At 59.4% G+C, this 115343-nt stretch carries 107 protein-coding genes, 1 tRNA gene and 1 rRNA gene (1 of these 109 running past the window's edge); 44 read left to right on the top strand and 65 right to left on the bottom strand.

The genetic code is table 11. The features are described 5' to 3' along the window. Positions 1 to 92, top strand: partial view of a hypothetical protein gene (locus tag HCU66_RS04785; protein ID WP_205887392.1) — the final stretch only. It extends 496 nt beyond the left edge of the window; the window shows 92 of its 588 coding nt (coding positions 497-588); the start codon falls outside the window, past its left edge; the stop codon is at positions 90 to 92. Between the two features lie 168 nt (positions 93 to 260). Here HCU66_RS04785 and HCU66_RS04780 read toward each other — a convergent pair whose 3' ends face one another. Together HCU66_RS04780 and HCU66_RS04775 are read right to left on the bottom strand one after the other, a co-directional pair. Continuing rightward, the gene (locus tag HCU66_RS04780; protein WP_020799894.1) at positions 261 to 1478 is read right to left on the bottom strand and encodes an argininosuccinate synthase; all 1218 of its coding nucleotides are present in this window, start codon (positions 1476 to 1478) and stop codon (positions 261 to 263) included. Positions 1479 to 1607: 129 nt separating this feature from the next. Beyond that, positions 1608 to 2516 carry an OmpA family protein gene (locus tag HCU66_RS04775; protein WP_205887391.1) on the bottom strand — a complete coding sequence of 303 codons (909 nt, stop codon included), beginning with the start codon at positions 2514 to 2516 and terminating at the stop codon, positions 1608 to 1610. 157 nt (positions 2517 to 2673) lie between these two features. Between HCU66_RS04775 and pyrC the strand changes: the two genes are divergently transcribed. Next, positions 2674 to 3720, top strand: coding sequence for a dihydroorotase (gene pyrC / locus HCU66_RS04770; RefSeq protein WP_205887390.1), 1047 nt, complete (start codon positions 2674 to 2676; stop codon positions 3718 to 3720). Continuing rightward, complete coding sequence (gene rnt / locus HCU66_RS04765) at positions 3717 to 4394, top strand: ribonuclease T (RefSeq protein ID WP_205887389.1); 678 nt, start codon at positions 3717 to 3719, stop codon at positions 4392 to 4394. The genes pyrC and rnt overlap by 4 nt, the downstream gene beginning before the upstream one ends. A gap of 76 nt (positions 4395 to 4470) precedes the next feature. Here the strand turns inward: rnt and HCU66_RS04760 are convergent, their stop codons facing one another. Continuing rightward, on the bottom strand, positions 4471 to 5073 hold the full coding sequence (locus tag HCU66_RS04760) for a peroxiredoxin (RefSeq protein ID WP_007938920.1): 603 nt from the start codon (positions 5071 to 5073) through the stop codon (positions 4471 to 4473). A gap of 314 nt (positions 5074 to 5387) precedes the next feature. Here HCU66_RS04760 and HCU66_RS04755 point away from each other — a divergent pair, with 314 nt between their 5' ends. Beyond that, positions 5388 to 5606 carry a bacterioferritin-associated ferredoxin gene (locus HCU66_RS04755; RefSeq protein ID WP_205887388.1) on the top strand — a complete coding sequence of 73 codons (219 nt, stop codon included), beginning with the start codon at positions 5388 to 5390 and terminating at the stop codon, positions 5604 to 5606. A 200-nt stretch (positions 5607 to 5806) separates the two neighbouring features. Beyond that, entirely contained in the window at positions 5807 to 6280 is a 474-nt protein-coding gene (gene bfr, locus HCU66_RS04750) for a bacterioferritin (RefSeq protein WP_019581554.1), read from the top strand. Positions 6281 to 6348: 68 nt separating this feature from the next. On the opposite strand, the gene HCU66_RS04745 is transcribed toward bfr, so the two are convergent. Then, entirely contained in the window at positions 6349 to 8250 is a 1902-nt protein-coding gene (locus HCU66_RS04745; protein WP_205887387.1) for a potassium transporter Kup, read from the bottom strand. A 291-nt stretch (positions 8251 to 8541) separates the two neighbouring features. Here HCU66_RS04745 and rimO point away from each other — a divergent pair, with 291 nt between their 5' ends. The 6 genes from rimO (at position 8542) to tsaA (ending at position 13612) form a co-directional block, all read left to right on the top strand. Next, a complete protein-coding gene (gene rimO / locus HCU66_RS04740; RefSeq protein WP_205887386.1) occupies positions 8542 to 9879 on the top strand; it encodes a 30S ribosomal protein S12 methylthiotransferase RimO in 1338 nt (445 codons plus the stop codon). Positions 9880 to 9976: 97 nt separating this feature from the next. Beyond that, complete coding sequence (locus tag HCU66_RS04735; RefSeq protein ID WP_205887385.1) at positions 9977 to 10450, top strand: GNAT family N-acetyltransferase; 474 nt, start codon at positions 9977 to 9979, stop codon at positions 10448 to 10450. A 185-nt stretch (positions 10451 to 10635) separates the two neighbouring features. Continuing rightward, on the top strand, positions 10636 to 11346 hold the full coding sequence (locus HCU66_RS04730) for an rRNA pseudouridine synthase (protein WP_205887384.1): 711 nt from the start codon (positions 10636 to 10638) through the stop codon (positions 11344 to 11346). 75 nt (positions 11347 to 11421) lie between these two features. Then, positions 11422 to 11892 (top strand): YehS family protein, encoded by a 471-nt coding sequence (locus HCU66_RS04725; protein WP_205887383.1) that lies wholly within the window; start codon positions 11422 to 11424, stop codon positions 11890 to 11892. Positions 11893 to 12085: 193 nt separating this feature from the next. Then, positions 12086 to 12856 carry an SDR family oxidoreductase gene (locus tag HCU66_RS04720; protein ID WP_205887382.1) on the top strand — a complete coding sequence of 257 codons (771 nt, stop codon included), beginning with the start codon at positions 12086 to 12088 and terminating at the stop codon, positions 12854 to 12856. A 57-nt stretch (positions 12857 to 12913) separates the two neighbouring features. Then, complete coding sequence (gene tsaA / locus HCU66_RS04715; protein WP_205887504.1) at positions 12914 to 13612, top strand: tRNA (N6-threonylcarbamoyladenosine(37)-N6)-methyltransferase TrmO; 699 nt, start codon at positions 12914 to 12916, stop codon at positions 13610 to 13612. A 78-nt stretch (positions 13613 to 13690) separates the two neighbouring features. Here tsaA and fpr read toward each other — a convergent pair whose 3' ends face one another. Then, positions 13691 to 14470 carry a ferredoxin-NADP reductase gene (gene fpr / locus HCU66_RS04710; RefSeq protein WP_002554680.1) on the bottom strand — a complete coding sequence of 260 codons (780 nt, stop codon included), beginning with the start codon at positions 14468 to 14470 and terminating at the stop codon, positions 13691 to 13693. Positions 14471 to 14592: 122 nt separating this feature from the next. On the opposite strand from fpr, the gene HCU66_RS04705 reads away from it, so the two are divergent. After that, positions 14593 to 15519 (top strand): LysR family transcriptional regulator, encoded by a 927-nt coding sequence (locus HCU66_RS04705; protein ID WP_205887381.1) that lies wholly within the window; start codon positions 14593 to 14595, stop codon positions 15517 to 15519. On the opposite strand, the gene HCU66_RS04700 is transcribed toward HCU66_RS04705, so the two are convergent. The 3 genes from HCU66_RS04700 to HCU66_RS04690 all read right to left on the bottom strand — a co-directional run bounded on the left by HCU66_RS04700 (position 15516) and on the right by HCU66_RS04690 (position 17614). Continuing rightward, positions 15516 to 15878, bottom strand: coding sequence for a diacylglycerol kinase (locus HCU66_RS04700; RefSeq protein WP_205887380.1), 363 nt, complete (start codon positions 15876 to 15878; stop codon positions 15516 to 15518). The genes HCU66_RS04705 and HCU66_RS04700 overlap by 4 nt on opposite strands. A gap of 75 nt (positions 15879 to 15953) precedes the next feature. Beyond that, on the bottom strand, positions 15954 to 16604 hold the full coding sequence (gene erdR / locus HCU66_RS04695; RefSeq protein ID WP_205887379.1) for a response regulator transcription factor ErdR: 651 nt from the start codon (positions 16602 to 16604) through the stop codon (positions 15954 to 15956). Positions 16605 to 16855: 251 nt separating this feature from the next. Then, positions 16856 to 17614: a tRNA-uridine aminocarboxypropyltransferase gene (locus HCU66_RS04690; protein WP_205887378.1), complete on the bottom strand. Its 759-nt coding sequence runs from the start codon at positions 17612 to 17614 to the stop codon at positions 16856 to 16858. A 188-nt stretch (positions 17615 to 17802) separates the two neighbouring features. Here HCU66_RS04690 and HCU66_RS04685 point away from each other — a divergent pair, with 188 nt between their 5' ends. Next, positions 17803 to 18228, top strand: a complete 426-nt coding sequence (locus tag HCU66_RS04685) for a PA3611 family quorum-sensing-regulated virulence factor (RefSeq protein ID WP_205887377.1) — start codon at positions 17803 to 17805, stop codon at positions 18226 to 18228. On the opposite strand, the gene HCU66_RS04680 is transcribed toward HCU66_RS04685, so the two are convergent. Further along, positions 18229 to 18423, bottom strand: coding sequence for a hypothetical protein (locus HCU66_RS04680; RefSeq protein WP_205887376.1), 195 nt, complete (start codon positions 18421 to 18423; stop codon positions 18229 to 18231). It lies immediately after the preceding gene. A gap of 478 nt (positions 18424 to 18901) precedes the next feature. Between HCU66_RS04680 and HCU66_RS04675 the strand changes: the two genes are divergently transcribed. Further along, complete coding sequence (locus HCU66_RS04675) at positions 18902 to 20020, top strand: LOG family protein (protein WP_205887375.1); 1119 nt, start codon at positions 18902 to 18904, stop codon at positions 20018 to 20020. A 42-nt stretch (positions 20021 to 20062) separates the two neighbouring features. On the opposite strand, the gene recX is transcribed toward HCU66_RS04675, so the two are convergent. The 5 genes from recX to HCU66_RS04650 form a co-directional block, all read right to left on the bottom strand. Next, positions 20063 to 20530 (bottom strand): recombination regulator RecX, encoded by a 468-nt coding sequence (recX, locus tag HCU66_RS04670; RefSeq protein ID WP_007940560.1) that lies wholly within the window; start codon positions 20528 to 20530, stop codon positions 20063 to 20065. Between the two features lie 8 nt (positions 20531 to 20538). Next, positions 20539 to 21597 (bottom strand): recombinase RecA, encoded by a 1059-nt coding sequence (gene recA, locus HCU66_RS04665; protein ID WP_205887374.1) that lies wholly within the window; start codon positions 21595 to 21597, stop codon positions 20539 to 20541. 84 nt (positions 21598 to 21681) lie between these two features. After that, a complete protein-coding gene (locus HCU66_RS04660) occupies positions 21682 to 22182 on the bottom strand; it encodes a nicotinamide-nucleotide amidohydrolase family protein (protein ID WP_205887373.1) in 501 nt (166 codons plus the stop codon). A 161-nt stretch (positions 22183 to 22343) separates the two neighbouring features. Continuing rightward, positions 22344 to 22706, bottom strand: a complete 363-nt coding sequence (locus tag HCU66_RS04655; RefSeq protein ID WP_205887372.1) for a phage holin family protein — start codon at positions 22704 to 22706, stop codon at positions 22344 to 22346. Positions 22707 to 22928: 222 nt separating this feature from the next. After that, a complete protein-coding gene (locus HCU66_RS04650) occupies positions 22929 to 23663 on the bottom strand; it encodes a LexA family transcriptional regulator (protein WP_205887503.1) in 735 nt (244 codons plus the stop codon). Positions 23664 to 23862: 199 nt separating this feature from the next. Here HCU66_RS04650 and mutS point away from each other — a divergent pair, with 199 nt between their 5' ends. Further along, positions 23863 to 26442 carry a DNA mismatch repair protein MutS gene (gene mutS, locus HCU66_RS04645; protein WP_205887371.1) on the top strand — a complete coding sequence of 860 codons (2580 nt, stop codon included), beginning with the start codon at positions 23863 to 23865 and terminating at the stop codon, positions 26440 to 26442. 142 nt (positions 26443 to 26584) lie between these two features. Continuing rightward, a complete protein-coding gene (gene fdxA, locus HCU66_RS04640) occupies positions 26585 to 26908 on the top strand; it encodes a ferredoxin FdxA (protein WP_007940535.1) in 324 nt (107 codons plus the stop codon). A gap of 492 nt (positions 26909 to 27400) precedes the next feature. On the opposite strand, the gene rpoS is transcribed toward fdxA, so the two are convergent. The 8 genes from rpoS to HCU66_RS04600 form a co-directional block, all read right to left on the bottom strand. Next, complete coding sequence (gene rpoS, locus HCU66_RS04635; RefSeq protein ID WP_205887370.1) at positions 27401 to 28408, bottom strand: RNA polymerase sigma factor RpoS; 1008 nt, start codon at positions 28406 to 28408, stop codon at positions 27401 to 27403. A gap of 106 nt (positions 28409 to 28514) precedes the next feature. Continuing rightward, positions 28515 to 29372 (bottom strand): peptidoglycan DD-metalloendopeptidase family protein, encoded by an 858-nt coding sequence (locus HCU66_RS04630; RefSeq protein ID WP_205887369.1) that lies wholly within the window; start codon positions 29370 to 29372, stop codon positions 28515 to 28517. Positions 29373 to 29583: 211 nt separating this feature from the next. Further along, entirely contained in the window at positions 29584 to 30219 is a 636-nt protein-coding gene (locus HCU66_RS04625) for a protein-L-isoaspartate(D-aspartate) O-methyltransferase (protein WP_205887502.1), read from the bottom strand. A 41-nt stretch (positions 30220 to 30260) separates the two neighbouring features. Beyond that, a complete protein-coding gene (gene surE / locus HCU66_RS04620; RefSeq protein ID WP_205887368.1) occupies positions 30261 to 31010 on the bottom strand; it encodes a 5'/3'-nucleotidase SurE in 750 nt (249 codons plus the stop codon). After that, positions 30998 to 32056, bottom strand: a complete 1059-nt coding sequence (gene truD / locus HCU66_RS04615; RefSeq protein ID WP_205887367.1) for a tRNA pseudouridine(13) synthase TruD — start codon at positions 32054 to 32056, stop codon at positions 30998 to 31000. Before truD ends, surE begins: the two co-directional genes overlap by 13 nt. Continuing rightward, positions 32053 to 32526, bottom strand: a complete 474-nt coding sequence (gene ispF / locus HCU66_RS04610) for a 2-C-methyl-D-erythritol 2,4-cyclodiphosphate synthase (protein ID WP_205887366.1) — start codon at positions 32524 to 32526, stop codon at positions 32053 to 32055. The genes truD and ispF overlap by 4 nt, the downstream gene beginning before the upstream one ends. 43 nt (positions 32527 to 32569) lie before the next feature. Further along, positions 32570 to 33415, bottom strand: a complete 846-nt coding sequence (gene fghA / locus HCU66_RS04605; protein ID WP_205887365.1) for an S-formylglutathione hydrolase — start codon at positions 33413 to 33415, stop codon at positions 32570 to 32572. Positions 33416 to 33507: 92 nt separating this feature from the next. Next, positions 33508 to 34620 (bottom strand): S-(hydroxymethyl)glutathione dehydrogenase/class III alcohol dehydrogenase, encoded by a 1113-nt coding sequence (locus tag HCU66_RS04600; RefSeq protein WP_205887364.1) that lies wholly within the window; start codon positions 34618 to 34620, stop codon positions 33508 to 33510. Positions 34621 to 34726: 106 nt separating this feature from the next. On the opposite strand from HCU66_RS04600, the gene HCU66_RS04595 reads away from it, so the two are divergent. Continuing rightward, positions 34727 to 35626, top strand: a complete 900-nt coding sequence (locus HCU66_RS04595; RefSeq protein ID WP_205887363.1) for a LysR substrate-binding domain-containing protein — start codon at positions 34727 to 34729, stop codon at positions 35624 to 35626. On the opposite strand, the gene ispD is transcribed toward HCU66_RS04595, so the two are convergent. The 23 genes from ispD to rpsB form a co-directional block, all read right to left on the bottom strand. Then, positions 35623 to 36330, bottom strand: a complete 708-nt coding sequence (ispD, locus tag HCU66_RS04590; RefSeq protein WP_205887362.1) for a 2-C-methyl-D-erythritol 4-phosphate cytidylyltransferase — start codon at positions 36328 to 36330, stop codon at positions 35623 to 35625. The genes HCU66_RS04595 and ispD overlap by 4 nt on opposite strands. Continuing rightward, positions 36327 to 36605 carry a cell division protein FtsB gene (ftsB, locus tag HCU66_RS04585; protein WP_007907178.1) on the bottom strand — a complete coding sequence of 93 codons (279 nt, stop codon included), beginning with the start codon at positions 36603 to 36605 and terminating at the stop codon, positions 36327 to 36329. Before ftsB ends, ispD begins: the two co-directional genes overlap by 4 nt. A gap of 172 nt (positions 36606 to 36777) precedes the next feature. After that, positions 36778 to 38067, bottom strand: a complete 1290-nt coding sequence (eno, locus tag HCU66_RS04580; protein WP_205887361.1) for a phosphopyruvate hydratase — start codon at positions 38065 to 38067, stop codon at positions 36778 to 36780. A gap of 171 nt (positions 38068 to 38238) precedes the next feature. Further along, positions 38239 to 39084 (bottom strand): 3-deoxy-8-phosphooctulonate synthase, encoded by an 846-nt coding sequence (gene kdsA / locus HCU66_RS04575; protein WP_205887360.1) that lies wholly within the window; start codon positions 39082 to 39084, stop codon positions 38239 to 38241. Positions 39085 to 39089: 5 nt separating this feature from the next. Further along, entirely contained in the window at positions 39090 to 40721 is a 1632-nt protein-coding gene (locus tag HCU66_RS04570) for a CTP synthase (protein ID WP_205887359.1), read from the bottom strand. Positions 40722 to 40995: 274 nt separating this feature from the next. Then, on the bottom strand, positions 40996 to 42333 hold the full coding sequence (gene tilS, locus HCU66_RS04565; protein WP_205887358.1) for a tRNA lysidine(34) synthetase TilS: 1338 nt from the start codon (positions 42331 to 42333) through the stop codon (positions 40996 to 40998). A gap of 128 nt (positions 42334 to 42461) precedes the next feature. Further along, positions 42462 to 43409 carry an acetyl-CoA carboxylase carboxyltransferase subunit alpha gene (locus HCU66_RS04560; protein WP_205887357.1) on the bottom strand — a complete coding sequence of 316 codons (948 nt, stop codon included), beginning with the start codon at positions 43407 to 43409 and terminating at the stop codon, positions 42462 to 42464. Between the two features lie 150 nt (positions 43410 to 43559). After that, a complete protein-coding gene (gene dnaE / locus HCU66_RS04555; protein WP_205887356.1) occupies positions 43560 to 47081 on the bottom strand; it encodes a DNA polymerase III subunit alpha in 3522 nt (1173 codons plus the stop codon). An 82-nt stretch (positions 47082 to 47163) separates the two neighbouring features. After that, positions 47164 to 47805: a ribonuclease HII gene (gene rnhB / locus HCU66_RS04550; RefSeq protein WP_205887355.1), complete on the bottom strand. Its 642-nt coding sequence runs from the start codon at positions 47803 to 47805 to the stop codon at positions 47164 to 47166. Further along, the gene (lpxB, locus tag HCU66_RS04545) at positions 47805 to 48932 is read right to left on the bottom strand and encodes a lipid-A-disaccharide synthase (RefSeq protein ID WP_205887354.1); all 1128 of its coding nucleotides are present in this window, start codon (positions 48930 to 48932) and stop codon (positions 47805 to 47807) included. Before lpxB ends, rnhB begins: the two co-directional genes overlap by 1 nt. 2 nt (positions 48933 to 48934) lie before the next feature. After that, positions 48935 to 49711, bottom strand: coding sequence for an acyl-ACP--UDP-N-acetylglucosamine O-acyltransferase (gene lpxA / locus HCU66_RS04540; RefSeq protein ID WP_205887353.1), 777 nt, complete (start codon positions 49709 to 49711; stop codon positions 48935 to 48937). Continuing rightward, positions 49708 to 50148, bottom strand: coding sequence for a 3-hydroxyacyl-ACP dehydratase FabZ (fabZ, locus tag HCU66_RS04535; RefSeq protein WP_007940511.1), 441 nt, complete (start codon positions 50146 to 50148; stop codon positions 49708 to 49710). Before fabZ ends, lpxA begins: the two co-directional genes overlap by 4 nt. Before the next feature lie 109 nt (positions 50149 to 50257). After that, entirely contained in the window at positions 50258 to 51313 is a 1056-nt protein-coding gene (gene lpxD / locus HCU66_RS04530) for a UDP-3-O-(3-hydroxymyristoyl)glucosamine N-acyltransferase (protein WP_205887352.1), read from the bottom strand. A 3-nt stretch (positions 51314 to 51316) separates the two neighbouring features. Next, positions 51317 to 51820, bottom strand: coding sequence for an OmpH/Skp family outer membrane protein (locus HCU66_RS04525; RefSeq protein WP_007940508.1), 504 nt, complete (start codon positions 51818 to 51820; stop codon positions 51317 to 51319). Positions 51821 to 51865: 45 nt separating this feature from the next. Continuing rightward, positions 51866 to 54256 carry an outer membrane protein assembly factor BamA gene (gene bamA / locus HCU66_RS04520; protein WP_205887351.1) on the bottom strand — a complete coding sequence of 797 codons (2391 nt, stop codon included), beginning with the start codon at positions 54254 to 54256 and terminating at the stop codon, positions 51866 to 51868. A gap of 72 nt (positions 54257 to 54328) precedes the next feature. Continuing rightward, positions 54329 to 55681 (bottom strand): RIP metalloprotease RseP, encoded by a 1353-nt coding sequence (gene rseP / locus HCU66_RS04515; RefSeq protein WP_205887350.1) that lies wholly within the window; start codon positions 55679 to 55681, stop codon positions 54329 to 54331. Between the two features lie 52 nt (positions 55682 to 55733). After that, positions 55734 to 56924 carry a 1-deoxy-D-xylulose-5-phosphate reductoisomerase gene (ispC, locus tag HCU66_RS04510; RefSeq protein ID WP_205887349.1) on the bottom strand — a complete coding sequence of 397 codons (1191 nt, stop codon included), beginning with the start codon at positions 56922 to 56924 and terminating at the stop codon, positions 55734 to 55736. After that, complete coding sequence (locus tag HCU66_RS04505; protein WP_205887348.1) at positions 56921 to 57727, bottom strand: phosphatidate cytidylyltransferase; 807 nt, start codon at positions 57725 to 57727, stop codon at positions 56921 to 56923. Before HCU66_RS04505 ends, ispC begins: the two co-directional genes overlap by 4 nt. Next, complete coding sequence (gene uppS, locus HCU66_RS04500) at positions 57727 to 58482, bottom strand: polyprenyl diphosphate synthase (RefSeq protein WP_205887347.1); 756 nt, start codon at positions 58480 to 58482, stop codon at positions 57727 to 57729. The genes HCU66_RS04505 and uppS overlap by 1 nt, the downstream gene beginning before the upstream one ends. A 13-nt stretch (positions 58483 to 58495) precedes the next feature. Beyond that, on the bottom strand, positions 58496 to 59053 hold the full coding sequence (gene frr, locus HCU66_RS04495) for a ribosome recycling factor (protein ID WP_007940501.1): 558 nt from the start codon (positions 59051 to 59053) through the stop codon (positions 58496 to 58498). Next, complete coding sequence (pyrH, locus tag HCU66_RS04490) at positions 59050 to 59793, bottom strand: UMP kinase (protein WP_003198235.1); 744 nt, start codon at positions 59791 to 59793, stop codon at positions 59050 to 59052. Before pyrH ends, frr begins: the two co-directional genes overlap by 4 nt. A gap of 210 nt (positions 59794 to 60003) precedes the next feature. Further along, positions 60004 to 60870, bottom strand: a complete 867-nt coding sequence (tsf, locus tag HCU66_RS04485; protein ID WP_205887346.1) for a translation elongation factor Ts — start codon at positions 60868 to 60870, stop codon at positions 60004 to 60006. A 192-nt stretch (positions 60871 to 61062) separates the two neighbouring features. Further along, positions 61063 to 61800, bottom strand: a complete 738-nt coding sequence (rpsB, locus tag HCU66_RS04480) for a 30S ribosomal protein S2 (RefSeq protein ID WP_008052780.1) — start codon at positions 61798 to 61800, stop codon at positions 61063 to 61065. A 373-nt stretch (positions 61801 to 62173) separates the two neighbouring features. Here rpsB and map point away from each other — a divergent pair, with 373 nt between their 5' ends. From map to HCU66_RS04440, 8 genes are all read left to right on the top strand, one after another. Continuing rightward, positions 62174 to 62956, top strand: a complete 783-nt coding sequence (gene map / locus HCU66_RS04475) for a type I methionyl aminopeptidase (RefSeq protein ID WP_007940499.1) — start codon at positions 62174 to 62176, stop codon at positions 62954 to 62956. A 45-nt stretch (positions 62957 to 63001) separates the two neighbouring features. Further along, positions 63002 to 65704: a [protein-PII] uridylyltransferase gene (locus HCU66_RS04470; protein ID WP_205887345.1), complete on the top strand. Its 2703-nt coding sequence runs from the start codon at positions 63002 to 63004 to the stop codon at positions 65702 to 65704. 42 nt (positions 65705 to 65746) lie between these two features. Further along, on the top strand, positions 65747 to 66946 hold the full coding sequence (gene dapC, locus HCU66_RS04465; RefSeq protein WP_205887344.1) for a succinyldiaminopimelate transaminase: 1200 nt from the start codon (positions 65747 to 65749) through the stop codon (positions 66944 to 66946). A gap of 164 nt (positions 66947 to 67110) precedes the next feature. Then, positions 67111 to 67842 carry a M12 family metallopeptidase gene (locus HCU66_RS04460; RefSeq protein ID WP_205887343.1) on the top strand — a complete coding sequence of 244 codons (732 nt, stop codon included), beginning with the start codon at positions 67111 to 67113 and terminating at the stop codon, positions 67840 to 67842. A gap of 144 nt (positions 67843 to 67986) precedes the next feature. Then, entirely contained in the window at positions 67987 to 68349 is a 363-nt protein-coding gene (locus HCU66_RS04455) for an ArsC family reductase (RefSeq protein WP_277397044.1), read from the top strand. Between the two features lie 32 nt (positions 68350 to 68381). After that, positions 68382 to 69416 carry a 2,3,4,5-tetrahydropyridine-2,6-dicarboxylate N-succinyltransferase gene (dapD, locus tag HCU66_RS04450; protein ID WP_205887342.1) on the top strand — a complete coding sequence of 345 codons (1035 nt, stop codon included), beginning with the start codon at positions 68382 to 68384 and terminating at the stop codon, positions 69414 to 69416. Between the two features lie 144 nt (positions 69417 to 69560). Continuing rightward, positions 69561 to 70766 carry an aminotransferase class V-fold PLP-dependent enzyme gene (locus HCU66_RS04445; protein ID WP_205887341.1) on the top strand — a complete coding sequence of 402 codons (1206 nt, stop codon included), beginning with the start codon at positions 69561 to 69563 and terminating at the stop codon, positions 70764 to 70766. Further along, a complete protein-coding gene (locus tag HCU66_RS04440; protein WP_205887340.1) occupies positions 70763 to 71167 on the top strand; it encodes a SufE family protein in 405 nt (134 codons plus the stop codon). The genes HCU66_RS04445 and HCU66_RS04440 overlap by 4 nt, the downstream gene beginning before the upstream one ends. An 86-nt stretch (positions 71168 to 71253) precedes the next feature. Here HCU66_RS04440 and tcdA read toward each other — a convergent pair whose 3' ends face one another. Further along, the gene (gene tcdA, locus HCU66_RS04435) at positions 71254 to 72066 is read right to left on the bottom strand and encodes a tRNA cyclic N6-threonylcarbamoyladenosine(37) synthase TcdA (RefSeq protein ID WP_205887339.1); all 813 of its coding nucleotides are present in this window, start codon (positions 72064 to 72066) and stop codon (positions 71254 to 71256) included. Between the two features lie 274 nt (positions 72067 to 72340). Between tcdA and HCU66_RS04430 the strand changes: the two genes are divergently transcribed. The 4 genes from HCU66_RS04430 (at position 72341) to HCU66_RS04415 (ending at position 77573) form a co-directional block, all read left to right on the top strand. Further along, the gene (locus HCU66_RS04430; protein ID WP_205887338.1) at positions 72341 to 74932 is read left to right on the top strand and encodes a glycosyltransferase; all 2592 of its coding nucleotides are present in this window, start codon (positions 72341 to 72343) and stop codon (positions 74930 to 74932) included. Positions 74933 to 75151: 219 nt separating this feature from the next. Then, positions 75152 to 76303: a succinyl-diaminopimelate desuccinylase gene (gene dapE, locus HCU66_RS04425; RefSeq protein WP_205887337.1), complete on the top strand. Its 1152-nt coding sequence runs from the start codon at positions 75152 to 75154 to the stop codon at positions 76301 to 76303. Continuing rightward, positions 76303 to 77112 (top strand): putative RNA methyltransferase, encoded by an 810-nt coding sequence (locus tag HCU66_RS04420; protein WP_205887336.1) that lies wholly within the window; start codon positions 76303 to 76305, stop codon positions 77110 to 77112. Before dapE ends, HCU66_RS04420 begins: the two co-directional genes overlap by 1 nt. A gap of 83 nt (positions 77113 to 77195) precedes the next feature. Then, the gene (locus tag HCU66_RS04415) at positions 77196 to 77573 is read left to right on the top strand and encodes a hypothetical protein (RefSeq protein WP_205887335.1); all 378 of its coding nucleotides are present in this window, start codon (positions 77196 to 77198) and stop codon (positions 77571 to 77573) included. A 124-nt stretch (positions 77574 to 77697) separates the two neighbouring features. On the opposite strand, the gene HCU66_RS04410 is transcribed toward HCU66_RS04415, so the two are convergent. Next, a complete protein-coding gene (locus HCU66_RS04410) occupies positions 77698 to 77907 on the bottom strand; it encodes a cold-shock protein (protein WP_205887334.1) in 210 nt (69 codons plus the stop codon). Positions 77908 to 78145: 238 nt separating this feature from the next. Between HCU66_RS04410 and plsB the strand changes: the two genes are divergently transcribed. The 7 genes from plsB to cmoB all read left to right on the top strand — a co-directional run bounded on the left by plsB (position 78146) and on the right by cmoB (position 87154). Then, positions 78146 to 80650, top strand: a complete 2505-nt coding sequence (gene plsB, locus HCU66_RS04405; protein WP_205887333.1) for a glycerol-3-phosphate 1-O-acyltransferase PlsB — start codon at positions 78146 to 78148, stop codon at positions 80648 to 80650. A gap of 45 nt (positions 80651 to 80695) precedes the next feature. Next, positions 80696 to 81385 carry a DUF4197 domain-containing protein gene (locus tag HCU66_RS04400; protein ID WP_205887332.1) on the top strand — a complete coding sequence of 230 codons (690 nt, stop codon included), beginning with the start codon at positions 80696 to 80698 and terminating at the stop codon, positions 81383 to 81385. A 252-nt stretch (positions 81386 to 81637) separates the two neighbouring features. Then, positions 81638 to 84055, top strand: a complete 2418-nt coding sequence (gene lon, locus HCU66_RS04395) for an endopeptidase La (RefSeq protein ID WP_205887331.1) — start codon at positions 81638 to 81640, stop codon at positions 84053 to 84055. Between the two features lie 160 nt (positions 84056 to 84215). Then, positions 84216 to 84608 (top strand): protease inhibitor I42 family protein, encoded by a 393-nt coding sequence (locus tag HCU66_RS04390; protein WP_205887330.1) that lies wholly within the window; start codon positions 84216 to 84218, stop codon positions 84606 to 84608. A 2-nt stretch (positions 84609 to 84610) separates the two neighbouring features. Continuing rightward, positions 84611 to 85255: a lysoplasmalogenase family protein gene (locus tag HCU66_RS04385; protein ID WP_205887329.1), complete on the top strand. Its 645-nt coding sequence runs from the start codon at positions 84611 to 84613 to the stop codon at positions 85253 to 85255. Between the two features lie 166 nt (positions 85256 to 85421). Then, on the top strand, positions 85422 to 86201 hold the full coding sequence (gene cmoA, locus HCU66_RS04380) for a carboxy-S-adenosyl-L-methionine synthase CmoA (protein ID WP_205887328.1): 780 nt from the start codon (positions 85422 to 85424) through the stop codon (positions 86199 to 86201). Further along, entirely contained in the window at positions 86198 to 87154 is a 957-nt protein-coding gene (gene cmoB, locus HCU66_RS04375; protein ID WP_123500586.1) for a tRNA 5-methoxyuridine(34)/uridine 5-oxyacetic acid(34) synthase CmoB, read from the top strand. The genes cmoA and cmoB overlap by 4 nt, the downstream gene beginning before the upstream one ends. 130 nt (positions 87155 to 87284) lie before the next feature. Here the strand turns inward: cmoB and tadA are convergent, their stop codons facing one another. The 5 genes from tadA to HCU66_RS04350 form a co-directional block, all read right to left on the bottom strand. After that, entirely contained in the window at positions 87285 to 87782 is a 498-nt protein-coding gene (gene tadA, locus HCU66_RS04370; RefSeq protein WP_205887327.1) for a tRNA adenosine(34) deaminase TadA, read from the bottom strand. After that, the gene (locus tag HCU66_RS04365) at positions 87782 to 89158 is read right to left on the bottom strand and encodes a multicopper oxidase family protein (protein ID WP_205887326.1); all 1377 of its coding nucleotides are present in this window, start codon (positions 89156 to 89158) and stop codon (positions 87782 to 87784) included. Before HCU66_RS04365 ends, tadA begins: the two co-directional genes overlap by 1 nt. A 228-nt stretch (positions 89159 to 89386) precedes the next feature. Next, on the bottom strand, positions 89387 to 90493 hold the full coding sequence (locus HCU66_RS04360) for an NADH:flavin oxidoreductase/NADH oxidase (protein ID WP_205887325.1): 1107 nt from the start codon (positions 90491 to 90493) through the stop codon (positions 89387 to 89389). A 343-nt stretch (positions 90494 to 90836) separates the two neighbouring features. Beyond that, a complete protein-coding gene (recJ, locus tag HCU66_RS04355) occupies positions 90837 to 92546 on the bottom strand; it encodes a single-stranded-DNA-specific exonuclease RecJ (RefSeq protein ID WP_205887324.1) in 1710 nt (569 codons plus the stop codon). Between the two features lie 66 nt (positions 92547 to 92612). After that, positions 92613 to 93155 carry a YaeQ family protein gene (locus HCU66_RS04350; RefSeq protein WP_205887323.1) on the bottom strand — a complete coding sequence of 181 codons (543 nt, stop codon included), beginning with the start codon at positions 93153 to 93155 and terminating at the stop codon, positions 92613 to 92615. Between the two features lie 147 nt (positions 93156 to 93302). On the opposite strand from HCU66_RS04350, the gene HCU66_RS04345 reads away from it, so the two are divergent. Beyond that, positions 93303 to 94502 (top strand): CaiB/BaiF CoA transferase family protein, encoded by a 1200-nt coding sequence (locus tag HCU66_RS04345; RefSeq protein ID WP_205887322.1) that lies wholly within the window; start codon positions 93303 to 93305, stop codon positions 94500 to 94502. Positions 94503 to 94690: 188 nt separating this feature from the next. On the opposite strand, the gene HCU66_RS04340 is transcribed toward HCU66_RS04345, so the two are convergent. The 12 genes from HCU66_RS04340 to queA form a co-directional block, all read right to left on the bottom strand. Continuing rightward, entirely contained in the window at positions 94691 to 94978 is a 288-nt protein-coding gene (locus tag HCU66_RS04340; RefSeq protein ID WP_205887321.1) for a DUF3509 domain-containing protein, read from the bottom strand. Between the two features lie 162 nt (positions 94979 to 95140). Then, on the bottom strand, positions 95141 to 96496 hold the full coding sequence (locus HCU66_RS04335) for a transporter substrate-binding domain-containing protein (RefSeq protein WP_205887320.1): 1356 nt from the start codon (positions 96494 to 96496) through the stop codon (positions 95141 to 95143). 133 nt (positions 96497 to 96629) lie between these two features. Continuing rightward, the gene (gene thrC, locus HCU66_RS04330) at positions 96630 to 98039 is read right to left on the bottom strand and encodes a threonine synthase (protein WP_205887319.1); all 1410 of its coding nucleotides are present in this window, start codon (positions 98037 to 98039) and stop codon (positions 96630 to 96632) included. 104 nt (positions 98040 to 98143) lie between these two features. Next, a complete protein-coding gene (locus tag HCU66_RS04325; RefSeq protein WP_007934019.1) occupies positions 98144 to 99448 on the bottom strand; it encodes a homoserine dehydrogenase in 1305 nt (434 codons plus the stop codon). 134 nt (positions 99449 to 99582) lie between these two features. Then, a complete protein-coding gene (locus tag HCU66_RS04320; RefSeq protein ID WP_205887318.1) occupies positions 99583 to 100314 on the bottom strand; it encodes a DsbC family protein in 732 nt (243 codons plus the stop codon). A 337-nt stretch (positions 100315 to 100651) separates the two neighbouring features. Further along, positions 100652 to 101548 carry a site-specific tyrosine recombinase XerD gene (gene xerD / locus HCU66_RS04315; RefSeq protein WP_007934017.1) on the bottom strand — a complete coding sequence of 299 codons (897 nt, stop codon included), beginning with the start codon at positions 101546 to 101548 and terminating at the stop codon, positions 100652 to 100654. A gap of 138 nt (positions 101549 to 101686) precedes the next feature. Continuing rightward, a complete protein-coding gene (locus HCU66_RS04310) occupies positions 101687 to 102235 on the bottom strand; it encodes a glycine zipper 2TM domain-containing protein (RefSeq protein WP_018926705.1) in 549 nt (182 codons plus the stop codon). Between the two features lie 121 nt (positions 102236 to 102356). Then, a complete protein-coding gene (secF, locus tag HCU66_RS04305; RefSeq protein ID WP_205887317.1) occupies positions 102357 to 103271 on the bottom strand; it encodes a protein translocase subunit SecF in 915 nt (304 codons plus the stop codon). A 9-nt stretch (positions 103272 to 103280) separates the two neighbouring features. After that, positions 103281 to 105149: a protein translocase subunit SecD gene (secD, locus tag HCU66_RS04300; protein WP_205887316.1), complete on the bottom strand. Its 1869-nt coding sequence runs from the start codon at positions 105147 to 105149 to the stop codon at positions 103281 to 103283. Positions 105150 to 105212: 63 nt separating this feature from the next. After that, positions 105213 to 105548, bottom strand: coding sequence for a preprotein translocase subunit YajC (gene yajC / locus HCU66_RS04295; protein ID WP_039592131.1), 336 nt, complete (start codon positions 105546 to 105548; stop codon positions 105213 to 105215). A 43-nt stretch (positions 105549 to 105591) separates the two neighbouring features. After that, positions 105592 to 106707, bottom strand: a complete 1116-nt coding sequence (gene tgt / locus HCU66_RS04290; RefSeq protein WP_162130325.1) for a tRNA guanosine(34) transglycosylase Tgt — start codon at positions 106705 to 106707, stop codon at positions 105592 to 105594. Positions 106708 to 106721: 14 nt separating this feature from the next. Next, complete coding sequence (gene queA, locus HCU66_RS04285) at positions 106722 to 107771, bottom strand: tRNA preQ1(34) S-adenosylmethionine ribosyltransferase-isomerase QueA (RefSeq protein ID WP_205887315.1); 1050 nt, start codon at positions 107769 to 107771, stop codon at positions 106722 to 106724. A 107-nt stretch (positions 107772 to 107878) separates the two neighbouring features. Between queA and HCU66_RS04280 the strand changes: the two genes are divergently transcribed. The 7 genes from HCU66_RS04280 (at position 107879) to HCU66_RS04250 (ending at position 115077) form a co-directional block, all read left to right on the top strand. Then, positions 107879 to 107963: transfer RNA gene (locus HCU66_RS04280), tRNA-Leu, on the top strand. Between the two features lie 218 nt (positions 107964 to 108181). Continuing rightward, a complete protein-coding gene (locus tag HCU66_RS04275) occupies positions 108182 to 108511 on the top strand; it encodes a hypothetical protein (protein ID WP_205887314.1) in 330 nt (109 codons plus the stop codon). A 183-nt stretch (positions 108512 to 108694) separates the two neighbouring features. Beyond that, positions 108695 to 109414 carry an Abi-alpha family protein gene (locus HCU66_RS04270; protein WP_205887313.1) on the top strand — a complete coding sequence of 240 codons (720 nt, stop codon included), beginning with the start codon at positions 108695 to 108697 and terminating at the stop codon, positions 109412 to 109414. Positions 109415 to 109938: 524 nt separating this feature from the next. Beyond that, positions 109939 to 110415 (top strand): formate dehydrogenase subunit gamma, encoded by a 477-nt coding sequence (locus HCU66_RS04265; RefSeq protein ID WP_205887312.1) that lies wholly within the window; start codon positions 109939 to 109941, stop codon positions 110413 to 110415. After that, a complete protein-coding gene (locus HCU66_RS04260; protein WP_205887311.1) occupies positions 110412 to 111974 on the top strand; it encodes a formate dehydrogenase beta subunit in 1563 nt (520 codons plus the stop codon). The genes HCU66_RS04265 and HCU66_RS04260 overlap by 4 nt, the downstream gene beginning before the upstream one ends. Beyond that, positions 111971 to 114859, top strand: a complete 2889-nt coding sequence (gene fdhF / locus HCU66_RS04255) for a formate dehydrogenase subunit alpha (RefSeq protein WP_205887310.1) — start codon at positions 111971 to 111973, stop codon at positions 114857 to 114859. The genes HCU66_RS04260 and fdhF overlap by 4 nt, the downstream gene beginning before the upstream one ends. Next, positions 114856 to 115077 (top strand): formate dehydrogenase subunit delta, encoded by a 222-nt coding sequence (locus tag HCU66_RS04250; RefSeq protein ID WP_150802351.1) that lies wholly within the window; start codon positions 114856 to 114858, stop codon positions 115075 to 115077. Before fdhF ends, HCU66_RS04250 begins: the two co-directional genes overlap by 4 nt. 143 nt (positions 115078 to 115220) lie before the next feature. Here the strand turns inward: HCU66_RS04250 and rrf are convergent. After that, positions 115221 to 115336, bottom strand: a 5S ribosomal RNA gene (rrf, locus tag HCU66_RS04245). Positions 115337 to 115343 lie beyond the last annotated feature (7 nt).

Raw genomic sequence — 115343 nt, 5'->3', positions numbered from 1 at the left:
ATTGGAAACAAATAAAGAAACTCAACAGCGCAACATTCTGTATTGCTTACAATTTGAGTTCACATGGCATAACGATGATGGACAGATTTTGATCTGTCGCACAGCAGAAGGCAGCCCTTGAAGCGAGATCAGGGACAGGAAGCAGAAGGAAGAGTCAGCAGAAACAAGAAGAAAGCGAAACGCAATATGCAGCAGCCCCCTTTTCAGAATTGTGGCCTTGTCATCGACAAGGCCACAATTGCATCACCGCCTCAAAGGTCTCAGAACAGCTTCCGGCCTTTGTTCGCTGCGATACGCATGCGCAAGGCATTGAGCTTGATGAAGCCCGCCGCATCGGCCTGGTTGTAGGCGCCGCCATCTTCTTCGAAGGTCGCGATGTTGGCATCGAACAACGACTCGTCGGACTTGCGACCGGTGACAATCACGTTGCCTTTGTACAGTTTCAGGCGCACTACGCCGTTCACATGGGCCTGGGAAGCGTCGATCATCTGTTGCAGCATCAGACGCTCAGGGCTCCACCAGTAACCGGTGTAGATCAGGCTGGCGTATTTAGGCATCAGCTCGTCTTTGAGGTGAGCCACTTCGCGGTCCAGAGTGATCGATTCGATCGCACGGTGAGCGCGCAGCATGATGGTGCCGCCCGGGGTCTCATAGCAGCCACGGGACTTCATGCCGACATAACGGTTTTCGACGATGTCCAGACGGCCGATACCGTGTTCGCCACCGATACGGTTCAAGGTCGCCAGCACGGTGGCCGGGGTCATTTCGACGCCGTCCAGTGCGACGATGTCGCCGTTGCGATAGGTCAGTTCCAGGTACTGTGGTTTGTCAGGAGCCTTCTCCGGGGAGACAGTCCAGCGCCACATGTCTTCTTCGTGCTCGGTCCAGGTGTCTTCCAGCACGCCGCCTTCATAGGAGATGTGCAGCAGGTTGGCATCCATCGAGTACGGGGATTTTTTCTTGCCGTGACGCTCGATCGGAATCGCGTGCTTCTCGGCGTAATCCATCAGCTTCTCACGGGACAGCAGGTCCCACTCGCGCCATGGAGCGATCACTTTTACGCCTGGTTTCAAGGCGTAGGCGCCCAGTTCGAAACGAACCTGGTCGTTGCCCTTGCCGGTCGCGCCATGGGAAATGGCGTCGGCGCCGGTTTCGTTGGCGATTTCGATCAGGCGTTTGGCGATCAACGGACGAGCGATGGAAGTACCCAGCAGGTACTCGCCTTCGTAAACGGTGTTGGCGCGGAACATAGGGAACACGAAATCGCGCACGAACTCTTCGCGCAGATCGTCGATGTAGATTTCTTTTACGCCCATGGCCTGTGCCTTGGCGCGGGCCGGTTCGACCTCTTCGCCCTGACCCAGGTCAGCGGTGAAGGTCACTACTTCACAGTTATAAGTATCCTGCAGCCACTTGAGGATCACCGAAGTGTCCAGGCCGCCGGAATACGCCAGAACGACCTTGTTTACGTCCGCCATGCCATCACTCCACGGGGTTCTACGGAAAGCCGTCAAGTCTACCGCCCATGCAGAATAATTTACAGAGGCGCGACAGCTTATGACGACGAAGCGACAGATTATGTCGAGGGGGCGACGATTTCAGCAGGTTCAGGAGGTCGTCGCGCCGCTTGCGGCGGCAGTGGCTTGAGACGCCGGTTTTTCGGTCGGGGCAACCCGTTCCAGGCGTACGGCAACCCGGCGGTTCTTCGCCCGGTTGGCGGCATTGGTGTTCGGCGCCAGCGGATAGCGCTCACCGTGAAAACGCAAGGTGATCTGCGACTCCTGGACACCGTTGGCCTTGAAGAAATCCATCACGGCCAGCGCCCTGCGGCGTGACAGTTCCCGGTTGGTCAGGCGGTTGCCGCTGTTGTCGGAATGGCCGTCGAGTTCAATATGGTTGACCGTCGGATCGGCCTTCATGAATTCCAGCATGACCTGCAACTGGGACTTGGCCCTGGCATCAAGATCGATACCCTCCCCCGGAAAGCCGACCTCGGATTGTTTCACTTGCTCGAAATTCTGTGGCAACAACTTGGCCACGCATCCCTGATAGTCACCATAGGCCTTGCTGAACTTGACCGGCAACAGACGAACTTCAGACACCCGACCGTCGCCCGAGGAGTGTCGAACGACCGGGCTGCGGCCATCCATCAACCCGCTGATCAGGCGCCCGGCCTGAACTTGCGAGCTGTTGAACAGCACGTTGCCACTACCGATTCTTACCGTACCCAGGTTGATGTCGCCACGCCCTGGCTGCCAAGGCGCGGCAGCCGCCAACAGGGTCGCGGAACCGCCGCCGATCATCGCGTTGTAGGCCTTCAGACGAAATGTCGCCTGCTCGCCGGCGCGACGCACGAACTCACCCGAACCGAAATCAGTGATCGGTTGAGTCAGGCGGCATTCAAACTTGTCACCTTCGACCGTCCACTCGATGCTCTCCAGACGGGTCTGGAAAGTGAGCGCCATCGCGGGAAGGCTGGCAAACACACTGAGCAAGGCTAAATAACGCTGGCGCACGGGAGGCTCCACTGGCTTCTACGACAAAAAGACCGGCACACATATTCACGGCCTGCCTGTTGGGTATCGGAAGCTTGCCGCAAAACTTGATAGCGAGTGCCTGCAAGAGTCTTTTCCGGTAGCATTCCCCTGAGTTTGACCCGCCTGGAATCCCCTCATGTCCGACCGCCTGACCCTGCTGCGTCCCGACGACTGGCACATTCATCTTCGCGATGGTGCCGTGTTGACCAATACTGTCGCGGATGTCGCGCGCACCTTTGGTCGCGCCATCATCATGCCCAACCTGGTACCTCCGGTGCGCAACGCTGCTGAAGCCGATGGCTATCGCCAGCGGATTCTCGCCGCGCGTCCGGCCGGCAGCCGTTTTGAACCGCTGATGGTGCTGTACCTGACCGACCGCACCCAGCCCGAAGAAATTCGTGAGGCCAAGGCCAGCGGTTTCATTCACGCCGCCAAGCTGTACCCGGCCGGCGCGACCACCAACTCGGATTCTGGCGTCACCAGCATCGACAAGATCTTCCCTGCACTCGAGGCCATGGCCGAAGTCGGGATGCCCTTGCTGGTTCACGGTGAAGTCACCCGTGGCGATGTCGACGTTTTCGATCGGGAAAAAATCTTCATCGATGAGCACATGCGTCGCGTGGTCGAGCGTTTCCCGACGCTCAAAGTGGTGTTCGAACACATCACCACCGCCGATGCCGTGCAGTTCGTCAACGCGGCTTCGGCCAATGTCGGTGCAACCATCACCGCGCACCACCTGCTGTACAACCGCAACCACATGCTGGTGGGCGGGATTCGGCCGCACTTCTACTGCCTGCCGATCCTCAAGCGCAATACCCACCAGGAAGCCCTGCTCGACGCTGCCACCAGTGGCAGCGACAAGTTCTTCCTCGGCACCGACTCGGCGCCCCATGCCCAGCACGCCAAGGAAGCGGCTTGCGGCTGCGCCGGTTGCTACACCGCTTATGCCGCGATCGAGATGTATGCCGAAGCCTTCGAACAGCGTAATGCGCTGGACAAGCTCGAAGCTTTCGCCAGCCTCAATGGCCCGCGTTTCTACGGCCTGCCGGCGAACACTGATCGCATCACCCTGGTTCGCGACGAGTGGACCGCCCCAACCAGCCTGCCGTTTGGCGAGCTGACCGTAATCCCGCTGCGCGCCGGTGAAAAACTGCGCTGGCGCCTGCTGGAGGAACACGCGTGAGTGAAGACCATTTCGACGACGAACAGGACGGTCAAGGTGGTGGAGGTGGTCCTCGTCATCCAATGGCTGCCAGATTCCGTGGTTACCTGCCGGTTGTCGTCGACGTAGAAACCGGTGGCTTCAACTCGGCCACTGACGCTCTGCTGGAAATTGCTGCAACCACCATCGCCATGGACGAAAAAGGGTTTGTGTATCCCGATCACACCTACTTCTTCCGGGTAGAGCCTTTCGAAGGCGCCAACATCGAAGCGGCAGCCCTGGAATTCACCGGGATCAAGCTCGATCACCCGTTGCGCATGGCGGTGAGCGAAGAAGCGGCCCTGACCGACATCTTCCGCGGCGTGCGCAAGGCCCTGAAATCCAATGGCTGCAAACGGGCGATTCTGGTCGGGCACAACAGCAGCTTCGACCTGGGGTTCCTCAACGCCGCTGTCGCGCGCCTGGACATGAAACGCAACCCGTTTCACCCGTTCTCCAGCTTCGACACCGCGACCCTCGCCGGTCTGGCCTACGGTCAAACCGTACTGGCCAAGGCCTGTCAGGCAGCGGACATCGACTTCGACGGTCGCGAGGCTCATTCGGCTCGCTACGACACCGAGAAGACTGCTGAGCTGTTCTGCGGCATCGTCAATCGCTGGAAACAAATGGGCGGCTGGGAAGACTACAACGACTGATGCCTGTCGCCGGTTTATCCCGCCCATAAAAAAACCGGCCTCAGTGAGGCCGGTTTTTTATGGCCGGACGCCTGGCTTACAGCGCAGCAGCGTGCTCGGTCAGGTACGCTGCAACGCCTTCTGGCGAAGCGTTCATGCCTTTGTCGCCTTTTTTCCAGTTGGCCGGGCAAACTTCGCCGTGCTCTTCGTGGAATTGCAGAGCGTCAACCAGACGGATCAGCTCTTCCATGTTACGGCCCAGCGGCAGGTCGTTGATGATCTGCGAGCGGACAACGCCTTTGTCGTCGATCAGGAACGCACCACGGAACGCCACGCCGTCAGCGGACTGAACGTCGTAAGCCTTCATGATTTCCTGCTTGATGTCAGCAGCCATGGTGTAACGAACCTGGCCGATACCGCCATTGTTCACCGGGGTGTTACGCCATGCGTTGTGGGTGAAGTGCGAGTCGATCGAAACGGCGACCACTTCAACATTGCGTGCCTTGAAGTCAGCCATGCGGTTGTCCAGAGCAATCAGCTCGGACGGGCAAACGAAGGTGAAGTCCAGTGGGTAGAAGAACACCAGGCCGTATTTGCCTTTGATGGCCGAGGACAGGGTGAAGCTGTCTACGATTTCGCCATTGCCGAGTACGGCCGGTACGGTGAAGTCAGGGGCTTGTTTGCCTACGAGTACGCTCATTGGATATCTCCTGGTGTAATAACGTTGAAGAACAGGGTTCATGCCAGCCTGCCACCCTCAGGCGACAGCCCTGTGACACGACCCTCCTTCGCAAAAGGCCGACCATCATACACCGCGTTTTTCGCCTGTTAGCGGTTTTTTACCTGGCAGGTAAAAAGGCCGCTGCCATGTTTTCCTCATGGAAGGGGCAAACAAAACCGTTCGTCAGTCACACCCCCTTATGACGAAAAGTCTTCAGCAACCACTTTGACAATCATTCTCGTTAACATTAAGATCCATCGCAATTGAGTCACAACCAGCGACGGTTCTCACTTATGTATGTCTGCCTCTGCACTGGCGTCACCGACGGTCAAATCCGCGATGCAATCTATGAAGGTTGCTGCAGCTATAAGGAAGTCCGTCAGGCTACCGGCGTAGCCAGCCAATGCGGCAAATGCGCTTGCCTGGCCAAGGAAGTGGTCCGCGACACCCTGGGCAAACTGCAAACGGCCCAGGCCACGATTCCCTACCCTGTAGAATTTACAGCGGCATAACTACCGTATTTCAAAGAACCGGACTTGATGTCCGGTTTTTTTATGTCTGAAAATCAATCGCTTAGGGGCTAGACGCGGAACACAAACATTCTTATTCCGATTAATTTTCATTTAAGTTTCAATAACTTAGGTTTGACACTCTTAATTACGCGGCTCAAACTCTGCTTCATATACAGCTAATACAGGGCAGGACTCCCACCATGAAAGGCGACGTTACAGTCATCCAGCATCTCAACAAAATCCTAGGCAATGAACTGGTCGCGATCAATCAGTACTTCCTGCATGCGCGCATGTATGAAGATTGGGGCCTGAACAAGCTCGGCAAGCACGAGTACCACGAATCCATCGACGAGATGAAGCACGCTGACAAGCTGATCAAGCGCATCCTGTTCCTTGAAGGCCTGCCGAACGTCCAGGACCTGGGCAAGCTGCACATCGGCGAACATACCAAGGAAATGCTTGAGTGCGACTTGAAGATCGAGCGCGACGGCCATGCCGACCTGAAAGTCGCTATCGCTCATTGCGAAACTGTCGGCGACTTCGGTAGCCGTGAACTGCTCGAAGACATTCTTGAATCCGAAGAAGAACATATCGACTGGCTGGAAACCCAACTGGGCCTGATCGATAAAGTCGGTCTTGAGAACTATCTGCAATCGCAGATGGGCGAAGAATAAGCGTTACCGCAGCGCCCCCAATAAAAAGCCCCCGCTGCCGCAAGGCAACGGGGGCTTTTTTATGTGGCTTACATCTCGACCTGAGTACCCAGCTCAATCACCCGGTTCAGCGGCAGGTTGAAGAAACGAAGGTTGCCGTTGGCATTTTTCAGCATGAAGGCGAACAACGCCTCGCGCCAGCGGGCCATGCCTTCGAGCTTGGAGGCGATGACCGTCTCGCGGCTGAGGAAGTAGGTGGTGCGCATCGGACTGAAGTCCAGGCCATCGAGATGACACAGCTTCAGCGCTTGCGGCACGTCAGGCTCGTCGGTGAAGCCGAAGTGCAGGATCACCCGGAAGAACCCTTCACCGTAGGAATCGACCTCGAAACGCCGTTGCGGCGGTACCCGCGGGATGTCTTCGTAAACCACTGTCAACAATACTACTTGCTCGTGCAACACCTGGTTATGCAGCAAGTTGTGCAACAACGCGTGAGGCACGGCATCCGGGCGGGCAGTAAGGAATACGGCGGTGCCCTGCACCCGATGCGGCGGCTGCACGCGGATACTGCTGATGAAGATCGGCAGCGGCAGCCCACCCTCGTCCAGGCGATCCACCAGCAGTTGCTTGCCGCGTTTCCAGGTGGTCATCAGGACGAACAGCGCGATACCGGCAATCACCGGGAACGCCCCGCCCTGGACGATTTTTGGCACGTTGGCGGCGAAGTACAAACCGTCTACCAACAAAAAGCCCAGCAACACCGGGACCGCGAGAACCGGTGGCCATTTCCACAGCAGCAGCATCACCGCCGACACCAAAATCGTGGTCATCAGCATGGTCCCGGTCACGGCCACGCCGTAGGCCGAGGCCAGGGCGCCGGAGGACTCGAAACCCAGTACCAGCAGGATCACACCGACCATCAGCGCCCAGTTCACCGCGCCGATATAAATCTGCCCTTGCTCGGCACTGGAGGTGTGCTGAATGCGCATGCGCGGAATGTAGCCGAGCTGGATCGCCTGACGGGTCAGGGAAAACGCACCTGAGATCACCGCTTGCGAGGCAATCACCGTGGCCATCGTCGACAACCCTACCAACGGGATCAGCGCCCAGCTTGGCGCCAGCAGATAGAACGGGTTGCGGGCAGCTTCCGGATCACCGAGCAGCAATGCGCCCTGGCCGAAGTAGTTCAGTACCAGTGCGGGCAGCACCAGAATGAACCAGGCCCGCGCGATCGGCTTGCGACCGAAGTGGCCCATGTCGGCGTACAGCGCCTCGGCGCCGGTCAACGCCAGCACCACGGCGCCAAGAATCGCGATCCCCATGCCCGGGTGGACCATGAAGAAACGTACGCCCCACACCGGGTTGATCGCTTGCAACACTTCCGGGTGCTGGCTGATGCCATACACGCCCAACGCGCCGAGCACCAGAAACCAGGTGACCATGATCGGCCCGAACAGAATGCCGATCCGTGCCGTGCCGTGACTTTGAATCAGAAACAGCGCCACCAGCACCACCAGCGACAGTGGCACCACCCAATGGTCGATGCCTTCAAAGGCCAGCCCCAGCCCTTCAATCGCCGACAGCACGGAAATCGCCGGGGTGATCATGCTGTCGCCATAGAACAGCGCCGCGCCGATCAGCCCGCAGACCACCAGCAGCGTGCGTAATTTTGCATGCCCCCCCGCCGCTCGTCGCGCCAGCGCGGTCAAGGCCATGATCCCGCCTTCACCCTGGTTGTCGGCACGCAGTACGAACAGCATGTATTTGATCGACACAACCCAGATCAGCGACCAGAAGATCAACGCCAGAATGCCCAGCACGCCGTCATGGTTGACCGGCACGCCATAGCCACCGGAAAACACTTCTTTGAGGGTGTACAACGGGCTCGTGCCGATGTCGCCATAAACCACTCCGACCGCCGCGACCAGCATGCTGATCGGCTTCGCCGCCGAATGCCCGCCGGCTATCGCCTGACTACTTGCCTGCCCCATCCATCACTCCTACTACTCAGACCCGGGCTTCTTCGAAGAAGCACCTACGCTTTGCCGTGCAGCATGCACTGTTTTACTTGTTGTTACAGACGTTTTATTGACTGTAAAAAATCGGTAAGGCCTAACGGCGCGAAGCATAGCGCAGCACTCGTCGTATTTCCCTGCATAAAGCTGGTCAAGTGCGCCGCCCATCGTTAGAATTGCGCACTTTTTGACCAGAGGGCGCAACATAGCGCCCGTCTGTCGCCTTGCCGTTATTGGCTGGAGGCGTCACAAATACCGAGGTTAGACATGTCCACCACTCCTGCGCCGGCCAATCCAAAGGTTGGCTTCGTATCCCTGGGTTGCCCGAAAGCATTGGTCGACTCCGAGCGCATCCTTACCCAGCTGCGCATGGAAGGCTATGACGTCGTGTCCACCTATCAAGACGCCGATGTCGTGGTGGTCAACACCTGCGGCTTCATTGACTCGGCCAAGGCTGAGTCCCTGGAAGTGATTGGCGAAGCCATCAAGGAAAACGGCAAGGTCATCGTGACCGGCTGCATGGGTGTTGAAGAAGGCAACATCCGCGACGTACACCCAAGCGTGCTGGCCGTGACCGGTCCGCAGCAGTACGAACAAGTGGTCAACGCCGTGCATGAAGTCGTGCCGCCGAAACAGGATCACAACCCGCTGATCGACCTGGTGCCGCCGCAAGGGATCAAACTGACCCCGCGCCACTATGCCTACCTGAAGATTTCCGAAGGCTGCAACCACAGCTGCAGCTTCTGCATCATCCCGTCGATGCGCGGCAAACTGGTCAGCCGCCCGGTCGGCGATGTGCTCGACGAGGCTCAGCGTCTGGTCAAGTCCGGCGTCAAAGAGCTGTTGGTGATCTCCCAGGACACCAGCGCCTACGGCGTCGACGTGAAATACCGCACCGGGTTCTGGAACGGCGCGCCGGTGAAAACCCGCATGACCGAACTCTGCGAAGCCCTGAGCACCCTCGGCGTCTGGGTTCGCCTGCACTACGTTTACCCATACCCGCACGTCGACGAGCTGATCCCGCTGATGGCCGCCGGGAAAATCCTGCCGTACCTGGACATCCCGTTCCAGCACGCCAGCCCGAAAGTCCTCAAAGCCATGAAACGCCCGGCCTTCGAAGACAAGACCCTGGCGCGGATCAAGAACTGGCGCGAAATCTGCCCGGACCTGATCATCCGTTCGACCTTCATCGTCGGCTTCCCCGGCGAAACCGAAGAAGACTTCCAGTACCTGCTGAACTGGCTGACCGAAGCGCAGCTCGACCGCGTCGGCTGCTTCCAGTACTCGCCGGTCGAAGGCGCACCGGCCAACGATCTGGCCCTGGAGATCGTTCCGGACGACGTCAAGCAAGACCGTTGGGAGCGCTTCATGGCGCACCAGCAGGCCATCAGCTCGGCACGCCTGCAAATGCGCATCGGCCGTGAAATCGAAGTGCTGGTGGACGAAGTCGACGAGCAAGGCGCGGTCGGCCGCTGCTTCTTCGATGCCCCGGAAATCGACGGCAACGTGTTCATCGACAACGGCAGCAACCTGAAGCCGGGCGACAAGGTCTGGTGCAAAGTGACCGACGCCGACGAATACGACCTGTGGGCTGAACAGATCTAAACGCAAAAAATACGAAAAGCCCCGCTCTATTGACGAGATGCGGGGCTTTTTTACGTCTATCGTTTTGTGGGAGAAAAAACAGCAGGAGCAAGCGGCCATGCGCCAACATTCGGTCATTCACACACCGAAACAGAGCGACTACGAAGAACTCACCCGAGTGTGGGAAGCCTCGGTGCGCGCCACCCATGACTTTCTGCCCGACAGCTACATCGAACTGCTGAAGAACCTGGTGCTGACCCGCTACCTCGACGCGGTGATGCTGATCTGCACCAAAGACTCGCGCCAGCGCATTACCGGGTTCGCCGGTGTGGCGGCGGGCAAGATCGAAATGCTGTTCATCGATCCGGACCATCGCGGCAAAGGCTTGGGCAAACAATTGCTGCGCTACGCCCTGGAGCACCTGAACGCCGATGAGTTGGACGTCAACGAGCAGAACCCGCAGGCCCTGGGGTTTTACTTCAAGCAAGGCTTCGAGGTGATTGGTCGTTCCGAGCATGACGGTATGGGCCAACCCTATCCTTTGCTGCACATGCGTTTACGCCAAAGCCAGCAACGTTCACAGCAGGGCTGACACAACACGGAACAAAGGTAGGAGCTGGCTTGCCAGCGAAGGGGCCCGCGAGCCTTGCAGCGATCAACCGGCTGCCTTCGCTGGCAAGCCAGCTCCTACAAAAAAGCGGTACTCGCAAATGGACCCGCGATTAACCGGCGCCAGGCAGGTACAATGCCTCCCCCCTTTTTTGTTACGGCCCTGTCATGACTGACCCGATTCGTCTCTCCAAACGCCTCATCGAACTCGTCGGCTGCTCCCGTCGGGAGGCTGAGCTGTTCATCGAGGGCGGCTGGGTCACCGTCGACGGTGAAGTCATCGACGAGCCGCAGTTCAAGGTTGACACCCAGAAAGTCGAGCTCGATCCAGAGGCCAAGGCCACTGCGCCGGAGCCGGTGACCATCCTGATGAACGTTCCTGCGGGCATGGACGCGGAAGCGGCGATGCACACCCTCAGCGCCGAGACCCTGAGCGAAGAACACCGCTACGGCAAACGCCCGCTCAAGGGACACTTCCTGCGCCTGACCGCCAGCGCCGACCTGCAGGCCAACGCCAGCGGCCTGCTGGTGTTCACCCAGGACTGGAAGATCCTGCGCAAGCTCACCGCCGATGCCAGCAAGATCGAGCAGGAATATGTGGTCGAGGTTGAGGGCGACATGGTGGCTCACGGCCTCAACCGCCTGAACCACGGCCTGACGTACAAGGGCAAGGAACTGCCGCCGGTCAAGGCCAGCTGGCAGAACGAAAACCGCCTGCGCTTTGCCATGAAGAACCCACAACCAGGCGTGATTGCCCTGTTCTGCCAAGCCGTCGGCCTTAAGGTCGTCGCCATCCGTCGCATCCGCATCGGCGGCGTGTCCATCGGCAAAGTGCCCGTGGGGCAATGGCGCTACCTGTCCGGCAAAGAGAAGTTCTAAGGCTTTTCCCGCCGCCACACATTTCGGCGCCGCAGTCTTGTGCGGCGCCCACAGCGAAATATCAGGACTGCACACATGATTCATAACGACGTATTGCGCAGCGTGCGCTACATGCTCGACATCAGCGACAAGAAAGTCATCGAGATCATCAAGCTCGGCGGCATGGACGTCACCCTGCCCGACCTGGTGACGTACCTCGACAAGAAAGAAGAAGACGAGGAAGGCTTCGTACGCTGCCCGGACGAAGTCATGGCGCATTTCCTCGACGGTCTGGTGATCTTCAAGCGTGGCAAGGACGAAAGCCGTCCGCCGCAGCCTATCGAAGTGCCGGTGACCAACAACATCATCCTGAAGAAATTGCGCGTCGCCTTCGAACTGAAGGAAGACGACATGCACGCCATCCTCAAGGCCGCCGAATTCCCGGTGTCCAAGCCTGAGCTGAGCGCGCTGTTCCGCAAGTTCGGCCACACCAACTACCGCCCGTGCGGCGATCAATTGCTGCGCAACTTCCTCAAGGGCCTGACCCTGCGCGTGCGCCCGCAGTAAACCGCGCAGCGCGCCCTGTAGGAGCCGGCTTGCTGGCGATGGCGATCTTGAGAACGCCATCGCCAGCAAGCCGGCTCCTACAAGAGCGGTCGCAAACCAATCTGTATAGATGTTTATTCCTCGCAAAAATAGTGGCTCCGCTTCCGGCGGCTGACGGCTAGGGTGTATTGACCCTCAGCCCTCAGGACTCGCCATGCATCCCTACTTCTCTCTGCAAGGCCGCACCGCTCTGGTGACCGGCGGCACCCGCGGTATCGGCAAAATGATCGCCAAGGCTTATGTCGAGGCCGGCGCCATCGTGTACGTGTGCGCCCGGGATGCCGAAGCCTGTCAGCAAACTGCCGATGAGCTGAGTGCCTTCGGGATTTGCCACGCCGTAGCCGCCAACCTGGCTCATGAAGAAGGCGTTCAGCAACTGGCCGCGCAATTGAGCGAACAGATCGGTCAACTGGATATTCTGGTGAACAACGCCGGCACCACATGGGGTGCGCCGCTGGAAAGTTACCCGGTCAAGGGTTGGGAAAAAGTCATGCAGCTGAACGTGACCTCGGTGTTCAATTGCATCCAGCAATTTCTGCCGCTACTGCGCAAGGCCGGTTCAGCGGCGAATCCGGCGCGGATCATCAACATTGGTTCGGTGGCCGGGATTTCCTCCTTCGGCGAACAGGCGTATGCCTACGGCCCGAGCAAAGCCGCCCTGCATCAACTGTCGCGAATTCTGGCGCGGGAACTGGTAAGCCAGCACATCAACGTCAACGTGATTGCACCGGGGCGTTTCCCTAGCAAGATGACCCAGCACATTGGCAACGACGAGCAGGCACTGGCCGAGGACACGGCGCTGATTCCGATGATGCGTTGGGGGCGAGAGGAAGAAATGGCGGCGCTGGCGATCAGCCTGGCGAGTACGGCCGGGGCGTATATGACCGGGAATGTCATTCCTCTGGATGGTGGGTTTAGTCTTTAGATCGGCGGTGCGGCTCGGGTTATCATGCCGCCCTACTCCCTGCCCCGACCCCAGACCATGACCTACAGCGTTTCCCCCATCGGCTTCGTACGCTCCTGCTTCAAGGAGAAGTTCGCCATTCCGCGCCAACCGCAGTTGGCCCCCGCCGCTCGGGGCGTGCTGGAACTGGTGGCCCCGTTCGATCAGGGCGATGCGGTGCAGGGGCTGGAGCAGGTCAGCCATGTGTGGCTGCTGTTCCTGTTTCATCAAGCGCTGGAAGAAAAGCCACGCCTGAAAGTCCGCCCTCCGCGCCTGGGCGGAAACAAATCCATGGGCGTGTTCGCCACCCGCGCGACGCATCGCCCTAATGGCATCGGTCAATCGGTGGTCAAACTGGACAAGGTCGAAGCCAATCGACTGTGGATCTCCGGCATCGACTTGCTGGACGGCACGCCGGTGCTCGACATCAAACCCTACGTGCCCTACGCCGACATCATCGACACGGCGTCCAACAGCATTGCCAGCGCCCCGCCACTGCTGATTCCCGTGCAATGGACGGACTCAGCCCTGCAACAGGCTCAGGGCCACGCTCAGCGGCTTGACGAGCCCTTGGTCGAGTTGATCGAGCAATGCCTGGCACAAGACCCACGCCCGGCGTACCAGATTCCTACGCCCGAAAGGGAGTACGGCGCGCAATTCTGGGATCTGGACGTGCGCTGGCATTACCCCACGCCCGACCTGATCCGCGTCCTCGAAGTCATCCCGGCAAACGCCTGAACCCCGGAAACGCAAAAGCCCGCGCAGCCTTCACAGGCAACGCGGGCTTTTCTTTGTGCGCCTACAAGTGACCTGCGGTCACTTCTCGACGAACGCACGCTCAATCAGGTAATCACCCGGCTCGCGCATCCGCGGCGAAACGGTCAGGCCGAAGCTGTTCAACACTTCGCTGGTCTCGTCGAGCATGCTCGGGCTGCCGCACAGCATGGCGCGGTCGTCCTGCGGGTTGATTGGTGGCAGACCGATGTCGCTGAACAGCTTGCCGCTGCGCATCAGGTCGGTCAGGCGGCCTTCGTTTTCGAACGGCTCGCGAGTCACGGTCGGGTAGTAGATCAACTTGTCACGCAGGGCCTCGCCGAAGAACTCGTTCTGCGGCAGGTGCTCGGTGATGAACTCGCGGTAAGCGACTTCGTTGACGTAACGCACGCCGTGGCACAGGATCACTTTTTCGAAACGCTCGTAGGTTTCCGGGTCCTGGATGACGCTCATGAACGGCGCCAGACCGGTACCGGTGCTGAGCAGGTACAAATGTTTGCCAGGCTTCAAGTCGTCCAGCACCAGGGTGCCAGTAGGCTTCTTGCTGATGATGATCTCATCGCCTTCCTTCAGATGCTGCAACTGGGAAGTCAGCGGGCCATCAGGCACTTTGATGCTGAAGAACTCGAGATGCTCTTCCCAGTTCGGGCTGGCAATCGAGTAAGCGCGCATAAGCGGGCGGCCGTTGGGCTGTTGCAGGCCGATCATCACGAACTGACCGTTCTCGAAGCGCAGGCCCGGATCGCGGGTGCACTTGAAGCTGAACAGAGTGTCGTTCCAGTGATGAACACTGAGGACACGCTCGTGGTTCATGTTGCTCATGTACGTGGGACTCCTGGAGATTTAGCCTGCGCCGATGATGTGCGCAATTGCATCGCATTCTAATGGCAGCGACAATATCTGTTAAATGGATTATTAAGATAAGGGTTATCGGTTATATCGATATGCGATTTACTCTCCGTCAACTTCAAGTCTTCGTCGCCGTCGCCCAGCAGGAAAGCGTATCCCGTGCCGCGGGTCTGCTCAACCTCTCGCAATCGGCGGCGAGCACCTCGATCACCGAGCTGGAGCGCCAGTGCAGCTGTCAGCTGTTCGATCGCGCCGGCAAACGGTTGAGCCTCAACGCCCTCGGCAAACAGCTGTTGCCGCAGGCGGTGGCCCTGCTCGACCAGGCCAAGGAGATCGAAGACCTGCTCAACGGCAAGTCCGGTTTCGGCTCCCTGGCGGTCGGCGCGACCCTGACCATCGGCAATTACCTGGCAACCCTGCTGATCGGCGGCTTCATGCAGCGCCATCCGGAAAGCCAAGTGAAGCTGCATGTGCAGAACACCGCCAACATCGTGCAACAGGTGGCTCATTATGAAATTGATCTGGGTCTAATCGAAGGCGATTGCAGCCATCCGGACATCGAAGTGCAGAGCTGGGTCGAAGATGAGCTGGTGGTGTTCTGTGCGCCCCAGCATCCGCTGGCCATACGCGGCACAGCCACCATGGAGGAACTGAGTCATGAAGCGTGGATTCTCCGTGAACAAGGCTCGGGCACGCGACTGACGTTCGACCAGGCCATGCGACACCACCGCAGCGCGCTGAATATTCGCCTGGAGCTGGAACACACCGAAGCGATCAAGCGCGCGGTGGAATCGGGTCTGGGGATTGGTTGCATTTCCCGTCTGGCGCTGCGCGATGCGTTCCGCCGCGGCAGCCTGGTGGCGGTGGAAACACCGGATCTGGACCTGGCGCGACAGTTCTATTTCATCTGGCACAAACAGAAATATCAGACATCGGCGATGCGCGAATTCCTCGAACTGTGCCGCGCGTTCACCGCCGGGGTTCAGCGCAGCGACGAGATCGTCCTGCCCACCATCGCTTAAAGCAGGATCACCGCCCACACCAGCGCGATCATGCTCAAGGCTACGAGTTGAGCGGCACTGCCCATGTCCTTGGCGTTCTTGGACAGCGGGTGCAACTCCAGGGAAATGCGGTCGATGGCCGCTTCCACCGCCGAATTGAGCAACTCGACGATCAGCGCCAACAGGCAGACTGCAATCAGCAGCGCCCGCTCGACACGGCTGACGTTCAGGAAGAATGACAACGGAATCAGGATGGCATTGAGCAACACCAACTGCCGAAAAGCCGCCTCACCGGTGAAGGCGGCGCGCAACCCGTCCAGGGAGTAGCCGGAGGCGTTGAGGATGCGTTTTAGGCCGGTCTGGCCTTTGAAAGGTGACATAGAGTAGGCAACTGACCAAAAAGGAGTGGGAAAGCTAGATTAAGCAAAGTCAAAAAAGCGTGAATACGTAGCACCTTACTGACTCGAAATTGACTCAAGTTGTTGCAAGAGCAACGCCGCCTGAGTCCGGGTCCGCACATTCAGCTTACGGAAAATCGCCGTGACGTGAGCCTTGATTGTCGCTTCGGAAACGCTCAACTCGTAAGCAATCTGCTTGTTCAGCAACCCTTCGCAGACCATGGTCAACACCCGGAACTGCTGGGGTGTCAGGCTGGCCAGGCCTTCGCTGGCAGCCTTGGCTTCATCGGAAACGCTGACCGCCTCGAAGGCCTGCGGCGGCCAGAAAACGTCGCCATCGAGCACTGTGCGTACGGCGTTCTGAATGACGCTCAGGTCACTGGACTTGGGAATGAAACCGCTGGCGCCGAACTCACGGGACTTGACCATGATCGACGCCTCTTCCTGAGCCGACACCATCACCACCGGTATCTGCGGGTACTGCCCACGCAACAGCACCAGCCCGGAAAAACCGTAAGCCCCCGGCATGTTCAGGTCCAGCAATACCAGATCCCAATCGGCCTTTTCGGTCAGACGGCTTTCCAGTTCGGCAATGCTCGCCACTTCTACCAGGCGGACATCCGGACCCAGGCCCAGGGTCAACGCTTGGTGCAAGGCGCTACGAAAAAGAGGGTGGTCATCGGCAATCAGGATTTCGTATGTGGCCATTTTTCAAATGATCCTGTTTTTTGTGGGACGCCCGATGCATTCAGGCCTCGCCAAAACAACTCGAGGTACCGCCACGCAGCGGCACCAATAGGGCACGTTCAACGCCAATCACGTGGCTGTTCACGTAAAGAAATACGGCGTATCAAACCTTGGCCGCGCCCTAATCGGCGCCAAGCATGCCCAGCGAAGCCAGGGTGGTCAAGTTGCATGGCGCGGCCAACGGGCCTTGTTCTGTGCAGTATGGGCGATGTTCAGCGGACAACAGGCGCCGCGTGCTGTACGAAGGGCATCAGCTCGGCGTGGGCCGGTGTTTCAACATTCATATCCAGCTGATGCTTGGCATCCAGGTAATGCTGGCTGAACACATCAAAATAGGCATCCAGTGCCGAGGCAGCGTCTGTATCGCCGGCAAGATCCAGGCATAGCGCCGCCACTTCGGCCGTGCACAGGTGTTCGCTGCGCGTGGACCTGCGCAATCGGTACCGTGAAAGCTTCTCGGGGAGCAGGCTCAGAATCGGCAACCCATCGAAATAGGGGCTTTTACGGAAAATCTTCCGAGCTTCGGTCCAGGTGGCATCCAGCAGAATGAACAGCGGGCGCTTAGTGCTATCGACTGCGACGCTGTGGGTAACGCGCTCGGGCTCGACATATTCGCCCGGAAATACCAGGTACGGTTGCCATTGCGGGTCGGCCAACAGGGCCAGCAGTTGTTCATCAATCTCGGTGCGCGACCAGATGAATGCATGGTTATCACGCACCACATCGGCGATTAGCCAACCGGTGTTACTAGGTTTGAACACTTCTTTATTGGTCATGATCAGGCACACGCCGCTACGGGTGTCGACCTGCGGGCGCCAGGCGCACAGGCAGTGACTCTCGATCACGCGGCAGGCCCGGCAACGGGTTGCCCGCCAACCACGGGCCTGAAGCGGCTTGATACCCGCTTCTTCACGCTCATCGCGCAAGCGGGCGACGGCGTTCGTCGCAAAGTGCACAGGGGGTTGACTCATCGCAGGCAACGCCGACGGCTAAGGGAAATCGACACAAATAACACTCGGCAAGGCAAAAGTGCGGGCAGTTTACCAGAGGGCTCGGCGCAAGCCTGTACCGTCCGGGCCACCTCCCCTATAATTCGCCGCCACTGAACGCACAGTCATGTGACAGGTCGAACCACCCGTCACTGAACCAGGAGAGTTTCATGCTGCGCCTTATCGTTCCCACCGCTGCCGCTTTGCTGGCGTCGTCCTTCGGCGCTCAGGCTGCCTCCTTGAGTGAGCAGAATCTGAACAGAGAACTGCGAAACGTCGCCGTACAAAGCAGCGTTGGCACTCCACGGGCGATCAACGAAGACATTCTTGATCAGGGCTACACTGCTGAAGGAAAAGTGCTGATCAATCACTTGAGCGTGCAAAGCAGCCACGCCGAAAAAATGCGCGCCGATCCCAAAGCGGTGTACTTTCAGCTTGGCGCCTCCGTATGCAGAAACGAAGGGTTCCGCAAGCTGATGGCCAAGGGCGCGATCATGCGTTACGACTTCACCGAGGTGAAGACCAACCGCCCGGTCGGCTCCGCAAGCTTCCAGGAATCGGACTGCCCGAAAGCGACTCCAGCGAAGAAGAAATAATTATCTGGCATTGGCGCGCCGCTGTTCATCCTCGGCGCGCAGTTCTGCCAACAGGGCCTGCAAGTAACGCGAACGTCGCTCCCCGCCCTCCAGACGTCGGCAACACTCCTCTTCGAGACTCAAATGATGGGCCTCGGCCGATGCTTTCAGTAATCGATACAGTTGCGCATCGATCTCCAGAGTCACTCTGGGCATGGTTTCCCGCCTCCCTGCACGCATTGATCGCGATAAATCCCTGAATTGCTTGAGCGCTGCGTCCTGCCATTGACGCACAGTTGCCGTATCACGCCTGTAACTTAGTAAATCAGAGCGCAGAACAGGCGGCTTGCGTTCAGACGAACGGTGAAAGCACCTTGCAAATCGTCAATAAGCGGTTGCCAGGAAAGACTTTGCGGCGCAATGATCAAGCCAGCGAAAATCGTTGCGAGGGTCTAAATTCAAAGTGTTCACGTTGTTTTTTTCAGGGCAGAAAAGGGGCTGCCCATTACGGTGTCTTATTGTGCGAACGTTTCTTTCATTCAAGGGATAAGCAGAGCCCGTATGGATGGCTCGATTGCAACCGAGTCAGGTGGAGCGCCCAGGCATGGGCTTGGGCAGACAGCGACACAAGGGGTGTCGCGGCGCCGACGATTGTTTTGTCGGGCCGAGGGTTCTGTGCAGAAGGAGAAGTTGAATGCCTTACCAACCAAATGACCTCCTAAGCCGTCATTTTCAAGAAAGCGGCCACGACCTCACCAGCAAGGTCGAAGAACAACTCAACCTGGTTTCACCCAACAGCCCCAACATTCCGATTTACCGCGACATGATCCTGACCGTGCTGCGCATGGCCCAGGAAGATCACAACCGCTGGAATGCCAAGATCACCCTGCAAGCCCTGCGCGAACTCGAGCATGCCTTCCGTGTGCTGGAGCAGTTCAAGAGTCGACGCAAAGTCACCGTTTTCGGCTCGGCCCGCACACCGATCGAACATCCGCTGTATGGGTTGGCCCGAGAACTGGGCGCCGCCCTGGCGCGCTCGGACATGATGGTCATCACCGGCGCCGGGGGCGGCATCATGGCGGCGGCCCATGAAGGTGCCGGCCTGGAACACAGCCTGGGATTCAATATCACCCTGCCCTTCGAGCAACATGCCAATCCCACGGTCAATGGCACCGCCAACCTGCTGCCCTTTCACTTTTTCTTTACCCGCAAGCTGTTCTTCGTCAAGGAAGCCGATGCGCTGGTCTTGTGCCCAGGCGGTTTCGGTACGCTGGATGAAGCATTGGAGGTGCTGACCCTGATCCAGACCGGCAAAAGCCCGCTGGTGCCCGTGGTGCTACTGGATGCGCCGGGCGGCACGTTTTGGCAAGGAGCGCTGGACTTCATTCACCATCAACTGGAGGAAAATCGTTACATCCTGCCGACCGACATGAAGCTGTTGAGCCTGGTCTACAGCGCTGAAGAGGCGGTGGAACAGATCAACCAGTTCTACAGCAACTTCCACTCCAGCCGCTGGCTCAAACATCAGTTCGTGCTTCGCATGAACCACAAGCTCAGCGACCGGGCGCTTGAACACATGCAGGAGGCATTCGCCGACCTGTGCCTGAGCGATCATTTCCATCAGCACGCCTACAGCGGCGAGGAGCACGACGAAGCGCAGTTCAGCCATCTGGCGCGACTGTCCTTCACCTTCAACGCTCGTGATCATGGCCGTCTGCGGGAGTTGGTGGATTACATCAACCTGCCGGAAAACTGGGCCCAATCCAAACCCCAGACGCAACAACGCACACGGGAACCGTCCAAGGTAACGTGATGCAAAAAAACGGCCCGCTATCGAAATAGCGAGCCGTTTCAGTCAATCGTCCATCCCTCGGCCGCTGAACAAGCGGCTGATCATTTCCATGGAGTATCCCCGATAACTCAGGAACCTGCCCTGTTTGGCACGCTCCCGGGCGTCTATCGGTAAATGCCCGGAAAACTTGCGCCGCCAGGTGTCTTCCAGTTGTTCCTGCCAATCGATACCACTCTCGCGCAAGGCGAGTTCAATGTCGGTACGTTGCAGGCCGCGTTGACTCAACTCTTCGCGAATTCGCAAAGGGCCATAACCGGAACGGGCACGATAGGAAACGAAGCTTTCGAGGTAACGGGATTCGGACAACAAGCCCTCTTCCGTCAAGCGGTCGAGTGCTGTGTCGATCATTTCAGGAAGAGCGCCGCGCTGACGCAGTTTACGCGTCAGCTCGACTCGACCGTGCTCGCGTCGCGCGAGCAGGTCCATTGCGGTTCGCCGCACCGCGACGAGTGTATCGAGTACGGCGGTCATCGGATCGATCAGATATCAGCGTCAGCCAGATCGTCTTCGGTCTCTTTGACCGCAGAAGCTTTGGAGTCCGCTACCGCTGCTGGGGACAGCAACTTGTCGCGCAACTGCTTCTCGAGGGTCGCGGCGACTTCCGGGTTGTCTGCCAGGAATTTGGCCGAGTTGGCCTTGCCCTGACCGATCTTGGTGCCGTTGTAGGCATACCAGGCACCGGACTTCTCGACGAAACCGTGCAGCACCCCCAGGTCGATCATCTCACCGTTGAGGTAGATGCCCTTGCCGTAAAGAATCTGGAACTCGGCCTGCCGGAACGGCGATGCCACCTTGTTCTTCACGACTTTAACGCGGGTTTCGCTACCGACGACTTCATCACCTTCTTTCACCGCGCCAGTACGGCGGATATCCAGACGAACCGATGCGTAGAACTTCAGCGCGTTACCACCGGTGGTGGTTTCCGGGCTACCGAACATCACCCCGATTTTCATACGGATCTGGTTGATGAAGATCACCAGGCAGTTGGCGTTCTTGATGTTACCGGTAATTTTACGCAGCGCCTGGGACATCAGACGGGCTTGCAGGCCCACGTGCATGTCGCCCATTTCGCCTTCGATTTCAGCCTTCGGCACCAGAGCGGCCACGGAGTCGACGATGATCACGTCAACAGCGTTGGAGCGCACCAGCATGTCGGTGATTTCCAGAGCCTGCTCGCCGGTGTCCGGCTGGGAAACCAGCAGGTCGTCGACGTTGACACCCAGTTTGCCGGCGTACTCAGGGTCGAGGGCGTGTTCGGCGTCGACGAATGCGCAGGTCGCGCCGGCTTTTTGAGCCTGGGCGATCACCGACAGTGTCAGGGTGGTTTTACCGGAGGATTCAGGACCGTAGATTTCAACGATACGGCCTTTTGGCAGGCCGCCAATGCCGAGCGCGATGTCCAGACCCAGAGAGCCAGTGGAGATGGCCGGGATCGCCTGACGGTCCTGATCGCCCATACGCATTACGGCACCCTTGCCGAATTGACGTTCGATCTGACCCAAGGCCGCAGCCAAGGCTTTCTTCTTGTTGTCGTCCATTAAAGTCCTCACGTAATCAATAAGGCCTGACAGGCCAACACCTGTATAAGTAGCCAGTATTATTCCACAGCGTTTCAGGATCGCCTACCCCTGATTTGAGATTTCTCCAGCGGCATGGCGCAGCAGCCCCTCTAGCGCGGCCTTCACCGTTTGTCGGCGGACCTCGTCGCGGTTACCTGAGAAGTACTGCACTTCGCTGAACACCTGCTCGCCGACACCCCAGGCCAGCCACACCGTGCCCACGGGCTTGCCCGGCGAACCGCCATCCGGCCCGGCCACACCACTGACCGCCACGGCAAAACGCGCCCGGCTTTTTTCCTGCGCGCCGCGGACCATGGCCTCGACCACCTCGCGACTGACCGCCCCGACGGTTGAAAACAACTCGGCCGGGACATTCAATTGCTGGGTTTTCTGGCGGTTGGAGTAGGTGACATAACCGGCTTCGAACCACGCCGAACTCCCAGGAATACGGGTAATCGCCTCGGCAATCCCGCCACCGGTGCAGGATTCGGCTGTGGTGACGTGGGCATTGAGAACCTGCAAGCGCCTGCCAAGCTCAGCGGCCAGCTGAGTGATATCTTTCACGGCTCTCTCCTGATCGAGCGGAATGAGGCCTACCGTACACGAGCCGATCACGCTTGCAAGGTTCAGGATCGATCAAAATGTTAGCGAGCGAAGGCTCTGACCTAGACAACTGCAAGGGCCTTTCGATGATGACAGGCATACTCCCTATAACAACGCGAAGATCAGCGGCGCCGGTTCCCTGTTGATCGACGAGAATCGCGCCGTGGCACTTCGCAAACACCAATCCGCTTGGCTGCCCAGCGCTCATAAAGCCCGATCGCCACGTCCGCCCCGGCCATCGCCGTCAGACAGCCGAAGGCACCTGCGGTCCAGATCGACATGCCGGCGGCGTACAGCAGCATGATTGCCGAGATCCCGCAGATCATGCAGGCCCCCGAACGCAGTGCCAGGCGCCGCAGCAGCGACCAGCCCCGGGCGCCCTCCTTGTCGGCGCGCCACATTTCGCCGAACACCCCGCCCACCAGGGCGAGACCGATGACCAGCCAGGTCGGCATGTCCAGCAACGCTTGTTGCTCGCTTGCCATGTGGCGCCCTCCCGGATGAGATTTGATGAATGATGGGTGTCGGGTTAAACGATGACTCTTGAGAGGGTATGCATTAATGCATATACAGTCAATGCATTGGCGCATTTTAATTGCACGATGGGAATGCACAAACGCATTTATCCCCGGTAGACAAAGGCGTTTTGGCAATTTTCGACAAGCGAAAAAACCGCCGGATAGCGGTTTTTTATCTGAGCGCTGAAGTTAACGGGCGTACATACCCCACCAGAAGACGTGACCGAGGATGACGATTTGCTCTTCCTGGATTTCCTGAAAAGTGTAGTCCTCGTCCGGGTGTTCATCGCGATTGAAGCTGCGCAGGCGAATCCCGGTCGGGAGGCGATAAAGCTGTTTCACCCGCAACTGGCCGTTGTGGTTGATGGCGTACAGGTCGCCGTCGATGATATCGCCAATCCCGCATTTGCCGGCATTCACTCCGACCGTGGCGCCATCACGCAGCACCGGCAACATGCTGTTGCCACGCACGGTCACGCATTTGGCCTGGTCGAACTGCACGCCGTTGTGGCGCAAGCTTCGCTTGCCGAAGCGCAGGCTAGAGCGTTCGCTCTCTTCGATGACGAATCTTCCCGATCCAGCAGCCAATTCAACCTCACGAAGAAAGGGAACCGACACCTCGTCGTCATCGACAGGCGTATCGTCGTCCCACAGGCTTATGTCCTTGAGTTCCGAATGCAATTGATCGCGCCCGGCTCTGTTGGCAGGCACGACATCCGCGCGCCCCCGCAACTGATCGGTGCTGACGGCGAAGTACTCGGCAATCTTCGAAATGTGTTTATCCGAAGGATCGACGATCTTCCCGCTGAGGATGCGCGAGAGAGTGGATTGAGGCACGCCGGTACGACGGTGAAGCTCCGTGGGGGAGATCCCGTGCTGATCGAGCAGCGCTCTTAATACGGTAGAAACATTGCGTTTTTGCATAACGCGCATAGTGCTTGATCTTTTTTCGGAAGACAAATGCCAAACCGCATATTTTATGCATAGCCCCACTAAAAATTGCCTTGAGGCTTTCATGCCTGCGTCGGGCGGACCGCCCATGGTAACCTTGCGCCCATCGCGGAAAAGCCGGGCTGATACCCCTCCTTTGCCCCACACCTTTCAACGAATTTGCCTATATCCGATGAATAAAGCCGTCTCCGACCTGTCCTCCCACACCCCGATGATGCAGCAATACTGGCGCCTGAAGAACCAGCACCCTGACCAGCTGATGTTCTATCGCATGGGCGACTTCTACGAGATCTTCTATGAAGACGCGAAGAAGGCCGCCAAGTTGCTCGACATCACCCTGACGGCCCGTGGGCAATCGGCGGGGCAGGCGATTCCGATGTGTGGGATTCCTTACCACGCCGCGGAAGGTTACCTGGCGAAACTGGTGAAGCTCGGCGAGTCGGTGGTGATCTGCGAGCAGGTCGGCGACCCGGCCACCAGCAAAGGCCCGGTGGATCGTCAGGTGGTGCGGATCATCACACCCGGCACGGTCAGCGATGAAGCGCTGCTGGATGAACGTCGGGATAACCTGATCGCAGCGGTTCTGGGTGACGAGCGTCTGTTCGGTCTGGCGGTGCTGGACATCACCAGCGGCAACTTCACCGTGCTGGAGATCAAAGGCTGGGAAAACCTGTTGGCGGAACTGGAGCGGGTCAATCCGGTAGAGCTGATGATCCCGGACGACTGGCCGAAGGACTTGCCAGCGGAGAAACGTCGTGGGGTTCGTCGCCGTGCGCCGTGGGATTTCGAGCGTGACTCGGCGTTGAAAAGTCTTTGCCAGCAGTTTTCCACCCAGGACCTGAAAGGTTTCGGCTGCGAGAACCTGACCCTGGCGATCGGCGCCGCCGGTTGCCTGCTCAGTTACGCCAAGGAAACCCAGCGCACCGCCCTGCCGCACTTGCGCAGCCTGCGCCATGAACGCCTGGACGATACCGTGGTGCTGGACGGCGCGAGCCGGCGCAACCTGGAACTGGACACCAACCTGTCCGGCGGTCGTGACAACACGTTGCAATCGGTGGTCGACCGCTGCCAGACCGCCATGGGCAGCCGCTTGCTGACCCGCTGGCTGAACCGTCCACTGCGGGATTTGACCGTATTGCTGGCGCGCCAGACTTCGATCACCTGCCTGCTCGACGGTTACCGCTTCGAAAAACTGCAACCGCAGCTCAAGGAAATCGGTGACATCGAGCGGATTCTGGCGCGGATCGGCCTGCGCAATGCCCGCCCTCGTGACCTGGCGCGTCTGCGCGATGCCCTCGGCGCACTGCCGGAGTTGCAGGTAGCGATGGCCGAGCTGGAAGCCCCGCACATCATGCAACTGGCGACGACCACCAGCACCTATCCGGAACTGGCGGCGCTGCTGGAGAAAGCCATCATCGACAACCCGCCGGCGGTGATCCGTGACGGCGGCGTGTTGAAAACCGGCTACGACAGCGAACTCGACGAGCTGCAATCGCTCAGCGAAAACGCCGGGCAGTTCCTGATCGATCTCGAAGCCCGGGAAAAGGCCCGTACCGGCCTGGCCAACCTCAAGGTCGGCTACAACCGCATTCACGGCTACTTCATTGAACTGCCGAGCAAGCAGGCCGAGTCGGCACCAGCGGACTATATCCGTCGCCAGACCCTCAAGGGTGCCGAGCGCTTCATCACCCCGGAGCTGAAAGCGTTCGAAGACAAGGCGCTGTCGGCCAAGAGCCGCGCCCTGGCGCGCGAGAAGATGCTCTACGAAGCACTGCTCGAAGACCTCATCGCTCAATTGCCACCCTTGCAGGACACCGCCGCCGCACTGGCCGAGCTGGACGTGCTGAGCAACCTTGCCGAACGTGCACTGAACCTGGACCTGAACTGCCCGCGTTTCGTCAGCGAGCCGTGCATGCGCATCAGCCTGGGTCGTCACCCGGTGGTCGAGCAAGTGCTGACCACGCCGTTCGTGGCCAACGACCTGAGCCTCGATGACAGCACCCGCATGCTGGTGATTACCGGTCCGAACATGGGCGGTAAATCCACCTACATGCGCCAGACCGCGTTGATCGTACTGATGGCGCACATCGGCAGCTTCGTGCCGGCGGCCAGTTGCGAATTGTCCCTGGTCGACCGGATCTTCACCCGGATCGGTTCCAGCGACGACCTGGCCGGTGGGCGTTCGACTTTCATGGTCGAAATGAGCGAAACCGCGAACATCCTGCACAATGCCACCGAACGCAGCCTGGTGCTGATGGACGAAGTCGGTCGCGGCACCAGCACCTTCGACGGTCTCTCGCTGGCCTGGGCCGCAGCCGAGCGTCTGGCGCAGCTGCGGGCCTACACACTGTTCGCCACTCACTATTTCGAGCTGACGGTACTGCCGGAAGCCCAGCCTCTGGTGGCCAACGTGCACCTCAATGCCACCGAGCACAACGAACGCATCGTGTTCCTGCACCACGTGCTGCCTGGGCCTGCCAGCCAGAGCTATGGCCTGGCGGTTGCGCAGCTGGCCGGTGTGCCGAGCGAAGTGATCGTGCGTGCTCGCGAGCATCTGAGCCGACTGGAATCCACAGCGCTGCCTCATGAAATGCCGACGCCAGCCAAAAGCAAACCCGTGGCGCCACAGCAGAGCGACATGTTCGCCAGCCTGCCGCATCCGGTGCTGGATGAACTGGCCAAACTTGATCTGGACGACATGACACCGCGTCGTGCACTCGAAATGCTCTATACATTAAAGACACGGATCTAACGCACTTGCCTGCAAGCTGTTAGAATCTCGCGCGGTTTGGGATGCTGCAGGCTCATAGCCTGGCCTGCAGACTATCGCTCCCGAACCTGGCGACCCCGTCCTGAAGGGGCTCCGCTGCCGCCGCCTGAGGAGAGAATTAGAAATGACCTTCGTCGTCACCGACAACTGCATCAAGTGCAAGTACACCGACTGCGTAGAAGTCTGTCCGGTGGACTGCTTTTACGAAGGCCCGAACTTCCTGGTGATTCACCCGGATGAGTGCATCGACTGCGCACTGTGCGAACCCGAATGCCCTGCCGTGGCCATCTTCTCTGAAGACGAAGTGCCGGCCGGCATGGAAAACTTCATTCAGCTGAACATGGAATTGGCCGAGGTATGGCCGAACATCACTGAACGCAAAGACCCATTGCCCGATTCCGCTGAATGGGATGGCAAGCCAGGCAAGATCGAACACCTCGAACGCTGATTTCCCTCACGTTCCCAAAAAGGCCCCTTGCGGGCCTTTTTGCTTTTCTGCAGGCAAAAAAAAGGGGCGGTTTGACCCGCCCACATTTTTTCCTTATTCCCTGTGTTCCCTTTCATCGTCCTGATGAATCGCTTCCTGCGATGTCCGTTCCCCTCTTCCTTGAAGGGCGTGTCTATCCGTCGACACAGTTCAAATACTAGAGAATTCCCCACCAGGCGCAATCGGCCTCCACGGCTGAAACCACCTGTAATATGCCGTTAATCTAAAAAAATAAGCATATAAATCAATAAGATAAATCATGACAACTCTTTGAATAGACAACTGCCAGGGTGTAAAAATAGTGAACACTTACGAAAGAGTAAGCCAAGACTTACACCACGAGACTACAAACCTGAGGTGGCGCTAAAAACCATGCCCTTGATATTCCCGACAGCAAAAAGCCCCGAACCAGTCGAACCAGTCGGGGCTTTTTGTAACCGGTGAACGAGTGGCTTATTGGAACAGCGACTCACTCGACAGGCCGTTTTTCTCGAGAATCTCCCGAAGACGCTTGAGGCCTTCAACCTGAATTTGCCTGACCCGTTCCCGGGTAAGGCCGATTTCCAGGCCGACATCTTCGAGTGTACTGCTCTCGTGACCTCGCAAGCCGAAGCGGCGTACGACCACCTCGCGTTGCTTGTCGGTCAGCTCCGAGAGCCACTGATCGATGCTCTGTGACAGGTCGTCATCCTGCAACAGCTCGCATGGATCGGTCGGGCGGTCGTCGGTCAGGGTGTCCAGCAGGGTTTTATCCGAATCCGGACCCAGCGAGACGTCGACCGAAGAAACCCGCTCGTTCAGGCCGAGCATGCGCTTGACCTCGCCTACCGGTTTCTCCAGCAGATTGGCGATTTCTTCGGGTGAGGGTTCGTGGTCGAGCTTTTGAGTCAGCTCCCGTGCAGCCCGCAAGTACACGTTGAGCTCTTTGACCACATGGATCGGTAACCGGATGGTCCGGGTCTGATTCATGATCGCGCGTTCGATGGTCTGACGAATCCACCAGGTGGCGTAGGTCGAAAAGCGGAAGCCACGTTCAGGGTCGAACTTCTCTACTGCCCGGATCAGGCCGAGGTTACCCTCTTCGATCAGGTCCAGCAGCGACAGCCCACGATTGACGTAACGCCGGGCGATTTTCACCACCAGCCGCAGGTTACTTTCAATCATGCGTTTGCGCCCAGCCGGATCACCACTTTGCGACAGGCGCGCAAAATGAACTTCTTCTTCCGGAGAGAGCAATGGGGAAAAGCCGATTTCGTTGAGGTACAGCTGCGTGGCATCGAGTGCCCGGGTGTAGTCGATGTACTTGTGTTGCTTTAACGAAGCGGAGTGTCTGGATTTGGCACGAACGGAAGGTGATGCATCCCCTTCATCATTCGACATCGAATCCGTAGCGATGCCGGTCTCCATCAGGAGAACCTCATCGTCGATGTCAAACTCCGGCACTTCTTTACTGAGAGCCATTGTTATAGTCCTTTGGTGAGTTCGACCTCAAGCTCAAGCGGCGCCTAGATCCCTGGCAACGCTGGAGCCTGTTCCCTCTACGCGACGGAACAGGCTGGTGAACAAATCAACGACGTGGCAGGAATTGCAGCGGATCTATAGGTTTACCTTGTCGGCGAATCTCAAAATGCAGTTTCACCCGGTCTGTACCCGTTGACCCCATTTCGGCAATTGTCTGTCCGACCTTGACCTGCTGCCCCTCCCGAACCAACAGCCTGCGGTTATGACCGTAGGCACTGACGTAGGTGTCGCTGTGTTTGATGATGACTAATTCGCCGTAGCCCCTTAAGCCACTCCCGGCGTATACCACCGTCCCATCAGACGCAGCTAAAACAGGCTGTCCCAAATCCCCGGCGATATCAATTCCTTTATTCAAACTACCGTTTGAAGAGAATTTTCCAATCAGAATGCCATTAGAAGGCCACCCCCAGCCCGTCGGGGCCGGACTGGCAGGAGGCAGTGGCGCGGGTGCCGGCTTGTTGGCGACGGACGGTGCAAGCACCGTTGTACTGGTCGTCGCGCCATTTGCCTGGCGCCGAATTACCGTGGTTTTGCTCGACGACGAAGGCGAGGAACTGGACGAACTCACTACCGTTGTCGGCGTTGAACCGTTGCGACCGTCGAAGCGAATCGTCTGACCCGGATGGATCGTGTAAGGCGTAGGAATATTGTTCCTTGCCGCGAGGGCTTTGTAGTCCCAGCCGTAGCGAAAGGCGATGGAGAACAAAGTGTCTTTGGGCCGAACAACGTACTGGCCGGTGGTTACGGCCGGACGCTGGGCGACCGCATTGTTGCGATCGACAACTCCCACGCTACTCGATTTGGTGCTGGAGCAACCGACCAGCAAGGTACTCAAGACAAGGCCAGTCACCAGACGCTGAAAGCTCGTTATACCCATTCGCTGCGCAATGACTGTGAGACTCACCCGCCGCTCCCTTTGTGGTGGCTGAAAATATGAATTGCCGTGTTTCGGCACGAAACGTCGCAAGTATAACGGGCCGAACAGGCTTTACCTTTAATGAAGCGGATTCGCTTCACGCACACGTTTGCTGCCTGACGATGAATTGCGTTTAACCCATCGATGCCGCTGTAAGACCCGGGCAATCGAAGAGAATTCAGCGCGGGCAAACAAATGCTCAGGCCAGTGGCCCATTGAGTAAAGGAACGAAGCGCACCGCCCCCAGAACACGCCTGGAAAAGCCCTGTTCTTCACGAATGATCAACATCAGTTGTTGAACTTCACCGGAACCGACCGGAATCACCAGACGCCCGCCTGGAGCCAATTGATCGAGCAGCGCCTGAGGCACGTCGGTGGCCACGGCAGTGACGATGATGCCGTTGTACGGCGCCAGCGCCGGCCAGCCTTCCCAACCATCGCCCCAGCGAAACACCACGTTGCGCAGGTTCAGCTCCGCCAGGCGCTCCTTGGCCCGGTCTTGCAGAACCTTGATGCGTTCCACGGAAAAAACCCGCTCGACCAGCTGCGACAGCACCGCCGTCTGGTAACCGGAGCCGGTGCCGATTTCCATTACCTTGTCCAGCGGACCGGCTTCCAGCAGCAGCTCGCTCATGCGCGCCACCATATAAGGCTGGGAGATGGTCTGGTTATGGCCGATCGGTAGCGCCGTATCTTCATAGGCGCGATGGGCCAGCGCCTCATCGACGAACAGGTGGCGCGGCGTGCGGCGGATGACTTCCAGCACCTTGGCGTTGGACACCCCTTCTTCATAGAGACGCTGAATCAGACGCTCGCGAGTCCGTTGGGAGGTCATCCCGATGCCGCGATGCAGAATATCGTCTTGTTCACGAGCCATTAGCGCAGCCCCTCCAGCCAGCCATCGAGACTTCTGAAGGCATCATTAAAGGTGCGATCCAGTTGCAGTGGCGTGATTGAAACATAGCCTTGCATCACCGCATGGAAATCGGTGCCCGGGCCGCCATCTTCAGCGTCCCCCGCCGCAGCGATCCAGTAACCGGATTTACCGCGCGGATCGACCACTTTCATCGGCGCTGCAGCCCGGGCGCGATGGCCGAGGCGGGTCAGCTGGATACCGCGGATATGCTCCAGCGGCAGGTTGGGAATGTTCACGTTCAGTACCGTGCGCGGTGGCAGATCAAGATCCGCGTGGGCCTCCACCAGTTTGCGCGCAAAATAGGCTGCTGTGGGAAGGTTCTCCACTTGCCGTGAGACGAACGAAAAGGCAAACGAAGGACGCTCCAGGAAACGTCCCTCCAGGGCCGCCGCCACAGTGCCGGAATACAGCACGTCATCCCCCAGGTTCGCACCCAGGTTGATACCGGAAACCACCATGTCCGGCTCGAACTCCAGCAAGCCGTTAAGGCCCAGGTGTACGCAGTCGGTGGGGGTGCCGTTGAGACTGATAAAACCGTTGGCCAGGGTTTGCGGGTGCAATGGACGGTCGAGCGTCAGCGAACTGCTGGCGCCGCTTTTGTCCTGGTCCGGGGCGATAACCACGCATTCGGTGTAATCCGCCAGCGCAGCATAAAGCGCGGCGAGACCGGGTGCGGCTACCCCATCGTCGTTAGAAATCAGAATACGCATGGGCTGTCCGTCTGCCCCACCGGCACCAGATCGACGAGTTCACGCACCAATACGGTGGCGAAGCATCCGGCCGGCAGGACGAATTCCAGTTGCAGAATGTCAGGCTCGGGATAATGCCACGTCAACCCGCCAATGGGCAGCCGCAGGATGCGACGTTCGTGGCTCATTCCGGCGTTAATCAACCAATCGCGCAGATCCGCTTCGCGCGCGGCGATGGCCTGCTCCAGTTCATGGACAGCCCCCAACGCCGGCGAGTCACCTTCACCCCACTGCGGGCCGGTCGGGTGCAGGTCGAGAATCGCCAGACGAGGGTCGCTGCATTCGGCCTCGCCTGCCGGGAAGAAACTGCGGCTGTCGGTGAACGCCAGCAGATCGCCCACCTGAGCGCGCTGCCAGGTGCCATCGGCGACACGCGCTGCCAACACTTGATTGAACAGAAAACTGCGCGCGGTGGAGAGCAGGCGCGAACGCACGTTGCGTTGTTCCGGCAGAGCCTTGCGCGCCGCCCAGGCACGGGCATCGACCACGTTGCCGCCGTCATGCCCGAAACGCTGGGCGCCAAAATAATTGGGAATACCTTGCCTGGCGATCAGCTGCAGACGCTCTTCGATCGCCGTCTTGTCACCCGTGAATTGGGTCAGGCGCAAGGTGAAGCCGTTGGCCGAATGGGCACCACGTTGCAGTTTGCGTTTGTGCCGACCGGTCTTGAGGATTTTCAGGGTGTCGTTTTCCGCCGCCGACAGATCAGGATCGGCCTTGCCGGGCAGTTGCACGCTGAACCATTGGCGAGTCAGCGCCTGACGGTCCTTGAGGCCCGCATAGCTGACAGTACGCAGCGGCACGCCCGCGGCCTTGGCGATGCGCCGTGCCGCTTCTTCGGTATTCAGACCGCGCTTTTCCACCCAGATCCACAAATGCTCGCCATCGCCACTGAGGGGGATATCGAGCACTTCATCGACCTGGAAATCTTCCGCCGTGGCTTTCAATATCGCGCTGCCGAGAGCGTTTCCATAGGCCCGCGGGCCGAGCAATTGCGCCTCGTTCATGCGCGCAGCAACAGGGCAACGCAGTGCACGGCAATGCCTTCTTCGCGACCGACAAAGCCAAGCTTTTCGGTGGTGGTAGCTTTCACGTTCACTTGATCCAACTCAACTTGAAGATCCGCGGCAATCAGAGCGCGCATCGATTCGATATGCGGGGCCATTTTCGGGGCCTGGGCGACGATGGTGTTATCGACGTTGCCGACTTTCCAGCCCTTGGCGTGGATCAGTGCGACGACATGACGCAACAGCGCACGGCTGTCGGCGCCCTTGTATTGCGGGTCGGTGTCCGGAAAATGCTTGCCGATATCACCCAGCGCGGCAGCGCCGAGCAACGCATCGCTCAAGGCGTGCAGCAACACATCACCGTCGGAATGGGCGAGCAGCCCGAAGCTGTGTGCAATCCGCACACCGCCCAGCGTGATGAAATCGCCTTCACCGAAACGGTGCACATCATAGCCGTGGCCAATACGCATAAAAAAACGCCCCGATTTTTGTCAGGGCGTGATTCTACCTGCATTAAGCGCCTAGAGCGCGGGCGTGATGCTGCAAGTGGTCGTCAATGAAGCTGGCGATGAAGAAATAGCTGTGGTCGTAGCCAGGTTGCAAGCGCAACGTCAGCGGATGACCAGCCAGCTTAGCCGCCTGTTGCAGGGCTTCAGGCTTGAGCTGGGTGGCGAGGAAATCATCTCTATCACCTTGGTCGACCAGCAGCGGCAGCTTCTGGTCGGCCTCGGCGATCAATGTACAGGCATCCCACTCGCGCCATTTCGACCGGTCTTCACCCAAGTAGCGGGAAAAGGCTTTCTGCCCCCATGGGCAATCCATCGGATTGTTGATAGGTGAGAATGCCGACACCGACAGATAACGCCCCGGATTGCGCAATGCGCAGACCAACGCGCCGTGCCCCCCCATGGAGTGACCGCTGATGCCACGCTTGTCCGATGTCGGGAAATGCGCTTCGACCAATGCCGGCAATTCCTGCACGACATAGTCATGCATCCGATAGTGCCGGGACCACGGTTCCTGCGTGGCATTCAGATAAAACCCCGCACCGAGACCGAAATCCCAGGCGCCGTCCGGATCACCCGGCACTTCGGGACCGCGCGGGCTGGTGTCCGGGGCGACGATGATCAGCCCCAGCTCGGCAGCCATGCGCATGGCGCCGGCCTTCTGCATGAAGTTCTCATCGGTGCAGGTCAGGCCGGACAACCAGTACAGCACCGGCAGTTTACCGCCCTGCTCCGCTTGCGGCGGCAGGTACACGGCAAACACCATGTCACAGCCGAGCACTTCCGAGCGATGGCGATAGCGCTTATGCCAGCCGCCGAAGCTTTTCTGACAGGAGATATTTTCCAGGATCATGGGCTTTTTTCAGCTGTAAGCTTCAAGCTCTAAGCTGCAAGAGGGCGTCGAACCCACTTGCAGCTTGCGGCTTGAAGCTTTCTGCTGCTCCTTTAGAAATGAATGACGCTACGGATGCTTTTGCCTTCATGCATCAGGTCAAACGCCTTGTTGATATCTTCCAGGCCCATGGTGTGGGTAATGAAGGTATCCAGCGGGATCTCGCCGGTCTGAGCCATTTCGACATAACTTGGCAACTCGGTACGCCCGCGCACACCACCAAACGCCGAACCACGCCAGACGCGACCGGTGACCAGCTGGAAAGGACGGGTGGAGATTTCCTGACCGGCGCCGGCCACACCAATGATCACCGACTCGCCCCATCCTTTGTGGCAGCACTCAAGGGCGGCACGCATCAACTGGACGTTGCCAATGCATTCGAAGGAAAAGTCGACGCCGCCATCGGTCATGTCGACAATCACTTCCTGAATCGGACGATCGAAGTCTTTCGGGTTTACACAATCGGTAGCGCCCAATTGCCTGGCGATTTCGAACTTGGCCGGGTTGATGTCGATGGCGATGATCCGCCCTGCCTTGGCTTTGACCGCGCCGATCACCGCCGACAGGCCGATACCGCCCAGGCCGAAGATAGCGACGGTGTCACCCGGTTTGACCTTGGCGGTGTTGATCACCGCGCCAATGCCGGTGGTGACGCCACAGCCCAGCAGGCAGACTTTTTCCAGGGGTGCATCTTTTTGAATCTTGGCGACGGAGATTTCCGGTAGCACGGTGTACTCGGAAAACGTCGAGGTGCCCATGTAGTGGAAAATCGTTTGGCCCTTGTAGGAAAAACGCGAAGTGCCATCCGGCATCAAGCCTTTACCCTGGGTCGCACGAATGGCCTGGCAGAGGTTGGTTTTGCCCGACAGGCAGAATTTGCACTTGCCACATTCCGGGGTGTACAGCGGGATCACATGGTCGCCGACGGCGACCGAAGTCACGCCCTCGCCGATGGCTTCGACCACAGCACCACCTTCGTGCCCCAGGATCGACGGGAAGATACCTTCCGGGTCCGCGCCCGAGAGGGTGTAGGCATCGGTATGGCAGACACCGGAGGCGACCACGCGCAGCAGGACTTCACCGGCCTTGGGCATGGCGACGTCGACTTCTACGATTTCCAGCGGCTTCTTGGCCTCGAAGGCAACGGCGGCGCGCGACTTGATCATGCTGACTCTCCAGTGAATAAAAACAAGACAGGGAGTGTAATACAGCGCCTAACGATGAATAATCTGGGTAAATGAAAAATATTATTGCTGTACAGGGATAATCTTCATGTCCGAGAACCGCTGGGAAGGCATCGACGAATTCGTTGCCGTGGCCGAATGCAGCCAATTCACCGCCGCGGCTGAACGCCTTGGGGTGTCTTCCTCCCACATCAGTCGCCAAATCGTACGGCTGGAAGAGCGCCTGCAGACCCGCTTGCTCTATCGCAGCACCCGCCGGGTCACGCTGACCGAGGCCGGGCAAACCTTCCTGCAACATTGCCAGCGTTTGCAGGATGGCCGCGAAGAAGCGTTGCGCGCGGTCGGCGACTTGACCAGCGAACCCAAGGGCATGCTGCGCATGACCTGTGCCGTGGCCTATGGCGAACGATTCATCGTGCCGCTGGTGACTCGCTTCATGGGCCTGTATCCGCAACTGCGCGTCGATATCGAATTGAGCAACCGCCCGCTCGATCTGGTGCATGAGGGGCTGGACCTGGCTATCCGCCTCGGCCGACTGCAGGACTCAAGACTGGTCGCCACACGCCTGGCACCACGGCGCATGTACCTGTGCGCCTCGCCGTCCTACCTGGAACGGTATGGTCGCCCACACAGTTTGTCGGAACTGAGTCGCCACAACTGCCTCGTCGGCAGCTCGGATATCTGGCAACTGGAACAGAACGGACGGGAATTTTCCCAGCGAGTACAGGGAAACTGGCGCTGCAACAGTGGGCAGGCGGTGCTGGATGCCGCGCTACAAGGGGTTGGGTTGTGTCAGTTGCCGGACTACTACGTTCTGGAGCACCTGAAAAACGGCGAATTGATTTCGCTGCTGGAAGCCCACCAACCGCCGAACACAGCGGTTTGGGCGCTTTATCCGCAGCAGCGGCATTTGTCGCCGAAGGTGCGCAAGTTGGTGGATTATTTGAAGGAAGGGTTGGCCGAACGGCCGGAGTACCGGATCTTTTAACGTCGGTTGGCCCAGCGCTGGCGCAGCCATTCCAGGTCTTCGGGACGTGTGACTTTCAGGTTGTCCGCACGCCCTTCAATCAGGCGCGGAGCCATGCCTGCCCATTCCATCGCCGAAGCTTCATCGGTGATCAGTGCATCCGCCACTAGACTGTCGGCCAAAGCCCGGTGCAATGCGCCGAGACGGAACATCTGCGGCGTATAGGCTTGCCAGATCACGCTGCGATCGACGGTTTCCACCACCCGACCCTGCTTGTCGACCCGTTTCAGGGTATCGCGTGCAGGCACCGCCAACAGACCGCCCACCGGATCGTCCGCCAGCTCAGTGAGCAATTTGTCGAGATCATCGCGGCTCAGGTTGGGCCGTGCCGCATCATGAACCAACACCCAATCCTCATCGTCAGCGCCTTGGGCATGCAGATGCAGCAAAGCATTGAGCACCGACCCGGAACGTTCGGCACCGCCTTCAACCCGTTGAATACGCGGATCGGCAGCACAGGCCAGGTTCGGCCAGTACGGATCGTCGATAGCGAGACTGACCACCAGCCCCTTCAGGGCAGGATGATCGAGGAAACAGCCGAGGCTGTGTTCGAGAATAGTGCGCCCGCCCAGCTGCAAATATTGCTTGGGACGGTCCGCGGCCATACGGGCACCGACGCCCGCGGCAGGAATCACGGCCCAGAAGGCCGGTAACGACTCCATCATTGGGCCAACTGGTAAAGGGTTTCACCGTCCTTGACCATGCCCAACTCATGGCGAGCCCGCTCTTCAACGGTCTCCATGCCCTTTTTCAATTCACTGACTTCGGCATCCATCACCCGATTGCGCTCCAACAACGCCTCGTTCTCGGCGTGTTGATCCGCAATCTGCTGCTTCAACTCGGCCACTTGCGCCAGGCTGCCATTACCCACCCACAGGCGGTACTGCAGGCCGGCCAGCAGCAAGAGCAAGACGAGGAACAACCAATTGGGACTGCGCATCGAATATCAGGTATCCAGTGAAAAAAGACAGCCATGCCAAACTTTGAAGCTTCTGATAGCACGAAGCCTGGAAGAACCAGGCTTGTGCTCTTAAGGCATCAGATTAGTGGCAAATCCATCGCTGTCGCGATTTTTCCGACACAATCCGGTGTCTTTTTTTACCATCTACAACTTAGCCGCGGAACTCGCTGCGACCGTTGTACTTGGCTTTGCCGTTCAACTGTTCTTCGATACGCAGCAGTTGGTTGTACTTGGAAACGCGGTCGGAACGGCACAGCGAACCGGTCTTGATCTGGCCGGCCGAGGTGCCCACGGCCAGGTCGGCAATGGTCGAATCTTCGGTTTCGCCGGAGCGGTGCGAGATCACGGCGGTGTAACCAGCGGCCTTGGCCATCTGGATGGCTTCCAGGGTTTCGGTCAGGGTGCCGATCTGGTTGAACTTGATCAGGATCGAGTTGGCGATCTTTTTATCGATGCCTTCTTTCAGGATCTTGGTGTTGGTCACGAACAGGTCGTCGCCTACCAGCTGAGTCTTCTCGCCGATCTTATCGGTGAGGATTTTCCAGCCAGCCCAGTCAGACTCGTCCAGACCGTCTTCGATGGAGATGATCGGGTAACGCTCGGTCAGACCTTTCAGGTAGTCGGCGAAACCTTCAGCGGTGAACACTTGGCCTTCGCCGGACAGGTTGTACTTGCCATCTTCGTAGAATTCGCTGGCCGCGCAGTCCAGTGCCAGGGTCACGTCGGTGCCCAGCTTGTAGCCGGCGTTGGCCACGGCTTCGGAGATCACTTTCAAAGCGTCTTCGTTGGAGGCCAGGTTCGGTGCGAAACCACCTTCGTCACCAACGGCAGTGCTCAGGCCACGGGCCTTCAGAACCGCTTTGAGGTGATGGAAAATCTCGGTGCCCATGCGCAGACCTTCCGAGAAAGACTTGGCGCCAACCGGCTGAACCATGAACTCCTGGATGTCGACGTTGTTATCGGCGTGCTCGCCACCGTTGATGATGTTCATCATCGGAACCGGCATCGAGTAAACACCCGGGGTGCCGTTCAGGTTAGCGATGTGAGCGTACAGCGGCAGGTCCTGGTCCTGTGCTGCTGCCTTGGCCGCGGCCAGGGAAACGGCGAGGATCGCGTTGGCGCCCAGGGTCGCTTTGTTTTCGGTGCCATCGAGCTTGATCATCGCGTGATCCAGCGCTTTCTGGTCGCTTGGGTCTTTGCCCAGCAACAGGTCACGGATCGGACCGTTGATGTTGGCTACGGCCTTGAGCACGCCTTTGCCCATGTAACGGCTCTTGTCGCCATCACGCAGCTCGAGCGCTTCACGCGAGCCAGTGGAAGCACCGGATGGCGCGCAAGCGCTGCCGATGATGCCGTTATCGAGAAGCACGTCTGCTTCCACAGTGGGATTGCCACGGGAGTCGAGAACTTCACGACCTTTGATGTCGACGATTTTTGCCATTGTTGTAAACACTCCAAAGTTGACGAAAACGCGGTATACCGATCGATTTATAACTTGTGGGTCACATTGCTTTTTGTAGGAGCCGGCTTGCCGGCGAAGGCGTTCTCAAAATATCGGAAAGACTGAGGGCCCCTTCGCTGGCAAGCCAGCTCCTACACGGAGAATTGGAGTTTACGCGGTTTCTACCGTCGGAAAACTCTTCACCAGTTCGTCCAATGCTTTGAGCTGGGCCAGGAATGGCTCCAGTTTGTCCAGACGCAAGGCGCAAGGGCCATCGCATTTGGCATTGTCCGGGTCCGGGTGCGCCTCGAGGAACAGCCCGGCCAGCGACTGGCTCATGCCGGCCTTGGCCAGGTCGGTGACCTGGGCCCGACGACCGCCGGCGGAATCGGAGCGACCGCCAGGCATTTGCAGCGCGTGGGTCACGTCGAAGAACACCGGGTATTCGAACTGCTTCATGATGCCGAAGCCGAGCATGTCGACCACGAGATTGTTGTAGCCGAAGCTCGAACCACGCTCGCAGAGGATCAACTGATCGTTACCGGCTTCCACGCATTTGTTCAGGATGTGTTTCATTTCCTGAGGCGCGAGGAATTGGGCTTTCTTGATGTTGATCACCGCGCCGGTCTTGGCCATCGCGACCACGAGGTCGGTCTGGCGCGACAGGAAGGCCGGCAACTGGATGATGTCGCAGACTTCAGCGACGACCGCGGCCTGATCAGGCTCGTGGACATCGGTGATGATCGGTACGCCAAAGGCTTGCTTGATGTCCTGGAAAATACGCATGCCCTCTTCCAGGCCGGGGCCACGGTAAGAGGTCACAGAAGAACGGTTTGCTTTGTCAAAACTGGCCTTGAACACGTAAGGAATACCGAGCTTTTCGGTGACCTTTACGTACTCTTCGCAGACCTGCATCGCCATGTCACGGCTTTCCAACACGTTCATGCCACCGAACAGCACCATTGGCTTGTCGTTGGCAATCTCGATATCGCCTACGCGGATGATCTTCTGCGTCATCAGGTTTACGCCTTCTTCTGGTGTTGAGCCAAAGCGGCTTTAACGAAACCGCTGAACAACGGGTGACCGTCGCGTGGCGTCGAGGTGAACTCGGGGTGGAACTGGCAAGCGACAAACCATGGGTGATCCGGCGCTTCGACCACTTCAACCAGGGCACCATCACCGGAACGACCGGAGATTTTCAGGCCCGCTTCCATGATTTGTGGCAGCAGGTTGTTGTTCACTTCGTAGCGATGACGGTGACGCTCGACGATCACGTCCTTGGCGTAGCAGTCATGGACCAGGGAACCTGGCTCAAGCAGGCAATCCTGGGCGCCGAGGCGCATGGTGCCGCCCAGATCGGACGCTTCGGTACGGGTTTCGACCGCGCCGGTGGCGTCTTCCCACTCGGTGATCAGACCGACCACCGGGTGACCGCTGGTGCGATCGAACTCGGTGGAGTTGGCGTCTTTCCAGCCCATGACGTTACGAGCGAACTCGATGACAGCCACTTGCATGCCCAGGCAGATGCCCAGGTACGGAACCTTGTTTTCGCGAGCGTATTGAACGGCGGTGATCTTGCCTTCCACGCCACGCAGACCGAAGCCGCCCGGTACCAGAATCGCGTCGACACCTTCCAGCAGCGCGGTGCCCTGGTTTTCGATGTCTTCGGAATCGATGTAGCGCAGGTTGACCTTGGTACGGTTGCTGATGCCGGCGTGACTCATCGCTTCGATCAGCGACTTGTAGGCGTCCAGCAGCTCCATGTACTTGCCGACCATGGCGATGGTGACTTCGTGCTCCGGGTTCAGCTTGGCGTCAACCACCGCTTCCCACTCGGACAGATCGGCGCTATCGCATTGCAGGCCGAAACGCTCGACAACGAAATCATCCAGGCCCTGGGAGTGCAGAATGCCCGGGATCTTGTAGATGGTGTCGGCGTCTTCCAGCGCGATCACTGCACGTTCTTCAACGTTGGTGAACTGTGCGATCTTGCGACGCGAAGAAATGTCGATCGGGTGATCGGAGCGGCATACCAGCACGTCAGGCTGCAGGCCGATAGAACGCAGTTCCTTGACCGAGTGCTGGGTTGGCTTGGTTTTGGTTTCACCGGCCGTGGCGATGTACGGCACCAGTGTCAGGTGCATCAGCATCGCGCGCTTGGCGCCGACTTCGAAACGCAACTGACGGATCGCTTCAAGGAACGGTTGCGACTCGATGTCACCCACGGTGCCACCGATCTCGACCATGGCCACGTCGGCATCGCCGGCGCCCTTGATGATCCGGCGCTTGATTTCGTCGGTGATGTGCGGGATCACCTGAATGGTTGCGCCCAGGTAATCACCACGGCGCTCTTTGCGCAGGACGTGTTCGTAGACACGGCCAGTGGTGAAGTTGTTGTTCTGGGTCATGGTCGTGCGGATGAACCGCTCGTAGTGGCCCAGGTCCAGGTCGGTCTCGGCGCCGTCGTGGGTGACGAACACTTCACCGTGCTGGAACGGGCTCATGGTGCCCGGGTCAACGTTGATGTACGGGTCCAGCTTCAGCATGGTGACCTTAAGTCCCCGCGCCTCCAGGATGGCCGCCAATGAAGCCGAGGCAATGCCTTTCCCCAATGAAGAAACAACACCGCCCGTGACGAATATGTAGCGCGTCATGAAAAACCCTAGAAGTCTGCGTTAAAGCGGTCCGAGCCGCCGGGGAAAGCGAAGGAAGGCCGAAGCCCCCGATCACCTGCATTAATCACAGTGCACCTTTCAAAAAAACCGCCGCGTTGGGACAGACCGGAAGATGAAACACCGGTAGGTTGCTCGCTACACATTTTTTGGAATCGCCCAGCAAAGACTGCTTGGTAATCGGCAACTGCTGCGATTCAGGAGAATCCACAGAAGTTGTATCAAGAAGGGAGCGTAGTCTACCGGAAAGCCCCATTCAGCTCAAACCTTGATCTTCGATTGGCGGCTGCCAATGCAAATGCCAGCCACCCTGCTCACCGCCATTTAGCCCCCGCAGGTTCGCCGCCGCCAGCAATTGCTCGCCTCTGTAGACCAGCGGCAATCTGCCACGGGAGAAGCCCGGCATGCCGCTTTCGTTGAGCAAACGCTTCAAATCACGGTGGCCACGTTCAGGCAGATCCATGACTTCACCGCCTTCACGATAGCGGATCTGTAACGGGCCATCAGGGATCTGACCGGTGAGTGTGACCATACCGTTATCCGGCAACGCCAGTGATACCGAGGGATCAGCCCACGCCCCCGGAGATGGCGGAGTGCGCAGCCAACCTCCTGACAACCACCAGAGACGCCCGCCAGCACGATGCAGTTCTCCCGCCGCCAGTCGCCAGACCGGACGCGCATCGCCGGTCGCATCGCGCAAACTTTCCCAACCCGACCAATGGTCACTGTCCGGCAAAGACGTCAGCGGTTTGAGCCAATGGCTTAACGCGTTGCGTTGACGCGCGTCAGACAGTTTTTCCAATGGCGCCAGCTCCAGCGACGGTAAACCCAGCCAATCGAAATCACTGACCGTGCTGGCGTGGGCCAGATCGATTTGCGCCAGCTCATCGAGCAGCCCCTGCGCTTCGCTCAGATGCGCAGCGCTGCGAGCCATGGTCGATACCGCTTGCGGCCAGCGCGCGGTCAACACCGGGAACACCTGATGACGCAGGTAATTGCGCGAGAACTGCCGGTCCTGATTCGACGGATCTTCGATCCAGCACAGCTGATATTCAGTAGCGTAGGCCTCAAGCTCGGCGCGAGTGACATCCAGCAACGGCCGCAGCAGCTGCCCCCGCCCCAAAGGACGATCGCTCGGCATCCCCGACAAGCCCCTCACCCCTGCCCCGCGTAGCAGCCGAAACAACAGGGTTTCCGCTTGATCATCACGGTGTTGGCCTGTGAGCAGCACCTCACCGGCTTGAGTTGCGGCGATGAAGGCACCATAACGCGCATCCCGCGCCGCCCGCTCAAGGCTGGCGCCAGGCTCAACCTGAACACGCACAACCTCCAGCGGCACCCCCAAAGCATCACAGACCGACTGACAATGCTCCGGCCACGCATCAGCCGCAGCCTGAAGTCCGTGGTGGACATGAATGGCGGCCAGCGTCGGCAAGGATTCGGTTTTTGCGCGATGTGCGAGAAGGTGCAGCAGGACGGTGGAATCGAGACCACCGGAGAAGGCGATGCGCCAGGTTGTAGCATTGCGCCAAGGTGCAAGCACCTTGAAAAGCCTGGTTTGCAGATCATTGCCACTGTTTGAATGGGCAATCATTTAAAACACCTCTGCCAACAAGAGTGCCAGGATCGCAGCCTGCGGCAGTTCCTACAGGTGATAAGTGCAGGAGCTGCCGAAGGCTGCGATCTTTTGATCGGCAACCCAGGACAAAAGTCAGCCGCAGATCAGAGACCGTAGCTCATCAGACGCTCATAACGGCGGGCCAGCAGCGCGTCGTTGTCGAACTTCTTGAGCATCGCCAGTTGCGAGCTCAGCTCGGCACGGATCGAGGCAGCCGCAGCGGCTGGGTCACGATGAGCGCCACCCAACGGTTCGCTGATCACCTTATCCACAATGCCCAGGCCTTTCAGACGCTCGGCAGTGATGCCCATGGCTTCAGCGGCATCCGGGGCTTTCTCGGACGTTTTCCACAGAATCGAGGCGCAACCTTCCGGCGAAATCACCGCGTAGGTCGAATATTGCAGCATGTTCAGCTGATCGCAGACGCCGATTGCCAGAGCACCACCGGAACCACCCTCACCGATCACGGTGGCGATGATTGGAGTTTTCAGGCGAGCCATGACGCGCAGGTTCCAGGCAATCGCTTCGCTCTGGTTGCGCTCTTCGGCGTCGATGCCAGGGTAAGCGCCCGGGGTGTCGATGAAGGTCAGGATCGGCATCTTGAAGCGCTCGGCCATTTCCATCAGACGGCACGCCTTGCGGTAGCCTTCCGGACGCGGCATGCCGAAGTTGCGGCGCACCTTCTCACGCACTTCACGGCCTTTCTGGTGACCGATGACCATCACCGGTTGATTGTCCAGACGGGCAACACCGCCAACGATGGCAGCGTCGTCGGAGAAGTGACGGTCGCCGTGCAGTTCATCGAACTCGGTGAAGATGTGTTCGATGTAGTCCAGGGTATACGGACGTTTCGGGTGACGCGCCAGACGAGCGATCTGCCAGCTGGTCAGCTTGCCGAAGATATCCTCGGTCAGCGTGCTGCTCTTGTCCTGCAGGCGGGAGATCTCATCGCCGATATTCAGCGAATTGTCATTACCGACCAAGCGCAACTCTTCGATCTTGGCTTGCAGGTCGGCGATCGGCTGTTCGAAATCCAGGAAGTTCGGGTTCATAGGCGTCCGTCTAGGGTCGCGTCCAAGAGAGCTTGGGCCGGCCGGTTGTCTATTCGCGCCCTACCTTAAGGGACAGGCGCGTTCAGGTCGAGATTAAAAATTTGGGTCGGGATCAGATGCGTTCCAATGGTAAGGAATGGCACCTGGCCGTCAACGGTATTGGAGGAAGACGTTGTCTCGCCCGAACTGGTCACGCAGGGCTTGAATCAAGGCATCCGCCGGGTCGATCCGCCAGGTCTCGCCGAACTGCAACAAGGCCTTCGCATCGGGGCTGGTGTAGTCCATGGTGATCGGGCACGCACCGCGGTGACGCTTCAACAACTCGCCCAACCAACGTAGCTGATCGCCCTTGAGGTCCTTGGCATGCAACTTCAGGCGCAGGCTTTCGGCCAGGTTGGTTCGCGCATCTTCCATGCTCATCACCCGCTTGACCCGCAACCGCAGGCCGCCAGAGAAGTCGTCGTTACTGACTTCGCCTTCGACCACCACCATCGCGTCGGTCTGCAACAGCGACTGCGCGGAATGGAACGCGTCGGCGAACAGCGAGGCCTCGATCCGCCCGGAGCGGTCATCAAGGGTGATGAAGCCCATCTTGTCGCCCTTTTTGTTCTTCATCACTCGCAGGGCGATGATCATCCCCGCGACCGTCTGGGTATCGCGAGCCGGCTTCAGGTCGATGATGCGCTGACGGGCGAAGCGACGGATCTCGCCTTCATATTCGTCGATCGGGTGACCGGTGAGGTACAGGCCCAGGGTGTCTTTTTCGCCCTTCAGGCGTTCCTTGAGGGTCAGTTCCTTGGCCTTGCGATGATTGGCGTAGACATCGGCGTCCTCTTCGACGAACAGACCGCCAAACAGATCGGCATGCCCACTGTCGTGGGTGCGAGCGGTTTGTTCGGCCGCCTTGATCGCCTCTTCCATGGCCGTCAACAAGACCGCGCGGTTGCGGTCGATGTTGGCCTGATAGGCTTTCTGCTCGTCGTGGAAATACGGACCAAGACGATCCAGGGCACCACTGCGGATCAAACCGTCGAGGGTGCGCTTATTGATGCGTTTGAGATCGACCCGCGCGCAGAAATCGAACAGATCCTTGAACGGCCCGTCTTGCCGCGCCTCGGTAATCGCTTCGACCGGGCCTTCGCCCACGCCCTTGATCGCGCCCAGACCGTAAATGATGCGGCCTTCGTCGTTCACCGTGAACTTGAACTCCGAAGTGTTCACGTCCGGCGCGTCGAGGCGCAGCTTCATGGTCCGCACTTCTTCGATCAAGGTCACGACCTTGTCGGTGTTGTGCATATCCGCCGACAGTACCGCGGCCATGAACGGCGCCGGGTAGTGGGCTTTCAGCCATGCGGTCTGGTACGACACCAGGCCATAGGCAGCGGAGTGGGATTTGTTGAAGCCGTAACCGGCGAATTTTTCTACCAGGTCGAAAATGTTACCGGCAAGGTCTGCGTCGATATTGTTGGTGGCGCAACCTTCAATGAAACCGCCGCGCTGCTTGGCCATTTCTTCGGGTTTTTTCTTACCCATGGCGCGACGCAGCATGTCTGCGCCGCCGAGGGTGTAACCGGCCATGACCTGGGCAATCTGCATCACCTGTTCCTGATACAGGATGATGCCGTAAGTCGGCGCCAGGACGGGCTTGAGGCCGTCGTACTGGTAGTCCGAGTGCGGGTACGCGAGTTCGGCGCGACCGTGCTTGCGGTTGATGAAGTCGTCCACCATGCCCGATTGCAACGGGCCCGGACGGAACAGGGCCACCAGTGCGATCAAGTCTTCCAGGCAGTCGGGCTTGAGCTTTTTGATCAGCTCTTTCATGCCGCGCGACTCGAGCTGGAACACCGCGGTGGTTTCAGCTTTTTGCAGCAGTGTGTAGGTCGGTTTGTCGTCCAGCGGAATGAACGCGATATCCAGTGGCGGTTCATTGACCTTGGCGCGGTCGCGGTTGATGGTTTTCAACGCCCAGTCAATGATCGTCAGGGTCCGCAGACCGAGGAAGTCGAACTTCACCAGACCGGCCGCCTCGACGTCATCCTTGTCGAACTGGGTTACCAGACCGTCGCCCGCCTCGTCGCAATAGATCGGCGAGAAGTCGGTCAGCTTGGTCGGCGCGATAACCACACCACCGGCGTGCTTGCCGACGTTACGCACAACGCCTTCGAGCTTGCGGGCCATTTCCCAGATTTCCGCGGCTTCTTCATCGACCTTGATGAAGTCGCGCAGGATTTCTTCCTGCTCGTAGGCCTTTTCCAGGGTCATGCCGACTTCGAACGGAATCATCTTCGACAGACGATCCGCCAGGCCGTAGGACTTGCCCTGCACCCGCGCCACGTCACGGACCACAGCCTTGGCCGCCATGGAACCGAAGGTGATGATCTGGCTTACCGCGTTGCGACCGTATTTCTCGGCCACGTAATCGATGACCCGGTCACGGCCGTCCATGCAGAAGTCGACGTCGAAGTCGGGCATGGAAACCCGTTCCGGATTAAGGAAACGTTCGAACAGCAGGTCATATTCCAGCGGGTCGAGGTCGGTGATCTTCTGCACATAGGCCACCAGCGACCCGGCACCCGATCCACGGCCAGGACCGACCGGTACGCCGTTGTTCTTGGCCCACTGGATAAAGTCCATCACGATCAGGAAGTAACCGGGGAAACCCATCTGGATGATGATATCCAGCTCGAAATTCAGCCGGTCGACATACACCTGACGCTTGGCCTCGTAGTCTTCGGTGGTGTCTTTGGGCAGCAGAACGGTGAGGCGCTCTTCCAGACCGTCGAAGGAGACTTTGCGGAAATATTCGTCGATGGTCATGCCATCGGGAATCGGGAAGTTGGGCAGAAAGTGCTTGCCCAGTTTCACTTCGATGTTGCAGCGCTTGGCGATCTCGACGGTGTTTTCCAGCGCCTCAGGCAAGTCGCTGAACAGCTCGGCCATCTCCTCGGCACTTTTGAGGTATTGCTGATCGCTATAATTCTTCGGACGCCGCGGATCGTCGAGGGCGCGACCCTCACCGATGCAAACGCGGGTTTCGTGCGCTTCGAAGTCTTCCTGTTTGATGAAGCGCACGTCGTTGGTCGCCACCAGCGGCGCGCCGATTTTCTCGGCCAGGGCCACGGCGCCGTGCAGTTGTTCTTCGTCGTTGGGACGGTTGGTGCGCTGGACTTCCAGATAGAAACGATCCGGGAACACTGCCATCCATTCGCGTGCCAGGGTTTCGGCTTCGTCCGGATTGCCGCTGAGCATGGCCAGACCGATTTCGCCCTCTTTCGCCGCCGACAGCATGATCAAGCCTTCGCTGGCTTCAGCCACCCACTCGCGCTCGATGATGATCGAGCCATTGCGCTGGCCGTCGATGAAACCACGGGAAATCAGTTCGGTGAGGTTGCGATAACCCACGGCGTTCATCGCCAGCAGGCTGATCCGGCTCAAGGGGTTGTCCGGATCCTTGTTCGATAGCCACAGATCGGCGCCGCAGATCGGCTTGATCCCCGCGCCCATGGCCGCTTTATAGAATTTGACCAGGGAACACATGTTGTTCTGGTCGGTGACCGCCACGGCAGGCATGTTCATGCCGACCAGCGTCTTGACCAGCGGTTTGATCCGCACCAGACCGTCGACCAGGGAATATTCAGTGTGCAGGCGTAGATGAACGAATGAAGCCGGCATAGTGATCCTGTCTAGAAACTAGAAACGTGAAGACAACAAGGCCCGGATTGTACCGGGCCTTGAATAAAACATCAGCCTGCGACTAACCCTCGATCAGGTTTTCCCGCGCTTCGTACGCCAGGCGTACCGGAGCGAACGAGCGCCGATGAATCGGCGTAGGCCCCAGCCGTACTAGCGCTTCCAGATGACCGGGCGTCGGGTAGCCTTTGTGGCCACCGATGCCGTAACCCGGATAAATCAGTTCGAACGCGGCCATTTCGCGATCACGGCTGACTTTGGCCAGAATCGACGCCGCGGCGATGGCCGGTACTTTGCCATCACCCTGGATCACCGCTTCGGCGCGCATCGAAAGTTTCGGGCAACGGTTGCCGTCGATCATCGCCAGTTTCGGCTGAATGTGCAGCCCTTCGACCGCGCGCTGCATGGCCAGCATGGTGGCGTGAAGAATGTTCAGCTCGTCGATTTCTTCTACTTCAGCGCGAGCGACATACCAGCTCAGGGCTTTTTCGCAGATTTCATCATAAAGCGCTTCGCGGCGTGCTTCGGTGAGCTTTTTCGAATCGTTGAGGCCGAGAATCGGTCGACTTGGATCGAGGATCACTGCCGCTGTCACCACGGCACCGCATAGCGGGCCGCGACCGACTTCATCGACACCTGCCACCAGATCTACAACTTCATCGACCAGCATAAAATCCAGGCCCAACTGCTTGCTTGCTTTGCTCATTATGCTCTGCCAATCAGGTTCAGTACCGCATCCGCTGCCTGATTGGAGGCGTCCAGGCGCAGGGTTCGGTGGATTTCGTCAAAGCCTCGGGTCTGCTCCTCGCCACCTTCGATCAGCGGCGACAGCGTCTGGGCCAGGGCTTCGACCGTCGCATCGTCCTGCAACAACTCCGGCACCAGCAGGCGCTGGGCCAGCAGATTCGGCAACGAGACGTAGGGACTTTTCACCATCCGTTTGAGAATCCAGAACGTCAGCGGAGCCAAACGATAAGCGACCACCATCGGCCGCTTGTACAGCAATGCTTCCAGCGTAGCGGTTCCCGAAGCGATCAACACCGCGTCGCATGCCGCCAGGGCCAGATGGGATTTTCCATCGAGCAAGGTCAGCGGCAGATCGCGACCGGCCAGCAGCGCTTCAAGCTGGGCCCGACGCTGCGGGCTGGCACACGGCATGACGAACCGCACACCGGGTCGCATGGCCCGCAGGCGCTGGGCGGTGTCGAGGAACAGCGCGCCTAGGCGCCCGACTTCACCGCCGCGACTGCCCGGCATCAGGGCGACCAGCGGCCCGTCCGGCAAACCGAGTTCAGCCCGCGCGGCACCGCGATCGGCCTCAAGCGGGATCGCATCGGCCAGGGTATGCCCGACAAACCGCACCGGCACACCCTTCTCTTCATAAAATTTAGCTTCGAACGGGAACAGCGTCAGCATCAGGTCGCAACCTTCGCGAATCTTCAACACCCGCTTCTGTCGCCAGGCCCAGACCGACGGGCTGACGTAGTGCACGGTCTTGATCCCGGCCTGACGCAGCTTGAGCTCGATATTGAGGTTGAAGTCCGGGGCATCGATACCGATGAACACATCCGGTTTCTCGGCGATCAGGTCCGCAACCAGTTTCTTGCGGCGGGCCAACAGCTCGCGCAAACGGCCCAGCACTTCCACCAGCCCCATGACAGACAGGCGTTCCATCGGGAAATACGAGGTCAGGCCTTCGGCCTGCATCAGCGGACCGCCGACACCAATGAACTCGACCGCCGGATGCTGTGCCTTGAGCGCACGCATGAGACCCGCACCCAGAATGTCACCGGAAGCCTCACCCGCCACCAGCGCAATACGCAGATTGGCCATGATTAGCGGGTGATGCCGCGGGTCGAAGACTGGATGGAATCACGGAACACCGCGACTTCCGGGAACTGCAGCGAGGGTTCGGCCAGCTCGGCGAGCGCTTGCTCGACTGTCAGGCCCTGGCGGTAAACCACCTTGTAGGCACGACGCAGCGCGTGGATCGCATCTTCGCTGAAGCCGCGACGGCGCATGCCTTCGAAGTTCATGCTGCGAGCTTCAGCGGGGTTGCCGAATACCGTGACGTACGCTGGAACGTCTTTGCCAATGGCAGTGCCCATGCCGGAAAAGCTGTGGGCGCCAATGTGGCAATACTGGTGAACCAGGGTGAAGCCGGACAGGATCGCCCAGTCCTCGACGTGCACATGGCCCGCCAAGGCGGTGTTGTTGACCAGGATGCAGTGATTGCCGATAACGCTGTCGTGACCGATGTGGGCATAGGCCATGATCAGGTTGTGATCGCCCAGGGTCGTTTCCGAACGGTCCTGGATGGTCCCGCGGTGAATCGTCACGCCTTCGCGGATGACGTTGTGGTCACCGATGACCAGACGGGTTTCCTCGCCCTTGTATTTCAAATCGGGCGTGTCCTCACCTACCGAAGAAAACTGGTAGATGCGATTGTGTTTACCGATTCGGGTCGGGCCCTTGAGAATCACATGCGGCCCGATCACCGTCCCCTCGCCGATTTCCACACCTGCGCCGATGATCGACCAAGGGCCGACTTCGACGTCGTCGGCCAGGACGGCCGTCGGATCGATGATTGCGCGAGGGTCAATCAAACTCATAGTTTGCGTTCCGCGCAGATGATTTCAGCGGAGCAGACTGGCTTGCCATCGACCGAAGCCTGGCATTCGAACTTCCAGATCTGACGCTTGCAGCTGATGAACTTGGCTTCAAGGATCAGTTGATCGCCCGGCAGCACAGGCTGACGAAAGCGCAGTTTGTCGGAGCCGACGAAGTAGTAAAGGGTGCCGTCGGCCGGTTTCACGTCCAGCATTTTAAAACCAAGGATCCCGGCAGCCTGAGCCATCGCTTCGATGATCAGTACGCCCGGCATGATTGGATGCGCGGGGAAGTGACCATTGAAGAACGGTTCGTTGATGCTGACATTCTTGTAGGCGCGAATGCGCTTGCCTTCCACATCCAGATCCACGACCCGGTCCACCAGCAGGAACGGGTAACGGTGAGGCAGGTATTCGCGAATCTCGTTGATGTCCATCATTTCGGGGGGAAGCCTATGTAAAGATTGGGAGCGCGCGACTGACGCGCACTCCTCTAGCAAATCAAGGGAGGCAGTCTAGCGGCTGTGCACACTTGATATGGAAATGGTATCAGCCATCTGATGAAGCATTACCGTCAGGGGTCACGTCCCCTACACGCTTTTCCAGCTGTCGCAGGCGTCGCGCGATGTCATCGAGCTGACGGATGCGTGCCGCGCTTTTGCGCCATTCGGCTGCCGGTTGCATTGCCGTACCGGAAGAATAGGAGCCCGGCTCGGTAATCGAGTGGGTCACCATGGTCATCCCGGTCAGGAAAACGTTGTCGCAAATGTCGATATGCCCCACCAGCCCTACGCCACCGGCGAGCATGCAATGCTTGCCGATTTTGGTGCTGCCGGAAATTCCCACGCACGCGGCCATGGCAGTGTGATCACCGACCTGAACGTTGTGGGCAATCTGAATCTGATTGTCGAGCTTTACACCATTACCAATGACGGTATCGGCCAGCGCGCCGCGATCAATAGCGGTATTTACGCCGATTTCCACGTCGTCTCCGATCGAGACGCCGCCGATCTGGGCGATTTTCTGCCAGACACCTTTTTCGTTGGCAAAACCGAAGCCTTCACCACCGAGCACGGCACCGGATTGAATCACCACCCGTTTGCCGATGCGCACGTCGTGATACAACGTGACGCGCGGGGCCAACCAGCCGCCCTCGCCGATTTCGCTGCGTGCACCGATGAAGCAATGCGCGCCAACGGTCACACCGGCGCCAATACGCGCTGCACTTTCGATCACTGCAAAGGCACCGATGCTCGCCGCTGGATCGACCACCGCATCCGCTGCCACCACCGCCGCCGGATGAATACCGGCCGGCGCCTTGGGCTTGGGATCGAACAGGTGGGAAATGCGCGCGTAGGCCAGATACGGATCAGGCACCACCAGTGCATCACCGGCAAAACCTTCAGCATCGGCGGCCTTCAGCAATATAGCTGCAGCCTGGCTGCCGGCCAGGTATTTACGGTAGTGAGGATTTGCCAGAAAGCTCAACTGAGCTGGGCCAGCCTCTTGCAAAGTGGCTAGCCCAGTAATTTCCTTCTTCGGGTCGCCTCGTAAAGTGGCGCCGAGGAACTCGGCCAACTGGCCGAGCTTTATAGTCGCTGTCATGGGTTATTTCAGCTGATTCATGCGCTCGATAACCTGGCGAGTGATGTCGTACTGCGGTTTGACATCAATCACTGCGCCACGCTCGAAGACCAGGTCATAAGCACCTTTCTTGATGACTTCTTCCACAGCGCTGTCCAGTTTCGGCTTGAGCTGCTTGAGCATTTCACGGTCGGCAACGGCTTTGGCTTCGTTCAGTTCCTTGGACTGGAACTGGAAATCACGGGCCTTCTGCTTGAACTCGAGCTCCAGACGCTCACGCTCGCCTTGCTGCATCTTGTCGCCGCCAGCCATCAGACGGTCCTGGATACCCTTGGCGCTGCTTTCCAGGCTCTTGAGCTTGGTCAGCTGCGGGCCAAACTTTTTCTCGGCATCCACGGCGTACTTCTTCGCCGCGTCAGATTCCAGCAGTGCCATCTGATAGTTCAGAACGGCGATTTTCATGTCGGCAAACGCCGGACCTGCGACCAGTACGGTCGCCAGGAGAACCAATTGAGTCAACTTACGCACGATGCACTCCTACAAAATCCATTGTCGTTATCTTGGGTCAGACGCTTAGAAGGTCTGGCCGAGGGAGAATTGGAACACTTGAGTCTCAGCGTCATCCGGTTTCTTGATCGGCATGGCCAACGCGAAACTCAAAGGACCCAGTGCAGTGACCCAGGTCACGCCGACACCGACGGAGCTCGCCAGGTTGCTCAGGCTGATGTCGTTGCACTGCGTCGCAGAACTGGAACCAACATTGGCGTTCGTCGTCTTCTCGCATTTAGAGTCGAATACGTTACCGACATCCCAGAATACCGAAGTACGCAGGGAGCGCTGGTCCTTGACGAATGGCATAGGGAACAGCACCTCGACACCACCCTGCATCAGCACGTTACCACCGAATGGCAGCGGATCCTGGTCCGGGTCGGCAACTGTACCGGCGTTACCTGTTACATCGGCGCCGCGGCTAGGGGTACTGCGAGGCCCCAGAGTACTGTCCTTGAAGCCGCGCACCGAGTTGAAGCCACCCGCGTAATAGTTTTCATAGAACGGCAAGCCATCGGTCGAACCGTAACCATCGCCATAGCCCAACTCGGTGTGCAGCCGCATGGTGTAGTTTTCGGTCAACGGCTGGAACAATTGACCACGATAATCGAGCTTGAAGAACGACAGGTCACTGCCAGGCGTCGTGGCTTCCAGGGTCAGGCTCTGGGAATGACCCCGGGTCGCCAGTACGCCCTTGTTCAGGGTGGACTCGGACCAACCGGCCGAAGCCTTGAAGTTCAGGTAGCTATCGCCTTCACGGTTAACGAAGTCGAAAATCTCGTCAACGGTGTACTGACCGGTCTTGATATCGTCCTTCTGGGCAGACAGGCCGAAGGTCAGACGCGAAGTCTCGCTGATCGGGTAGCCAACATTCACACCAGCACCCAAGCTATCTACCGCATAGCTGGTGAGGTCGGCGTCAAGCTCATCATAATCGGTAGTGCGATAGAAGGCGTTATAGCCAAGGCTCACACCGTCAGCAGTCCAGTAGGGGTCGACATAACCGAAGTTATAGCGGCTCTGGTATTCACTGCGGGTCAAGCCAACGCTGACCTTGTTACCAGTACCCAGGAAGTTGTTCTGCGTGATCGAACCACCGAGGATCAAACCTGCGCTCTGGGCGAAACCGACGCTGGCGGTAATCGAACCGGAGGCCTGCTCTTCAACGCTATAGTTCACATCAACCTGGTCGTCGACACCGGGTACGGCCGGCGTCTCGACGTTGACTTCCTTGAAGAAGCCCAGACGCTCAAGACGAGTCTTGGACTGGTCGATCAGGTAGGTCGAAGCCCAGCCGCCTTCCATCTGGCGCATTTCACGACGCAGTACTTCGTCTTCGGACTTGGTGTTGCCACGGAAGTTGATGCGGTTCACGTAAGCACGTTTGCCCGGATCGACAGCGAAAGTGATATCAACGGTGTGGTCGTCATCGTGAGGCTGAGGCACGCCGTTGACGTTGGCGAAGGTATAACCCTCGTTACCCAGACGACGGGTGATCAGTTCGGACGTGGTGGTCATCAGCTTGCGCGAGAACACCTGGCCTTTCTGAACCAGCAGCAGGGACTTGACCTGATCTTCAGGCACTTTCAGGTCGCCGCTGAGCTTGACGTCACGAACGGTGTACTTTTCGCCTTCGTTGACGTTGACGGTGATATAGACGTGTTTTTTGTCCGGGGTGATGGACACCTGGGTCGACGCGATATCCATGTTGATATAGCCGCGGTCCAGATAGTAGGAACGCAGACGCTCCAGGTCACCGGAGAGTTTTTCACGGGCGTACTTGTCATCGTTCTTGAAGAACGACAGCCAGTTGCTGGTCTTGAGTTCGAACAGGTCGATCAGGTCTTCATCCGGGAAAACCGTGTTACCCACCACGTTGATATGCTGGATAGCGGCCACGGTGCCTTCGTTGATGTTGACCTTCAGGGCCACTCGGTTACGCGGCTGGGGCACCACTTCGGTGTCGACGGTAGCCGAGTAACGGCCCTGAGCGACGTATTGACGCTGCAGCTCGTTACGCACGCCTTCGAGGGTGGCGCGCTGGAAGATCTCGCCTTCGGCCAGACCGGATTGCTTGAGGCCTTTCATCAGGTCTTCAGTGGAGATCGCCTTGTTGCCTTCGATCTCGATACTGGCGACTGACGGACGCTCGACTACAGTGATGACCAGGACGTTGCCATCACGGCCCAGCTGGATATCTTGAAAGAACCCGGTCTTGAACAACGCACGAGTGGATTCCACCAGGCGACGATCATCCGCCTGTTCGCCGACGTTCAACGGCAAAGCACCAAAGACACTCCCCGCGGAGACCCGCTGGAGGCCATTGACGCGAATATCAGAGATAGTGAAGGACTCGGCGTGAACTTCGGCGATCATCAATACGGTGAGAACCGCAGTTAGCAGCAGACGTTTCATGAAGTCCTTTCTTATTCCAACTGGCAATAAAAACTGCCGCAAAATGCGGCAGATTCGCAATTCAGCGAAGTGTTACAGTCGACCCAGATCATTGACCAGAGCTAGCAACATCACCCCGACCACCAAACTGATACCGATCTGTATCCCCCAACCTTGCACCCGATCCGACAAGGGGCGACCACGCGCCCACTCGATCAGATAAAACAACAAATGCCCCCCATCCAGTACAGGAATGGGCAGCAAATTCAGAACCCCCAGGCTAATACTCAGATAAGCAAGGAAATTCAGGAAATCAGCGAAGCCCGACTGGGCAGAAGCGCCCGCCACTTTAGCAATGGTTATCGGTCCACTCAAGTTTTTTACCGAGAGCTCGCCGAACAACATTTTCTTGAGCGAATCGAGGGTCAGCACGCTCATGGTCCAGGTGCGTCGTGCACCCTCGCCAATTGCAGCCACCGGACCGTAACTGACTTCACGAATCATCTCTGATGGCCAATCGACCGCTTTCACCCCAGCTCCCAGATAGCCATGGGGCGCCTTGCTTTCGCCGCGAGCGGCCAGCGTCACGGCGACGTCGATTTGAGCACCATCGCGCTCGACACGCAGCATTATTTTGGTATCGGGATGCATGCGGACGATGTCGACCACCTGCTGCCAGTCTTCCAGCGCCTTGCCATCAAGGGTCAACAGGCGGTCACCGGCCTTCAGGCCCGCAGCCTTGGCCGGACCTTTGGGATCAAATTCGGCCAGGATCGGCGGCAATGCCGGACGCCAGGGACGAATACCCAGCGAGTGAATAGGATCCGGCTCGTCAGCGCCCTTGAGCCACTTGTCCAGCACCAGCTCGCGAGGCGAATCCACCGTGGAGCCCTGTTCGCGGACCAGCAATTGAAGGGAACCGCTCTCCCCCAGACGACGGACCAATTGCAGGTTCACCGCAGCCCAGCCGGAGGTTGGCTCGCCATCGATGGCAATAATTTCCTGCCCCGCGCTCAAACCGGCCCTGGCGGCGATACTGCCGGATTCCACCGCACCAATGACCGGCCGCGGCTGCTCGCTGCCGAGCATCGCCAACCCCCAGAAAAACACCAATGCCAATAAAAAGTTGGCGATCGGACCGGCCGCTACGATGGCAATCCGCTGACGGACGGATTTGCGATTGAAGGAATGATCGACCTGATCGGCCGGGACCTCACCTTCGCGCTCGTCGAGCATCTTCACGTAGCCGCCCAGCGGGATGGCGGCAACCACAAACTCAGTGCCTTTGCTGTCGTGCCAGCGCAGCAGCGGCATGCCGAAGCCCACGGAGAAACGCAGCACTTTGACCCCACAGCGACGCGCGACCCAGAAGTGGCCGAACTCGTGGAAGGTGACCAGCACGCCCAGCGCTACCAGGGTGCCGACAATCATATAGAGCGCGCTCATCTACTTTCTCCGCAATCCTATCAGTGCTGCATGGACCAACGTATTGCAGCACTTATCGCCCGTGACGACTCAACCATTGCCCGGCCAGTACCCGTGCTTTCGCATCGGCCGTAAACACTGCCTCGAGATCATCTACCGCAACCACAGGCTCGAGGTTCAACACTTCCTCGATAATACTCGCGATTTCCAGATAGCGAACCCGTCCGTCGAGAAAGGCCGCCACAGCCACTTCATTCGCGGCATTGAGCATGGCCGGCGCGCTGTTGCCAGCTTCGGCGGCTTGACGCGCAAGGCGCAGACAAGGGAAACGCTCTTCATCGGGGGCCTGGAAATCCAGGCGAGCGATGGCGAACAGGTCCAATGGAGCAACACCCGAGTCGATCCGTTCCGGCCAGGCCAGGGCATTGGCAATCGGCGTGCGCATGTCCGGATTACCCAACTGCGCCAGCACCGAACCATCGATATAGTCGACCAGCGAATGAATCACGCTCTGCGGATGAATCACCACTTCGACCTGGGAGGGCGTAGCGTCGAACAACCAGCAGGCCTCGATCAGTTCGAGCCCCTTGTTCATCATGCTGGCCGAATCCACCGAAATCTTGCGCCCCATGGACCAATTCGGGTGAGCACACGCTTGCTCGGGGGAAACATGCGCCAGTTCAGCCATCGGCGTCTGCCGGAACGGGCCGCCCGAGGCTGTCAGTAAAATCCGACGCACACCGACCGCGCCAAGCCCACGGGCGAAATCCTGAGGCATGCACTGGAAAATCGCGTTGTGCTCGCTGTCGATCGGCAGCAGCACCGAACCGCTTTTACGCACGGCCTGCATGAACAGCGCACCGGACATCACCAGCGCTTCTTTATTGGCCAGAAGGATCTTCTTGCCGGCCTCGACTGCCGCCAGGGTCGGACGCAAACCCGCTGCTCCAACGATGGCCGCCATCACCGCATCGACTTGCGGATCGGAGGCGACCTGACACAAGCCCTCCTCTCCCACCAGAACGCGGGTCGACAGGCCGGCCGCGCGCAAGTCGTCCTGCAACCCCCGGGCAGCGCCGGATTCCGGCACGACCGCGAAGCGCGGCGCATGGCGCACACACAGCGCCAGCAACTCACTCACACGAGTGAAACCGCTCAAGGCGAAAACCTGATAACGCTCGGGATGACGGGCGATGACGTCGAGGGTGCTCAGACCAATCGAGCCGGTCGCCCCCAGCACGGTAATCTGTTGCGGGCGACTCACGGCGCCGCCATCCATAGCAGCACGGCGAACACCGGAATCGCCGCCGTCAGGCTGTCGATGCGATCCAGCACACCACCGTGACCCGGCAGCAGATTACTGCTGTCCTTGATTCCCGACTGGCGCTTGAACATGCTCTCGGTGAGGTCGCCCACCACGGAAATGAACACGATTACCGCAGCACCGAACAGGCCCATCAGCATCTGAGCGAAACTCCAGTCCCGCACGAAACCGACGATTGCCGTGATCACCAGGCTCAGCAACAAGCCGCCGTACACACCTTCCCAACTCTTGCCGGGGCTGACCTGCGGCGCCAGCTTGCGCTTGCCAAAGGCCCGGCCGGAAAAGTAGGCACCGATATCAGCCCCCCAGACCAGCACCATCACCGCCATGATCAACCAGTTGCCCAAGGGCTCTTGCTTGATCAGGATCAGACCTTGCCAGGCCGGCAACAGAATCAACAAACCGATGACCAGTTTGCAAACGGCACTGGCCCAGTGTTCGCTGGACCGTGGATAGGTCAGCACCAGGTACGTGGCCACGCCCCACCACAACACCGAAGCGCCCAATACCCAAGGCGCGAGCCCTGGCAGGATGTGCATGACAAACAGCATCAACGCAACCACCGCCGCATAGGCAACGCGGATCGACTGAGCGGCAAAACCGGCCAGACGAGCCCATTCCCACGCGCCGAGCGTCACCACCAGCCCGATGAACAGCGCAAAACCGGACCCTTCGAGCAGGAAAAACCCGCACAGGGCAATCGGCAGCAGGATCAGCGCCGTGATGATTCGTTGTTTAAGCATTAAACCCGGGCTCCAGCCTCGACCTGCTCGCTCGTTTTACCGAAGCGACGCTGGCGAGAAGCGAAATCGGCCAGTGCTTTTCGCATGGCGTCGTGTTTGAAGTCCGGCCAGAAAAGGTCGGAGAAGTACAACTCGGCGTAAGCCAGTTGCCACAGCAGGAAGTTACTGATGCGATGCTCGCCCCCGGTACGGATGCACAAGTCCGGCAATGGCAGATCACCGGTCGCCAGACAGGTTTGCAGCAGCTCAGGGGTAATGTCATCCGGACGCAGATGCCCGGCCTGAACTTCACGCGCCAGACGCTGCGCGGCTTGCGCGATATCCCACTGACCACCGTAGTTGGCGGCGATCTGCAGGATAAAGCGGTTGGCGCCGACGGTCATCGCCTCGGCTTCGCGCATGGCCGCCTGCAGCTCCGGGTGGAAACGCGAACGGTCACCGATGATGCGCAAACTGATGTTGTTGTCGTTGAGACGCTTGGCCTCGCGACGCAACGCCCTGAAGAACAAATCCATCAAGGCACTGACTTCATCGGCCGGGCGCTGCCAGTTCTCGCTGGAGAAGGCGAACAGGGTCAGTACTTCGACCTTGGCCTCGGCACACACCTCAATCACCGCACGCACGGCATCCACGCCCGCTTTATGCCCGGCGACACCCGGCATAAAGCGTTTTTTCGCCCAACGATTATTACCATCCATGATGATCGCGACATGGCGCGGCACCGCGGACGGCGCAGTCTGCTTTGTCTTATCCATTAAAACGTGACCCTTATACGGCCATCAGGTCTTTTTCTTTTTCCGCCAGCTTCGCGTCGATTTCAGCCACGAACTTCTTGGTCAGATCGTCGATCTCGCCAGTGGCGCGACGCTCTTCGTCTTCGCTGATTTCCTTTTCCTTGACCAGATCCTTCAGCGAGCTGTTAGCATCGCGGCGGATATTGCGCACGGCAACACGAGCGTCCTCAGCCACATCACGAGCCTGTTTGGTGAAGCCCCGGCGGGTTTCTTCGGTCAGGGCCGGCATGGAGATCAGCAGCAACTCACCCAGGTTGGTCGGGTTGAGGTTCAGACCAGCGCTACCGATGGCCTTGTCGACCGCGCCCAGCATGTTGCGCTCAAAAGCAACAACTTGCAGGGTACGGGCGTCTTTAACGGTGATGTTCGCCACTTGCTTGATCGGAGTGTCGGCGCCGTAGTACGGAACCATCACGCCTTCCAGAATGCTTGGGTGCGCCTGGCCGGTACGGATACGGCCGAAGTTGTGCGCCAGCGATTCTACGGACTTCTGCATGCGCTCTTTAGCGTCTTTCTTGATTTCGTTGATCATTGTTGAACTTCCTCGATCAGGGTTCCTTCGGCGCCACCATGCACGATGTTCAGCAGGGCGCCGGGTTTGTTCATGTTAAATACGCGCAGCGGCATCTTATGATCGCGGCATAGGCAAATGGCCGTCAGATCCATTACACCCAGCTTGCGATCCAGCACTTCATCGTAAGTCAGATGATCGAACTTCTCGGCATGCGGGTCTTTGAACGGATCAGCGGTGTAGACGCCATCGACCTTGGTCGCCTTGAGTACGACATCGGCATCGATCTCGATCGCTCGCAGGCAAGCCGCCGAATCCGTAGTAAAGAACGGATTACCGGTACCGGCCGCGAAAATCACGACTTCCTTGGAGTTCAGGTGACGCATGGCTTTGCGGCGATCATAGTGATCGGTCACGCCAACCATGGAAATGGCCGACATCACGATGGCCGAGATATTGGCACGTTCCAGCGCATCGCGCATCGCCAGGGCGTTCATCACAGTGGCCAGCATGCCCATGTGATCACCCGTGACCCGATCCATGCCGGCCGCGCTGAGCGCTGCGCCGCGGAACAGGTTTCCGCCACCGATCACCAGACCGACCTGGACACCTATGCCAACCAGTTGGCCAACTTCCAGGGCCATGCGATCCAGAACTTTCGGATCGATCCCGAACTCTTCCGAGCCCATCAGGGCCTCGCCGCTAAGCTTGAGTAGAATGCGTTTATAGCGAGCCTGATAACCACTGCCCTGCTGAGCCATTGCGAATCTCTCCTGCGGCGTATTTTAAAAAATTCTTTGCGAGCTGTTTACAGCTGGCGTTCACTCTAGCTTGGCGCTGCTTCAGCGCCATCGGAACATGGCTTTGTAAGCCAGTTCCAAAAGGACACCCAATAAAATCGGTGACCCATCTGAAAAGAGGCTGCGCGCGTAAGCGGGCAGCCTCTTTCGGGCGACAGTTAAAAAACCGTCTTACTGTTGCTTGGCAGCAGCCAGTTGTGCGGCAACTTCTTCAGCGAAGTTGTCTTCTTTCTTCTCGATGCCTTCACCTACCGCGAAGCGGGTGAACGAAACGATTTCAGCGCCGCCTTTCTTGGCCAGAGCACCTACGGTGATTTCTGGTTCCTTGACGAAAGCTTGCTCAACCAGGCTGGCTTCAGCCAGGAACTTGCTGATACGGCCGCCGATCATTTTTTCAACGATTTCGGCTGGCTTGCCTTTCATCTTGTCTTCGTTGAGCTGCAGGAACACAGCTTTTTCGCGCTCGATAGCCTCAGGGGAAACCTGCGATGGCAGCAGGAACTCAGGGTTGCTGGCTGCTACGTGCATAGCGATGTCTTTGGCCAGCTCTACGGAACCGCCTTTCAGAACAACCGCAACACCGATCTTGTTACCGTGCAGGTAAGTACCGACCACGTCACCTTCAACGCGAACCAGACGACGGATGTTGACGTTTTCGCCGGTTTTACCAACCAGTACCAGACGATCGGCTTCTTGAGCTTCGATCAGCGGAGCGGCGTCGGTCAGTTTGTCAGCGAAAGCTTTTTCTACGCTGGCAGCCACGAACGCTTTGAAGTCATCCTGCAGAGCCAGGAAGTCGGTCTGCGAGTTCACTTCCAGCAGAACGGCAGCTTTACCGTCGTCCTTGATGGCGATAGCGCCTTCAGCAGCGATGTTGCCTGCTTTCTTGGCAGCCTTGATGGCGCCCGAAGCACGCATGTCATCAATGGCTTTTTCGATGTCGCCGCCAGCCTTGGTCAGGGCTTTTTTGCAGTCCATCATGCCTTCGCCGGTACGCTCGCGCAGTTCTTTGACCAACGCTGCAGTAATCTCTGCCATTTTCAAATTCCTCTTGGATAGGTTTTCAACCATTCCACCCGATCGAACGGGCGATCAATTCTTCCCGAATCACCCTTGTTAGCCGCCGCATGTTACAGATGCTGTAGCTGCGCTGCTCACAAATGGTTTTCGAGGTGGCAAAAAGGGGGCCAAGCCCCCTTTTTGCTTACTGAGTCAACGCCAGGGCGTCAATTACTCAGCTGCGGCCTGAGTTTCTTCAGCAGCGAACTCTACAGTACCGCCAGCAACATTGTTGCGACCACGGATAACAGCGTCAGCCATCGAACCCATGTACAGCTGGATAGCACGGATTGCGTCATCGTTGCCTGGGATGATGTAGTCAACGCCTTCCGGGCTGCTGTTGGTATCGACTACGCCGATAACCGGGATGCCCAGCTTGTTGGCTTCGGTGATCGCGATGCGCTCGTGATCAACGTCGATAACGAACAGAGCGTCTGGCAGACCGCCCATGTCCTTGATACCACCCAGGGAACGATCCAGCTTCTCAAGATCGCGAGTGCGCATCAGCGCTTCTTTCTTGGTCAGCTTGGCGAAGGTACCGTCTTCGGCTTGTACTTCAAGGTCACGCAGACGCTTGATGGAAGCACGGATGGTTTTGAAGTTGGTCAGCATGCCGCCCAACCAGCGGTGATCGACGTACGGCGAACCGCAACGTGCTGCTTCTTCAGCAACGATCTTGCCAGCGGAACGCTTGGTGCCGACGAACAGAATCTTGTTTTTGCCCTGGGCCAGACGCTCTACGAAAGTCAGAGCTTCGTTGAACATTGGCAGGGTTTTTTCAAGGTTGATGATGTGGATCTTGTTACGCGCGCCGAAAATGTATTTACCCATTTTCGGGTTCCAGTAACGGGTCTGGTGACCGAAGTGCACACCGGCCTTCAGCATATCGCGCATGTTGACTTGGGACATGATAGTTCCTTAATAAGTCGGGTTTGGCCTCCACGTATCCCAATGACCAACCAGCAGCATCAGCTGAAGGCACCCAGGTCATCGTGTCGACACGTGTGTGGATTTAAGCTTTTCAGGGCATCCCCGGAAAGCGGCGCATTTTATACCACAAGGAAGGAAAAAACGGAACCGGGATTCTGAAAACCTGGCGAATGCCTTTAGCCCCGCCCTTGGAATCCACCAGGAATGCGCCATTCTATAGGGAGAAGCGATGCACAGAGGCTCAGATTTGCGCTGATCGTCTGATAGAATCGCGTTTTTCAGGGCTGCGACGATCGCTCGCGCAGTGCCCATTTCGTTTTAGAAGGCGCCATCGAGCGCAGAGAGAGCCTGTATGACCGTCACCCTCAAGACCCCAGAGGACATCGCAAAAATGCGTATCGCCGGCAAATTGGCCGCCGATGTGCTGGAAATGATTGCCGATTATGTCAAGCCGGGCGTCACCACCGAAGAGTTGGACCGCATCTGCCACGACTACATCGTCAACGAGCAGAAAGCCATTCCTGCCCCGCTCAACTACAAGGGCTTTCCGAAGTCGATCTGCACCTCGATCAACCACGTGGTCTGCCACGGTATCCCGAACGAGAAGCCGTTGAAAGATGGCGACACCCTGAACATCGACGTCACCGTGATCAAGGACGGCTACCACGGCGACACCAGCCGCATGTTCCACGTCGGCACCGTGCCAGTCTGGGCCGAACGCCTGTCCCAGGTGACTCAGGAATGCATGTACAAGGCCATCGAACTGGTCAAACCCGGCTGCCGCCTGGGCGATATCGGTGAAGTGATCCAGAAGCACGCGGAAAAGAACGGTTTCTCGGTGGTTCGCGAGTTCTGCGGCCACGGCATCGGCAAAGTGTTTCACGAAGAACCGCAGATCCTGCACTACGGCCGCGCCGGCACCGGCATGGAACTGAAAGCCGGCATGACCTTCACCATCGAGCCGATGATCAACCAGGGCAAGGCCGACACCAAGGTGCTGGGTGATGGCTGGACTGCCATCACCAAGGATCGCAAGCTGTCGGCTCAGTGGGAACACACCCTGCTGGTGACGGAAACCGGTTACGAGATCTTCACCCTGCGCAGCGACGATACGATCCCGCGCGTTTCGGCCTGATCCCGCCCGCACCGTTCCCAGCCTTATAGAAAGGAAAGCCAATCGATGCCGCAGGTGGATCCCGAACTCTTCGACCGCGGCCAGTTCCAGGCGGAACTGGCCCTGAAGGCAAGCCCTATCGCTGCTTTCAAGAAGGCGATCCGTCAGGCTCGCGAGGTGCTCGACGAGCGGTTTCGCAGCGGCCGGGACATTCGCCGGCTGATCGAGGATCGTGCCTGGTTCGTCGACAACATCCTGCAAAAGGCCTGGGAGCAGTTCAGCTTGAGTTCTGAAGCCGACATCGCGCTGGTCGCCGTCGGCGGTTACGGTCGCGGCGAGTTGCACCCCTACTCCGACATCGACTTGCTGATCCTGCTGGGCAGCGCCGATCACGAAGTTTTCCGCGACTCCATCGAGCGCTTTCTGACGCTGTTGTGGGACATCGGCCTGGAAGTCGGCCAGAGTGTTCGCTCGGTTGACGAATGCGCACAGGAAGCCCGCGCCGACCTGACGGTGATCACCAACCTGATGGAAAGCCGCACCATTGCCGGCCCCGAGCGCCTGCGCCAACGCATGCTGGACGTGACCAGTACCGAGCACATGTGGCCCAGCAAGGAGTTCTTCCTGGCCAAGCGGGCCGAGCAGAAAGCCCGTCACCACAAGTACAACGACACCGAATACAACCTGGAACCCAACGTCAAAGGCTCGCCCGGTGGCCTGCGCGATATTCAGACGATTCTGTGGGTCGCCCGTCGTGAGTACGGCACCCTGAACCTGCGGGCCCTGGCGGGCGAAGGTTTCCTGGTGGAGAGCGAGAACGCCCTGCTGGCCTCATCCCAGGAATTTCTGTGGAAAGTGCGTTACGCCCTGCACATGCTCGCCGGCCGCTCCGAGGACCGCCTGCTGTTCGATCACCAGCGCACGATTGCCGGTCTGCTGGGTTTCGTCGGCAATGACGCCAAGCACGCCATCGAAAACTTCATGCAGCAGTACTACCGGGTGGTCATGAGCATTGCCCAGCTCAGCGACTTGATCATCCAGCATTTCGAAGAAGTGATCCTGGCCCCCGAAGACGAGGCTCCGCCGCAGCCGATCAACTCGCGGTTCCAGCTGCACGACGGCTACATCGAGGCACGTAACGACAACGTGTTCCGCCGTACGCCATTCGCCATGCTCGAAATCTTCGTGCTGATGGCCCAACAGCCGGAAATCAAAGGCGTACGCGCCGATACCATCCGTCTGCTGCGCGAGAACCGTCATTTGATCGACGACGACTTCCGCAACGATATTCGCAATACCAGCCTGTTCATCGAATTGTTCAAGTGCAAGATCGGCGTCCACCGCAACCTGCGGCGGATGAACCGCTACGGGATTCTTGGGCGTTATCTGCCGGAGTTCGGCTTTATTGTCGGGCAGATGCAGCACGACCTGTTTCACATCTACACGGTCGACGCGCACACCCTGAACCTGATCAAGCACCTGCGTAAATTGCAGTACACCCAGGTGTCGGAAAAATTCCCGCTGGCCAGCAAGCTCATGGCCAAACTGCCCAAACCCGAGCTGATTTACCTGGCCGGCCTGTACCACGACATTGGCAAGGGCCGGCATGGCGATCACTCGGAAATCGGCGCAGTGGATGCCGAAGCCTTTTGCCAGCGCCACCAGCTGCCGATCTGGGACAGCCGCCTGATCGTCTGGCTGGTGCAAAACCATCTGGTGATGTCGACCACCGCCCAGCGCAAGGACTTGTCCGACCCGCACGTGATCCATGATTTTGCACAGATTGTGGGCGATGAAACCCGCCTCGATTATCTGTACGTGCTGACCGTTGCCGACATCAACGCGACCAACCCGACGCTGTGGAACTCCTGGCGCGCGAGTCTGTTGCGCCAGCTCTACACCGAGACCAAGCGCGCCTTGCGTCGCGGCCTGGAAAACCCGGTGGATCGCGAAGAGCAGATCCGCCAGACCCAGAGCGCGGCGCTGGACATCCTGGTGCGTGGCGGTACCGATCCGGATGACGTCGAGCAGCTCTGGGCGCAATTGGGCGATGACTATTTCCTGCGCCACACCGCCGGCGATGTGGCCTGGCACACCGAAGCGATTTTGCAGCAACCAGCCGACGGCGGCCCACTGGTGCTGATCAAGGAAACCACCCAGCGCGAGTTCGAGGGCGGTACGCAGATCTTCATCTATGCACCGGACCAGCATGACTTCTTCGCCGTGACCGTGGCAGCGATGGACCAGCTCAACCTGAACATTCACGACGCCCGGGTCATCACCTCCAGCAGCCAGTTCACCCTCGACACCTATATCGTGCTCGACACCGATGGCGACTCGATTGGCGATAACCCGGCGCGGGTCAAACAGATCCGCGAAGGCCTGACCGAAGCCCTGCGCAACCCGGACAACTACCCGACGATCATTCAGCGCCGGGTGCCGCGCCAGCTCAAGCATTTCGCCTTTGCGCCACAGGTGACGATCCACAACGACGCCCAGCGGCCGGTGACCGTGCTGGAGCTCAGCGCGCCCGACCGCCCCGGATTGCTGGCGCGGATCGGCACGATCTTCCTCGAGTTCAACCTGTCGTTGCAGAACGCCAAGATCGCCACCCTGGGCGAGCGCGTGGAAGACGTGTTCTTCATCACCGACGCGAACAATCAGCCGCTCTCCGACCCATTGCTGTGCAGCCGCTTGCAGGATGCAATCGTCGAACAACTGAGCGTCAGCCAGGAACCCGATATCAAATTTTCGCGCATCAGCATCTGAGCGCGCCATGATTCAGCCGCTTTGAACGAGACCCCCGTACCGATGAACAACGCTCTGAACCAGTTGCAGCCCTACCCGTTCGAAAAACTCCGCGCCTTGCTCGGCAGCGTCACGCCAAACCCGGACAAACGCGCCATCGCGCTGTCCATCGGCGAACCGAAGCACCGCTCGCCTGGCTTTGTTGCCGAAGCCCTGGCAAGCAATCTGGATCAGATGGCCGTGTACCCGACCACCCTCGGTATCCCGGCCTTGCGTGAAGCCATCGTCGCCTGGTGCGAACGCCGTTTCGGCGTCCCGAAGGGCTGGCTCGACCCGGCGCGCAACGTGCTGCCGGTCAACGGCACCCGCGAGGCGCTGTTTGCGTTCACCCAGACCGTGGTCAACCGTGGCGAAGACGCGTTGGTGGTCAGCCCGAACCCGTTCTATCAGATCTACGAAGGGGCAGCCTTCCTGGCCGGGGCCAAGCCGCACTACTTGCCATGCCTGGATGAAAACGGCTTCAACCCGGATTTCGATGCTGTATCGCCAGACATCTGGAAGCGCTGCCAGATCCTGTTCCTGTGCTCGCCGGGCAACCCGACCGGCGCACTGATCCCGGTCGAAACACTGAAAAAACTGATCGCCCTGGCCGATGAATACGATTTCGTGATTGCCGCGGATGAGTGCTACAGCGAACTGTACTTCGACGAACAAACCCCGCCGCCGGGCCTGCTCAGCGCCTGCGTCGAACTGGGCCGCAAGGATTTCAAGCGTTGCGTGGTGTTTCACAGCCTGTCCAAACGCTCCAACCTGCCGGGCCTGCGCTCAGGTTTTGTCGCCGGTGATGCCGATATTCTCAAAGGCTTTCTGCTCTACCGCACCTATCACGGCTGCGCGATGCCGGTTCAAACCCAGCTGGCCAGCGTTGCCGCGTGGAATGACGAAGTGCATGTACGGGCTAACCGCGCGCTGTATCGCGAGAAGTACGATGCGGTACTGGAAATCCTCAGTCCGGTCATGGATGTACAGCGCCCGGACGGTGGCTTCTACTTGTGGCCAAACGTTGAAGGCGACGATGCGGCGTTCTGCCGGGATTTGTTTGCCGAGGAACATGTGACCGTAGTGCCTGGCTCGTACCTGTCCCGCGAAGTGGATGGCGTCAACCCGGGCGCCGGGCGTGTGCGGATGGCGCTGGTTGCGCCGCTGGCCGAGTGCGTGGAGGCGGCTGAACGGATTCGCGCGTTCATTACCCGCCACAAGTAACGGCTGACGGCCCGCGCCAGGCAATCTGGCGCGGGCACTTTTTTATATAAAGTTACACTGCATATAACTATCTACCTCACCCGCTTGCCGACCGGACTTTAGTCTTGTGCGGCGCACTCTGCTGCGCCCGACAAACCCTTATCTGAACTTCACGGAAGAAGCTGATGACCCATGACATTTGTGACTGCAGGCTTATGCAGTGGCCAGACGACCAAGCGGCTTACGAGGCCGCCATCAAAGAAAACCCTGCAAATGCCGGCCCTGCCAGCGGCACTCGCCGTAAACGCTCGGTGGTCAATTATTCAAAACTGTGGGCCAACGGCCGCACGTTGAAGATTGCCTTCATGGACGCTCCGGACGCCGACCATAAACAGAAGATCATCGACGCCGCCAGCCAGTGGTTGCCGTACATCAACCTCAAATTTGATTTCGTCGATGATTTGAAAGGCGATATTCGCGTAGCCACCAAGAACAATGACAACAGTTCAATGCTGGGTACCGACGCCCTGTTGATTCATCCAGATCACCCCACCATGAACCTGGGCGTCAAACCCAAACATGAAGACTTCGAAGTGATCGTGATTCACGAATTCGGACATGCACTCGGCGCGATGCATGAACACCAGCATCCACAGGCAAACATTCCCTGGGACAAACCGAAAGTGTATGAGTTTTACCAGAACCGCGAGATGAACCCGCTCACTCGAGAACAAGTCGACAGAAACCTGTTCGCATCCTTCAACACACTGGATGCGATTTACACCTCTTATGACAAGAAATCGATCATGCACCACCCGGTGGCGAATGCATTGACAGTGGGTGACTGGGAAGTCCCGATCAACCGCAGGATCAGTAAAAAAGACAAGCGCTTGATGAAACTGCTCTACCCAAAATAAACCGATCGCCCCCTTTATCCATTGAGCTTCAGGCTCACGTAGCCAGGACAAAAAGACAAACCCGAGCACAGCCGACGCGAAACCGTCCGGTCATGGCATAATCCGTCACCTTTGATTTTCAGCACCTGCAAAGGGGGCGATTCCTTGACCGTTTCAAGCAAAACGTTGCACCTTTTCGGCATCAAAGCCTGCGACACCATGAAAAAGGCGCGCACCTGGCTCGATGATCACGCTGTCAGCTATGACTTCCATGATTACAAAACGGTCGGAATTGACCGTGAACACCTGACCCAATGGTGCGACGAGCATGGCTGGCAAGTGGTGTTGAACCGTGCAGGCACGACCTTTCGCAAGCTCGACGACGAACGCAAAGCCGATCTCGACCAGCGCAAAGCCATCGAACTGATGCTCGCACAACCCTCGATGATCAAGCGCCCGGTGCTCGATCTCGGTGACCGAACCCTGATTGGCTTCAAGCCAGATATCTACGCGGCCGCACTCAAGTAAGGCAGCCCGTTTCACTTTTTAGAGGTATCAACATGTCCACTACCCTGTTCAGCCTGGCCTTTGGTGTCGGCACTCAAAACCGTCAAGGCGCATGGCTGGAAGTGTTTTACGCGCAGCCACTGCTCAACCCGTCGGCCGAACTGGTCGCGGCCATTGCCCCGGTTCTGGGCTACACCGAAGGCAATCAGGCCATCGCCTTCAGCACCGCTCAGGCGTCCCAACTGGCTGAAGCACTCAAAGGCGTCGACGCTGCCCAGGCTGCCTTGCTGACCCGTCTGGCCGAGAGCCACAAGCCGCTGGTCGCCACGCTGCTGGCCGAAGACGCGCAATTGACCTCCACGCCCGAGGCTTACCTCAAGCTGCACCTGCTGTCCCATCGTCTGGTCAAGCCGCACGGCCTGAACCTGGCCGGGATCTTCCCGTTGCTGCCGAACGTGGCCTGGACCAGCCAGGGCGCCATCGATCTGGCCGAACTGGCCGAACATCAACTCGAAGCCCGTCTGCGCGGCGAGCTGCTGGAAGTGTTCTCGGTGGACAAGTTCCCGAAAATGACCGACTACGTCGTACCGGCCGGCGTGCGTATCGCTGACGCGGCACGTATTCGCCTGGGTGCTTACGTGGGCGAAGGCACCACCGTGATGCACGAAGGCTTCGTCAACTTCAACGCCGGCACCGAAGGCCCGGGCATGATCGAAGGTCGTGTCTCGGCGGGCGTGTTCGTCGGCAAAGGTTCTGACCTGGGCGGCGGCTGCTCGACCATGGGCACCCTGTCGGGCGGCGGCAACATTGTGATCAAGGTCGGCGAAGGCTGCTTGATCGGCGCCAACGCCGGTATCGGTATCCCGTTGGGCGACCGCAACACCGTCGAGTCGGGCCTGTACGTGACGGCCGGTACCAAGGTTGCGCTGCTGGACGAGCACAACAAACTGGTCAAAGTCGTCAAGGCCCGTGAACTGGCCGGTCAACCTGACCTGCTGTTCCGCCGTAATTCGGAGACCGGTGCCGTGGAATGCAAAACCCACAAGTCGGCCATCGAACTGAACGAAGCGCTGCACGCTCACAACTAAGCAGAGCGTCAAACGATCACCTTGTATGTAGGAGCGGGCTTGCCCTCGAAGCTTTTGGCGGTCTCAAAGGCCCCTTCGCGGGCAAGCCCGCTCCTACACACAGGTAAGGCGTAGACCCGCCCATGTTCACCAGGGCCCGATAGCATGATGATTCCCTCACCCTGGCGCGCCGATTTTCCGGCCATCGCCGCATTGCAACGGCAAGACCAGACCTATCTGGACAACGCCGCCACCACACAAAAACCTCAAGCCCTGCTCGATGCCCTGACGCATTACTACGCCAACGGAGCGGCCAACGTGCATCGGGCGCAACACTTGCCCGGCGCCCACGCCACCCAGGCGTTCGAGGACAGCCGCAGCAAAGTTGCGCAATGGCTCAATACCGGCGATTGCGGGCAGATCATCTTTACCCACGGCGCGACGTCTGCGCTGAACCTCCTGGCCTATGGCCTGGAACACTTATTCAATCCGGGCGATGAGATTGTCATCAGCGCTCTGGAGCATCACGCCAACCTGTTGCCGTGGCAGCAACTGGCCCACCGTCGCGACTTGAAACTGGTGATTTTGCCGTTGAATGTCGACGGTTTGATCGACCTTGATGCCGCTGCGCAATTGATCGGTCCGCATACCCGTCTGCTGGCAGTCAGTCAGCTGTCCAACGTGCTCGGTGCCTGGCAACCGTTGCCCGCACTGTTGGCGATGGCCAAAGCGCACAACGCGCTGACCGTGGTCGATGGCGCTCAGGGCGTGGTCCATGGTCGGCACGACGTGCAGGCCCTGGGCTGCGACTTCTATGTGTTCTCCAGCCACAAGCTCTACGGCCCCGATGGCCTGGGCGTGTTGTTCGGGCGCAACGAAGCGCTACAGCCACTGCGCCCCTGGCAGTTCGGCGGCGAAATGGTGCTGGATGCCAACTATCACGACGCACGTTTTCGTCCCGCGCCACTGGGGTTCGAGGCCGGTACGCCGCCGATCTCCAGCGTGATCGGCCTGGGTGCGACCCTGGACTACCTCGCGGGGCTGGATCAGGACGCCGTGTCCGAACACGAAGCGGCGCTGCATGACTATTTGCTCAAAGGCCTTGAAGCGCGCAACGGCATTCACCTGCTGGGCAAACCGCAACTGGCGCTGGCCAGTTTTGTCGTCGAGGGTGTGCATAACTCGGATCTGGCGCATTTGCTGACCGAACAGGGCATCGCCGTGCGCGCCGGTCATCATTGCGCCATGCCGCTGCTCAAAAGCTTTGAACTGGCCGGGGCGATTCGGGTGTCGTTGGCGTTGTACAACGACTCCGAGGACCTTGAACGCTTTTTTGAAGCACTGGATCAGGCCCTGGAGTTGCTGCGATGACCCTGCCCGCCGATGCCGTCATGGCGCTCGACACGTTTCAGCAGGCTACAAGTTGGGAACAGCGGGCGCGGCTACTGATGCAGTGGGGTGACCGTCTGCCAGCATTGAGCGATGTGGATAAGATCGAGGCCAACCGCGTGCATGGCTGTGAAAGCCAGGTCTGGCTGGTCGGTGCGCTGCAGGACGGGCATTGGCAGTTCAGCGCCAGCAGCGATGCGCGGTTGATTCGCGGGTTGGTGGCGTTGCTGCTGGCGCGGGTCAACGGGTTGTCGGCGGCTGAACTGCAACAGGTGGATTTACCGGATTGGTTCAATCAATTGGGGTTGAGCCGCCAGCTATCCCAATCACGTAGCAATGGCTTGAATGCCGTGCTCCAGCGGATGCGGGAGCTAGCGCACTGATCGTTCCCATGCTCCGCGTTCGGCTCTGAAAGGGACGCGGAGTGTCCCGGGCTGCGTTCCCACGCAGAGCGTGGGAACGATCACCATTAAACCTCAGGCTTGACCCGATCCGCCGGGCGCCGCACCCCGGCCACAATCTTATCCACAGCCTTGGTCGCCGCGACCATGCCGAACGTCGCGGTCACCATCATCACCGCGCCAAAGCCCCCGGCGCAGTCGAGCTTCACGCCATCCCCGACAAAACTCTTCTGCAAGCAAATGCTGCCATCGGGTTTCGGGTAGCGCAGTTGCTCGGTGGAAAACACGCACGGCACGCTGTAGTGACGGGTCACGGTACGGGAGAAACCGTAATCGCGGCGCAACGTGGAGCGCACTTTCGAGGCCAGTGGATCGTTGAATGTGCGGTTCAGGTCGCAGACCTGAATCAACGTCGGGTCGATCTGGCCACCCGCGCCGCCAGTGGTGATGATCTGGATCTTGCGCCGCTTGCACCAGGCGATCAGCGCCGCCTTGGCGTTGACGCTGTCGATGCAGTCGATCACGCAGTCGATGTTCGGCGTGATGTATTCGGCCATGGTTTCGCGGGTGACGAAATCTGCCACGGCATGCACCGTGCAGTCCGGGTTGATCCCGCGCAGGCGCTCGGCCATCACCTCGACCTTGGGCTTGCCGACGGAGCTGTCTAGCGCATGCAGCTGACGGTTGACGTTGCTGACACAGACGTCGTCCAGGTCGAACAGCGATATCTCGCCCACGCCACACCGGGCGACTGCTTCCGCCGCCCAGGAACCGACGCCACCGACGCCGACGATCGCTACATGGGCCGCGCGCAAGCGCTCCAGGCCGTCGATGCCATACAAGCGGGCGATGCCAGCAAACCGCGGATCTTCTGTACTCATGACCATTACCCCAAAAACCGGCGCGCATTATAAGGGGTGTCCTGCCTCACAAACACTGTTCCTTTTTTGACGGCGTCTGTTGCCGTCATGCTGCGTTGCCGCAAGTTTTAAGCTTCAAGCTGCAAGTGTAAGAACTTATGTGAAAGCCAATTGCCCAACGTCGGGTATTTCCCTGTCTGATGTACGGCCAGGGAAGGCCCGGTGTAGGATGCGCGCCCTCTTGGCGTCAGCCGATCGTTCCCTCGTTCCACAGCCTTTGGAACCCGAAATAACCATGTCATCGCGTAAATTTGGACTCAACCTGGTAGTGGTTCTGGCAATCGCCGCCTTGTTCACCGGTTTCTGGGCGCTGATCAATCGCCCGGTCTCCGCCCCCGACTGGCCTGAACAGATCTCCGGCTTTTCGTACTCGCCGTTCCAGCAAGGCCAGTACCCGCAAAAAGCCCAGTACCCGAGCGACGATGAAATGCGTCGCGACCTGGAGATCATGAGCAAGCTGACGGACAACATCCGGACCTACTCGGTCGACGGCACGCTGGAGAATATTCCCAAACTGGCGGAAGAATTCGGCCTGCGGGTGACCCTGGGGATCTGGATCAGCCCGGACGAAGAGCGCAACGAGCGCGAGATTACCCGCGCCATCGAACTCGCCAACACCTCACGCAGCGTAGTCCGCGTCGTGGTCGGTAACGAGGCGATCTTCCGTAAGGAAATCACCGCCGCCGAGCTGAGCCTGATCCTGGATCGCGTCCGCGCGGCCGTGAAGGTGCCGGTCACCACCTCCGAGCAGTGGCACGTATGGCAAGAACACCCGGAGCTGGCCAAGCATGTCGACCTGATCGCCGCTCACGTTCTGCCCTACTGGGAGTTCATCCCGATGGACAAGGCCGGTCAGTTCGTTCTCGACCGCGCCCGCGACCTGAAAAAGATGTTCCCGAAAAAACCGCTGCTGCTCTCCGAGGTCGGCTGGCCGAGCAACGGCCGCATGCGCGGTGGCGCCGACGCGTCGCCGGCGGACCAGGCGATTTACCTGCGCACGCTGGTCAACAAGCTCAACCGCCAGGGTTTCAACTACTTCGTGATCGAAGCGTTTGACCAGCCGTGGAAGGTCAGTGACGAAGGATCGGTGGGCGCGTACTGGGGCGTGTTCAACGCCGCGCGCCAGCAGAAATTCAACTTCGAAGGCCCGGTGGTGGCGATCCCGCAATGGCGCGTACTGGCTATCGGCTCGGTAGTGCTGGCATTGCTGTCCCTGACCCTGCTGATGATCGACGGTTCGGCCCTGCGTCAACGTGGCCGTACCTTCCTGACCTTTATCGCGTTCCTGTGCGGTTCGGTGCTGGTGTGGATCGGTTACGACTACAGCCAGCAATACAGCACCTGGTTCAGTCTGACGGTAGGGTTCCTGCTCGCCCTCGGTGCGCTCGGAGTGTTCATCGTTCTGCTCACCGAGGCCCATGAACTGGCCGAAGCGGTCTGGACCCACAAACGCCGGCGTGAATTCCTGCCAGTGGTGGGCGATTCGGACTACCGACCGAAGGTGTCGATTCACGTACCGTGCTACAACGAGCCGCCGGAGATGGTCAAACAGACCCTCAACGCCCTGGCCAACCTCGACTATCCGGATTTCGAAGTCCTGATCATCGACAACAACACCAAGGACCCGGCGGTCTGGGAACCGGTGCGCGACTATTGCGAAACCCTCGGCCCCCGCTTCAAGTTCTTCCACGTCGCACCGTTGGCCGGTTTCAAGGGCGGCGCGCTGAATTACCTGATTCCGCACACCGCCAAAGATGCCGAAGTGATTGCAGTGATCGACTCGGACTACTGTGTGCACCCGAACTGGCTCAAGCACATGGTGCCGCACTTCGCCGATCCGAAAATCGCCGTGGTGCAGTCGCCGCAGGATTACCGCGACCAGAACGAAAGCACCTTCAAGAAACTCTGCTACGCCGAATACAAAGGCTTCTTCCATATCGGCATGGTCACCCGCAACGACCGTGACGCGATCATCCAGCACGGCACCATGACCATGACCCGGCGCTCGGTACTCGAAGAACTGGGCTGGGCCGACTGGTGCATTTGTGAAGACGCCGAGCTGGGTCTGCGGGTGTTCGAAAAAGGCCTGTCGGCGGCGTATTACCACGACAGCTACGGCAAAGGCCTGATGCCCGATACCTTTATCGACTTCAAGAAACAGCGTTTCCGCTGGGCCTACGGCGCGATTCAGATCATCAAGCGGCACACCGCCAGCCTGCTACGCGGCAAGGACACCGAGCTGACCCGTGGCCAGCGTTATCACTTCCTCGCGGGCTGGCTGCCGTGGGTGGCGGACGGCATGAACATCTTCTTCACCGTCGGCGCACTGCTGTGGTCGGCGGCGATGATCATCGTGCCGCAACGGGTCGATCCACCGCTGCTGATTTTCGCGATTCCGCCGCTGGCGCTGTTCGTGTTCAAGGTGGGCAAGATCATTTTCCTGTACCGCCGTGCGGTCGGGGTCAACCTGAAGGACGCCTTCTGCGCCGCGCTGGCCGGGCTGGCGTTGTCGCACACCATCGCCAAAGCGGTGCTGTACGGTTTCTTCACCAGCAGCATTCCGTTCTTCCGCACGCCGAAGAATGCCGATAGTCACGGTTTCTGGGTGGCGATTTCGGAGGCTCGCGAAGAATTGTTCATCATGCTGCTGTTGTGGGGCGCGGCACTGGGGATCTTCCTGGTGCAGGGCCTGCCGAGCAACGACATGCGCTTCTGGGTGACCATGTTGCTGGTGCAGTCGCTGCCGTACGTGGCGGCGCTGATCATGGCGTTCCTGTCGTCGCTGCCCAAACCTTCGGTGGAAGCCGCAGCGGCACCGGCCGTCTAAATCAACACAGAAGCACTAAACGGCGGCCAATGGCCGCCGTTTTGCTTTAAGATAACCGCCATTTTGCAGAGCTTGGCCGGGCACGTTCCAACGGCCAAACGCCATACCTGTAGGAGCGGGCTTGCTCGCGAAGGGGCCATCACTGACGCCAAAAGCTTCGCGGGCAAGCCCGCTCCTACATTTAGCCCGCGCCCATATTTCATGTTTCCGGAGTCTTACATGACGGCCCACGCCGACCTTTCGCCGACCCTACAACTCGCCATCGACCTGATCCGCCGTCCGTCCGTGACGCCGGTCGACGCCGATTGCCAGAAGCAGATGATGCAACGCCTGGGCGATGCCGGTTTTATGCTGGAGCCGATGCGCATCGAAGATGTGGATAACTTCTGGGCGACTCACGGTAAACATGACGGTCCGGTGCTGTGCTTCGCCGGCCACACCGATGTGGTCCCGACCGGCCCGGTGCAAGCCTGGCAGATCGACCCGTTCGATGCCGTGATCGACGAACACGGCATGCTCTGCGGCCGTGGCGCGGCGGACATGAAAGGCAGCCTCGCCTCCATGACCGTGGCAGCCGAGCGTTTCGTCGCCGACTATCCGGATCACAAGGGCAAGGTCGCGTTCCTGATCACCAGCGACGAAGAAGGCCCGGCGCACCACGGCACCAAGGCTGTGGTTGAGCGTCTCGCCGCACGCAAAGAGCGCCTGGACTGGTGCATTGTTGGCGAACCGTCGAGCACCACTCTGGTGGGTGACGTGGTCAAGAACGGCCGTCGCGGCTCCCTCGGCGCCAAATTGACCGTGCGCGGTGTGCAGGGTCATGTGGCGTATCCGCATCTGGCGAAGAACCCAATCCACCTCGCCGCCCCGGCGCTGGCCGAGCTCGCCGCCGAGCACTGGGACCACGGCAACGATTTCTTCCCGCCGACCAGTTTCCAAATCTCCAACGTCAATTCCGGCACCGGCGCGACCAACGTGATTCCAGGTGATCTGGTGGCGGTGTTCAACTTCCGCTTTTCCACCGAATCCACCGTCGAAGGCCTGCAAAAGCGCGTCGCCGATATCCTCGACAAGCATGACCTGGACTGGCACATCGACTGGGCGCTGTCCGGTCTGCCGTTCCTGACCGAACCGGGCGCGCTGCTCGACGCGGTATCGGCAAGCATCAAGGACATTACCGGGCGCGAAACCCAGGCTTCCACCAGCGGCGGTACCTCCGATGGGCGCTTCATCGCGACCATGGGCACCCAAGTGGTCGAGCTGGGCCCGGTCAACGCGACAATTCACCAGGTTAACGAACGCGTACTGGCGGCCGACCTCGACGTGCTGACTGAAATCTACTACCAGACCCTGATCAAGTTGCTCGCCTGATGCTCGCCTGCCCGATCTGCAACGAACCGCTCAATGCGGTAGACAATGGCGTGGTCTGCCCCGCCGGGCATCGTTTCGACCGCGCGCGGCAGGGTTACCTGAACCTGCTGCCGGTGCAGCACAAGAACAGCCGTGACCCTGGGGATAACCAGGCGATGGTCGAAGCCCGTCGCGACTTCTTGAACGCCGGCCATTACGCGCCGGTGGCCAAGCGTCTGGCGGAACTGGCGGCGCAGTACGCGCCCCAGCGCTGGCTGGACATCGGTTGTGGCGAGGGTTACTACACCGCGCAAATCGCCCAAGCCTTGCCCAACGCCGATGGCTATGCGCTGGACATTTCCCGGGAAGCGGTCAAACGCGCCTGCAAACGCAACCCGGCGCTGACCTGGTTGATCGCCAGCATGGCCCGGGTGCCGTTGGCCTCTGGCAGCTGCCAGTTTCTGGCCAGCGTGTTCAGCCCGCTGGACTGGGAAGAAGCCAAACGCCTGCTCAGCCCCGGCGGCGGCTTGATGAAAGTCGGGCCGACCAGCGGCCATCTGATGGAATTGCGCGAGCGGCTGTACGATGAAGTGCGCGAGTACACCGACGACAAGCACCTGGCGCTGGTGCCGCAAGGCATGGCGTTGCAGCACAGTGAAACCCTGGAATTCAAGCTGACGCTGGCCAGCGGTCAGGATCGCGCGAACCTGTTGGCCATGACGCCCCACGGCTGGCGCGCCAGTGCCGAACGCCGGGCCGCGGTGATTGAACAGGCGGAGCCGTTCGAGGTCACTGTGTCGATGCGCTACGATTATTTCGTTCTTCAATAACCCGACAAACTTTGGTCTTGAGCAACGGCTTGAGACCGGCTAAATCCGCGAATGGATTTTTCAGACCCGCAGTGAGGACATCCATGCGCCAACCGGACATCGAGATTTACCTGAAAGACGCCGACGTCGATCACAAAGCCATCGCGGCCTGGCTCGGCGCGGCTTTAGGCCCGTGCACCGACTGGGTCCAGAAAGGCCAGACTTACAAGTGCAAGGCCGGTAACGTGCCAGTCACCTGGCTGCCCAAAGCCGTCGGCAAATGGAACAGCCTGTACCTGGAAAGCGACCAGACCCCGTGGGAAGACGACATCGCCTGCGCCCGCGCCGCATTTGCCGCGCTGAATGTCGAAGTGCGTTGTGCGCCGGGTAGCTGGGTCGAGGAAGAAGGTGAAGAGTCGGCGGATCGCTGGATTCGCATCAGCGCCGATGGTGAAGAAGAGATCACCTGGAAAACCGCTTAAGACAGTTGATCGTTCCCACGCTCTGCGTGGGAATGCAGCCCGGGACGCTCCGCGTCCCAAAAGCGAACGCAGAGCGTCCGTTGAGGCATTCCCACGCAGAGCGAGGGAACGATCTTCAGTGGGTTTACAGAGCTACAACATCCTCAGCCTGCAACCCCTTCTGCCCTTCCACCACCGCATATTCAACCTGCTGACCTTCAGTCAGCGAGCGATGCCCTTCGCCGCGGATCGCGCGATAGTGCACGAACACGTCCACCCCGTCCTCGCGCTGGATGAAGCCATAACCCTTGGCGTCGTTGAACCACTTCACGTTGCCGGTTTCGCGTGTTGCCATCTGTTCATACTCCTTTTTTATTATTGATCGGGCTTTTCGCAGGAAAGCCTCGGGAACATCGCTTGCACTGAGAGGTGCCACTGTCTGGCCAGTGCGGGCTCGCCGAGTATATGACAGACACAAAAACTCTCAACTCAAGTTTACTTAGCCGCTTTTTTGCCGATTTTCGATGAATCCGGCACACTATCGGCCGCCCGAGCAAATGCTCGTTTTTTTTGTTCACTCACGCAGAAGCCGTATGACCCGCTCCCCGTTCCGCCGTCTTGTGTTTGGCACCCTGCGCCGACTGCTGTACCTCTGGGTTCGCTCGGAGACGATCAACCAGTCGTCGTTCACCCTCAACCTCGACCGCAGCCGGCCGGTGTTCTACGTCCTGCAAAACCCTTCGCTCACCGACCTTGCCGTGGTCGATACCGAGTGCAGCAAGGCAGGCCTGCCCCGCCCGGTGTTGCCGGTCTCGGTTGGATCGTTGGTGGAACCGGCGGCGTTCTTCTATCTGACTCCGGACCCGGACTGGCTCGGTCGCCAGGACAAACGCGGTGCGCCGCCGACCCTGACCCGTCTGGTCAGCGCCTTGAGCCAGAATGCCGCCGAAGACGCGCAGATCATTCCGGTCAGCGTGTTCTGGGGCCAGTCGCCAGACAGCGAGTCGAGCCCGTGGAAGCTGCTGTTCGCCGACAGCTGGGCAGTCACCGGACGTCTGCGCCGGTTGCTGAGCATCATCGTGCTGGGGCGCAAGACCCGGGTGCAGTTCTCCGCACCGATCCACCTGCGCGAACTGATCGAACACAACAAGGGCCACGAGCGCACTGTGCGCATGGCCCAGCGGATTCTGCGGGTGCACTTTCGCAACCTGAAAGCCGCGGTGATCGGCCCGGACATTTCCCACCGCCGCAACCTGGTCAAAGGCCTGCTCAATCAGCCCTTGGTCAAACAGGCGATCCTCGACGAAGCCGAGCGCGAGAACATTTCCGCGGAAAAAGCCAAGGCCCAGGCCCTGCGCTACGGCAACGAGATCGCCTCGGACTACACCTACACCGCGATCCGCTTTCTGGAAGTGGTGCTGAGCTGGTTCTGGAACAAGATCTACGACGGGATCAAGGTCAGCCACATCGAAGGTGTGCAGAAAGTCGCCCAAGGTCATGAAGTGATCTACGTGCCGTGCCACCGCAGCCACATCGACTATTTGCTGCTGTCTTATCTGCTGTTCCGCAACGGCCTGACCCCGCCGCACATCGCCGCCGGAATCAACCTCAACATGCCGGTGATCGGCAGCCTGTTGCGGCGTGGCGGGGCGTTCTTCATGCGCCGCACGTTCAAAGGCAACCCGCTCTACACCTCGGTGTTCAACGAATACCTGCACACCCTGTTCACCAAAGGCTTCCCGGTCGAGTATTTCGTCGAAGGCGGCCGTTCGCGCACCGGACGTATGCTGCAACCGAAAACCGGGATGCTCGCGATCACTCTGCGCAGCTTTCTGCGGTCGTCGCGGATGCCGATCGTGTTCATTCCGGTGTACATCGGCTACGAGCGCGTGCTGGAAGGCCGCACCTACCTCGGCGAATTGCGTGGTGCGAGCAAGAAGAAAGAATCGATCTTCGACATCTTCAAAGTCATCGGCGCGCTCAAACAGCGTTTCGGTCAGGTCGCGGTGAACTTCGGTGAGCCGATCAAACTGGCGGAATTCCTCGACAGCGAACAGCCCGACTGGCGCCAACAGGCACTTGGCCCGCAATTCAAACCGGCCTGGCTCAACGAAACCACCAACCGTCTCGGCGAGAAAGTCGCGCAGCACCTGAACGAAGCGGCGGCGATCAACCCGGTGAACCTGGTGGCCCTGGCGCTGCTGTCCACCAGCCGCCTGGCTCTGGACGATCGCGCCATGGCGCGGGTGCTGGATTTGTATCTGGCGCTGTTGCGCAAGGTCCCTTACTCGCCGCACACCACCCTGCCGGACGGCGACGGGCGGGCGCTGATCGAGCATGTGAAGGACATGGACCTGCTGTCCGAGCAAAGCGATGCGCTGGGCAAGATTCTGTACCTGGACGAACAAAACGCCGTCCTGATGACCTACTACCGCAACAACGTGTTGCACATTTTCGCGTTGCCGTCGCTGCTGGCGAGTTTCTTCCAGAGCACCTCGCGCATGAGCCGCGAGCAGATCCTGCGCTACACCCGCGCACTGTATCCGTACCTGCAATCGGAACTGTTCATTCGCTGGTCGCTGGACGAACTCGATGGCGTGATCGATCAGTGGCTCGAGGCCTTCGTCGAGCAGGGCCTGCTGCGTTTCGAAAAAAACGTGTATCTGCGCCCGGCGCCAAGTTCGCGGCATTTCGTGCTGCTGACGCTGCTGTCCAAAAGCATCGCCCAGACCCTGCAGCGCTTCTACATGACTGTTTCCCTGCTGCTCAACAGCGGCCAGAACAGCATCAGCGCCGAAGAACTCGAAGACCTCTGCACCGTCATGGCCCAGCGCCTGTCGATCCTCCACGGCCTGAATGCCCCGGAGTTCTTCGACAAGAGCCTGTTCCGTCACTTCATCCAGACGATGCTCGACCTCGACGTGCTGCGCCGCGACGAAGCCGGCAAGCTGAGCTATCACAAACTGCTCGGCGAACTGGCCGAAGGCGCCGCCAAACGGGTACTGCCGGCGGAGATTCGCTTGTCGATCCGTCAGGTGGCGTTGCATCGTAGTGAAGATGCGGCGGATCAAGTCGCGGCACCGGCGCAGACCGACTAAATTTCAACATCCTTCCCAACCTTATTTACGAACAAGGAAGCCGCCATGCTCCGCCCTACCCTTCGCTTCGCCGGCCTGTGCGCAGGCTTGATGATGTGCGCTAATGCCCTGGCCCTGTCACTCAGCGACCTGTCGCAACAAGACGCGACCGGGGGGCTCAAGGACGCCCTGACCCAAGGCGCGCAATTGGCCGTCAAGCAACTGGGTACGCCCGGTGGCTTCAGCAATAACCCGGACGTGAAGATCGAGCTGCCGGGCAAACTGGGTAAAGTCGCCAAGAAGATGAAACAGTTCGGCATGGGCGATCAGGTCGATCAACTGGAAACCAGCATGAACAAAGCGGCTGAAGCGGCGGTGACGCAAGCCCAACCGATCCTGGTGGATGCGGTGAAGAAAATGACCGTGGAGGATGCCAAGGGGATTCTCAGCGGCGGCAAGGATTCGGCCACTCAGTACCTGAGCAAAACCAGCCGCGAGCAAATCCGCACCAAATTCCTGCCGATCGTCAAGCAAGCCACCGACCAGGTCGGCCTTGCGCAACAGTACAATGCGTTCGCCGGACAGGCCGCAACGCTGGGTGTGCTGGACGCCAAAAATGCCAACATCGAAAGCTACGTGACCGAGCAGGCGCTGAACGGTCTGTTCGAGATGATTGGCAAACAGGAAGAAACCATTCGCCAGAACCCTGCGGCGGCGGCCACCAGTCTGGCGAAGAAGGTGTTTGGCACGCTCTGATCCATACGTCAGATCTTGTGCCCTTGAAGACGCCGAAGGATCAATAGACCGCGGCTGTAGGAGCGGGCTTGCCCGCGAAGGCGATGTCACATTCACCATGGATGTAGCCAGACACACCGCCATCGCAGCCCGCTCCTACGCGCCTGTGGGCGCTGTCAAAACCCTGAACACACACGCTGAAATACCCAGGGCCATTGAAACCACCCCCCACCTGCCCCATCTAAGATCCATACCCTATTGCGCAGGTGCCCCATGACCGACCAGCAAGAATTCCCTGAAGACCCGAGCGAATACGCCGAAGCAGACAAACCCGAACACCACGCCCCCAGTAAAGGCCTCACCCTGCCTGGCCAGAACCTGCCGGACAAGGTCTACATCATCCCGATCCACAACCGGCCTTTCTTCCCGGCGCAAGTGCTGCCGGTGATCGTCAATGAAGAGCCGTGGGCCGAAACCCTCGAACTGGTGAGCCAATCCGACCACCATTCCCTGGCCCTGTTCTTCACGGACGCCCCCCAGGAAAACCCGCGCCACTTCGACACCAAAGCCCTGCCGGAATACGGAACGCTGGTCAAAGTCCACCACGCCAGCCGCGAAAGCGGCAAACTGCAATTCGTCGCCCAAGGCCTGAGCCGGGTGCGTATCAAAACCTGGCTCAAGCACCATCGCCCACCGTACCTGGTGGAAGTCGAATACCCGCACCAGCCCACCGAGCCGACCGACGAGGTCAAGGCCTACGGCATGGCGCTGATCAACGCGATCAAGGAACTGCTGCCGCTCAACCCGCTGTACAGCGAAGAGCTGAAGAACTACCTCAACCGCTTCAGCCCCAACGACCCGTCGCCGCTGACCGACTTCGCCGCCGCCCTGACCTCGGCCACGGGCAGCGAGCTGCAAGAAGTGCTCGACTGCGTGCCGATGCTCAAACGCATGGAAAAAGTCCTGCCGATGCTGCGCAAGGAAGTCGAAGTCGCGCGCTTGCAGAAAGAGATTTCAGCCGAAGTTAACCGCAAGATCGGCGAGCATCAGCGCGAGTTCTTCCTCAAGGAACAACTCAAGGTCATCCAGCAGGAGCTGGGCCTGACCAAGGACGACCGCAGCGCCGACATCGAGCAGTTCGAGCAGCGTCTGACGGGCAAGGTGCTATCGCCCCAGGTGCAGAAACGCATCATCGATGAAATGAACAAGCTGTCGATCCTCGAAACCGGTTCGCCGGAATACGCGGTGACCCGTAACTACCTCGACTGGGCAACGTCGCTGCCTTGGGGTGTATACGGCGAGGACAAGCTCGACCTCAAACACGCGCGCAAGGTGCTGGACAAACACCATGCCGGCCTTGGCGACATCAAGGATCGCATTCTCGAATTCCTCGCGGTCGGTGCCTATAAAGGCGAGATCAGCGGCTCCATCGTCTTGCTGGTCGGCCCGCCGGGCGTGGGCAAGACCAGCGTCGGCAAATCCATCGCCGAATCCCTCGGCCGGCCGTTCTATCGCTTCAGCGTCGGCGGCATGCGTGACGAAGCCGAAATCAAGGGTCACCGCCGAACTTACATCGGCGCGCAGCCGGGCAAACTCGTGCAGGCGTTGAAAGACGTCGAAGTGATGAACCCAGTGATCATGCTCGACGAGATCGACAAGATGGGCCAGAGCTACCAGGGCGACCCGGCCTCGGCACTGCTGGAAACCCTCGACCCGGAACAGAACGTCGAATTCCTCGATCACTATCTGGATTTGCGCCTGGACCTGTCGAAAGTGCTGTTCGTCTGCACCGCCAACACCCTGGACTCGATTCCCGGCCCGTTGCTGGACAGGATGGAAGTGATTCGCCTGTCGGGTTACATCACCGAAGAAAAAGTCGCCATCGCCAAGCGTCACCTATGGCCGAAACAGCTAGAGAAAGCCGGCGTGTCCAAAGCTAGCCTGAGCATCAGCGACAACGCGCTCCGATCGCTGATCGATGGTTATGCCCGAGAAGCGGGTGTCCGTCAGCTGGAAAAAAACCTCGGCAAACTGGTGCGCAAAGCCGTGATGAAGCTGCTTGATGAACCGGAAGCGGTGATCAAACTCGGCCCGAAAGACCTGGAAGCCTCGCTCGGCCGACCGGTGTTCCGCAACGAACAGGTCCTGTCGGGGGTTGGCGTGATCACCGGGCTGGCCTGGACCAGCATGGGCGGCGCCACCCTGCCGATCGAAGCCACGCGCATTCACACCCTCAACCGGGGCTTCAAACTCACCGGGCAACTGGGGGAAGTGATGAAAGAGTCGGCGGAAATCGCCTACAGCTACGTCAGCTCCCATCTGAAGCAATTCGGCGGTGATCCGACATTCTTCGACGAAGCCTTCGTCCACCTCCACGTACCGGAAGGCGCCACCCCGAAAGACGGCCCGAGCGCCGGCGTGACCATGGCCAGCGCCCTGCTCTCGCTCGCTCGCAACCAGCCGCCGAAAAAAGGCGTGGCCATGACCGGCGAACTGACCCTGACCGGGCATGTGCTGCCGATTGGCGGGGTGCGTGAGAAGGTGATCGCGGCGCGGCGGCAGAAGATCAATGAACTGATTTTGCCGGAGTCCAATCGCGGTAACTTTGAGGAATTGCCGGATTACTTGAAGGAAGGGATTACCGTGCACTTTGCCAAGCGTTTTGCGGATGTGGCGAAGATATTGTTCTGATAGTTATGTAGTGCCTGCACCGCCGCCATCGCGGGCTTGCCCGCGAAGGCGTCGGCACTGACGACACCCTCCCTCACGGCCATCCCGGGCTGGCTGTCACACTTTGTCTCATCTTCAGTTATGCTCGCCGTTCGTCGTGAACGCTGGAGCCGCTGATCTTATGTCCCCCACCCGCCTGTTTGTCCCTCTCGCCCTCGCCTTACTGAGCGCTTGCGCCACGCAACCGAAACAGAACGTGACCGTGGAAAAACAAAGCGAATGCCCGGTTCGACTGAACAGCGGGCAAAACCTGATCCTGACCCTGCCCAGCAATCCGACCACGGGTTACCGCTGGGCGATTCAGGATTCGGCCGGTGGGGTGTTGCGTGCGCTCAGTCCCGAGGTTTACAGCAACCCGGAAGACGCCGGGGTCGTCGGCAGTGCAGGCCTTTCAACCTGGCGTTTTCAGGCCTTCGCCACCGGCACTGGCCGCTTGCGGCTGACTTACTCACAACCGTGGGCACCGGAAGTACCGGCGGTGCAAACCTTCGACTGCGCCATCGCGGTTAACTGATTGTGGGCTGGCTGATTCTGGCGCTGATGGGCGCGGTGACCTTTCTCTATGGCCTGAGTGTGCATGCGACGCTGCTCTGCCTGCTGGTCAAACCGATGCCGGTGCTGGCCCTGCTCGGCTGGTTGCACGATGCACCGCCCAGTGAGTATCGGCGCTGGATCAGCCTGGGTTTGATTTTCTCCCTGGTCGGCGACGTGTTGCTGGCATGGCCTCAAGATTTGTTCGTGTTTGGCTTGGGGGCGTTTTTGGTCGCGCATCTGGCGTACCTGAAAGCGTATTCGAGCGATTGTCGGCGTCTGGCGGTATGGCCGCTGATCATTGCGCTGAGCACGGGCGCGGTGCTGCTGGGGATCCTGATTTCCAATGGTTTGGGGCCGCTGCTGGTGCCGGTGATCGTTTACGGCACGGCCATCAGCGCGATGCTCTGGCGCGCGCTGGCCCGACTCGGCACCGACGTATCCAAACGCTCGGCGCTGTTGGCTGCGGCGGGCGCGATGGCGTTTGTGTTTTCTGACAGTGTGATTGGCATTAACCGGTTCGTTGCGCCATTTCATGCCGCGCCTTACGTGATCATCCTCAGTTACTGGCTGGGGCAATGGGGGATCGCCGCTTCGGCTTTTCCTCAATCCGTTCGCCGCCCTCTATAGATCGTTCCCACACTCTGCGTGGGAATGCAGCCCGGACGCTCCGCGTCCCGCATTGGATGTGACGCAGAGCGTCACGGGAGGCATTCCCACGCAGAGCGTGGGAACGATCATGGTGTAAACGCGGTTTATCAGACAACCCGCGCATCCCCCCGCCAACTTGGCTAAAATGCCAGCCTTTTCCACCGACACCGCCGGAACCGCCGTGAGCAAAGAATCCGATCGCCTATTCGCCCAGCCCTTGGCCCAGGTGCCTGACTTCGCCTTTAACGAGGACGTGGTGCGGGTATTCCCGGACATGATCAAGCGCTCGGTGCCGGGTTATCCGACCATCGTGGAAAACCTCGGCGTGCTCGCCGCGCAGTTCGCCCAGCCCAACAGCGTGCTCTACGACCTGGGCTCGTCGTTGGGCGCCGTGACCCAGGCCTTGCGCCGTCATGTGCGTACCGACGGTTGCCGCGTCATCGCTGTGGATAACTCCGCCGCCATGGTCGAGCGTTGCCGCGAATACCTCAACGGTCAGGACTCGATGTTTCAGGAGTTGTTGCCGGTGGAAGTGATCGAAGGCGACATCCTGGCCCTGGAGTTCCAGCCGGCCTCGGTGGTGGCGCTGAACTTCACCCTGCAATTCATCGCCCCCGACCAGCGCACCGCGCTGCTCGCGCGCATCCGCCAATCGCTGTTGCCCGGTGGCGCGCTGATTCTCTCGGAGAAGCTGCGCTTCAACGACCCCGAAGAACACGCGCTGCTCACCGACCTGCACGTGGCCTTCAAACGCGCCAACGGCTACAGCGAGCTGGAAATCGCCCAGAAGCGCAGCGCCATCGAAAATGTCATGAAGCCCGACAGCCTCGAAGAACACCGCGAGCGCCTGCTGGCCGCCGGGTTCTCGAAAGTCGTGCCGTGGTTCCAGTGTCTTAACTTTGCCTCGTTGATTGCCTTGCCATGATTGATCTGTCCCCCCTCGCCCGCCGTCTGGCCGGTACTCCGCTGGCCGAATGGGCCAACACGCTGCAAGCGCAACTCGACAAGAAAATGGAAAAGGGTCACGGCGACCTGGAACGCTGGCAGAGCGCCCTGGACGCGCTGCCGAAAATCCAGCCGAGCGAAGTCGACTTGTTGAATGGCTTGAAACTGGACACTGATTGCGACGTTGAGACCCGCGCGCAAATGCGCACCGCGTTGATGGGTTTGTCGCCCTGGCGTAAAGGCCCGTTCGACCTGTTCGGCGTGCATGTCGACACTGAATGGCGTTCGGACTGGAAATGGTCCCGGGTAGCTCCGCACCTGGACCTGAAAGGCAAACGCATCCTCGATGTCGGCTGCGGCAACGGTTATTACATGTGGCGCATGCTCGGCGCCGGGGCTGATAGCGTGATCGGCGTCGACCCGAACTGGCTGTTCTTCTGCCAGTTCCAGGCCGTACAACGCTACTTGTCCGAGCCCAATGCCTGGCACCTGCCCTTCCCTTTCGAAGACCTGCCGCCGAATCTGGAAGGCTTCGACACGGTGTTTTCCATGGGCGTGTTCTATCACCGCCGCTCGCCGATCGAGCACTTGCTGGCGCTGAAGGATTGCCTGGTCAAGGGCGGTGAACTGGTGCTGGAAACGCTGGTGATCGAAGGCGATCAGCAGCAGGTGTTGGTGCCGGAAGACCGTTACGCGCAGATGCGTAACGTGTGGTTCCTGCCATCAGTGCCCGCGCTGGAACTGTGGCTGCGCCGCGCCGGCTTCAGCGATGTGCGTTGCGTGGATGTGAGCGTGACCACGGTCGAGGAACAACGCGGGACGGAGTGGATGAAGTATCAGTCGTTGAGCGACTTCCTTGACCCGCAAGATCACAGTAAAACGATCGAAGGGCTGCCGGCGCCGATGCGCGCGGTGATCGTCGCCCGCAAGTAAACACCCATCTTCCAGACACCAGAAAAACCTGTGGGAGCGGGCTTGCCCGCGATAGCGGTGGTTCAGTCAACATCAATGTTTGATGTGCCGACGCCATCGCGGGCAAGCCCGCTCCCACAGGTATCGGTGTTTACTCTGAAGGTTTTGCTCTTCGGGCCTTGAAGAACTCACTCAACACCGCCCCACACTCTTCAGCCAACACCCCGCCTTCGACCAACACCCGGTGGTTGAGAAAGCCCTGGGTGAAAAACTGCCCCTGGCTCTGCACAATCCCGGCCTTGGGCTCCAGCGCGCCATACACCACCCGCGCAATCCGCGAATGCACGATCAGCCCGGCGCACATGCTGCACGGCTCCAGCGTCACGTAAAGCGTACTGCCCGGCAGGCGGTAGTTGCTGGCGGCCTGGGCGGCGGCGCGGATCGCGACCATCTCGGCGTGGGCGCTGGGGTCGTTGCCGCTGATTGGGCAATTGAAACCGCGCCCGATGATTTCACCGTCTTGCACCAACACCGCGCCCACCGGCACTTCACCCAGCGCCGCGCCTTCGGCGGCGAGGGCCAGGGCTTCGCGCATGAAATCACGATCTCGGCTGCGGTCGATAATCGCCGCGGGGCGTATCTGTCGCATCACGCCACCTCGATGGCGGCCATCAGGCCGGTTTCCATGTGGTCGATCACATGGCAGTGGAACATCCAGACCCCTGGGTTATCCGCCACCAGCGCCACTTGCGCACGCTCGTTCTTGCCCAGCAGATAGGTGTCGGTGAAGTACGGAATAACCTTGTGCCGGTTCGAGGCAATGACTTTGAAACTCATGCCATGCAAATGGATCGGGTGCTGATACTGAGTCATGTTTTTCAATTCGAAAATATAGCTTTTGCCCTTTTCGAGCTTGGCAATCGGTCGATCGGCGCAGGTCTTGTCGGTGATGTCCCAGGCCTTGCCGTTGATCTGCCACAGGCTGGGCGGCTTGCCATTGTCGACGTTGACCGACACCGAACCCACCCATTCGAAATTGAAGTTGAGTTTCTCGGCATTGGCCAGGTCCGGCTCGGCCACCGGGTTGGCGGGCAGTGCCGGCGGCCACTCGGTCGGGGCGTCGGTATTGGCCACTGAACGGAAGGTGCCCAGGCGTACCGGGCCGTTGCGCAGGGACAATTCTTCGCCGGCCGGCGGCGCCTTGATCGCCAGGCAAATACGCATGCCCGGGCCCAGCCAGTATTCCTTGCCCAGTGGGCGCGGCTGGATGGGATTGCCGTCCAGCGCGTAGATCTGCGCTTCGACGCCGGGGATATTGAGACGATACGTCAGGGTATTGTCGAGGTTGAGCAGGCGTACGCGGGTGATTTGCCCGGCAGGCAAGTCGATCACCGCTTGCGAGACGCCATTGATGGTCGACAGCCCCCCGGCCGTGCCGCCACGGGCCGCTTCGCGAGGAATGCTGAACGGCACGAAAGCACCGACGTCATCGACATGCCAGCTCTTGAGGCTCAAGGTTTTTTCGTATTTGAAACCGGTGGGCTCGCGCTCTTCGATGATCAGCGGGCCGACCAGGCCGCGGCCGAGCTCTTCGCTGCTGTTCACGTGCGGGTGATACCAGTAGCTGCCGGCGTCGGGCACGCGGAATTTGTAGTCGAAGTATTCGCCCGGCAGCACCGGCAATTGCGACACGTACGGCACGCCGTCCATTTCCAGCGGCAGACGGATGCCGTGCCAGTGAATGGTGGTCGCCACTGGCAAGTGGTTGATGAAGCGCACCCGCAGCCATTCGCCCTGACGCACGCGCAACTCAGTGCCCGGCGCCGACGGGCCGAACGCCCAGGCAGGCGTCTTGTGCCCGGCCACCAGTTCGACGTCCAGCGGTGCGGCGATCAGCTCATAGTCGTGGCCGGCGTCAGCGTCGGCCATCTTGCCCAGCCAGTAACGCGACGCGCCACCGGCCCCCACGCCAACCACCACAAGACCGGCCAGACCACCGAGTATTTGTCGACGGGTAAAGGACATGAACTCAACTACCTCACGTATCAGCTACAGGCGCGGAGCCTGCAAAAGGCGAATACGATACACCTGCGGTTGAGAAACAGTAAGGGCAGCGTGGCGGATGGTCACAGTCAAGGCATGGCTGGAGGGGCCGCTTTCGCGATGAGGCCGGCAAAGCCTCATAAAGACTTCCCTCAAATAAACAAAAGCCCCGATCAACCAGACCGGGGCTTTTGGGTTTTACAGCGGCCTTCAGTCGCGCAAATCCGACTCATGAATCGGTTGGTCACGATGGGTAGCCCGCTGGTATTGCGCCGGCCAGATCGCCTTGTGCCCGCCCAGGTCGTCATCGGCATGCAGCGGCCAGTACGGATCACGCAACAACTCCCGGGCGAGGAAGATGATGTCAGCCTGACAGGTACGCAGAATGTGCTCGGCCTGGGCCGGCTCGGTGATCATGCCTACAGTGCCAGTGGCAATGCCTGACTCCTTGCGTACCCGTTCGGCGAAACGGGTCTGGTAACCGGGCCCGGTAGGAATCTCGGCGTTTACCGCCGTACCGCCCGACGAGACGTCGATCAGGTCCACCCCCAGGTCTTTCAGGCGTCTCGCCAGTTCCACGGTTTCATCGGGGTTCCAGCCGTCCTCCACCCAGTCGGTGGCCGATACCCGCACAAACACCGGTAACTCTTCAGGCCATGCGGCCCGCACCGCTTCGGTGACTTGCAGCACCAGCCGAATGCGATTCTCGAACGAACCGCCGTACTGATCGCGTCGCTGATTGCTCAGAGGCGAAAGAAATTGATGCAGCAGGTAACCGTGGGCAGCATGCACTTCGACCACTTTGAAACCGGCGGTCAGCGCCCGTTTGGCCGAATCGACGAAGGCCTGAATGATGTCAGCGATCTCGCCCTCATCGAGCTGCTTGGGTGGTGTGTGCTGGGGGTCGAAAGCGATCGGCGAAGGGCCGACCGGGATCCAGCCGCCGTCTTCCGGCTTGACGCTACCATGCTTGCCCAGCCACGGCCGATGCGTGCTGGCCTTGCGCCCGGCGTGGGCCAACTGGATGCCGGCCACGGCGCCCTGAGCAGCGATGAAGCGGGTAATACGTTGCAAGGATTCGATCTGTTGATCATTCCACAGGCCGAGGTCCTGGGCAGTGATGCGCCCGTCGGCGGTGACCGCCGTGGCTTCGGTAAACACCAGACCCGCGCCACCGATAGCACGGCTGCCAAGGTGGACCAGATGCCAGTCATTGGCCAGCCCATCGACGCTGGAATACTGGCACATCGGTGACACCGCAATGCGGTTGAGCAGGGTCAGTTGACGAAGGGTATAGGGTTCAAGCAGCAGACTCATGGGGCACCTCTCGAATCAGTGGGCAGGCTCCAGGGTTCTGTTTGAATAGTCGACGAGTGACAGGAAAAAGGTACAGCACCCGCCCCCGCGGGCAAAAAATTCGACAAGACGTCACAAGGATAATCAAGCAGTGCTTAGAGCCTAGTCGACATCGGGGGATCAGGGAGGGTTCAAGAAATGAAACACCCAAATTTGAGCCAAACCAAAACCTGTGGCGAGGGGGCTTGCCCCCGTTGGGCTGCGAAGCGGCCCTGAAACCTGCAATCAGACTCCTTCAGACAAACCACGCCGGATGCTCTACGACTGCTGCGCAGCCGAACGGGGGCAAGCCCCCTCGCCACAGTTATCGCGGTTCGATGTGGGCAATCATCAACTGCACCGTCTCGTTCCCACGAAACTCATTGAGGTCGAGTTTGTAAGCCAACTCAACCCACTTGATGGTCGGATTCGGCCAGATATCACGGTCGATACCAAAGGCGATGCCATCCAGCTTCACCGAGCCGCATTCGCTTTTCAGCACCACTTTGAGGTGCCGTTCGCCGACCACACGTTGCTCGACCAACTGGAACACCCCGTGAAACAGCGGCTCCGGGAAGTGTTGGCCCCAAGGCCCGGCGTGGCGCAGGGCGCGGGCCAGTTCCAGGTGAAACTCCTCGACCGCCAAAGTGCCATCCGACAGCAGACGCCCGGTCAGGTCTTCTTCGCGCATCTGCCGGCGCACTTCGGCGTCGAAGGCTTCGGCGAACAACGGAAAATTCGCTTCCGGCAGCGTCAGGCCGGCCGCCATGGCGTGGCCGCCGTATTTGCTGATCAGGTTCGGATGCTGCGCCGCGACCACGCTCAAGGCATCGCGAATATGAAAGCCCTGAACCGAACGCCCCGAGCCTTTGAGCAGGCCATCGCCGGCATCGGCAAAGGCAATGGTCGGACGGAAATAGCGCTCTTTCATACGCGACGCGAGGATACCGATGACGCCCTGGTGCCACTCGGGATCGAACAGGCACAGGCCGAACGGCATCGATTCCACCGGCAGATCCTTGAGCTGGGCCAGCGCCTCACGCTGCATACCCTGCTCGATGGATTTGCGGTCCTGATTCATGCCATCCAGTTGCGCGGCCATTTCACGGGCAGCGCCCGCGTCTTCGGTGAGCAGGCATTCGATGCCCAGGCTCATGTCGTCCAGACGCCCCGCCGCGTTCAGGCGCGGGCCAAGGATGAAACCCAGGTCCGTGGAGGTGATGCGCGAAGGGTCACGCTTGGCCACTTCAAGGATCGCCTTGAGCCCTGGCCGAGCGCGCCCGGCGCGAATCCGCTCCAGGCCCTGATGCACCAGAATCCGGTTGTTGGCGTCCAGCGGCACCACGTCGGCGACGCTGCCCAGTGCCACCAGATCCAGCAGTTCGCCAATGTTCGGCTGCGGCTTGCTCTCGTACCAGCCCAGGCTGCGCAAGCGCGCACGCAGGGCCATCAGCACATAGAAGATCACCCCGACACCGGCCAGGGCCTTGCTCGGGAATGCGCAACCCGGCTGGTTCGGATTGACGATGGCATCGGCCAACGGCAGCTCATCGCCAGGCAAGTGGTGATCAGTGACCAGCACCTTGAGCCCGGCCTTTTTCGCCGCGGCCACGCCTTCGACGCTGGAGATGCCGTTGTCCACGGTGATCAGCAGTTGCGGCTCACGGGTCAGCGCCACTTCGACGATTTCCGGGGTCAGGCCGTAGCCGTACTCGAACCGGTTCGGCACCAGATAGTCGACATGCGCCGCGCCCAGCAGGCGCAGCCCCAGCATGCCCACCGTACTGGCCGTCGCACCGTCGGCGTCGAAGTCGCCGACGATCAGAATCCGCTGACGCTGCTCCAGCGCCGTTACCAGCAAATCCACCGCCGCCTCGATGCCTTTGAGCTGCTGAAACGGAATCAGCCGCGCCAGGCTCTTGTCCAGTTCAGCCTCGGACTGCACGCCCCGGGCCGCGTAGAGGCGGGTCAACAGCGGTGGAATATCACCGAGAAATGGCAGGGTGTCGGGCAACAGGCGAGGTTCGATGCGCATGGGGTGACAGGTGCTTCTCTTGAATACGTAGGATAAAACCGTGTGACACGCTTCAGCGGCGAATAATCAGCCGCGTTCGCCGGCCAGCCATTGCAACTGGACTTCGTGCTGACCACGGTCGTCGGTGACGAAAATCGTTCCTTCGCTGATCATCACGTCCCACTTGATAACGCGCGGCATGTCCTTGGCCAGGGTTTCCAGCACGTCCTGAGGCACGGCGGCGATGTTGACGTTTTTCAGGGTTTTGATCGCCGGGATCACTTTGCCTTCCCAGACCCGCAGGCTGCCGTAGGCCAGCAGGCTGGTGCGTTCGGTGCGGCGCGAGCACCAGGTCAGGCGATCGGCGTCTGGCTGACCGACTTCGATCCAGTGCAGGACACGGTCGTCCAGGCTCTTTTCCCACAGCGCCGGCTCATCCACGTCTGACAGACCGCGGCCAAAGGACAGCTGTTCGTTGTACCAGAAGGCGTAGGCCAGCAGCCGCACAGTCATGCGCTCTTCGGTTTCCGAAGGGTGACGGGCGATGGTCTGCTTCACGTTCTCGTAAACGCTGCGGTCGAGGTCGGTGAGGTTCAGTTCAAACTTGTAGGTCGTGGACGGCTGGGCCATGAACGGGCTTCTTGATACGGGGAAAGGCGGCAAGTCTAACCGATGCAAGCGGCAATCAACGAATTGAAGGCGATCAACTTTGAGCGATGGATGCCGGCCTATGCTAAAACTCTGCATTCGCTCAACCTTTGTCCTACAGGATTTCGCATGCCGCTCTCCAACAAACCGCTCTCGGGTCTGAAAGTCATCGAATTGGGTACGTTGATTGCCGGGCCGTTTGCCTCGCGTATTTGCGGCGAATTCGGCGCCGAAGTGATCAAGATCGAATCCCCGGATGGCGGCGATCCGTTGCGCAAATGGCGCAAGCTGTACGAAGGCACCTCGCTGTGGTGGTTCGTTCAGGCGCGCAACAAGAAATCCCTGACCCTGAACCTGAAACACCCCGATGGCCTGGCGATTCTGAAACAGCTGCTCAGTGAAGCAGATATCCTGATCGAGAATTTTCGCCCCGGCGTGCTGGAAAAGCTCGGCCTGGGCTGGGAAGTCTTGCACGCATTGAACCCGAAACTGGTGATGGTGCGGCTCTCGGGCTTCGGCCAGACCGGTCCCATGAAAGATCAGCCAGGCTTTGGCGCGGTCGGTGAATCCATGGGCGGCCTGCGCTACATCACCGGGTTCGAGGACCGGCCGCCGGTGCGTACCGGGATTTCCATCGGCGACTCGATTGCCGCGCTCTGGGGCGTGATCGGTGCACTGATGGCCTTGCGTCATCGCGAAGTCAACGGTGGCTTGGGCCAAGTGGTCGATGTGGCGCTGTACGAAGCGATCTTCGCCATGATGGAAAGCATGGTCCCGGAGTTCGACGTGTTCGGCTTCATCCGCGAACGCACCGGCAACATCATGCCGGGCATCACGCCCTCCTCCATTCACACCAGCGCTGACGGCAAACACGTGCAGATCGGCGCCAACGGCGATGCGATCTTCAAGCGCTTCATGCTGATCATCGGCCGCGAGGACCTGGCCAACGACCCGTTGCTGGCCAGCAACGACGGGCGCGACAGCCGTCGCGACGAGATTTACGGGGTGATCGATCGCTGGGTCAACTCACTGCCGCTGGACGCGGTGATCGAGCAACTGAACCAGGCTGACGTTCCCGCCAGCCGGATTTTCAGCGCCGAAGACATGTTCAGCGATCCGCAGTACCTGGCCCGGGAAATGTTCCTGCAAGCCAAGCTGCCCGATGGCAAGGACTTCAAGATGCCCGGCATCGTGCCGAAGCTCTCTGAGACACCCGGCACCTCCGAATGGGTCGGGCCGCAACTGGGGGAACACAATGCGCAGGTCCTTCACGATCTGGGCTACGACCCGGCACAGATCGCACGGCTGCGTGAGGATGGGGCCATCTAAAGCTGCGGACCCTGTGACAAATCCCAGGCAAAAAGAAACCCCGAGAAGTGGGGAGACAACTCGGGGTTAAACGTGGCCTGTATGACAGACCAGTAGCAGCAAGTTACAAGCACCGGAGCACAATGCTTGATCCTGCTGTTACAAGGTCTGACTGACCCTGGCGCAGGAAGGTTCCCACAAAAAACATTTCAATTTCGGCTGGCCAGGAGCTTGTCCTGGGCAGCATTGCGCAACGCCGCAATGACACAGGGTTCAAGACGTCCTTCAGCGATCAGCACGTCGCGGTGCAGCCCGTCGACAACGTCCGTCAGCAGACGTTTATCGGTTAACTGGGCCTGATTGAATAGCCGTTCGACCACAATAGCGCCGGTCATACTCTTGAGCGTCACAAGGCATTCGCCACGGGTACCCGATGGGGTCAACGTGACCTGATACGGGCTCAGAGCCTCACCGAGCAATAGACTGATACTTTCCATCTCGATCACCACTCAATAGTCCGCAAACAAAGTGCCTGGGGCGTGTCCACAGTCAATGACCCCAGGCCCGAGAAGAAAGCTCCGGATTCCAACGGCAGGCGCACCGGCGCCTCTGGTAGATAGAGCATGCACGGTAAAGATGACAGCAAAAAAACAGCTGTTTCACGCCTGCCTTGTATGCTTGGCGATATCGGACCATCCGCCCAGCAGTCCTCGCAATTGACCGTCCGCGCTGTAAAACGGCACTGTCCACTGGTAAATATCCCTGACGCCGTCCTTGAACATCAATTGACGCTCGCTGAAGCGGGTCTTGCGGGTACCGAGCTGAGCCATGAACTCGGCGTGCAGCTGCTCGGCGGTTTCTTTGGGCAGGACATCAAGCTCGATCAGTTGGCGCCCCTGAATCTGGTCGAAACGGATCGAAAAGCGCTCCTCATAACTTTTGTTGCACATGATCAAACGCCCTTCCAGATCACGCACGAACATCGGATCGGGCATGGCATCTATCAATGCGTGCTGCAGGGCGAGCTGGTCATTGAGGTCTTTCTCGGCGTCCCGACGCTGCTCGATCAGTGCCGCAAGCCGGCGGCTCCAAAGCAGTGAAAGCACGCCGAACAGGCTCATGATGAACAGGCTCCAGCAGCCCCACCGGGTTATCCGCTGCCAGGCCGAGGGCGCGTGTACTGGCGCAATTCCACTGAGCCACTTCAGTCGTATGGCGCGTAACTCGGCGGGTGGAAATGCTTCGAGTGCCTTGTTGAGGATGCTCAATAACTGCGGCTGCCCTTTGCGGACCGCCAAATGATCCGCCTCCCATTTGCCCTCTACCGCACGCCCGACCTTGAGCCGGCCCGAGGGATAGAGCTGCGCACCGATTTCGTTTTCAATCGTGGCGTAGGCCTCGCCACTTTCCACTAGCGCACGGGCTTCAGCGTAGGTTTTGACCGAACGCAGCTCGATCGCCGGGTAGTCACGACGAATGACGCCTTCCAGAGCATGCCGGGCCGGCAATACCAGGACTCTTTTTGAAAGCTGCTCCAGGGACTGTAGCGCCGGGGTGCCGGCCAGCCCCACGAATACCCAGCCTGCCCCGCCGAACGCATGGCTGAAATCCAGAAACACCTTGCGCTCGTCATTGATTGCCAGCGTGGTGCTCATGTCCGCCGCGCCACTTTCCAGTCGCTCCAGCAGTTGATCGGTGGAAAACGACTCTTCATGGACGAACCGCAGCCCGGTCATGGCGCTGATTCGGTCGAGCACATCGTTGTTCAAACCGCTCCAGTGACCGTGCTCATCCTTGAACAGGTACAGCGGGTATTGCGCCGACGCGATGATCACCGTCGGATGTTCGGCAATCCACTGCAGCTCCTGTGCGTCCAGCTCAATGCGAGCGACGGCGACTGATTCCCTGGCATCATGTGTCGTCAGGTGTGCGGCCTTGACCCATTGCCCAAAACCCAGGGCGCCCAGCAAAAACATCCAGCACACGGCTGGTTTGAACCCTCTGAAAAACAGCATTGCCACTTCCTTGGTGATCGTCTCGCCCGTCCTTCATGGGCGGCTCTTCATTTACGAAACCCGACAAGTGTGGCATGCAGAAATGAGAAAGCCCGTCAGGAGACGGGCTTCAAAATGTGACAGCTTTTGCCGGTTACAACGGCTTGCCGCGGTTGCCATGCTGACTGACAAAGGCCTGCACGGCTTTCAGATCATTCGGCAATACGGCGCAACGCTCATCTCGCTCAAACAAATCAGAAAGATGTGCAGGTAGTTCGAGCGCTTTTCCTACACCGGCTTTTTCCACTGCGTCCGGGAATTTGACCGGATGGGCCGTGCCCAGGATCACCATCGGGATATCCAGGCTGCGACGGCATTCACGCGCAGCCTTCACACCGATAGCGGTGTGCGGGTCCAGCAGCTCGCCGGTTTGCTCGAAGACTTCGGCAATGGTTTCGCAGGTTTGGGCGTCGTCCACGGCCAACGAATCGAACAGCTTGCGTGCTTCGGTCCAGCGTTCCTGTTCGACGCTGAAACCGCCGCCCTGTTTGAAGGTATCCATCAAACCGGCAATCGCCGCGCCGTTGCGACCGTGCAGGTCGAACAGCAGGCGTTCGAAGTTCGACGACACCATGATGTCCATGGATGGCGACAACGTGGCGTGCAGGGTTTCCTTGACGTACTGATTGCCGCTCATGAAGCGGTGCAGGATGTCGTTGCGGTTGGTGGCGACGATCAACTGGTTGATCGGCAGGCCCATGTTGCGCGCCAGGTAACCGGCGAAGATATCGCCGAAGTTGCCGGTCGGCACCGAGAACGACACCGAACGCGCCGGGCCGCCCAACTGCAGGGCTGCGTGGAAGTAGTAAACGATCTGGGCCATGATCCGCGCCCAGTTGATCGAGTTCACCGCTACCAGGCGCGTGCCCTTGAGGAAGCTCTGGTCGGCGAAGCTGGCCTTGACCATTTCCTGGCAGTCATCGAAGTTGCCTTCGATGGCGATGTTATGGATGTTCTCGCCGAAGATGGTGGTCATCTGGCGACGCTGCACTTCGGACACACGGTTGTGCGGGTGCAGGATGAAGATGTCGACGTTTTCGCAGTGTTTGCAGCCTTCGATGGCAGCCGAACCGGTGTCGCCGGACGTGGCGCCAACGATCACCACGCGCTCGCCGCGCTTTTCCAGCACGTAGTCGAGCAGACGACCCAGCAGTTGCAGGGCGAAGTCCTTGAACGCCAGGGTCGGGCCGTGGAACAGCTCCAGCACCCATTCATTGCCGTTCAGCTGACGCAACGGTGCCACGGCGTTGTGGGAAAACACGCCATAGGTTTCTTCAAGAATTTTTTTGAAATCGGCATCGGGGATGCTGCCGCTGACGAACGGGCGCATCACCCGGAAGGCCAGCTCGTGATACGGCAGGCCGGCCCAGGAAGCGATTTCTTCCTGGGTGAAACGTGGCAGGTTTTCCGGGACGTACAGACCGCCGTCGGTGGCCAGACCGGCCAGCAGGACGTCTTCGAAATTCAGGGCCGGTGCCTGGCCGCGGGTACTGATATAGCGCATAAGAGCAAACCTTCGGTTTTGGCTTCAAGCCGCAAGCTAAAAGCTACAAGTGAACAGCGCTTTGCTCTCACTTGCAGCTTGAAGCTTGCAGCTTGCAGCTGCTGTTAATTCAGGTGTTCGACACGGATCCGCACAACCGGACCGACCACGCCCGCCAAGGCTTCCAGGGCAGCGATCGCATCGTTGATGTGCTGTTCCAGCACACGATGGGTCAGCAGGATCATCGGCACCAGGCCGTCGTGTTCCTCGACTTCCTTCTGCATGATCGACTCGATGTTGATGCCGCGCTCCGACAGGATGCTCGCCACCTGGGCCAACACGCCCGGATGGTCCTTGGCCTGAATGCGCAGGTAGTAAGCGCTTTCGCAGGCTTCGATCGGCAGGATCGGGTGGGCCGACAGCGAATCCGGCTGGAAGGCCAGGTGCGGCACACGGTTTTCCGGGTCGGAGGTCATGGCGCGAACCACGTCCACCAGGTCGGCGATGACCGACGAAGCGGTCGGCTCCATGCCGGCGCCAGCGCCGTAAAACAGGGTCGAACCGGCAGCGTCACCGTTGACCATCACCGCGTTCATCACGCCGTTGACGTTGGCAATCAGGCGATCAGCCGGGATCAGCGTCGGGTGCACACGCAGTTCGATACCGGCCGCGGTGCTGCGCGCCACGCCCAGGTGCTTGATGCGATAGCCCAACGCTTCGGCGTAATTCACGTCAGCGGTGGTCAGCTTGGTGATGCCTTCGGTGTAAGCCTTGTCGAATTGCAGCGGGATGCCGAACGCGATGGACGCCAGGATCGTCAGCTTGTGGGCTGCGTCGATGCCTTCGACGTCAAAAGTCGGGTCGGCTTCGGCGTAACCCAGGGCTTGCGCCTCGGCGAGGACGTCTTCGAAGGTCCGGCCCTTTTCACGCATTTCGGTAAGGATGAAGTTACCGGTGCCGTTGATGATGCCGGCCACCCAGTTGATACGGTTGGCGGACAGGCCTTCACGGATCGCCTTGATCACCGGAATGCCGCCGGCCACGGCCGCTTCGAACGCAACGATCACACCCTTCTCGCGAGCCTTGGCGAAAATTTCATTACCGTGAACGGCAATCAGTGCCTTGTTCGCGGTGACCACATGCTTGCCATTCTCGATGGCCTTGAGTACCAGCTCGCGGGCAACGGTATAGCCGCCCATCAGCTCTATGACGATGTCGATCTCAGGGTTCGTGGCCACTTCGAAGACATCGTTGGTAATCGCAATACCGGTCGTCTGGAACTGAGGCTTTGGCGTGCGAATGGCAATTTGTGCCACTTCGATTCCACGCCCGGCACGACGAGCAATTTCCTCGGCGTTGCGCTGAAGTACGTTGAAGGTACCGCCACCGACGGTCCCTAACCCACAGATGCCTACTTTGACCGGTTTCACTGTGAACTCCCCATAAAACGGCCGACTCAAGGCCGGCCGTGAAAACAGCCGCAGGTTCGCGGCTCTCTATTGATGACCCGGCAAATGCTGCCGCCGGACCATGATCGTCAAAGGCAGGCCGTGACGATGCGAATTTATTTCGCGCCCAACGCCAGTTTGGCGACTTGTGGCGCAGGCTGATAGCCCGGAATGACCTGACCGTCAGCCAAAACGATGGCCGGTGTACCGTTCACGCCAATCGACTGACCGAGGGCAAACTGCTTGGAAACCGGGTTATCGCACTTGGCGGCCTTGATTTCCTTGCCATCGACCATTTTGTCCATGGCGGCTTTCTTGTCCTTCGAGCACCAGACGGCTTGCAGTTGCTCGTCACCCGGCGAGCCGAGGCCCTGGCGCGGGAACGCAACATAACGCACTTCGATGCCGCGCTTGTTCAGCTCAGGCACTTCGGCGTGCAGCTTGTGGCAATACGGACATGTGGTGTCGGTGAACACGGTGATGTGCGACTTGGTTTCGCCGATGGCCGGGTAGACCACGGTTTCAGCCACTGGAATGCCATTGATCAGCTTGGCAATGCCCAAGCGTTCGGTCTTCTCGGTCAGGTTGACCGGTTTACCATCCTTGAGCTGGAACAGGTAGCCCTGAACGACGTATTGGCCGTCGGCACTGGCGTAAAGCACGCGGCTGCCCTTGAGTTTGACTTCGTACAGACCTGGCAGCGGGCTGGCCGTGATGGTTTCGACCGGCACGTCGAGCTGGAGGTTTTCCAGGCTTTTACGAATGGCTTTGTCGGCCGCGTCATCGGCGACGGCAAAGGTGCTGACCAACGCAATGGCTGCGGCGGCGAAAATCTGGGTCAGACGCATGAGAACTCCTGAAGGCGGACAAATGGGACGATCAGAACGCCCGTGCCGAAACACCGGGTCATAACCGCCCATCGTGCAAACCGGCAAAGCCTACCACATAAGGCCCCCGTGGCCGACTCTGGCTGACGCAAGACCGTTTATACGACTCGGTTATCCCTGTAGCAGCTGCCGATGGCTGCCTCCGGCCGTAGCAGCTGTCGAGCTTGCGAGGCTGCGTTCGGCTGCGCAGCAGTCGTGAATCCAGGCCACGCGGTGCTTCAGTCAGACCTTGCAAGCAGGTTTTACGACTGCTTCGCAGCCGAACGCAGGCTTCGCCAGCTGCTACAAAACACTGCACTCATCCCCGTGGGTGATGCTTGGCATGCAGGTCCTGCAAGCGTGCGCGGGCGACGTGAGTATAGATCTGGGTGGTCGACAGATCGCTGTGGCCAAGCAACATTTGCACCACCCGCAGGTCGGCGCCGTGGTTGAGCAAGTGCGTGGCGAAGGCATGGCGCAGGGTATGCGGCGACAGTGACTTGCCGATCCCGGCGACCTTGGCCTGGTGCTTGATGCGATGCCAGAAAGTCTGACGGGTCATCTGCTCACCGCGCTGGCTAGGGAACAGCACATCGCTGGGACGCCCGCCCAGCAACTCGCCACGGGCATCGCGCATGTAGCGTTCCACCCAGACAATCGCCTCCTCGCCCATCGGCACCAGCCGCTCCTTGCTGCCCTTGCCCATCACCCGCAGCACGCCCTGTCGCAGATTGACCTGCTCCAGTGTCAGGCTGATCAGCTCCGTCACCCGCAAGCCACACGCATAAAGCACCTCAAGCATGGCGCGATCACGCTGCCCGATGGCCTCGCTCAGGTCCGGCGCGGCCAGCAAGGCTTCCACATCGGCTTCCGACAAGGATTTAGGCAGCGGTCTGCCCAGTTGTGGCATATCGACGCGCAGGGTCGGGTCGACGGCGATCAGCTTTTCCCGCAGCAAATAGCGATAGAAACCACGCACACCGGAGAGAAATCGCGCCGTAGAACGGGGTTTGTAGTTTTGCTCCAGACGCCAGGCCAAGTGATCGAGAATCAACTCGCGCCCGGCGTTGATCAGCTCCAGGCCCTTCTCCTGCAACCAGCCGTTGAACAAGGCCAGGTCGCTGCGATAGGCATCGCGGGTGTTATCGGAAAGGCCTTTCTCCAGCCACAGGGCGTCGAGGAACTGGTCTATCAGAGGATGATCGATGGCAGGCATGGGGGCTCAGGGCTGGCAGATGAAAGGCAGCGAAAAAACAAGAGTCTTTCATAGCTCGTTGATGGTGAACATAAAATTCAGGCACAAAAAAAGCATCCCTTTGCGGGATGCTTCTTTTTGAGTGAGACACTCAGCGCATTACCGGGCCGGTTCGTTCTGCCCCAGGATCAGCTTGCCGTCCTTGTCGACCGGAATCTGATTGCCCGGATCGCGATCCATCCGCACTTTGCCTTCCTTGCCGTCCAGCGAATAACGAACGTCGTAGCCTACGACCTTGTCGCTGATGTCATTGACCGTGTTACAGCGAGTCTGAGTCGTGGTGTAGGTGTCACGCTCCTGCATGCCTTCCTGCACCTTGTTGCCCGCATAACCGCCGCCGACCGCACCGGCCACTGTGGCGATTTTCTTGCCTGTACCGCCGCCGATCTGGTTACCCAACAGGCCGCCAGCCAGCGCGCCGACCACCGTACCGGCGATCTGGTGTTGATCTTTCACCGGCGCTTGCCGGGTCACCGTAACGTCCTTGCACACTTCACGTGGAGTCTTGATTTGTGTCTTGACCGGTTCAACGGCCAGCACTTGTGCATACTCAGGGCCGCTTTTAACCAGTTTGTAGGTGGCAACAGCACCACCGGCAGTGACACCGACAGCACCCAATACCGCACCAACCAGCAACGACTTGTTCACATGAACCTCCTGGCCATCACAGGCGGGACAAACCCGCGCTTCTCCCAGCGTTGGAGCATAAAAAAAGGCGCGAGTTCAACACTCGCGCCTTCTCGGCCTACAGCTGGAAAAGCGATAACCGTTATGGACGGTCGTCGACTTCCGTCTCGGCTGCTGCAGCAGGAATCAGGTCCTCGCTGCTCAGGTTCAGCCAGATCAGCACCACGTTCGCGATGTAGATCGACGAGTAAGTACCCGCCAGAACACCGATGAACAGGGCAATGGAGAAGCCGAACAGGTTGTCGCCCCCGAAGAACAACAGGGCCGCGATCGCCAGCAAGGTGGAGATCGACGTCGCCATGGTCCGCAGCAGGGTTTGCGTGGTCGAGATGTTGATGTTCTCGATCAGGCTGGCCTTGCGCAGTACCCGGAAGTTCTCACGAACCCGGTCGAATACCACGATGGTGTCGTTGAGCGAGTAACCGATGATCGCCAGCACCGCCGCCAGCACCGTCAGGTCGAAGGTGATCTGGAAGAACGACAGGATGCCGATGGTCACGATCACGTCGTGGATCAAGGACACAATCGCGCCGACCGCAAACTTCCACTGAAAGCGGAAAGCCAGGTAGATCAGGATGCCGCCCAGCGCCATCAGCATGCCGAGGCCGCCCTGGTCACGCAGCTCTTCACCAACCTGCGGGCCGACGAACTCGACACGCTTGACCTGAGCCGGATTGTCGCCGCCGACTTTCTGCAGCGCGTCAGCCACCTGGTGACCCAGTTGTGGGTCTTCGCCAGGCATGCGCACCAGAAGATCGGTGGTCGCACCGAAATTCTGCACGATGGCTTCGTGATAACCGGCTGTAACCAGTTGCTCACGCACTTTGGTGACATCGGCCGGACGCTCGTAGGTCAGCTCGATGAGCGTACCGCCGGTGAAGTCCAGCCCCCAGTTCATGCCCTTGGTAGCGACACTGAACAGAGCCAGAACCGTAAGGAACAATGTGACGCCGAACGCAACGTTGCGAACGCCCATGAAGTTGATTGTACGTAACATGGCAGCCCCTTAAATCCACAACTTCTTGAAGTCACGACCGCCGAAGATCAGGTTGACCATCGCGCGGGTCACCATGATGGCCGTGAACATCGAGGTAAAGATCCCGAGGGACATGGTCACTGCGAAGCCCTTGACCGGGCCGGTGCCCATGGCAAAGAGAATCCCGCCGACCAACAAGGTTGTCAGGTTGGCGTCGAGAATCGCGGTGAATGCCCGGCCGAAGCCTTCGTTGATTGCCCGCTGCACAGTCATGCCAGCCGCAATCTCTTCACGTATCCGCGAGAAGATCAGGACGTTGGCGTCGACCGCCATACCCATGGTCAATACGATACCGGCGATACCCGGCAGGGTCAGCGTTGCACCCAGCAGCGACATCAAGGCCAGCAGCATCACCATGTTCACCGCCAGCGCGACGGTGGCGATGAGACCGAAGAAGCGGTAGATGGCCATGATGAACAGCGAGACAAACAGCATGCCCCACAGCGATGCATCGATACCTTTGGTGATGTTGTCGGCACCCAGGCTTGGGCCGATGGTGCGCTCTTCAGCGAAGTACATCGGGGCCGCCAGACCACCGGCACGCAGCAGCAGCGCCAGTTCGGACGATTCGCCCTGGCCGTTCAAGCCAGTGATGCGGAACTGGGCGCCCAGCGGCGACTGGATGGTCGCCAGGCTGATGATCTTCTTCTCTTCTTTAAACGTCTGAACCGGTACGTCTTTCTCGACGCCGTTGACTACTTGTCTGGTGTAAGTGGTGACAGGACGTTGCTCGATGAAGATCACCGCCATGCTGCGACCGACGTTGTTGCGAGTCGCACGACTCATCAGCTCGCCACCGTGACCATCCAGACGGATGTTCACTTCTGGCGTGCCCTGCTCGCCGAAGCCAGCCTTGGCGTCAGTGACCTGGTCGCCGGTAATGATCAGGCCACGCTCGATTTGTGCTGGAGGACGGTTGCCCTCACGGAACTCGAAGGTTTCGGAAGTGGCTTTCGAAGCGCCAGGCTCAGCGGCCAGACGGAACTCCAGGTTGGCCGTCTTGCCGAGGATACGCTTGGCTTCTGCGGTGTCTTGCACGCCCGGCAGCTCAACCACGATGCGGTTGGCGCCCTGGCGCTGAACGATAGGTTCGGCAACACCCAGCTCGTTGACGCGGTTACGTACCGTGGTCAAGTTCTGCTTGATGGAGTATTCACGGATTTCCGCCAGCTTGGCCGGGGTCATCGCCAGACGCAGCACCGGTTGGCCATTGAGGTCGGCCGGAACAATGTCGAAATCGTTGAAGTTCTTGCGGATCAGCGCACGGGCCTGCTCGCGGGAGTCTTCATCAGAGAAGCCCAGCTGAATGGCACCGCCCAGTTGCGGCAGGCTGCGATAGCGCAGTTTCTCTTTACGCAACAGGCTCTTGACGTCGCCTTCGTAGACTTTCAGGCGTGCGTCGAGGGCTTTGTCCATGTCCACTTCCAGCAGGAAGTGCACACCACCGGACAAGTCCAGGCCCAGCTTCATTGGGTGCGCGCCCAGACTGCGCAGCCATTGTGGGGTGGTTTGCGCCAGGTTCAGTGCAACGACGTAGTCATCACCCAATGCCTTGCGCACGACGTCTTTGGCTGGCAGCTGATCTTCGGCCTTGGACAGACGGATCAGACCGCCCTTGCCGCTCGCAGCCAGGGTGGCCGCCTTGACGTTGATCCCGGAGTCCTTGAGCGCGGTGCTCACACGGTCCAGATCAGCCTGAGTAACCTGCAATGCAGTGCTTGCACCGCTGACCTGAATGGCCGGGTCATCAGGGTATAGATTGGGAGCGGAATAAATCAGACCGACCGCCAGCACCGCCAGGATCAGAATGTATTTCCACAGAGGGTATTTGTTCAGCATCACGCCGCCCGCTTATGACGCGGGGCGCCTTGCGCGCCCCGTCGATTGAGTAGAAGTTGAAACTTAGATCGCTTTGAGCGTGCCTTTTGGCAGCGTGGCGGCGATGGCGCCTTTCTGGAACTTCATTTCAACGGTGTCGGACACTTCCAGAACCACGAAGTCGTCGGACACTTTGGTGATCTTGCCGGCGATACCACCGGTGGTCACCACTTCGTCACCCTTTTGCAGGCTGCTCAGCAGGTTTTTCTGCTCTTTGGCGCGCTTGGCCTGTGGACGCCAGATCATCAGGTAGAAGATGACCAGGAAGCCGACCAGGAAAATCCACTCAAAGCCGCCGCCCATCGGGGCTGCAGCAGGGGCAGCAGCGTCAGCCATGGCATTAGAGATAAAAAAGCTCATTTAGCACTCCAGTTGCAAATGTTGAATCTTGGGGTCAGAAAACTCAGTCCAAAGGCGGAACGGGTAACCCGCGTTTGGCGTAGAAGGCATCGACAAAGGCGGCCAATGTACCCTGTTGAATAGCCTCGCGCAAACCAGCCATAAGCACCTGGTAATGGCGCAAATTGTGGATGGTATTCAACATGCTACCCAGCATTTCGCCGCACTTGTCCAGGTGATGCAGATAAGCACGGGAGAAGTTCTGGCAGGTGTAGCAATCGCAGGTCGGATCCAGCGGCGAATCATCATGGCGATGGAACGCGTTACGGATCTTCAGCACGCCTGTATCAATGAACAGATGCCCGTTGCGGGCATTACGGGTTGGCATCACGCAATCGAACATGTCCACACCGCGGCGCACACCCTCGACCAGATCTTCCGGTTTGCCAACGCCCATAAGGTAACGAGGTTTGTCAGCCGGCATCTGACCTGGCAGGTAATCGAGCACCTTGATCATCTCGTGCTTGGGCTCGCCCACCGACAGACCGCCAATGGCCAGGCCGTCGAAGCCGATCTTGTCGAGGCCTTCCAGGGAACGCATGCGCAAATCCTGGTGCATGCCGCCCTGCACGATGCCGAACAGCGCCGCCGTGTTGTCGCCATGGGCATTTTTCGAACGCTGGGCCCAACGCAGCGACAACTCCATCGATACCCGAGCGACGTCTTCGTCGGCCGGGTACGGGGTGCATTCGTCGAAGATCATCACGATGTCCGAGCCCAGGTCACGCTGGACCTGCATCGACTCTTCCGGGCCCATGAACACTTTGGCGCCGTCGACCGGAGAGGCGAAGGTCACGCCCTCCTCCTTGATCTTGCGCATGGCGCCCAGGCTGAACACCTGGAAACCGCCGGAGTCGGTCAGAATCGGGCCTTTCCACTGCATGAAATCGTGCAGGTCGCCGTGTTCTTTGATCACCTGGGTGCCAGGACGCAGCCACAAGTGGAAGGTGTTGCCCAGAATGATTTCCGCGCCGGTGGCGACAATATCTCTCGGCAGCATGCCCTTGACCGTGCCGTACGTGCCCACCGGCATGAAGGCCGGGGTCTCGACGGTGCCGCGTGGGAAGGTCAAACGCCCGCGACGCGCCTTGCCATCAGTGGCAAGCAGCTCAAAAGACATACGACAGGTGCGACTCATACTGTTTCCTCTGGGCCGCGTGGTGCGGGATTACGGGTGATGAACATCGCATCACCGTAGCTGAAAAAGCGGTATCCATTGTCGACCGCAGCCTTATAGGCGGCCATGGTCTCGGGATAACCGGCGAACGCCGAAACCAGCATCAACAGCGTGGATTCGGGCAAGTGGAAGTTGGTGACCAGGGCATCGACCACATGAAACGGCCGGCCCGGGTAGATAAAGATGTCGGTGTCGCCACTGAACGGCTTGAGCACGCCATCGCGCGCGGCGCTTTCCAGCGAACGCACGCTGGTGGTCCCCACGGCCACCACACGACCGCCGCGAGCACGGCAGGCTTCGACGGCATCGACCACGTCCTGGCCGACTTCCAACCATTCGCTGTGCATGTGGTGATCTTCGATCTTCTCCACGCGCACCGGCTGGAACGTGCCAGCACCCACGTGCAAGGTCACGAATGCGGTCTCGATGCCCTTGGCGGCAATCGCTTCCATCAATACCTGATCGAAATGCAGCCCCGCCGTCGGCGCCGCCACCGCGCCCAGGCGCTCGGCGTACACCGTCTGATAACGCTCGCGGTCCGAGCCTTCATCCGGGCGGTCTATATAAGGAGGCAACGGCATGTGCCCGACGCGGTCGAGCAGCGGCAACACCTCTTCGGCAAACTTAAGCTCAAACAACGCATCGTGACGCGCCAGCATCTCGGCCTCGCCACCGCCGTCGATCAAAATCTTCGAACCGGGCTTGGGCGACTTGCTGGAACGCACATGCGCCAGTACGCGATGACTGTCGAGCACCCGCTCCACCAGAATTTCCAGCTTGCCGCCGGAAGCTTTCTGGCCAAACAGCCGCGCCGGAATCACCCGGGTATTGTTGAACACCATCAAATCGCCTGGGCGTAAATGCTCAAGCAAATCAGTGAATTGACGGTGTGCCAGGGCGCCGCTGACCCCATCTAGGGTCAACAGGCGACTACCGCGACGCTCGGCCAAAGGATGGCGAGCAATCAGCGAATCAGGGAGCTCGAAGGTAAAGTCAGCAACGCGCATGATGGGGTTCGTCTAGCAGGGCCGGGAAGTCTAGCGGAAATATCAAAAATTCTCCATGTACCTGATTGACCAGCGGTATTCACCTCTCTATACTTCGCCGCCATTGAGCCCTGATGGCGGAATTGGTAGACGCGGCGGATTCAAAATCCGTTTTCGAAAGGAGTGGGAGTTCGAGTCTCCCTCGGGGCACCAAAATTAAGAAAGGTCTTGCTTTGCAAGGCCTTTTTTTTCGCCTGTAGAAAAGTGGTGCGCAGGCATACCCGCCCTACTGATCGTTCCCACGCTCTGCGTGGTAATGCATCCCGTGACGCTCCGCGTCACAACTAGCGGCACCACCTCGCTCTTTCTTCCACCCCAAAAATCTGCGAAAAAATGATTCTGTCCTCATTTTTTCCCCAAGGATTCCCCCCATGGAATTACCACTGGAAACAGTTGCCCTCTTCTCTCTCAAGCTCGCTTACGAAACGGAAGATCAAAGCCCGATCCTGCGCGACGACCTGATGATGGGCGACTACCAGAGAGACGTATTCGGCTTGCTGGTACGCAGAGGTGATGCCGAGACCATTAAGGTCAAAGTGGCTGAATGCGTGGGGCTGGCACTTGAGGCGATAGGTGGGGTTGGTACGCCACTGGGGCGAGAGCTGGATAGATTGTCGGGAGATTTCAGCGCAGCGCAGACGCTGGAGCAGCTTGATAGTCCGCTGATTGCGCTCAAGGATTACTTGAAAGACATTCAGTGAGTGATCGGATTGGGGTAAGTTTAATGGCCCTTTGCACCGACTGATACTGGGCGGGGCTTTGGCTGAAATGAAAATGGACCCGTCCACTTTTCAGATAGATACGGAACGTGACGCAACACAACCGGCGGAAAGCGATACCCATGTTGTGTCGCCTACTTTATAGATGCAACACGAGGAATAACGATGTCCGGAGACAAACTGCCACATGAGATCAAAGCACACGCAATTGACTATGTCGCATCGGGTGCGAAGGCAGTTCTTGGCGTCGTGCCCTTTGCTGGTTCGCTTCTGGCGGAAGTCGCCGGTTCAATCATTCCGAACCAGAGAGTTGATCGCATAGCAGACTTCGCATTCAAGCTACAAGCAAGGATCGAGCAGTTGGAAGAGGCGCAGGTGCGCTCGGAGCTTGATGACGAGGAGTTTACCGATCTGCTTGAGGAATCTTTGCGACAAGCTTCACGCGCCACCAGTGAGGCGCGTCGTCGGTATCTGGCGTCCCTAGTGGCAAGTAGTCTTAGCTTGGACGCCGTAGAACATGCTGAATCGAAGTACCTGATGCGTGTCCTCGGCGAACTCAGTGACGTTGAGGTTCTCTGGCTTCGCTTCTTCCACGAGCCCACCATCGAGGGCGACAAGGAGTTCCGCGAACTTCACGCCGGAGTGTTTAGGCATAAAGTGGCGACCATCGGCTCAAGCCGAGAAGAACTCGATGACCATGCGCTTCAGGAGAGCTACAAGGACCACCTCGTCCGACTTGGGCTTGTTAGCGAACATATCAGAAAGAAACGTGATGGAACGCCGGAATATGACACGTTCACTGGAAAACCCGCTGTGAGCCACCGTCAAGCAAGCCCGCTCGGGCGGCTGCTCCTTCGAAGTATCGGGATGATTGCCGACGAATGAGTTGCGCATCTAGCGAAAAATGAAAAATGGGGACAGTTTTATTTTCGGAATCGCTTTCGCAGGGATTGTTAGCCCCGAGGTTTTCGGGGCTTTTCGTTACTCAGATCAAGCGAACGCTGAGAAATCAGTTTCGGAATCTTCACCGTCGAAGCCCTCCCGGTGAACTCAACCGTCACCTCCCCTAACGGCAATCCGTTGTTACATCAATCCTCAAGCGAAACGGCATAACACCCCTTCAGGGATGACGCCTCGGGCCCCGCTCTTCTAGACTTAATGGATAGTCGCAGAAAGAACCAAACACGTCGCTTTGGTGCGGATGAATCAAAGGCAGCGTGGCAAGCTGCGTTATATGCCCTGAAGAGGCGCGGCAAAGATCGCGCCCGGCACAACAAGATGCCCACTCAGGGTGCCCTGGCCAACGGCCTGACAATGCCACGATACCGTGACGTGGTGTGAACGCCGCAGCCGACACTTTCGGACGACCGACAACCATCTGGTTTGTCCGTGACCGTGAGGAATGCTGTATGCCTGATGAGATGTTGCACCTGCCTATGGTCAACAGCCTGCTGGAGCGCCACAAGGGTTTGCCCGGCGCATTGTTGCCGATCCTTCATGAGATTCAGGAGGGCATCGGTTACATCCCCGATGCCGCCATCCCCGAGATTGCCCACGCCCTCAACCTGAGTCAGGCCGAGGTTCGCGGGGTGATCAGTTTCTACCATGACTTCCGCACCGCGCCTCCGGCCCGGCATATCCTGCGTCTGTGCCGGGCCGAGTCCTGCCAGAGCCGCGGTGCCGAGCAGCTCGCGGCGCAGTTGCGCGAACGTCTGCAACTGGACGACCACGGCAGCAGTGCCGACGGCAATATCAGTCTGCGCCCGGTGTATTGCCTCGGCGCCTGTGCCTGCTCGCCCGCCCTGGAGCTGGACGGTCAGGTGCATGCGCGGCTCACTGCCGAACGCCTGGATGCCCTGCTCAACGCTTGCCAGGAGGACGCATGATGCCGACGCTTTATCTGCCCTGTGATTCTCTTGCCCGTGCCGTGGGCGCCGATGAGGTGGCCGTGGCCCTGACCACTCAGGCCCGGGAGCGCGGTCTGTCGTTGGACTTGCAACGCACCAGCTCGCGCGGCCTGTACTGGCTGGAACCGCTACTGGAAATGGACAGCCCGCAAGGTCGTATCGGCTTCGGCCCGCTGACCGCTGCCGATGTGCCGTCCGTGCTCGATGCGCTGCAAGGCGAGCCGTCCGCCCATCCGTTGGCCTTGGGGCTGGTGGAGGAGTTGCCTTATCTGAAGAGCCAACAACGCCTGCTGTTCGCCCGCGCCGGCATTACCCGGCCGCTGTCCCTGGAGGATTACCGGGCTCATGGCGGTTTCGAGGGCTTGACCCAGGCCATCGCCCTGGGCGGCGAGCAGACCGCGACAGCGGTGTTCGATTCGGGCCTGCGTGGCCGTGGCGGCGCGGCTTTCCCGGCCGGGATCAAATGGCGCACGGTGCGCGGCACTCAGGCTGCGCAGAAATACATTGTGTGTAACGCCGACGAAGGCGACTCCGGCACCTTCGCCGACCGTATGCTGATGGAAGGCGACCCCTTCCTGCTGATCGAAGGCATGGCCATTGCCGGCATCACCGTCGGTGCCAGTTACGGCTACATCTATGTGCGTTCGGAATATCCACAGGCCGTTGCCACCCTGCGCGAGGCGCTGGACATCGCCCGGGCCGCCGGTTACCTCGGTGCCAATGTCGGTGGCAGCGGACTGGCCTTCGATATGGAAGTGCGGGTCGGTGCCGGCGCTTATATCTGCGGTGAGGAAACCGCACTGCTGGACTCCCTCGAAGGCAAGCGCGGGATCGTCCGTGCCAAGCCGCCGATTCCCGCGTTGCAGGGCCTGTTCGGCCTGCCGACTCTGGTGCACAACGTGCTGACGCTGGCCTCGGTGCCGATGATTCTGGCCAAGGGCGCGCCGTTCTATCGCGATTACGGCATGGGCCGTTCCCTGGGCACCATGCCCTTCCAGCTGGCGGGCAATATTCGTCACGGCGGTTTGGTGGAACGGGCCTTTGGCCTGACCCTGCGGGAACTGGTGGAAGACTACGGCGGCGGTACCGCCAGTAGTCGGCCGCTGAAGGCCGCGCAGGTGGGCGGCCCTCTCGGCGCCTGGGTGCCGCCGTCGCAATTCGACACGCCGCTGGATTACGAAGCCTTCGCCGCTATCGGCGCGATGCTCGGTCACGGTGGCGTGGTGGTGGCTGACGACAGCCTGGACATGGCCCACATGGCGCGCTTCGCCATGCAGTTCTGCGCCGAGGAATCCTGTGGCAAATGCACGCCATGCCGCATCGGTTCGACCCGGGGCGTGGAGGTGATCGATCGCCTGCTGGCCGCGCCTGACCAGAGCGGTCGCGATGAGCAGGCCATCATCCTCAAGGACCTGTGCGACACAATGCAATACGGTTCGCTGTGCGCGTTGGGCGGCATGACCTCCTATCCAGTCGTCAGCGCCCTCAAGCACTTCCCCGCCGACTTCGGTCTGCAAGCCTCGGAGGCCGACCAATGATCACCCTCTTCGACCCGAAAACCGACATCGATCTTGGTACACCGGCCCGCGACAGCCAGGTGCAGGTCACCCTGAACATCGACGGCCAAAGCATCAGCGTGCCCGAAGGCACCTCGGTGATGCGCGCAGCCGCGCTGCTGGGCACCACGATTCCCAAACTGTGCGCCACTGACAGCCTGGAAGCCTTCGGCTCCTGCCGCATGTGCCTGGTGGAAATCGACGGCATGCGCGGCTACCCCGCGTCCTGCACCACGCCGGTCAGCGAAGGCATGACCGTGCACACCCAGACGCCGAAGCTCGCGACCTTGCGCCGCAACGTCATGGAGCTGTACATCTCCGATCACCCGCTGGACTGCCTGACCTGCTCGGCCAACGGCAACTGCGAGCTGCAAACCGTCGCCGGCCAGGTTGGCCTGCGGGAAGTGCGTTACGGCTATGAGGGCGAGAACCATCTGGACGACGTGAAAGACACGTCCAACCCGTACTTCGACTACGACCCGAGCAAGTGCATCGTCTGCAACCGCTGCGTGCGTGCCTGCGAAGAAACACAAGGCACGTTTGCCCTGACCATTACCGGGCGCGGTTTTGAATCCCGGGTCGCAGCCGCCGGTGGCGAGAACTTCCTCGACTCGGAATGCGTGTCCTGCGGAGCCTGTGTGCAAGCCTGCCCGACCGCGACGCTGATGGAAAAAAGTGTGGTCGAACTGGGGCAGCCCGAACACAGTGTGATCACCACCTGTGCCTATTGCGGCGTGGGCTGTTCGTTCCGCGCCGAGATGAAAGGCGACCAAGTGGTGCGCATGGTTCCGGACAAGAACGGCCAGGCCAACCACGGCCACTCCTGCGTCAAAGGGCGCTTTGCCTGGGGTTACGCGACCCACCCGGATCGCATCACCAAGCCGATGATCCGCAAATCGATTCACGACCCTTGGCAGGAAGTCAGCTGGGATGAAGCGGTGACCTACGCCGCCAGCGAATTCCGCCGATTGCAGCAAAAGTACGGCCGCGACTCGATTGGTGGCATCACCTCCAGCCGCTGCACCAACGAAGAAACCTACCTGGTGCAAAAACTGGTGCGTGCCGCGTTCGGCAACAACAACGTTGATACTTGTGCGCGGGTCTGCCACTCACCGACCGGCTATGGCCTGAAACAAACCCTGGGCGAGTCCGCCGGCACACAGAGTTTCGACTCGGTGATGCAGGCTGACGTGATCCTGGTGATGGGTGCCAACCCCAGCGACGCTCACCCGGTGTTCGCCTCCCAGCTCAAGCGCCGCCTGCGTGAAGGCGCGCGACTGATCGTCATCGACCCACGTCGCATTGATCTGGTGGACACGGTACATGCCCGCGCCGAACTGCACCTGGCCCTGCGTCCGGGCACCAACGTCGCCATGCTCAATGCCTTGGCCCACGTGATCATCACTGAAGGCCTGCAAAACCAGGCCTTTATCGACGCCCGTTGCGAGGGCGGCGATTTCGCCCGCTGGAGCGAGTTCGTCAGCCGCGCGGAAAACTCGCCGGAAGCGATTGGCCCGATCTGCGGTGTAGCAGCTGCCGACATCCGTGCCGCCGCTCGCCTGTACGCCACCGGTGGCAATGCGGCGATCTACTACGGCCTGGGCGTCACCGAACACAGCCAGGGCAGCACTTCGGTCATGGGCATCGCCAACCTGGCCATGGCCACCGGCAACATCGGCCGCGAAGGCGTGGGCGTGAACCCGCTGCGTGGACAGAACAACGTTCAGGGCTCCTGCGACATGGGCTCCTTCCCCCATGAACTGCCCGGTTACCGTCACGTCTCCAACGAGGTGGTACGGACGCAGTTCGAACGGGCCTGGAACGTCACCCTGCAACCCGACCCGGGCCTGCGCATTCCCAACATGTTCGAGTCTGCACTGGCCGGCAGCTTCAAGGGCCTGTACTGCCAGGGCGAAGACATCGCCCAGAGCGATCCCAATACCCAGCACGTCACTGCGGCCCTGTCGGCCATGGAATGCATCGTGGTGCAGGACATTTTCCTCAACGAAACCGCCAAGTTCGCCCACGTGTTCCTGCCGGGCGCCTCGTTCCTGGAAAAAGACGGCACTTTCACCAACGCCGAACGGCGCATCTCCCGGGTACGCAAGGTCATGGAGCCTCTGGGCGGCAAGGCCGACTGGGAAGGCACCGTGGCTCTGGCCAATGCCTTGGGCTATCCGATGAACTACAAGCATCCATCGGAAATCATGGATGAAATCGCCAGCCTGACGCCGACGTTCACCAACGTCAGCTACGCCTCACTGGAACGCCACGGCAGCCTGCAATGGCCATGCAACGCCGAGGCACCGGACGGCACGCCGACCATGCACATCGAGGAATTCGTGCGCGGCAAGGGGCGCTTCATGCTCACCGGCTACGTGCCCACCGAGGAAAAGGTCAACAGTCGCTATCCGCTGCTGCTGACCACCGGGCGCATCCTCAGCCAGTACAACGTTGGCGCCCAAACCCGACGCACCGACAACGTCGCCTGGCACGACGAAGACCGCCTGGAAATCCACCCGACCGACGCCGAGAGCCGTGGCATCAACGAAGGAGACTGGGTCGGCATCGGCAGCCGCGCCGGACAGACCGTATTGCGTGCGCGAGTCTCCGAGCGAGTAGCCCCAGGCGTGGTGTACACAACCTTCCACTTCCCAGAATCTGGGGCCAACGTCATCACCACCGACAACTCCGACTGGGCCACCAACTGTCCGGAGTACAAGGTCACTGCCGTGGAGGTCAGCCGCGTTTACCACCCTTCCGAATGGCAAAAACGCTACCAGGCATTCAGCGACGAACAACAACGCCTGCTTGATGAACGTCGCCATAAACGCAGCTCCGAGACAAAAGCCGAGGTACGTCGATGAGTACTGCCAACCTGATCAAGATGGCTAACCAGATCGCCCAATACTTCGCCAGCGAACCGGATCAGCAACAGGCCGTGCTCGGTGTGCGCAATCATCTGCAGATGTACTGGACGCCCGGCATGCGCAAGGAGTTGCTGGCCTGGCAGACGGCGCATCAGGGGGCAGACTTGCACCCACTGGCGCAGGCGGCGGTCAGTGGAGCGGGCTGGGAGGCTTAGGTTCACACGGTCCTCTGGAGTTCCCCCCTGACCTGTTGAGACGGGCCAGGGGGAACTCCAGAGTTTTTAAAGGTCCTAGGAACTTTCCTGCGGGCAAAACAAAACCCCTACCTGCATAAGCAGATAGGGGTTTCGGAATTTAATCTTGACGATGACCTACTCTCACATGGGGAAACCCCACACTACCATCGGCGATGCATCGTTTCACTGCTGAGTTCGGGATGGGATCAGGTGGTTCCAATGCTCTATGGTCGTCAAGAAATTCT

Origin of the sequence: Pseudomonas frederiksbergensis, from assembly GCF_017114915.1 — a bacterium.
GTDB lineage: Bacteria > Pseudomonadota > Gammaproteobacteria > Pseudomonadales > Pseudomonadaceae > Aquipseudomonas > Aquipseudomonas frederiksbergensis_I.
Note: the sequence above shows the minus strand (reverse complement) of the source record. Positions and strands in the feature narration are given on the sequence as shown.

Bases quoted from the DNA above. Each gene is read 5' to 3' on its own strand.
- HCU66_RS04780 (WP_020799894.1), bottom strand. From the start codon at position 1,478: ATGGCGGACGTAAACAAGGTCGTTCTGGCGTATTCCGGCGGCCTGGAC.
- pyrC (WP_205887390.1), top strand. From the start codon at position 2,674: ATGTCCGACCGCCTGACCCTGCTGCGTCCCGACGACTGGCACATTCAT.
- HCU66_RS04760 (WP_007938920.1), bottom strand. From the start codon at position 5,073: ATGAGCGTACTCGTAGGCAAACAAGCCCCTGACTTCACCGTACCGGCC.
- HCU66_RS04755 (WP_205887388.1), top strand. From the start codon at position 5,388: ATGTATGTCTGCCTCTGCACTGGCGTCACCGACGGTCAAATCCGCGAT.
- bfr (WP_019581554.1), top strand. From the start codon at position 5,807: ATGAAAGGCGACGTTACAGTCATCCAGCATCTCAACAAAATCCTAGGC.
- HCU66_RS04745 (WP_205887387.1), bottom strand. From the start codon at position 8,250: ATGGGGCAGGCAAGTAGTCAGGCGATAGCCGGCGGGCATTCGGCGGCG.
- rimO (WP_205887386.1), top strand. From the start codon at position 8,542: ATGTCCACCACTCCTGCGCCGGCCAATCCAAAGGTTGGCTTCGTATCC.
- HCU66_RS04735 (WP_205887385.1), top strand. From the start codon at position 9,977: ATGCGCCAACATTCGGTCATTCACACACCGAAACAGAGCGACTACGAA.
- HCU66_RS04730 (WP_205887384.1), top strand. From the start codon at position 10,636: ATGACTGACCCGATTCGTCTCTCCAAACGCCTCATCGAACTCGTCGGC.
- HCU66_RS04725 (WP_205887383.1), top strand. From the start codon at position 11,422: ATGATTCATAACGACGTATTGCGCAGCGTGCGCTACATGCTCGACATC.
- HCU66_RS04720 (WP_205887382.1), top strand. From the start codon at position 12,086: ATGCATCCCTACTTCTCTCTGCAAGGCCGCACCGCTCTGGTGACCGGC.
- tsaA (WP_205887504.1), top strand. From the start codon at position 12,914: ATGACCTACAGCGTTTCCCCCATCGGCTTCGTACGCTCCTGCTTCAAG.
- fpr (WP_002554680.1), bottom strand. From the start codon at position 14,470: ATGAGCAACATGAACCACGAGCGTGTCCTCAGTGTTCATCACTGGAAC.
- HCU66_RS04705 (WP_205887381.1), top strand. From the start codon at position 14,593: ATGCGATTTACTCTCCGTCAACTTCAAGTCTTCGTCGCCGTCGCCCAG.
- HCU66_RS04700 (WP_205887380.1), bottom strand. From the start codon at position 15,878: ATGTCACCTTTCAAAGGCCAGACCGGCCTAAAACGCATCCTCAACGCC.
- erdR (WP_205887379.1), bottom strand. From the start codon at position 16,604: ATGGCCACATACGAAATCCTGATTGCCGATGACCACCCTCTTTTTCGT.
- HCU66_RS04690 (WP_205887378.1), bottom strand. From the start codon at position 17,614: ATGAGTCAACCCCCTGTGCACTTTGCGACGAACGCCGTCGCCCGCTTG.
- HCU66_RS04685 (WP_205887377.1), top strand. From the start codon at position 17,803: ATGCTGCGCCTTATCGTTCCCACCGCTGCCGCTTTGCTGGCGTCGTCC.
- HCU66_RS04680 (WP_205887376.1), bottom strand. From the start codon at position 18,423: ATGCCCAGAGTGACTCTGGAGATCGATGCGCAACTGTATCGATTACTG.
- HCU66_RS04675 (WP_205887375.1), top strand. From the start codon at position 18,902: ATGCCTTACCAACCAAATGACCTCCTAAGCCGTCATTTTCAAGAAAGC.
- recX (WP_007940560.1), bottom strand. From the start codon at position 20,530: ATGACCGCCGTACTCGATACACTCGTCGCGGTGCGGCGAACCGCAATG.
- recA (WP_205887374.1), bottom strand. From the start codon at position 21,597: ATGGACGACAACAAGAAGAAAGCCTTGGCTGCGGCCTTGGGTCAGATC.
- HCU66_RS04655 (WP_205887372.1), bottom strand. From the start codon at position 22,706: ATGGCAAGCGAGCAACAAGCGTTGCTGGACATGCCGACCTGGCTGGTC.
- HCU66_RS04650 (WP_205887503.1), bottom strand. From the start codon at position 23,663: ATGCAAAAACGCAATGTTTCTACCGTATTAAGAGCGCTGCTCGATCAG.
- mutS (WP_205887371.1), top strand. From the start codon at position 23,863: ATGAATAAAGCCGTCTCCGACCTGTCCTCCCACACCCCGATGATGCAG.
- fdxA (WP_007940535.1), top strand. From the start codon at position 26,585: ATGACCTTCGTCGTCACCGACAACTGCATCAAGTGCAAGTACACCGAC.
- rpoS (WP_205887370.1), bottom strand. From the start codon at position 28,408: ATGGCTCTCAGTAAAGAAGTGCCGGAGTTTGACATCGACGATGAGGTT.
- HCU66_RS04625 (WP_205887502.1), bottom strand. From the start codon at position 30,219: ATGACCTCCCAACGGACTCGCGAGCGTCTGATTCAGCGTCTCTATGAA.
- surE (WP_205887368.1), bottom strand. From the start codon at position 31,010: ATGCGTATTCTGATTTCTAACGACGATGGGGTAGCCGCACCCGGTCTC.
- truD (WP_205887367.1), bottom strand. From the start codon at position 32,056: ATGAACGAGGCGCAATTGCTCGGCCCGCGGGCCTATGGAAACGCTCTC.
- ispF (WP_205887366.1), bottom strand. From the start codon at position 32,526: ATGCGTATTGGCCACGGCTATGATGTGCACCGTTTCGGTGAAGGCGAT.
- fghA (WP_205887365.1), bottom strand. From the start codon at position 33,415: ATGATCCTGGAAAATATCTCCTGTCAGAAAAGCTTCGGCGGCTGGCAT.
- HCU66_RS04600 (WP_205887364.1), bottom strand. From the start codon at position 34,620: ATGATCAAGTCGCGCGCCGCCGTTGCCTTCGAGGCCAAGAAGCCGCTG.
- HCU66_RS04595 (WP_205887363.1), top strand. From the start codon at position 34,727: ATGTCCGAGAACCGCTGGGAAGGCATCGACGAATTCGTTGCCGTGGCC.
- ispD (WP_205887362.1), bottom strand. From the start codon at position 36,330: ATGATGGAGTCGTTACCGGCCTTCTGGGCCGTGATTCCTGCCGCGGGC.
- ftsB (WP_007907178.1), bottom strand. From the start codon at position 36,605: ATGCGCAGTCCCAATTGGTTGTTCCTCGTCTTGCTCTTGCTGCTGGCC.
- eno (WP_205887361.1), bottom strand. From the start codon at position 38,067: ATGGCAAAAATCGTCGACATCAAAGGTCGTGAAGTTCTCGACTCCCGT.
- kdsA (WP_205887360.1), bottom strand. From the start codon at position 39,084: ATGACGCAGAAGATCATCCGCGTAGGCGATATCGAGATTGCCAACGAC.
- HCU66_RS04570 (WP_205887359.1), bottom strand. From the start codon at position 40,721: ATGACGCGCTACATATTCGTCACGGGCGGTGTTGTTTCTTCATTGGGG.
- tilS (WP_205887358.1), bottom strand. From the start codon at position 42,333: ATGATTGCCCATTCAAACAGTGGCAATGATCTGCAAACCAGGCTTTTC.
- HCU66_RS04560 (WP_205887357.1), bottom strand. From the start codon at position 43,409: ATGAACCCGAACTTCCTGGATTTCGAACAGCCGATCGCCGACCTGCAA.
- dnaE (WP_205887356.1), bottom strand. From the start codon at position 47,081: ATGCCGGCTTCATTCGTTCATCTACGCCTGCACACTGAATATTCCCTG.
- rnhB (WP_205887355.1), bottom strand. From the start codon at position 47,805: ATGAGCAAAGCAAGCAAGCAGTTGGGCCTGGATTTTATGCTGGTCGAT.
- lpxB (WP_205887354.1), bottom strand. From the start codon at position 48,932: ATGGCCAATCTGCGTATTGCGCTGGTGGCGGGTGAGGCTTCCGGTGAC.
- lpxA (WP_205887353.1), bottom strand. From the start codon at position 49,711: ATGAGTTTGATTGACCCTCGCGCAATCATCGATCCGACGGCCGTCCTG.
- fabZ (WP_007940511.1), bottom strand. From the start codon at position 50,148: ATGATGGACATCAACGAGATTCGCGAATACCTGCCTCACCGTTACCCG.
- lpxD (WP_205887352.1), bottom strand. From the start codon at position 51,313: ATGACAGCGACTATAAAGCTCGGCCAGTTGGCCGAGTTCCTCGGCGCC.
- bamA (WP_205887351.1), bottom strand. From the start codon at position 54,256: ATGAAACGTCTGCTGCTAACTGCGGTTCTCACCGTATTGATGATCGCC.
- rseP (WP_205887350.1), bottom strand. From the start codon at position 55,681: ATGAGCGCGCTCTATATGATTGTCGGCACCCTGGTAGCGCTGGGCGTG.
- HCU66_RS04505 (WP_205887348.1), bottom strand. From the start codon at position 57,727: ATGCTTAAACAACGAATCATCACGGCGCTGATCCTGCTGCCGATTGCC.
- uppS (WP_205887347.1), bottom strand. From the start codon at position 58,482: ATGGATAAGACAAAGCAGACTGCGCCGTCCGCGGTGCCGCGCCATGTC.
- frr (WP_007940501.1), bottom strand. From the start codon at position 59,053: ATGATCAACGAAATCAAGAAAGACGCTAAAGAGCGCATGCAGAAGTCC.
- pyrH (WP_003198235.1), bottom strand. From the start codon at position 59,793: ATGGCTCAGCAGGGCAGTGGTTATCAGGCTCGCTATAAACGCATTCTA.
- tsf (WP_205887346.1), bottom strand. From the start codon at position 60,870: ATGGCAGAGATTACTGCAGCGTTGGTCAAAGAACTGCGCGAGCGTACC.
- rpsB (WP_008052780.1), bottom strand. From the start codon at position 61,800: ATGTCCCAAGTCAACATGCGCGATATGCTGAAGGCCGGTGTGCACTTC.
- map (WP_007940499.1), top strand. From the start codon at position 62,174: ATGACCGTCACCCTCAAGACCCCAGAGGACATCGCAAAAATGCGTATC.
- HCU66_RS04470 (WP_205887345.1), top strand. From the start codon at position 63,002: ATGCCGCAGGTGGATCCCGAACTCTTCGACCGCGGCCAGTTCCAGGCG.
- dapC (WP_205887344.1), top strand. From the start codon at position 65,747: ATGAACAACGCTCTGAACCAGTTGCAGCCCTACCCGTTCGAAAAACTC.
- HCU66_RS04460 (WP_205887343.1), top strand. From the start codon at position 67,111: ATGACCCATGACATTTGTGACTGCAGGCTTATGCAGTGGCCAGACGAC.
- dapD (WP_205887342.1), top strand. From the start codon at position 68,382: ATGTCCACTACCCTGTTCAGCCTGGCCTTTGGTGTCGGCACTCAAAAC.
- HCU66_RS04445 (WP_205887341.1), top strand. From the start codon at position 69,561: ATGATGATTCCCTCACCCTGGCGCGCCGATTTTCCGGCCATCGCCGCA.
- HCU66_RS04440 (WP_205887340.1), top strand. From the start codon at position 70,763: ATGACCCTGCCCGCCGATGCCGTCATGGCGCTCGACACGTTTCAGCAG.
- tcdA (WP_205887339.1), bottom strand. From the start codon at position 72,066: ATGAGTACAGAAGATCCGCGGTTTGCTGGCATCGCCCGCTTGTATGGC.
- HCU66_RS04430 (WP_205887338.1), top strand. From the start codon at position 72,341: ATGTCATCGCGTAAATTTGGACTCAACCTGGTAGTGGTTCTGGCAATC.
- dapE (WP_205887337.1), top strand. From the start codon at position 75,152: ATGACGGCCCACGCCGACCTTTCGCCGACCCTACAACTCGCCATCGAC.
- HCU66_RS04420 (WP_205887336.1), top strand. From the start codon at position 76,303: ATGCTCGCCTGCCCGATCTGCAACGAACCGCTCAATGCGGTAGACAAT.
- HCU66_RS04415 (WP_205887335.1), top strand. From the start codon at position 77,196: ATGCGCCAACCGGACATCGAGATTTACCTGAAAGACGCCGACGTCGAT.
- HCU66_RS04410 (WP_205887334.1), bottom strand. From the start codon at position 77,907: ATGGCAACACGCGAAACCGGCAACGTGAAGTGGTTCAACGACGCCAAG.
- plsB (WP_205887333.1), top strand. From the start codon at position 78,146: ATGACCCGCTCCCCGTTCCGCCGTCTTGTGTTTGGCACCCTGCGCCGA.
- HCU66_RS04400 (WP_205887332.1), top strand. From the start codon at position 80,696: ATGCTCCGCCCTACCCTTCGCTTCGCCGGCCTGTGCGCAGGCTTGATG.
- lon (WP_205887331.1), top strand. From the start codon at position 81,638: ATGACCGACCAGCAAGAATTCCCTGAAGACCCGAGCGAATACGCCGAA.
- HCU66_RS04390 (WP_205887330.1), top strand. From the start codon at position 84,216: ATGTCCCCCACCCGCCTGTTTGTCCCTCTCGCCCTCGCCTTACTGAGC.
- cmoA (WP_205887328.1), top strand. From the start codon at position 85,422: ATGCCAGCCTTTTCCACCGACACCGCCGGAACCGCCGTGAGCAAAGAA.
- cmoB (WP_123500586.1), top strand. From the start codon at position 86,198: ATGATTGATCTGTCCCCCCTCGCCCGCCGTCTGGCCGGTACTCCGCTG.
- tadA (WP_205887327.1), bottom strand. From the start codon at position 87,782: ATGCGACAGATACGCCCCGCGGCGATTATCGACCGCAGCCGAGATCGT.
- HCU66_RS04365 (WP_205887326.1), bottom strand. From the start codon at position 89,158: ATGTCCTTTACCCGTCGACAAATACTCGGTGGTCTGGCCGGTCTTGTG.
- HCU66_RS04360 (WP_205887325.1), bottom strand. From the start codon at position 90,493: ATGAGTCTGCTGCTTGAACCCTATACCCTTCGTCAACTGACCCTGCTC.
- recJ (WP_205887324.1), bottom strand. From the start codon at position 92,546: ATGCGCATCGAACCTCGCCTGTTGCCCGACACCCTGCCATTTCTCGGT.
- HCU66_RS04350 (WP_205887323.1), bottom strand. From the start codon at position 93,155: ATGGCCCAGCCGTCCACGACCTACAAGTTTGAACTGAACCTCACCGAC.
- HCU66_RS04345 (WP_205887322.1), top strand. From the start codon at position 93,303: ATGCCGCTCTCCAACAAACCGCTCTCGGGTCTGAAAGTCATCGAATTG.
- HCU66_RS04340 (WP_205887321.1), bottom strand. From the start codon at position 94,978: ATGGAAAGTATCAGTCTATTGCTCGGTGAGGCTCTGAGCCCGTATCAG.
- HCU66_RS04335 (WP_205887320.1), bottom strand. From the start codon at position 96,496: ATGCTGTTTTTCAGAGGGTTCAAACCAGCCGTGTGCTGGATGTTTTTG.
- thrC (WP_205887319.1), bottom strand. From the start codon at position 98,039: ATGCGCTATATCAGTACCCGCGGCCAGGCACCGGCCCTGAATTTCGAA.
- HCU66_RS04320 (WP_205887318.1), bottom strand. From the start codon at position 100,314: ATGCGTCTGACCCAGATTTTCGCCGCCGCAGCCATTGCGTTGGTCAGC.
- xerD (WP_007934017.1), bottom strand. From the start codon at position 101,548: ATGCCTGCCATCGATCATCCTCTGATAGACCAGTTCCTCGACGCCCTG.
- secF (WP_205887317.1), bottom strand. From the start codon at position 103,271: ATGTTACGTACAATCAACTTCATGGGCGTTCGCAACGTTGCGTTCGGC.
- secD (WP_205887316.1), bottom strand. From the start codon at position 105,149: ATGCTGAACAAATACCCTCTGTGGAAATACATTCTGATCCTGGCGGTG.
- yajC (WP_039592131.1), bottom strand. From the start codon at position 105,548: ATGAGCTTTTTTATCTCTAATGCCATGGCTGACGCTGCTGCCCCTGCT.
- tgt (WP_162130325.1), bottom strand. From the start codon at position 106,707: ATGTCTTTTGAGCTGCTTGCCACTGATGGCAAGGCGCGTCGCGGGCGT.
- queA (WP_205887315.1), bottom strand. From the start codon at position 107,771: ATGCGCGTTGCTGACTTTACCTTCGAGCTCCCTGATTCGCTGATTGCT.
- HCU66_RS04275 (WP_205887314.1), top strand. From the start codon at position 108,182: ATGGAATTACCACTGGAAACAGTTGCCCTCTTCTCTCTCAAGCTCGCT.
- HCU66_RS04270 (WP_205887313.1), top strand. From the start codon at position 108,695: ATGTCCGGAGACAAACTGCCACATGAGATCAAAGCACACGCAATTGAC.
- HCU66_RS04265 (WP_205887312.1), top strand. From the start codon at position 109,939: ATGCCTGATGAGATGTTGCACCTGCCTATGGTCAACAGCCTGCTGGAG.
- HCU66_RS04260 (WP_205887311.1), top strand. From the start codon at position 110,412: ATGATGCCGACGCTTTATCTGCCCTGTGATTCTCTTGCCCGTGCCGTG.
- fdhF (WP_205887310.1), top strand. From the start codon at position 111,971: ATGATCACCCTCTTCGACCCGAAAACCGACATCGATCTTGGTACACCG.
- HCU66_RS04250 (WP_150802351.1), top strand. From the start codon at position 114,856: ATGAGTACTGCCAACCTGATCAAGATGGCTAACCAGATCGCCCAATAC.